The organism is Salegentibacter tibetensis, assembly GCF_020164485.1.
Lineage (GTDB): Bacteria > Bacteroidota > Bacteroidia > Flavobacteriales > Flavobacteriaceae > Salegentibacter > Salegentibacter tibetensis.
Genome location: NZ_JAIQZA010000004.1, coordinates 1 through 115,343 on the forward strand (window position 1 = coordinate 1; position 115,343 = coordinate 115,343).

General features: G+C 37.6%; 77 protein-coding genes and 4 pseudogenes (1 of these 81 running past the window's edge). 54 read left to right on the forward strand and 27 right to left on the reverse strand.

Annotated features, from left to right (window positions below; genetic code table 11):
• The first annotated feature begins 658 nt into the window (after positions 1–658).
• The 10 genes from LB467_RS02905 (at position 659) to LB467_RS02950 (ending at position 16,894) form a co-directional block, all read left to right on the forward strand.
• The gene (locus LB467_RS02905; protein ID WP_224472521.1) at positions 659–1,228 is read left to right on the forward strand and encodes an LbetaH domain-containing protein; all 570 of its coding nucleotides are present in this window, start codon (positions 659–661) and stop codon (positions 1,226–1,228) included.
• Complete coding sequence (locus tag LB467_RS02910) at positions 1,225–2,124, forward strand: glycosyltransferase family 2 protein (RefSeq protein ID WP_224472522.1); 900 nt, start codon at positions 1,225–1,227, stop codon at positions 2,122–2,124. Before LB467_RS02905 ends, LB467_RS02910 begins: the two co-directional genes overlap by 4 nt.
• Positions 2,125–2,172: 48 nt before the next feature.
• Positions 2,173–3,144 carry a UDP-glucuronic acid decarboxylase family protein gene (locus LB467_RS02915; RefSeq protein ID WP_224472523.1) on the forward strand — a complete coding sequence of 324 codons (972 nt, stop codon included), beginning with the start codon at positions 2,173–2,175 and terminating at the stop codon, positions 3,142–3,144.
• A 371-nt stretch (positions 3,145–3,515) separates the two neighbouring features.
• Complete coding sequence (locus tag LB467_RS02920) at positions 3,516–3,701, forward strand: hypothetical protein (RefSeq protein ID WP_224472524.1); 186 nt, start codon at positions 3,516–3,518, stop codon at positions 3,699–3,701.
• A gap of 47 nt (positions 3,702–3,748) precedes the next feature.
• Positions 3,749–4,522 carry a glycosyltransferase family 2 protein gene (locus LB467_RS02925; RefSeq protein WP_224472525.1) on the forward strand — a complete coding sequence of 258 codons (774 nt, stop codon included), beginning with the start codon at positions 3,749–3,751 and terminating at the stop codon, positions 4,520–4,522.
• A gap of 63 nt (positions 4,523–4,585) precedes the next feature.
• Positions 4,586–5,908, forward strand: a complete 1,323-nt coding sequence (locus LB467_RS02930) for an exopolysaccharide biosynthesis polyprenyl glycosylphosphotransferase (protein ID WP_224472643.1) — start codon at positions 4,586–4,588, stop codon at positions 5,906–5,908.
• A gap of 61 nt (positions 5,909–5,969) precedes the next feature.
• On the forward strand, positions 5,970–6,749 hold the full coding sequence (locus LB467_RS02935) for a polysaccharide biosynthesis/export family protein (protein WP_224472526.1): 780 nt from the start codon (positions 5,970–5,972) through the stop codon (positions 6,747–6,749).
• Positions 6,750–6,751: 2 nt separating this feature from the next.
• Positions 6,752–9,124, forward strand: coding sequence for a GumC family protein (locus LB467_RS02940; RefSeq protein WP_224472527.1), 2,373 nt, complete (start codon positions 6,752–6,754; stop codon positions 9,122–9,124).
• A gap of 287 nt (positions 9,125–9,411) precedes the next feature.
• Positions 9,412–15,894: a malectin domain-containing carbohydrate-binding protein gene (locus tag LB467_RS02945; protein WP_224472528.1), complete on the forward strand. Its 6,483-nt coding sequence runs from the start codon at positions 9,412–9,414 to the stop codon at positions 15,892–15,894.
• A gap of 112 nt (positions 15,895–16,006) precedes the next feature.
• The gene (locus tag LB467_RS02950; RefSeq protein ID WP_224472529.1) at positions 16,007–16,894 is read left to right on the forward strand and encodes a class I SAM-dependent methyltransferase; all 888 of its coding nucleotides are present in this window, start codon (positions 16,007–16,009) and stop codon (positions 16,892–16,894) included.
• Positions 16,895–17,399: 505 nt separating this feature from the next.
• Here LB467_RS02950 and katG read toward each other — a convergent pair.
• Positions 17,400–19,658: a catalase/peroxidase HPI gene (katG, locus tag LB467_RS02955; RefSeq protein WP_262901612.1), complete on the reverse strand. Its 2,259-nt coding sequence runs from the start codon at positions 19,656–19,658 to the stop codon at positions 17,400–17,402.
• Positions 19,659–19,918: 260 nt separating this feature from the next.
• On the opposite strand from katG, the gene LB467_RS02960 reads away from it, so the two are divergent.
• The 5 genes from LB467_RS02960 (at position 19,919) to LB467_RS02980 (ending at position 26,525) form a co-directional block, all read left to right on the forward strand.
• Positions 19,919–20,560, forward strand: coding sequence for a PIG-L deacetylase family protein (locus LB467_RS02960; protein WP_224472530.1), 642 nt, complete (start codon positions 19,919–19,921; stop codon positions 20,558–20,560).
• A 26-nt stretch (positions 20,561–20,586) separates the two neighbouring features.
• Positions 20,587–21,729 (forward strand): glycosyltransferase family 4 protein, encoded by a 1,143-nt coding sequence (locus LB467_RS02965; RefSeq protein ID WP_224472531.1) that lies wholly within the window; start codon positions 20,587–20,589, stop codon positions 21,727–21,729.
• Between the two features lie 10 nt (positions 21,730–21,739).
• Positions 21,740–22,930 carry a glycoside hydrolase 100 family protein gene (locus LB467_RS02970; RefSeq protein WP_224472532.1) on the forward strand — a complete coding sequence of 397 codons (1,191 nt, stop codon included), beginning with the start codon at positions 21,740–21,742 and terminating at the stop codon, positions 22,928–22,930.
• Positions 22,931–23,223: 293 nt separating this feature from the next.
• Positions 23,224–25,503: a glycosyltransferase family 4 protein gene (locus LB467_RS02975; protein ID WP_224472533.1), complete on the forward strand. Its 2,280-nt coding sequence runs from the start codon at positions 23,224–23,226 to the stop codon at positions 25,501–25,503.
• Positions 25,503–26,525 carry a glycosyltransferase family 4 protein gene (locus LB467_RS02980; RefSeq protein WP_224472534.1) on the forward strand — a complete coding sequence of 341 codons (1,023 nt, stop codon included), beginning with the start codon at positions 25,503–25,505 and terminating at the stop codon, positions 26,523–26,525. The genes LB467_RS02975 and LB467_RS02980 overlap by 1 nt, the downstream gene beginning before the upstream one ends.
• Positions 26,526–26,530: 5 nt before the next feature.
• Here LB467_RS02980 and LB467_RS02985 read toward each other — a convergent pair whose 3' ends face one another.
• Both LB467_RS02985 and LB467_RS02990 read right to left on the reverse strand, forming a co-directional pair.
• Positions 26,531–27,958, reverse strand: a complete 1,428-nt coding sequence (locus LB467_RS02985; RefSeq protein WP_224472535.1) for a glycoside hydrolase family 130 protein — start codon at positions 27,956–27,958, stop codon at positions 26,531–26,533.
• 380 nt (positions 27,959–28,338) lie between these two features.
• A complete protein-coding gene (locus LB467_RS02990; RefSeq protein ID WP_224472536.1) occupies positions 28,339–29,925 on the reverse strand; it encodes an amidohydrolase family protein in 1,587 nt (528 codons plus the stop codon).
• 843 nt (positions 29,926–30,768) lie between these two features.
• On the opposite strand from LB467_RS02990, the gene LB467_RS02995 reads away from it, so the two are divergent.
• Positions 30,769–32,208: a pyridoxal phosphate-dependent decarboxylase family protein gene (locus tag LB467_RS02995; protein ID WP_224472537.1), complete on the forward strand. Its 1,440-nt coding sequence runs from the start codon at positions 30,769–30,771 to the stop codon at positions 32,206–32,208.
• 196 nt (positions 32,209–32,404) lie between these two features.
• On the opposite strand, the pseudogene LB467_RS03000 reads toward LB467_RS02995, so the two are convergent.
• From LB467_RS03000 to LB467_RS03010, 3 genes and pseudogenes are all read right to left on the reverse strand, one after another.
• Positions 32,405–32,842: pseudogene (locus LB467_RS03000) on the reverse strand (cytochrome c biogenesis protein); the annotation flags it as partial.
• A gap of 142 nt (positions 32,843–32,984) precedes the next feature.
• A complete protein-coding gene (locus LB467_RS03005; RefSeq protein WP_237690394.1) occupies positions 32,985–33,455 on the reverse strand; it encodes a NapC/NirT family cytochrome c in 471 nt (156 codons plus the stop codon).
• Between the two features lie 401 nt (positions 33,456–33,856).
• Entirely contained in the window at positions 33,857–34,297 is a 441-nt protein-coding gene (locus LB467_RS03010) for a pyridoxamine 5'-phosphate oxidase family protein (RefSeq protein ID WP_224472539.1), read from the reverse strand.
• A gap of 421 nt (positions 34,298–34,718) precedes the next feature.
• Between LB467_RS03010 and LB467_RS03015 the strand changes: the two genes are divergently transcribed.
• Positions 34,719–36,923: an amino acid permease gene (locus tag LB467_RS03015; RefSeq protein ID WP_224472540.1), complete on the forward strand. Its 2,205-nt coding sequence runs from the start codon at positions 34,719–34,721 to the stop codon at positions 36,921–36,923.
• A 424-nt stretch (positions 36,924–37,347) separates the two neighbouring features.
• Positions 37,348–37,515 (forward strand): annotated as a pseudogene (locus LB467_RS19580) (transposase); the annotation flags it as partial.
• 132 nt (positions 37,516–37,647) lie between these two features.
• Here the strand turns inward: LB467_RS19580 and tnpA are convergent.
• The 10 genes from tnpA to LB467_RS03065 all read right to left on the reverse strand — a co-directional run bounded on the left by tnpA (position 37,648) and on the right by LB467_RS03065 (position 45,139).
• Positions 37,648–38,109, reverse strand: coding sequence for an IS200/IS605 family transposase (gene tnpA, locus LB467_RS03020; RefSeq protein ID WP_224472541.1), 462 nt, complete (start codon positions 38,107–38,109; stop codon positions 37,648–37,650).
• Positions 38,110–38,862: 753 nt separating this feature from the next.
• A complete protein-coding gene (locus LB467_RS03025) occupies positions 38,863–39,129 on the reverse strand; it encodes a hypothetical protein (protein ID WP_224472542.1) in 267 nt (88 codons plus the stop codon).
• A gap of 158 nt (positions 39,130–39,287) precedes the next feature.
• Positions 39,288–40,127, reverse strand: a complete 840-nt coding sequence (locus tag LB467_RS03030) for a nuclear transport factor 2 family protein (protein WP_224472543.1) — start codon at positions 40,125–40,127, stop codon at positions 39,288–39,290.
• A 52-nt stretch (positions 40,128–40,179) separates the two neighbouring features.
• Positions 40,180–40,584, reverse strand: a complete 405-nt coding sequence (locus LB467_RS03035) for a RidA family protein (RefSeq protein ID WP_224472544.1) — start codon at positions 40,582–40,584, stop codon at positions 40,180–40,182.
• Positions 40,585–40,737: 153 nt separating this feature from the next.
• The gene (locus LB467_RS03040; RefSeq protein WP_224472545.1) at positions 40,738–41,520 is read right to left on the reverse strand and encodes a hypothetical protein; all 783 of its coding nucleotides are present in this window, start codon (positions 41,518–41,520) and stop codon (positions 40,738–40,740) included.
• 34 nt (positions 41,521–41,554) lie between these two features.
• Positions 41,555–42,496 (reverse strand): NAD-dependent epimerase/dehydratase family protein, encoded by a 942-nt coding sequence (locus LB467_RS03045; protein ID WP_317196336.1) that lies wholly within the window; start codon positions 42,494–42,496, stop codon positions 41,555–41,557.
• Between the two features lie 37 nt (positions 42,497–42,533).
• Positions 42,534–43,058 carry a nuclear transport factor 2 family protein gene (locus LB467_RS03050; protein ID WP_224472546.1) on the reverse strand — a complete coding sequence of 175 codons (525 nt, stop codon included), beginning with the start codon at positions 43,056–43,058 and terminating at the stop codon, positions 42,534–42,536.
• A 16-nt stretch (positions 43,059–43,074) separates the two neighbouring features.
• Positions 43,075–43,494: a hypothetical protein gene (locus tag LB467_RS03055; protein ID WP_224472547.1), complete on the reverse strand. Its 420-nt coding sequence runs from the start codon at positions 43,492–43,494 to the stop codon at positions 43,075–43,077.
• 3 nt (positions 43,495–43,497) lie between these two features.
• Positions 43,498–44,274 carry a hypothetical protein gene (locus tag LB467_RS03060; RefSeq protein WP_224472548.1) on the reverse strand — a complete coding sequence of 259 codons (777 nt, stop codon included), beginning with the start codon at positions 44,272–44,274 and terminating at the stop codon, positions 43,498–43,500.
• Between the two features lie 118 nt (positions 44,275–44,392).
• On the reverse strand, positions 44,393–45,139 hold the full coding sequence (locus LB467_RS03065) for a LytR/AlgR family response regulator transcription factor (protein ID WP_224472549.1): 747 nt from the start codon (positions 45,137–45,139) through the stop codon (positions 44,393–44,395).
• Between the two features lie 621 nt (positions 45,140–45,760).
• Here LB467_RS03065 and LB467_RS03070 point away from each other — a divergent pair.
• Positions 45,761–46,639, forward strand: a complete 879-nt coding sequence (locus LB467_RS03070) for a DMT family transporter (RefSeq protein ID WP_224472550.1) — start codon at positions 45,761–45,763, stop codon at positions 46,637–46,639.
• A gap of 96 nt (positions 46,640–46,735) precedes the next feature.
• Here the strand turns inward: LB467_RS03070 and arsB are convergent, their stop codons facing one another.
• From arsB to LB467_RS03105, 7 genes are all read right to left on the reverse strand, one after another.
• Positions 46,736–47,764 (reverse strand): ACR3 family arsenite efflux transporter, encoded by a 1,029-nt coding sequence (gene arsB / locus LB467_RS03075; protein WP_224472551.1) that lies wholly within the window; start codon positions 47,762–47,764, stop codon positions 46,736–46,738.
• A 331-nt stretch (positions 47,765–48,095) separates the two neighbouring features.
• A complete protein-coding gene (locus LB467_RS03080) occupies positions 48,096–49,913 on the reverse strand; it encodes a DEAD/DEAH box helicase family protein (RefSeq protein ID WP_224472552.1) in 1,818 nt (605 codons plus the stop codon).
• Positions 49,914–50,956: 1,043 nt separating this feature from the next.
• Entirely contained in the window at positions 50,957–51,364 is a 408-nt protein-coding gene (locus LB467_RS03085; protein ID WP_224472553.1) for a response regulator, read from the reverse strand.
• A 15-nt stretch (positions 51,365–51,379) separates the two neighbouring features.
• Complete coding sequence (locus LB467_RS03090; RefSeq protein WP_224472554.1) at positions 51,380–54,037, reverse strand: PAS domain-containing protein; 2,658 nt, start codon at positions 54,035–54,037, stop codon at positions 51,380–51,382.
• A gap of 213 nt (positions 54,038–54,250) precedes the next feature.
• Complete coding sequence (locus LB467_RS03095) at positions 54,251–55,408, reverse strand: ATP-binding protein (RefSeq protein ID WP_224472555.1); 1,158 nt, start codon at positions 55,406–55,408, stop codon at positions 54,251–54,253.
• Positions 55,409–55,671: 263 nt separating this feature from the next.
• Positions 55,672–56,343: a response regulator transcription factor gene (locus tag LB467_RS03100; RefSeq protein WP_224472556.1), complete on the reverse strand. Its 672-nt coding sequence runs from the start codon at positions 56,341–56,343 to the stop codon at positions 55,672–55,674.
• Positions 56,309–59,986, reverse strand: a complete 3,678-nt coding sequence (locus tag LB467_RS03105; protein WP_224472557.1) for a PAS domain S-box protein — start codon at positions 59,984–59,986, stop codon at positions 56,309–56,311. Before LB467_RS03105 ends, LB467_RS03100 begins: the two co-directional genes overlap by 35 nt.
• Positions 59,987–60,565: 579 nt before the next feature.
• Here LB467_RS03105 and LB467_RS03110 point away from each other — a divergent pair.
• Positions 60,566–61,234: a hypothetical protein gene (locus tag LB467_RS03110; RefSeq protein WP_224472558.1), complete on the forward strand. Its 669-nt coding sequence runs from the start codon at positions 60,566–60,568 to the stop codon at positions 61,232–61,234.
• Positions 61,212–62,183 (forward strand): carboxypeptidase-like regulatory domain-containing protein, encoded by a 972-nt coding sequence (locus LB467_RS03115; protein ID WP_224472559.1) that lies wholly within the window; start codon positions 61,212–61,214, stop codon positions 62,181–62,183. The genes LB467_RS03110 and LB467_RS03115 overlap by 23 nt, the downstream gene beginning before the upstream one ends.
• 100 nt (positions 62,184–62,283) lie before the next feature.
• Here LB467_RS03115 and LB467_RS03120 read toward each other — a convergent pair whose 3' ends face one another.
• Positions 62,284–63,498 (reverse strand): patatin-like phospholipase family protein, encoded by a 1,215-nt coding sequence (locus LB467_RS03120; protein WP_224472560.1) that lies wholly within the window; start codon positions 63,496–63,498, stop codon positions 62,284–62,286.
• Positions 63,499–64,192: 694 nt separating this feature from the next.
• Between LB467_RS03120 and LB467_RS03125 the strand changes: the two genes are divergently transcribed.
• The 4 genes from LB467_RS03125 to LB467_RS03140 all read left to right on the forward strand — a co-directional run bounded on the left by LB467_RS03125 (position 64,193) and on the right by LB467_RS03140 (position 67,588).
• Entirely contained in the window at positions 64,193–64,981 is a 789-nt protein-coding gene (locus LB467_RS03125) for a hypothetical protein (protein ID WP_224472561.1), read from the forward strand.
• Positions 64,982–65,141: 160 nt separating this feature from the next.
• On the forward strand, positions 65,142–66,074 hold the full coding sequence (locus tag LB467_RS03130; protein ID WP_224472562.1) for a glycerophosphodiester phosphodiesterase family protein: 933 nt from the start codon (positions 65,142–65,144) through the stop codon (positions 66,072–66,074).
• Positions 66,075–66,176: 102 nt separating this feature from the next.
• On the forward strand, positions 66,177–66,983 hold the full coding sequence (locus LB467_RS03135; protein ID WP_224472563.1) for a hypothetical protein: 807 nt from the start codon (positions 66,177–66,179) through the stop codon (positions 66,981–66,983).
• Positions 66,984–67,423: 440 nt separating this feature from the next.
• A complete protein-coding gene (locus LB467_RS03140) occupies positions 67,424–67,588 on the forward strand; it encodes a Lacal_2735 family protein (protein ID WP_224472564.1) in 165 nt (54 codons plus the stop codon).
• 210 nt (positions 67,589–67,798) lie between these two features.
• Here the strand turns inward: LB467_RS03140 and LB467_RS03145 are convergent, their stop codons facing one another.
• Positions 67,799–68,887, reverse strand: coding sequence for a sensor histidine kinase (locus tag LB467_RS03145; protein ID WP_224472565.1), 1,089 nt, complete (start codon positions 68,885–68,887; stop codon positions 67,799–67,801).
• Positions 68,888–69,302: 415 nt separating this feature from the next.
• Here LB467_RS03145 and LB467_RS03150 point away from each other — a divergent pair, with 415 nt between their 5' ends.
• From LB467_RS03150 to LB467_RS03185, 8 genes are all read left to right on the forward strand, one after another.
• Positions 69,303–70,325, forward strand: a complete 1,023-nt coding sequence (locus LB467_RS03150; RefSeq protein WP_224472566.1) for a LacI family DNA-binding transcriptional regulator — start codon at positions 69,303–69,305, stop codon at positions 70,323–70,325.
• A gap of 184 nt (positions 70,326–70,509) precedes the next feature.
• A complete protein-coding gene (locus LB467_RS03155; protein WP_224472567.1) occupies positions 70,510–73,611 on the forward strand; it encodes a SusC/RagA family TonB-linked outer membrane protein in 3,102 nt (1,033 codons plus the stop codon).
• A gap of 30 nt (positions 73,612–73,641) precedes the next feature.
• Positions 73,642–75,114, forward strand: a complete 1,473-nt coding sequence (locus tag LB467_RS03160) for a RagB/SusD family nutrient uptake outer membrane protein (RefSeq protein WP_224472568.1) — start codon at positions 73,642–73,644, stop codon at positions 75,112–75,114.
• Positions 75,115–75,132: 18 nt separating this feature from the next.
• Positions 75,133–76,254: a glycoside hydrolase family 130 protein gene (locus tag LB467_RS03165; protein ID WP_224472569.1), complete on the forward strand. Its 1,122-nt coding sequence runs from the start codon at positions 75,133–75,135 to the stop codon at positions 76,252–76,254.
• Positions 76,255–76,266: 12 nt separating this feature from the next.
• Positions 76,267–77,583 (forward strand): sugar porter family MFS transporter, encoded by a 1,317-nt coding sequence (locus LB467_RS03170; RefSeq protein WP_224472570.1) that lies wholly within the window; start codon positions 76,267–76,269, stop codon positions 77,581–77,583.
• A 329-nt stretch (positions 77,584–77,912) separates the two neighbouring features.
• Positions 77,913–81,854, forward strand: a complete 3,942-nt coding sequence (locus LB467_RS03175; protein ID WP_224472571.1) for a hypothetical protein — start codon at positions 77,913–77,915, stop codon at positions 81,852–81,854.
• A gap of 16 nt (positions 81,855–81,870) precedes the next feature.
• Complete coding sequence (locus LB467_RS03180; RefSeq protein ID WP_224472572.1) at positions 81,871–82,230, forward strand: hypothetical protein; 360 nt, start codon at positions 81,871–81,873, stop codon at positions 82,228–82,230.
• Between the two features lie 11 nt (positions 82,231–82,241).
• On the forward strand, positions 82,242–83,819 hold the full coding sequence (locus LB467_RS03185; RefSeq protein ID WP_224472573.1) for an FAD-binding protein: 1,578 nt from the start codon (positions 82,242–82,244) through the stop codon (positions 83,817–83,819).
• Between the two features lie 27 nt (positions 83,820–83,846).
• Here the strand turns inward: LB467_RS03185 and LB467_RS03190 are convergent, their stop codons facing one another.
• A complete protein-coding gene (locus LB467_RS03190; RefSeq protein ID WP_224472574.1) occupies positions 83,847–85,289 on the reverse strand; it encodes a toll/interleukin-1 receptor domain-containing protein in 1,443 nt (480 codons plus the stop codon).
• Between the two features lie 639 nt (positions 85,290–85,928).
• Between LB467_RS03190 and LB467_RS03195 the strand changes: the two genes are divergently transcribed.
• The 18 genes and pseudogenes from LB467_RS03195 (at position 85,929) to LB467_RS03275 (ending at position 108,136) form a co-directional block, all read left to right on the forward strand.
• Positions 85,929–86,618 carry a hypothetical protein gene (locus LB467_RS03195; protein WP_224472575.1) on the forward strand — a complete coding sequence of 230 codons (690 nt, stop codon included), beginning with the start codon at positions 85,929–85,931 and terminating at the stop codon, positions 86,616–86,618.
• 10 nt (positions 86,619–86,628) lie between these two features.
• Positions 86,629–86,925 carry a hypothetical protein gene (locus LB467_RS03200; RefSeq protein ID WP_224472576.1) on the forward strand — a complete coding sequence of 99 codons (297 nt, stop codon included), beginning with the start codon at positions 86,629–86,631 and terminating at the stop codon, positions 86,923–86,925.
• 122 nt (positions 86,926–87,047) lie between these two features.
• Positions 87,048–87,842 carry a DUF5995 family protein gene (locus LB467_RS03205; RefSeq protein WP_224472577.1) on the forward strand — a complete coding sequence of 265 codons (795 nt, stop codon included), beginning with the start codon at positions 87,048–87,050 and terminating at the stop codon, positions 87,840–87,842.
• 90 nt (positions 87,843–87,932) lie between these two features.
• Positions 87,933–93,371 (forward strand): DUF7379 domain-containing protein, encoded by a 5,439-nt coding sequence (locus LB467_RS03210; RefSeq protein ID WP_224472578.1) that lies wholly within the window; start codon positions 87,933–87,935, stop codon positions 93,369–93,371.
• 1,128 nt (positions 93,372–94,499) lie between these two features.
• On the forward strand, positions 94,500–95,501 hold the full coding sequence (locus tag LB467_RS03215) for a mannose-1-phosphate guanylyltransferase (protein WP_224472579.1): 1,002 nt from the start codon (positions 94,500–94,502) through the stop codon (positions 95,499–95,501).
• Positions 95,502–95,594: 93 nt separating this feature from the next.
• Positions 95,595–96,710 (forward strand): GDP-mannose 4,6-dehydratase, encoded by a 1,116-nt coding sequence (gene gmd / locus LB467_RS03220; RefSeq protein ID WP_224472580.1) that lies wholly within the window; start codon positions 95,595–95,597, stop codon positions 96,708–96,710.
• A 55-nt stretch (positions 96,711–96,765) separates the two neighbouring features.
• A complete protein-coding gene (locus LB467_RS03225; RefSeq protein ID WP_224472581.1) occupies positions 96,766–97,137 on the forward strand; it encodes a GxxExxY protein in 372 nt (123 codons plus the stop codon).
• A 57-nt stretch (positions 97,138–97,194) separates the two neighbouring features.
• Complete coding sequence (locus LB467_RS03230; RefSeq protein WP_224472582.1) at positions 97,195–98,148, forward strand: GDP-L-fucose synthase family protein; 954 nt, start codon at positions 97,195–97,197, stop codon at positions 98,146–98,148.
• A gap of 656 nt (positions 98,149–98,804) precedes the next feature.
• Positions 98,805–100,313 carry a lipopolysaccharide biosynthesis protein gene (locus LB467_RS03235; RefSeq protein WP_224472583.1) on the forward strand — a complete coding sequence of 503 codons (1,509 nt, stop codon included), beginning with the start codon at positions 98,805–98,807 and terminating at the stop codon, positions 100,311–100,313.
• A gap of 13 nt (positions 100,314–100,326) precedes the next feature.
• A complete protein-coding gene (locus LB467_RS03240; RefSeq protein WP_224472584.1) occupies positions 100,327–101,463 on the forward strand; it encodes a glycosyltransferase family protein in 1,137 nt (378 codons plus the stop codon).
• A complete protein-coding gene (locus tag LB467_RS03245; protein WP_224472585.1) occupies positions 101,463–102,656 on the forward strand; it encodes a glycosyltransferase family 4 protein in 1,194 nt (397 codons plus the stop codon). Before LB467_RS03240 ends, LB467_RS03245 begins: the two co-directional genes overlap by 1 nt.
• On the forward strand, positions 102,653–103,768 hold the full coding sequence (locus LB467_RS03250) for a glycosyltransferase (protein WP_224472586.1): 1,116 nt from the start codon (positions 102,653–102,655) through the stop codon (positions 103,766–103,768). The genes LB467_RS03245 and LB467_RS03250 overlap by 4 nt, the downstream gene beginning before the upstream one ends.
• On the forward strand, positions 103,769–105,085 hold the full coding sequence (locus LB467_RS03255) for an O-antigen ligase family protein (protein ID WP_224472587.1): 1,317 nt from the start codon (positions 103,769–103,771) through the stop codon (positions 105,083–105,085).
• Positions 105,085–105,930, forward strand: coding sequence for a glycosyltransferase family 2 protein (locus LB467_RS03260; protein ID WP_224472588.1), 846 nt, complete (start codon positions 105,085–105,087; stop codon positions 105,928–105,930). The genes LB467_RS03255 and LB467_RS03260 overlap by 1 nt, the downstream gene beginning before the upstream one ends.
• On the forward strand, positions 105,908–106,888 hold the full coding sequence (locus LB467_RS03265; RefSeq protein WP_224472589.1) for a glycosyltransferase: 981 nt from the start codon (positions 105,908–105,910) through the stop codon (positions 106,886–106,888). The genes LB467_RS03260 and LB467_RS03265 overlap by 23 nt, the downstream gene beginning before the upstream one ends.
• A gap of 94 nt (positions 106,889–106,982) precedes the next feature.
• A pseudogene (locus tag LB467_RS19410) lies at positions 106,983–107,084 on the forward strand (hypothetical protein); the annotation flags it as partial.
• A gap of 120 nt (positions 107,085–107,204) precedes the next feature.
• Positions 107,205–107,381 (forward strand): annotated as a pseudogene (locus tag LB467_RS19415) (DapH/DapD/GlmU-related protein); the annotation flags it as partial.
• A gap of 41 nt (positions 107,382–107,422) precedes the next feature.
• Positions 107,423–108,136: a WecB/TagA/CpsF family glycosyltransferase gene (locus LB467_RS03275; RefSeq protein WP_224472590.1), complete on the forward strand. Its 714-nt coding sequence runs from the start codon at positions 107,423–107,425 to the stop codon at positions 108,134–108,136.
• 97 nt (positions 108,137–108,233) lie between these two features.
• Here the strand turns inward: LB467_RS03275 and LB467_RS03280 are convergent, their stop codons facing one another.
• Entirely contained in the window at positions 108,234–109,250 is a 1,017-nt protein-coding gene (locus LB467_RS03280) for a right-handed parallel beta-helix repeat-containing protein (RefSeq protein ID WP_224472591.1), read from the reverse strand.
• A gap of 221 nt (positions 109,251–109,471) precedes the next feature.
• Here LB467_RS03280 and LB467_RS03285 point away from each other — a divergent pair, with 221 nt between their 5' ends.
• The 3 genes from LB467_RS03285 to LB467_RS03295 all read left to right on the forward strand — a co-directional run.
• Entirely contained in the window at positions 109,472–110,653 is a 1,182-nt protein-coding gene (locus tag LB467_RS03285; protein WP_224472592.1) for a glycosyltransferase family 4 protein, read from the forward strand.
• A 1,512-nt stretch (positions 110,654–112,165) separates the two neighbouring features.
• A complete protein-coding gene (locus tag LB467_RS03290) occupies positions 112,166–112,963 on the forward strand; it encodes a polysaccharide biosynthesis/export family protein (RefSeq protein WP_224472593.1) in 798 nt (265 codons plus the stop codon).
• 6 nt (positions 112,964–112,969) lie between these two features.
• Positions 112,970–115,343 carry the 5' portion of a GumC family protein gene (locus LB467_RS03295; RefSeq protein WP_224472594.1) on the forward strand. Its footprint extends 23 nt past the window's final position, so only the first 2,374 of its 2,397 coding nucleotides appear in the window; the start codon lies at positions 112,970–112,972; its stop codon lies beyond the right edge, outside the window.

Below are 115,343 nucleotides of genomic sequence, written 5' to 3' on the forward strand. Positions count from 1 at the left end.
CATCCGGCAAAGCTCCAATCATTTCCCCTAATTTAATTTCAAATCGAAAAATATTTCAATGAACGTTTATCCTTTATATAGTCATACTTCCCAATGATTCACATACTCCTTAACCGGACACTAGTAACTTAATAATGATATCACAGGTTATTTCTGGGGGAAACTTTTTAAAAGAGAATTATTAACAGATATGGATTATGATGTGCCTCAACTTTTGCAGGAGGATGTGCTGGCCAATCTTCATATTTTCTTAAACAAAAAAGTGAAGATTGCTTATGAATCTACACCTATTTACAATTACATAAATCATGGAAACTCTGCGAATTTTTAAAAAATCCTTTTTTTATAGAAGATGTTTTTGCATTCATCGAGATCACCAAAAAATTGCTTGAAGAAGCTAATTTGTTCTACAAACTTGAAGATAATTTTAGGTTATTCACTTGCAGAAACTGGATTGTTTACTCCCGGCTTGGAGGAAAACTGGCAAAGAATAAGAAATTCAGAGGTGATTTCTATAGTGAAAATTTTACTGTATACGCCAAATTCAACCCTGCAAGAAATCATAAAATAAATATGATTGGGTATACGGATCACAATTATTTTAGATGAATAACAATCCATTCCAAGTAGTGATTAAACAGATTAATACATTGAAATTATGTCGGAAATTATAAACCAAAAGGAGCTAGTTGATTTGTCCCGGTATGACTTTAGCTTTAGTTTGGCCAATAAATTGGGGCGAGTACTTTGGAACGTGTGTTACTGGATATTTTTTCGTCCATTTAACCTGGAACTCTTTAAAGGCTGGAGGAGATTTATTCTAAGATCATTTGGGGCGAAAATAGGAAAGAATTCTGGCGTATATGCAAGTGCCAAAATTTGGGCACCCTGGAATCTTGAGATGGGGAATCATTCAAACATAGGCCCTCAGGTAGATTGTTATAATCAGGGGAAAATTATTATTGGTAATCAAACTGTGATTTCTCAAAAGTGCTATTTGTGTGCATCTTCCCATGATCATACTATTTCCAATTTCCCTTTAATCTTAAAACCTATTACCATTGATAATCAAGTGTGGATCGCAGCTGCTGCTTTTATAGGCCCTGGGGTACATATAGGCGAAGGTGCCGTGATTGGAGCCAAAAGTGCAGTTTTTAAAGAAGTTAACTCCTGGAGTGTTGTTGGGGGAAATCCTGCAAAATTTATCAAAAAACGCGAGATATTATGAAGAAGTTACCAGTAACGGTTATCATTCCTGTAAAAAATGAAGAATGCAATTTACCACATTGTTTGAAAATGCTAAAGGATTTTGATCAGGTGATGGTTGTAGATTCCTACAGTAAAGATCAAACGGTGAAAATTGCAGAAGAATTTGGTGTAGAAATACATCAATTTTCCTGGGACGGAAAATTTCCTAAAAAAAGGAACTGGGTACTCAGAAATTTACCGATAAACAATGAATGGGTACTTTTTCTGGATGCAGATGAATTCCTCACAGAAGATTTTAAACAAGAGTTAATTCAAAAAATTAAGGATGCTTCCATCTCAGGTTATTGGATTCCTTATACAAACTATTTTATGGGCAAGGAATTGAGATATGGTGAAAGTTTTAAGAAGCTCGCCCTATTTAAGTTTGGAGAAGGGGAATACGAAAAGATTGATGAAGATTACTGGAGCCATTTGGACATGGAAGTGCACGAACACATTCTAGTAAAAGGACGGGTAGGAAAGTTTAAATCTTATGTTGTACATAACGATTACAAAAATCTTGAAGCTTACATAAAGCGACATAACGCTTATTCTACCTGGGAGACACATCGATTCTTTTCCATTGAAAAAAATGGATTTAAGGGCCTTGATGGCAAACAGCTTTTAAAATACCGTTTAATTCAATTGGGATTGCTACCAATCTTTTGTTTTCTGGGGGGGTATTTTTTAAAGCTAGGATTTTTAGATGGGATAGAAGGTTTTTATTTTGCCCAATATAGAGCAAGTTATTTTTATCAAGTACAAATGAAAATTAAAGAAATAGGAAGCAAACAAATTAAAAACACGGGGGAACCAATACGATTATCATTAAGCCAACCTAAGTGTGAAAGAGTAGTCGAGGATTACACCAAATAGTCCGAAAGAAAGAGGTGAGAATACATAAAAACTATAAAATAAAAAAATATGAAAAGAATACTAATAACTGGAGGAGCTGGGTTTATAGGATCTCACCTTTGTAATAGACTATTAAAAGAAGGGAATGAAGTTATTTGTTTGGATAATTATTTTACTGGTAATAAGAGAAATATTATTACTCTTATGGATAATCCTTATTTTGAAGTGGTACGCCATGATATTACTACACCGTTTTTTATTGAAGTTGATGAAATATATAATCTGGCCTGTCCTGCCTCACCGGTTCACTACCAGTATAACCCAATTAAAACTACCAAAACTTCTGTGATGGGGGCCATAAATATGTTGGGGCTGGCCAAAAGAGTTAAGGCTCGGGTTTTACAGGCAAGCACCAGCGAGGTATATGGAGATCCGGAAATTCACCCTCAACCTGAAGACTATTGGGGCAATGTAAACCCAATTGGCCCCCGGTCCTGTTATGATGAGGGGAAACGTTGTGCAGAAACTCTGTTTATGGATTATCACAACCAAAATGGAGTGGATGTTAAGATTATTCGAATTTTTAATACCTATGGACCCAATATGAATCCCGATGATGGCCGGGTGGTCTCTAATTTTATTGTGCAGGTACTTAAAGGAGACGATATTACGATCTTTGGGAATGGAAAGCAAACCCGTTCTTTTCAATATGTAGATGATCTTATAGAAGGAATGCTAAGAATGATGAATACTCCCCGGGGTTTTACAGGACCTGTGAACTTAGGAAATAAACAGAAATTTACTATGCTAGAACTGGCAGAGAACATACTTGCAATAACAGGATCTACATCAAAGATTATTTTTAAGCCTTTACCCAAGGATGACCCCAGGCAAAGACAACCTGATACTACCCTGGCAAAAGATCAGCTTAATGGGTGGGAAGCAAGAATTCCATTAAAAGAAGGTTTAGCCCGAACTATAGATTATTTTGAAACATTTCTTAGTACAAAAAGAACTATGGAACCCTCAATATCCCATTAAAAAAAATCTTGAATTATTTCATTAGATACTTTTAACTATCTGAATGTTAAAGTTTTATATTAAATTTTGTTTTTGTTTTCTTCTTTGGAAGAAAGTAAGTATCTTACAGGTAGCTGTTATCCCGTAAAGGCGAACAGCTAATTTCCCCACCTTAGGCTTAAGCAGTAAACTTACCCCGTTTAGTTAATACTTGTCTATAGAACTTTAAATATATAGACTTTCCCTCCCCCCACTTATTTTGTGTATTTCAACAAGCTTATATAGCCCCGTCCCAAGGAACCCCTATTATTATGTTTTTAATTTATTGAAGCACCTTACTGTCTATAAATAGCTGTTTGTGATTTATTTTAAAATTTTTAAAACCATTAGTTATGAAACGTGGATCTTTTCTTCTTACGCTTTCTGTGCTGGCCCACCTGTTTATAGTGGATTTGGTTTATTATTTTTTAAATCCTTCTATATCAGTAAGTTTTATTGCAATTCTGAGTTATAATATCGCCTGGTTAGTTGTTGCAGTGATGGTAAAAAAACAAATTAATGATCAACGTAGAAGTTGAGGCAAAATATAAGTTTTTTATTTCTTAATAAACTAAAACTATGCTTTATGAAGGTATCAATTATCACTATTGTCTATAACCGTGCACACTGTATTGCCCATTGCATAGAATCTGTCCTTAGCCAAACCTATAAAGATATAGAACATGTAATTGTAGACGGGGCATCGACAGATGGAACTTCAGAAATAATTGAAACTTACAGAAAAAAACTTGGATTTTATATTTCAGAAAAGGACGAGGGTATGTATTATGCGCTTAATAAAGGAATAAAACACGCTACCGGAGATATTATAGGAATCCTCAATTCTGATGACTTTTTTTATCAATCGGATACTGTCTGTAAGATCGTGAATGGTTTTTTAGTTTCCGGAGCAGACCTGGTTTACGCAAAAGGTTTGTATGTAGACAAAGAAAATCCTTCCAAAATCAGACGAATTTATTCATCGGGACCCTTTAAAAAGAGAAATTTGGGATCTGGCTGGATACCTCTCCATACAACAATCTTTGTTCGCAGAGAGATCTTCTATAGGTATGGAGTATATAACTCCAGATACAGAATTGCCAGTGATTATGAAATCTCCCTACGTTGGTTTCAAAATGATGATATTAAAAAAATGTTCCTAGATGAATGGGTCGTTAAAATGAGGATGGGAGGTTTAAGCACTTCTGCCAAACTACAAATTAAAAAATCCAGAGAAGATCTCAGTATTATTAAGCACAATCATTTGAACGGCTTATTTACCCTGGGATGTAAAATTGGCAGGAAAATACCTCAATATATCATTCCTCAAATCCCCGTATTACGCAACTCCTTTTATTAGGAAAAAATTTTGAAATAATACATTATAAAAGATTGAATTGCAATGAAGTGGTCCCGGTTTATAATGCCATTTTCGCTGGTGGCCCATTTGGTAACAATAAATCTCACATTGTATTTATTGACTCCGCATACCTATCTTAATTTATATGCGATAATCTGGTATAATTTGTCCTGGCTTTTTATTTCTGCAGGCTTAAATTTCTATTCAGTTGAAAGAAAGGAACGATTTAGAACAGAATTTCACAAATTTTTACGTCACTATCACATCTTTACAATGGCTTATTTTACTCTTTTTGCTTTTATGCGATTTGAGTTTTCTATAGGCTATCAAATTTTTGTTTTGAGTTTCCTGCTTTTTCTACTCACCTTTTATCGGTGGTTCTTCTTCTCGGTAAGAAGGTTATACAGGCTTGAAGGAGGAAATTATGTAAATGTAGTTGTTATAGGAAGAGACAAAAATATAAAAGTTATTAAAAAGGTCTTTTCTGAGCCAGATTTTGCATATCGCTATAATGGCTATTTTGATAATAAAAAATCTACAAATAAAGATTATCTGGGAAGTGTAGATCAGTGCCATGATTTTATTCTTAAAAACCAGATCGATGAAATCTATTGCATGGTTTCTCAACTTTCAAGTTCAGAGCTACGTAACTTAATAGATTTTGCAGACAACAACCTAAAACGGATAAAACTGGTTCCAGATAATAAAGAAATCTTTACCAGAGCTATGAATGTAGAATTATATGGAACTGTTCCTGTTCTTAATTTAAGGAATTCACCTCTGGAGATGAATTATGCAAAATACGGGAAACGTTTCTTTGATATTATATTTTCCTCCCTGGTGCTTGTTTTTATTTTATCCTGGCTTATTCCTGTGCTTTATATAATTATGAGAATGGAATCCGAGGAATCTTTATTTTTTAAACAATTAAGACATGGCTATAATAAGAAACCTTTTTGGTGCTACAAATTCCGTTCTATGGCTATAAACAAGGTGTCAAATACCAGGATGTGTACCAAAAATGATCCCCGGGTGACCAGGATAGGTAAAATTCTTAGGAGGACAAGTATCGATGAATTACCTCAATTCATAAATGTTTTATTAGGGCAAATGAGTGTAGTGGGGCCAAGACCTCATATGGAAATTCACACCCTGCAATTCGCCCGGTCTGTAGACAAATATCTTGTACGGCATTTTGCTAAACCAGGTATTACAGGACTGGCACAAATAAAGGGTTATCGCGGAGAAATCACCTGTGAAGCCGATATCATTAACCGAACAAGACTTGATATTTTTTATTTGGAAAAGTGGAGCCCCCTACTGGATCTAAAAATAATCTACTATACCATTTTTAATACAATTACTGGGGATGAAAAAGCTTTTTAACCCCCCTTTTCAATAAGAACGTTAATTAATTGACTTTTATTAACTCCTTAAACAAAACATTATGATCTATAGTAATTTTTTTAAGCGACCTGTCCTTTTCTTATTACTCCTTTTTATAATCTCTTCCTGTGTTTCCCGAAAAGAGATGGTTTATTTTCAGGATATTGAGCAATTAAGAAAAAGTGAAAACAGGAGGTCAGGAAATAACCTGGAGATCCAACCAGATGATGTTTTAACCATTCGGGTATCGGCCCCGGAGCAAGAGGCTGCTCTTCCTTTTAACCTGACAAAATCTATAACATCTCAGGAAAGAATAATGGGGGAGGTGGAACTGGAAACTTATCTCGTCTCGAATGAGGGTACAATAGAGTTTCCAGTTATAGGTACAATAGAGGTTAAAGGTTTAACGAATATTGAGTTGGCAAAAAAAATTCAGGACAAAATCAGGTCATATGTAAAGGATCCCATTGTAAATGTAAGAATTCTTAATTTTCAAATTAGCGTTTTAGGAGAAGTGAATAATCCAGGAACATTTTCTATAGAAGATGATCATATCACATTATCTAAAGCACTTTCTATGGCCGGCGATCTTACCATTTTTGGTAAACGCAATAACATTCTTGTAATGGGTGAGGATGGTGATCATAAAACCTACGCCTACCTTGATCTCACCAATGCAAATGTGGTAAATTCTCCCCATTATAACTTGAGACAGAACGATGTGATATATGTGGAGCCAAGAGGTACAAGAAGGCAATCTGCCGGTTCTACAGGTCTGGCTTCAACTTATCTTTCCATTGTATCTGTTCTCGCGTCACTTGTAATATTGATAACCAAATAATTATGGCTTCTCTAAATAATCATTCCGGAAAATCTCATCTTGAAAAAGTAAATATGAGAAAAGAAATTAATCGATATTTAAAAAACTGGCCATGGTTTTTACTCTGTCTGGTACTTTGCCTGGCTTTGGCCTTTTTTTACCTTAGGTATACTACTCCCTTATACAATGCCAAAGCAACTGTAATTATAAAAGATGAATCTTCCAAAGGGCCTGAATCTGCAATATATGCTGATCTTAATCTTCTTATGGGCTCAGGAACCAAGAATATTGAAAATGAAATTGCAATCCTACGTTCAAGAAGATTAATGCACGATGTTGTAAAATCCCTTAATCTGCATATCCAGTATTTTATAGAAGGTAGGTTTAATGCTATAGAAGTATATGAAAACGCACCTATTGCTATACAGGTTCTTCAATTGGATGAAAAGGAATTAAAGAAGGCCGGAGGAGTAAGGCTGGAAATTTCAGCTACAGACAATAATTTTTTCAGGGTTTTACATATAAATAGGAATAAGGTATATAAAGTAGAAGCTGGCACTCCGTTTAATATTGGATTTGCAGATCTGGTAATAAAATCGGGGAACCTTGAAGAGAAATTTTATGGAACAACCATTGTACAATTTTCTGAAATAGAAAAGATGGCTTCTCATTACAGAAGTCAAATATCATTTATACAGGAAGATAATAATTCCAATTTAATTGAACTGGTGCTTTCAGATCCCGTTAAGGAAAAAGCCCGGGATATTCTTGATCAATTAATACTTGAGTTTAACCGTTCAGCAATAGAAGATAAAAACCTTATTGCAGGAAATACCGCAAATTTTATAAATGAACGCCTCACTATCATCAATATGGAATTAGATTCTGTTGAAACAGGAAAAGAAATTTTTAAGGAAGAAAATCAACTTACAGATATACAGGCAGAATCCCAGATGTTCATACAAAATGCCAGTGATTACAACAAGAAGCGCCAGGAGGTAAGCACACAGCTTGAGCTGGCAAATGCTATGCTGGAGTATATATCTACAAACACGAAAAATGACCTATTACCTTCTAATTTAGGACTTTCTGATGGGGGGGTTACCGGACAAATAGATGAATATAATGACCTGGTTTTACATCGTAACCGTCTCCTGGCAGGTTCCAGTGAAAAGAACCCAATAGTTATAAAACTTAACAGCCAGATTGATCAGATTAAAGGAAACGTTATGCAGAGTTTAAACAGGATGCGGTCTAATCTTCAGATTAGTCAGGAAGATCTTAACCGCCAGGCCTCCAGTATTGGGTCAAAAATTTATGCGGTACCTTCAAAAGAAAGACAATATAGAGGGATTGAGAGACAACAAAGTATAAAAGAAACCCTGTACTTATTTCTTTTACAGAAAAGAGAAGAAAACTCCCTTGCAATGGCTGTGACTGAACCTAAGGCCAAAATAGTAGACAGGGCATATTTTAATGAATTCCCAATATTTCCTAATCCCAGAAGTATATATTTAGGTTCTGTTATTTTAGGTTTATTTTTTCCATTTTCCGTTATTTATTTAAAAGGAATGCTGGATAATAAAATAAGAAAGAGATCAGATATTGAAGCCTTTACATCCAGTATAGCTGTGGTAGGAGAAATTCCACGCTTAAAAAAATCAAATGAATTAATAAAAATTAATGACCGTTCCATGCTGGCAGAATCATTCCGGATCCTGAATACAAACCTTCAATACCTTCTGGTACACTTAAAAGAAAAAGTAGTAGCAAAAACCTTATTAATTACATCCTCTGTTAAAGGAGAAGGCAAAACATTTACAGCCATCAACTTAAGCATTACCCTTGCCAATACGTCTAAAAGAGTCCTTTTAATTGGGGCAGACCTTAGAAGCCCGAAACTTCAGTCACTGCCTATTGATAAAGAGAAGAAACGGGGGCTTAGTGATTATTTGGTGGACGAAGATCTGCGGCTGGCAAGCCTTATAAGTAAATCTAACCTTCACCCTAATATAGATGTCCTTTTATCAGGAAGTATCCCGCCCAATCCCTATGAATTGCTTAAAACGGAGAAGGTAGGATCCATGTTTAACACTCTTAAAAGTCAATATGATTATATAATTATAGATACAGCACCCTCCATGCTGGTAGCAGACACTTTTATGTTAACTCAATATGCCGATCTTGTGTTATATATGGTACGAGCGGGGCATACAGAAAAAGAATTACTGGAATTCCCGGTCCAGGCCAAAGATAAAGGAAGGATAAATCAACTGTGTTTTGTTCTTAACAATGTTAGCAATTCAAACCTTGGGTATGGCAATAAATATGGCTATGGCTATGGGGTAGAAAAGAAAAGCAAATGGCATGGGTTTAAACATCCAGTACCATCTTAAATGAGAAACGTTTTCTCTTTTTATCAAGATTTGATATTCATGTTTTTAGTTAAAGAGACAAATTACTGTTCCTTGTAAAAACATAAATTTTTACAGTTCGTTACGAAATAAGGCTTTGAACTGAAAGTCTTATCGCACTTTACATATTATATAGATACAGGCTCCCCAATACTTCTATAAAAGGCTGATATAAAATTAATTCTTCGGGATTAATTCCAGCTTTCCATTTTGCCGCCAATTGGCTTTTAAAATCTATTAGTTCACTATTTAATTTAATTTTTTTCGATATGAAAACGTTCTACTCAAACTCTGTATTGTTGGTGACAATTTTCTGGTCACTCTTATTCTCCGTAACAATTTCACCAGGTGTTTTTGCCCAAAGTTTTTCCCAGAATAATATCAACTTTAATGGCAAGGGCTCCGTTAATAACGTTACATCCATGTCATTTGGGCCAGATGGGCGACTTTATGTGACAGAATATGTGGGAATTATAAAGGTTTTTACCCTGGAAAGAAACGGTCCAGGGGATTACATTGTCACCCACATGGAGGAATTAAAAGAAATTCAGGCTATCCAGGATCACAATGATGACGGCAGTCTTTACTCCAGCACTATGCGTGAAACTATAGGTATAGTGGTAGTGGGAACCGCAACACAACCTATAGTTTATGTTTCCTCCAGTGATTTCCGTATTGGAGGCGGTGGAGGAGGAGGCAGTGGAGATGTGAACCTGGATACAAATTCCGGAATCATTACCCGTTTTAGCTGGAATGGAACCAGTTGGGATGTGGTGGATATCGTAAGAGGTTTGCCTAGATCAGAAGAAAATCATGCAACCAATGGTTTGGATTTTGCTACTGTGAATGGAGAAGATTACCTTATTGTTGCCCAGGGTGGAAACACTAATGCCGGCGCACCCTCCACTAATTTCGCATATCTCACGGAATATGCACTTTCTGCCGCTGTACTTTCCGTAAATCTTACCCAACTTGAGGCAATGCCTATACTTGATGACAATGGTAGAAAATATATTTACGACCTCCCTACCCTTGATGACCCTACCCGTTCCAATGTAAATGGAATTACAGATCCTGATGACCCTAATTATGATGGTATTGATATTAATGATCCATTTGGAGGAAACGACGGTTTAAATCAGGCAATTATAGTGCCGGGAGGCCCGGTACAAATCTTTTCCCCCGGTTATCGCAATACTTACGATTTAGTTGTTACCGAAAATGGAGCTGTGTACGTTACAGATAATGGTGCTAATGGAGGTTGGGGTGGATTCCCCGTTAATGAAGGTGGTGGAGATGCCAATAATGATTACGACCCTAACGAACCGGGTAGTACCACGGCCACAGCTGATGGTGAAATAGTAAATAATAAAGATCACCTGACTATGGTAACTCCGGATATCCAGAATTATCAATTTGGAAGCTTCTATGGAGGTCATCCAACCCCGGTAAGGGCTAATCCATTTGGTGCAGGTCTTTATACCAGTCCTGCTGCAACTGGGACTGAAGGCGCTATTTTTAGAACTCAAATCTACGATCCCGATGGATCAAGACCGGGCTCTACTACAGATCCTTCAGTAGGACTTCCTGCCAACTGGCCTCCTGTTCAGGTGGCCAATCCGGTGGAAGGGGATTATCGTGGCCCGGGAGACCCTAATCCTGATGGCCCTGAGGATCAGCTGGTTACTATTTGGGGCACCAATACCAACGGAATTGCCGAATATACCGCTTCGAATTTTGAGGGTGCTATGAAAGGCAATCTTATTGCAGGGGTGAATACGGGAGAATTGCGACGCGTAGAATTAAATCCTGACGGAACTTTGTTGCAACTAACCCCCTCTTTCGCTTCAGGGCTGGGAGGCAATGCGCTGGGGGTGGCATGTAACGGTGACAATGATCCTTTTCCAGGAACTATTTGGGTTGGCACATTGGATGGGGGATTAATTGTACTGGAACCTCAGGATTTTGTGACTTGTGTTGGACCGGATGATCCGGAATATGACCCTCTTGCAGATTATGATTATGATGGCTATACCAATCAGGATGAAGTAGATAATGGCACAGATCCCTGTAATGGAGGTTCTCAGCCAAATGATTTTGATAAAGCTGCAGGGGCACCGTTAATTTCAGACCTTAATGATCCAGATGATGATAGTGATGGAATCCCGGATGCTGAAGATCCGTTTCAGTTAGGCGATCCTCTTACAACTGGAAGCGATGCCTTTTTACTTCCTGTGGTAAACGAACTTTTTTCCAGTAATCCTGATTTAAAAGGATATATGGGGTTGGGGATGACCGGATTAATGAATAATGCTGATCCTAATCCCAACTGGTTAAACTGGCTGGACCGCCGTGATGACCCTAACGACCCCAATCCCAATGATATTCTTGGAGGTGCAATTGGCGCTATGACCATGCAAATGACTTCGGGCACCGCTCTTGGGATCAGTAATAATCAGGAAAAAGGTTTTCAATATGGAGTACAGGTAGATCAATCTACAGGTGTTTTTACCGTAACAGGCGGCCTGTTTAATTTCGATGCTCCCTTGCAATTATATGGGCATCCCGATGCACCAAACGGGGAGTTAGGAATATTTATTGGAACTGGTTTTCAGGACAATTATATAAAATATGTTCTTACTAAAAACGGGCTGACTATCCAGCAGGAATTAAATGATGTTCCTCTGCAACCTTTACAAGTCGCGATTCCTATAGAGGGCCGCCCACAGTCTGGAGCTGCACTCTTTTTTGTGATAGATCCTGCCTCGGGTAATATAGACTTCGAATATGCATTTGACACCGGTCCCCGTATTTTAGCAGGTTCCATGATAGCTCAGGGAGCTATACTTGAAGCTATACAAATGGCAGGGAAGGATTTGGCGGTTGGTTTAATAGGAACTTCCAATGCCTCCGGGGTAGAAATAGAGGGAACCTGGGATTATCTTAATGTAACGGGAAAAAAACCCTATATTGTTAAATTTATTGAAGATATAGAAGCTTATGTAGGAACTACGGGTACAGAAATAGATCTTCATCAGTATTTTGGGGATGACGAGGGTGTCGAAAATCTGTCATATTCGATTATAGAGAATATTGATCCTTCAATTGGTGCCAGTATATCAGGTAGTATCCTTAGCCTTGTCTATCCTTCTTCCGCTGCCCAAACCCAGATTACGATAAGAGCAACGGATACGCATGCCAATTATATTGATCAGAATTTTACAGTGACTGTTCTTGATCAAATGTCGGTTCTCTACCGGGTGAATGCGGGCGGAGTGGCGACAGCTGCTATAGATGGTGAACTGGATTGGGGAGGAGATACCTCCGGTGCCAACTCTCCTTATCTTTCTGTTGCCGGGAGCAATAGTACCGCCTCCTTCGGGATGACGGGTTATACTTCTGAGGTAGACCAGAATACCACTCCTGTAAGCATATTTGATACTGAGCGGTATGACGGTAATTCGGGTGCTCCTAATTTGACCTATACCTTCCCTGTTTCTGAGCCAGGGAATTATGAGGTTCGTTTGTACATGGGCAATGGTTATTCGGGTACATCAGAGCCAGGCACACGTATTTTTGATGTTGCCATAGAAGGGGTGATATATTCGGGATTGAACGATCTTGATCTTTCGGGTACTTTCGGTCATCAGATAGGGGCGGTAGTGACCCAGACCGTAGAGGTAATTGATGGCGCAATAGATATTGTTTTTCTTCATGGCAGCATAGAAAATCCATTGGTAAATGGAATAGAGATTCTTGGATCTGCTGCGATAGATACTCCCATTGAAGTAGCCTCTATAGCAGATCAGACAAATTTTGAAAATGATATTCTTGACGGTAGCCTTGTGGTATCTGCCAGTGGTGGGGATGGGAATTTATCATACGCTATGTCAGGGCAACCTGCCGGTGTGACTATTGAACCTACAAACGGACAAATTGGAGGTGTTTTGGATGCAGGATCTGCAGTAGGTAGTCCGTATACCGTGATTGTTACAGTAGATGACAGCGATGCGGAAACCAGTGATGCGGTCACTACCAGCTTCACCTGGACAGTTTATTCGGGAGATCCTATTGTTGTACAAGAGCTTCCTGATTTGGAAAGGATCATCGTAGCAGCAAATGAAGATATTAATTTAAATACTTATTTCGATGATAATAATGGGGTGGAGAATTTAGTTTATACAGTAACAGGAAATACCGATCCGGCTATTTCAGCGGTTATTTCGGCTAATATACTAACCCTGAGTTATCCTGATTCTCCAGCAGTTTCAGAAATCACTATTCGTGCTACAGACGCGGATGCTAATTTTGTGGAACAGAGTTTTATGGTAAGCCTTAGCGAAGCTGTTCTTGTTTTGTACCGGGTAAACAGTGGAGGCTCTGCTATAGCTGCTATAGATGGTGAACTGGATTGGGGAGGAGATACCTCCGGTGCCAACTCTCCTTATCTTTCTGTTGCCGGGAGCAATAATACCGCCTCCTTCGGGATGACGGGTTATACTTCTGAAGTTGACCAAAATACGACTCCCGTTAGCATATTTGACACTGAGCGATATGATGATAAATCGGGTGCTCCTAATATGACCTATACCTTCCCTGTTTCTGAGCCAGGGAATTATGAGGTTCGTTTGTACATGGGCAATGGTTATTCGGGTACATCAGAGCCAGGCACACGTATTTTTGATGTTGCCATAGAAGGGGTGATATATTCGGGATTGAACGATCTTGATCTTTCGGGTACTTTCGGTCATCAGATAGGGGCGGTAGTGACCCAGACCGTAGAGGTAATTGATGGCGCAATAGATATTGTTTTTCTTCATGGCAGCATAGAAAATCCATTGGTAAATGGAATAGAGATTCTTGGATCTGCTGCGATAGATACTCCCATTGAAGTAGCCTCTATAGCAGATCAGACAAATTATGAGAGTGATGTACTTGACGGCAGCCTTGTGGTATCTGCCAGCGGCGGCGATGGATCTTTGGTGTATTCAATGACCGGGGCACCGGCCGGGGTTAGCATTGATCCTGCAACCGGGGTGATAAGTGGAACCATAGATGCAGGAGCCTCCTTAAATAGTCCTTATGCAGTAACGGTTAGTGTAGATGATAGTGATGAGGATACCACAGATGCTGTGAGCACCGGGTTTACCTGGACAATTCTTTCTGGAGACCCCGTAATTACCGCAGTACTGCCCGACCTGGAACGCTTTACCAGTGATCCTGATGATATAATCGATTTAAACCTTCACTTTGATGACAACGATGGGGTAGAGAATTTAGTTTATACTGTAAAAGGAAATACCGATCCTGCTATCTCGGCGGTTATCTCGGCTAATTTACTTACCCTGAGTTATCCTAATTCACCAGCCATTGCAGAGATCACTATTCGCGCCACAGATACCCATTCAAATTTTGTGGAGCAAAGCTTTACTGTAACAGTTTCGGAAGAGACTTCGCAAACCCCCATTGAAGTAGCACCTATTGCCGATCAGACAAATTATGAGCATGATATACTCGACGGCAGCCTAATGGTATCTGCTACCGGAGGCGATGGAGCTTTGGTGTATTCGATGACCGGGGCACCAGCCGGGGTGGGCATTGATCCTGCAACCGGGGTGATAAGTGGAACCATAGATGCAGGAGCCTCCTTAAATAGTCCTTATGCGGTAACGGTTACTGTAGATGATAGTGATGAGGATACCACAGATGCTGTGAGCACCGGGTTTACCTGGACAATTCTTTCTGGAGACCCCGTAATTACCGCAGTACTGCCCGACTTGGAACGCTTTACCGGAGATCTCGATGAGAACATCGATTTGAACCTTCACTTTGATGACAACGATGGGGTAGAGAATTTGGTTTATACTGTAACAGGAAATACCGATCCTTCCATTGGAGCTGTTATTACCGGTAACTGGTTGACGCTAAGTTACCCTGCAGATCCTGCAATAGCTGATATTACCATCAGGGCCACAGATGCTTATGATAATTTCGTGGAACAGATATTTACAGTAAATGTTATAGAAGTTGCCTATCAGGGATGTACAGCTGAATTTTGGGCGGGAACTTCCAATTGGTGCAGTACTTACAAACCTACAGATAGCTTCTTTACAGTCTTTGGAATAACTAACAAACGAGGTTTAGGTGGAAAAACCGGTACTTTAACTCTTCAGGAAGCATTGCAAAGCAGAGGAAGTGGGTACAATAAGCTAGCCAAACAAGGTACTGCTGCCTTGCTAAATGCTTGTTCCATCTCCGTTAATTATCAATATCCGGAAGCACAGATAAAGGCTGAGGTGCAGGATGCATTTAATAACACCTCTTATAATAACTCCTATGCAAACCAGTTAAGCCGTGTTTACGAAACTGCCAACAATGCAGGATGTCCTTCAGAAGAAATATCTTTAATGGCCTCAAAATCTTATGAAACTATAGATAAAGAGGCTGAGCCGTCACTTTACGAGGAGGAACCGGCAGTGGAAGAGTCCATAAGCATTAAATTGTATCCTAACCCTGCAAACGCAGAGGTTTATTTTCAGGCTTCCCATTCTTCTGTAAAAATCAATGCTGTGGCTTTGTACGATTATAATGGAAGGTATATAAGAATCTTCACTACCGGCCAAGACCTTACCTATGAGGGTAAAGAGAGATATATGTTTAACATTTCAGGAATGCCTAACGGTGTATATATCCTAAAAGTCTCTACGGAGAGTTCTAGAGTATTCACTTTCAGGTTTATCAAAAAGGATTAATGTTCATCTCATTGACAGGATATAAAGGCTGGTTTTTTTAAAAATTAAACTTCACCTTTTCATTTAAAAGTTTATCCATTTAAAGATAAATCAACCAATAAAATTTAAAGAAATGAAATCACAAATTAGTTCTTATTTAAAGAAAGATGCTAACCCTAGATATCATGAGGATTATCTGGAGTTTGACCTGGCGAAAAACGCATCTGAAGGTTTAGCAGCAAATGCTTATTATTTTAATAATTCTGAATGGGCAGAGGAATACTTAACTTACTGTCATAGGGATGTCCATTTTAAAAGTCGTTGGAAAAAAGCTCTTGGAGATTATTCTGATAAAATTGTTGTGGATTTAGGCTGCGGTCCCGGAAATGTTTTTGCCAATTTTTCTGAAAAGCCTAAACTTTTAATTGGAGTAGACGTGGCAAAAAAGTCATTGGAATTTGCGAAAAAAGCCGGATATCTTCCTGTTCTTGCAGATGCATCTGATCTTCCCTTTAAAAATGGATTTGCAGATATAGTTATTTTAAACGCTGCTTTGCATCATTGTGATGATATGCCTGCTGTTCTTTCAGAAGCTGCCCGTATTTTAAAACCAGGGGGAACTATAATTACCGATCACGATCCTCAAAAATCTGCATGGAATTATAAGGGATTGGCTTTATTACTATGGAAAAGCAGAACCCTTATTTACAGATTTACCGGCCATGGATTTCATAAGGAGAAGGGACAACAATATTGGGCTCTTAAAGGTGAAATCCATCATAAACCTGGACTCGGGGTTTCAAAAGAACTTTTTGAAAACAGCCTTAAACCACTTGGTTTTGATGTGAAAACATATCCTCATAACCATACAAAAGGGGTCGAGATTTTTAACGGAAATTTGGGTAAAGCAGATTTTAAATATAGAATAGGCAACTTGCTTTCCGGGAGGAATCCGAATTCCAAATCCAGTGCGTTAACTTTAATGTGTGTAGCTAAAAAGGATCTAGAATTTGCAAACTAGTAGAATTAGCTAAGTATTACCACAATACAAAAAATCCCGCACATTTTTTTTCGCGGGATTTTTTTATTGGGTTTTCACACATTTCACGAACAAGTTACTCCAGGGCATTTACTGGAATTGTTACAACAGGCGGAGAAAGCAGAATTTAAAGGGGTGCTTTCATCAGCCCATTTTTACCCCTGGAGTTATAAGTGGGTAATCACAGAGTACACAGATGTTTAAAGTTTCTATAATGTAATTTGGAAAAAAGTTATTTGCGGATGAAAGTAGCTGGATAGCAAAATATTTTAGAAAACACACTAACTTTTATACAATTTTCGTATTTGAAAACAGAAAGAGGCTGTCTAAAAAGTCTAATTCGTCAAGCTGTCCCGAAAGCTTTCGCGATTGTTTCAGCTTCTAGCATGATTTGATAATCAATATCTTAGATTCTGAAACAATCAGAATGACGATTGAAAAAAATTTTGAGACAGCCTCTTTAATAACTGGAATTCTTTAATTTACTTTATTTAAGATCAAAACGATCCAGGTTCATTACTTTGTCCCAGGCTTTTACAAAATCTCTAACAAATTTTTCCTTAGAATCTTCACAACCGTAAACTTCGGCCAGGGCTCTTAGCTCTGAATTTGATCCAAAAATAAGGTCCACCCTGCTTCCTGTCCATTTTACACTGTTTGTATTACGATCGCTTCCTTCAAATTCAGTTTGAGAATCTGAAGTTGCTTTCCAGGTAGTTCGCATATCAAGAATGTTCCTGAAGAAATCATTGGTGAGGTGTCCCGGACGATCTGTGAAAACCCCGTGTTTTGAATTATCAAAATTAGTATCAAGTACCCGCATTCCACCTAATAAAACCGTCATCTCAGGAGGAGTTAGGGTTAGTAGCTGGGCTTTATCCACAAGCATTTCTTCTGCTGAAGCCGATATATTATCCCTGTTTCTTGAATAATTACGGAAGCCATCGGCATTCGGTTCCAGAGGTTCAAAGGCCTCTATGTCGGTTTGCTCTGCCGTTGCATCAGTTCGTCCCGGCGTAAATGGAACACCAATATCATAACCTGCATCTGCAGCGGCTTTCTTAATAGCTACACATCCACCGAGTACAATAAGATCCGCAAGGGAAACTTTTTTGTTTCCAGACTGAGCATTATTGAATTCATTCTGAATACTTTCAAGTTTTGTTATTACTTCCTGTAATTGCGGCGGATTGTTAACTTCCCAATGTCTTTGTGGTTCCAGTCGAATGCGTGCACCGTTGGCGCCACCACGTTTATCTGATCCTCTAAATGTAGAAGCCGAAGCCCAAGCAGTAGAAACTAATTGTGAAACCGTTAATCCAGAATCAAGAATTTTTTTCTTAAGTCCTGCAACATCCTTATCATTAATTAAGTCGTGATCTACTTTTGGAATCGGATCCTGCCAAATAAGTTCTTCTGAAGGTACTTCAGGACCTAAATAACGAGATAATGGTCCCATATCACGGTGGGTTAATTTATACCAGGCTTTAGAAAAAGCTTCAGCAAATTCTTCAGGATTTTCATGAAAATGTTTAGAAACTTTCAGGTACTCCGGATCTTCTTTTAATGCAAGATCGGTAGTAAGCATAACTGGCGCGTGTTTTTTGGCAGGGTCATGTGCATCGGGAACGGTCCCTGCACCGGCACCATCTTTAGGTTGCCACTGGTAAGCACCACCGGGTCCTTTAATGCATTCCCAGTCAAATTTAAAAAGATTGTCAAAAAAAGTATTGCTCCATTTTGTAGGGGTGTCGGTCCAGGCTCCTTCAATTCCACTGGTTATTGTATTCTCAGCATTTCCTTTTCCGAAGCTATTTTTCCATCCCTGTCCCATTTCTTCAATAGAACTACCTGCAGGTTCTGCTCCAACATATTCGTTAGCATCAGCTGCACCGTGAGTTTTTCCAAAAGTATGTCCACCGGCTATAAGGGCAACTGTTTCATAATCGTTCATCGCCATACGGCCAAAAGTTTCACGAATATCTTTCGCAGCTCCAATAGGATCGGGGTTTCCGTTAGGTCCTTCAGGATTTACATAAATAAGTCCCATATGAGAAGCTCCCAGCGGACTTTCAAGTTCTTTTTCTTCTGAATATCGTTCTTCATTTCCAAGCCATTCACCTTCAGATCCCCAGTAGATATCTTCTTCCGGTTCCCAAATATCTTCACGTCCGCCTCCAAATCCAAAGGTTTCTAAGCCCATAGATTCCAGGGCACAGTTTCCGGTAAGAATCATGAGATCTGCCCAGGAAATTTTTCTTCCATATTTCTGCTTAATTGGCCAAAGTAATAATCGGGCCTTGTCGAGATTAGCATTATCTGGCCAGCTGTTTAGCGGTGCAAATCTTTGTGAGCCCGAGCTCGCTCCTCCGCGGCCATCACCAATACGGTAAGTTCCGGCGCTGTGCCAGGCCATACGAATAAAAAATGGTCCGTAATGTCCGTAATCTGCTGGCCACCATTCCTGGGAATCTTCCATAAGATCAAAAATGTCTTTTTTTACGGCAGCCAGGTCAAGGCTTTTAAATTCTTCTGCATAATTAAATTCTTCACCCATCGGATTAGACAAACTGGAGTGTTGTCTTAAAATTGATAAGTTTAATTGATTGGGCCACCAGTCACGGTTTGAAGTTCCGCTTCCGGCAGTTTTATTAAGAGAGCCACCCATAAAAGGACAGCGGCTGGATTCATTTACATCCCATACTTTGTGGCTATCGGGATTGCTCGAATGATTGTTGTTTTTCATAATTGGACAGTTTTAAAGATTAACAGCTTAAAAATACTATAATTTTTACTTATAGGTTTTCAATTTTTATACTAAATAACTATAGTGATTAGGCAAAAACTATAGCGCAAAAAATACCGCATTATCATAGTCCCTAAAAATGTGATTTGTATGGGTTTTTAAGTACGCATTATTAATCAATAATAAATTAACTTTAGGTGACTCCGAAGAAGTAAGGAATAATGTTCAGAAATTTTTTAAATCATACTTAAAATTTTCAATTGGGGATTAAAAATAATTTATCTGATAAAAACGCAGTAGTTATCGTAGCGCATCCGGATGATGAAACTTTATGGTGCGGCGGTACTATTCTAACACATCCTACTTTCAACTGGTTCGTGATTTCTCTTTGTCGGGGTGATGATATGGAAAGAGCTTCAAGATTTTACAAATCCCTCAAAATTTTAAAAGCTAAGGGAACAATGGGCGAACTTGATGACGGTCCTGAACAAATCCCGTTAGATAAAGAAGAAGCTAAGAATGCAGTATTAAGTTTACTACCCAACCAGCATTTTGATCTGATTATTACGCATAATCCTTCTGGAGAATATACCCGGCATCTTCGGCATGAAGAAGTTAGCAGGGCTGTAATTGAGTTATGGTATCAAAAAAAAGTATCGGGCAAAGAGCTTTGGACCTTTGCCTACGAAGACGGGAATAAAAAATATTTTCCCAGAGCTGAAAAAAGAGCGTTCCAATACCCCCTGTCTGAAAATATTTGGAAACAAAAATATGCGCTTATCACTGAAACCTATGGATTCTCACCCGGAGGTTTTGAAGCTGAAACAACACCAAAAATTGAAGCTTTCTGGAAATTTTTTGATCCAGGGGAGGCTTATAAATGGTTAGAACAAGCTGGTTAGTACAGCGAAACTATAATAAAGGAAAAATGAAAGTATTAATGCTTTACGATTATCCTCCATCGCCCGGCGGGTTGGCAACACAGGGAGATTTATTATATAAAGGTCTCCTGGAATTGGGGGTAGATGCCCATGCTGCCCATTTTGAATCGGCTCAGGAAAAGGAATGGTATTATCGTTGGTTTAAGCCAGATCTTGCAGTGGGGGTAGGTTACTGGGGCCATACGCCGCAGTTAATTTTTCATCCTCAAAGCCACGGAGTATTACCGGTGCCCTGGTTGGTGGCCGACGGATATATTGCAAATTATCATAAAGTGTTGAATGAACTACCGTTAATTTTAGTAACCTCCAATTGGGTGAAAGAAATGTATGTGCGTGATGGTATAAAACCCGATAATATTGAAGTTTTACCGGTGGGTTGTAATACCGATACATTTATTCCTTTTAAGAAAAATGATCCAAAAATTCTGGCGGTCCGGGAAGCTTTAGGGGTTTCTTCAGATCAAATAATGATTCTTACTGTTGGTGGCGATGCTGCTTCAAAAGGTGCCAGGGAAGTGATGGAAGCCCTTGCTATAATTAATGATGAATTTTCAAACTGGAAATATGTATGTAAAGTATGGCCGCAACCAAGAACCAAAGCACAAAATTTATTGGATTTGGAATTGGCTAAAAAGCTAGGTATTGAAGATAAGATATTCTATGCAACCAATACTATTTCGCGAAATTTTATTCCTTATTTAATTGGAGCTTGTGATATTTATGCAGCTCCTTCAAGACTCGAAGGATTTGGGATGCCCCAGGTAGAAGCAGGTGCCTGCGAAAAACCGGTAATAGGAATAAATGCCATGGGAATGTTAGATACACTTGTGCACAAAGAAACTGCATTGCTGGCCGGGGTAGGTCAAAAGATTATTGCAAAAGAGGTTATCCTGGGTAAAGAATCTGGTTTTGAGAAAAACCATAAAATAGTTTTTAATGAGCCCCGAACGGTAGATTACCGCGCCGATGTTCGGGATATAGCAACACATCTTTTAAGCCTAATGCGAAACAAAACTTTGAGAGAAAGATTGGGTAAGAAGGGGAGGGAACGAGTGGTAGAAAATTTTGATTACAGGATAGTAGCGAAGAAGTTTTTAAAAATCGTACAGGATAAATTAGGTATGGATTAAAACGAAAGTGATGACAACAGAAAATTTAAAATTAATCGATTCAGCGAAAGAGGCGGCAATAACTGTTCTTTTGCATAATTCAAAAGGACCATTTCTTGACTTGCCCAGAACTGCGGGTTGGGGATATCCGGAGCCATATACCCGGGATTTAATGTTTTCTGTTTTAGGAATAGCAGTTTCAGGTAATTCCGAGCTTTTAGACAGCATCCGTAAAGTCCTGGAAACCTTAGCTGCAAATCAGTCAGAAAAGGGACATATGCCTTCCCTGGTTCACGACAGCGAAGATCGCGGGGCAAGTGATACCACCCCATTGTTTTTACTTGCTACTGAGATTTTTAGAAAGACTGTAAACGAGCCTGATTTCTTAAAAAATGCGGTAGAAAAATCTTTACTCTGGATGGAGTATCAAAGTCCCAGAGATCGCTACCTCGTTGCCCAACAACCTACCAGTGACTGGCGCGATGAACAATGGGTACTGGGCTATGGACTTTTTGTAAATACGTTGGTTTATAGTTATTTGCAATTAATGGGCGATCACGACCGGGCAAAGAAGATGCATGATGAAATGGAGAAATTTACGATCATCCGGGACAGACAAGGAGAACATATACAGCAGAGGTTGGTTGTGAGAGATAAACCTCATTATGCTTTTTGGGCTTATAAGAATTTTAAAAGTGAAAGATTCGATTTGCTGGGCAATAGTCTCGCAATTCTTTCAGGGATGGCATCTTTTAAAACAGCAAAAGCTATTATTGAATGGATAGAAAAAGAATGTGCAGAAATGAAAACCAGGGGAGAGTTAACAGTAGATTTACCACCAAATTTCTATCCCTTCATAAAACCTGAAGATTCAGATTGGCACAAACGTTATGCTGATTACAACTTACCGGGAAATTATCATAATGGTGGAATATGGCCATTTATCTGCGGACTTTACGTAGCGGCTCTTGTTGCCGCTCAAAAATATGAATTGGCAGAAATAAAACTTGTAGAACTTACTAAGCTTATAAAGCGGTCCAGAACAAAAGACCTTGACTTCGGGTTTAACGAATGGTTCAAATCACAAAATGGCGAACCCATGGGGCAGGATTGGCAAACCTGGAGTGCTGCGCTTTATCTTTATGCGGTAAAGTGTGTAGAAGAGAAAACCACGCCATTTTTTGATGAAATAAGAGCAGCTTCTTTTAGATATAATTCCTGAATGTTTTTAAAAACCCTGTCCATATTTTAGTAAAAGTTAACACATACGTTATAAAAGTCTTAGGTTAAATAACCTTATCTTTAGAATCCCCCAATCCGATACCCGGATGTAATTTTATTTAGAATTCAGTATTTAAGATAAAGAAATACAGGTAAAAACTGCCCCAAAACTATTTGAATACAGTCAGTACCTGGCTTTATAACACTTGCAAGAATTATAAATTCATTGAAGTGCTTTAACTATAGCTAAATGAAAAGGATAAATGCTGAAATAAATATTAAAGCAGGTTCAAAATGAAAATCACTTATATAGGTACATATCCGCCAAGAGAATGTGGTATTGGAACTTTTACCCAAAATCTGGCGTTTGCAATGACCGCAAAAGATCATCAGGGCGAAAAACTTAATAAGCGTCTGATAATTGCTATGAACGATTACGATGAAACGTACTCATACCCACCCGAGGTAAAACTATGTATTCGACAGGAACAACAAGCCGATTATCTAAAAGCAGCAAATTTCATCAACTCCAACGGTGCCGATATCTGTATACTTGAACACGAATTTGGAATTTTTGGAGGAAATGGAGGAGTTTATATTCTGCCATTATTGCATCACGTAAACATTCCGATAATTGTCACTTTGCATACTATTCTTGAAAATCCTTCCTATACAGAAAAGGCAATTTTAAAGGAAATTTGTAAAATGGCCGATAAAGTGGTTGTAATGAGTGAAATGGCAATTGCTTTTTTAACTTCTATTTACGATGTTCCAAAAACAAAAATAGCTTTAATAGCACATGGGGTGCCCGATATTCATTTTGATAGAAAACAGTCTAAGGCAGAATTTAAACTGAAGAAGAAAAAAATATTAATGACTTTTGGGTTTATCGGTAGGAATAAAGGAATTGAAACTGTAATAAAAGCCTTACCTCAAATCATCAAAAAACATCCTGATATTCTCTATATGGTTTTAGGAAAAACACATCCTAATGTGCTACGCAGTTCGGGGGAAGAATACAGGAATTATCTACAATTACTTACTAAAAACCTGAAGCTTAAGGGGCACGTTTTATTATTAAATGAGTTTATTGATGAAACTGAATTGTTTAGATATTTATCTGCTTGCGATATCTACATAACCCCATATGTTAACGAAGCCCAGATTACCAGCGGTACGCTTTCTTATGCTATGGGTACTGGTTGTGCGGTGGTTTCCACCCCATATTGGCACGCTGCAGAGTTGCTTCAAGGTGGTAAAGGCTGCCTTTTCAACTTTAACGATCCCGATGACCTTGCTTTTACACTCAATGAGTTATTAGATAATCCCGAAAAATTAAAAGGTATTCAAGAGAAAGCATATAAATATGGCAAAGAAATTAAATGGCCCAGGATAGGGGAGAAATATTTAGAACTCGCCAAAAGCATTCTAAAATCGCCTAAGAAAGAAAGTGTAAATGAAGAGGGAAGCATAATAGATCCTTTACTACTTCCAACATTTTCCCTGGCTCATATTAAAAGGTTAACCGATGATACGGGAATTATACAGCACGCAAAATTTGGAATTCCCAACCTTAAAGAAGGTTATTGCCTGGATGATAATGCAAGGGCTCTGTTAATGTCTTTAATGGCTTACAACCAGAAAAAAAATCCTTTAGCGCTGGAGTTAATGCCTATTTATCTTAGTTACATTCATTATATGCAGAATGAAGATGGAACATTCAGGAACTTTCTAAGCTTTAACCGAAATTTTTTAGATATAACCGGCTCCGAAGATTCTTTTGGAAGGACCATTTGGGCTCTGGGATATTTAATGGGCAATGCACCAAATGATGCCTATTATCAAAATGGAAAATTGGTTTTCTTTAACGCGGTACCAAATTTTGAAAAAATAAAATCTATTCGAAGCATTGCTTATACTATTATTGGGATATGTTACTACTTGAAAAGTAATCCCGCCGACGAAGAAATGATTATGCGCTTAAAGAACCTAAGCTCAAAATTAGTAACACATTATGAGGAAAATAGCTCTAAAGATTGGAATTGGTTTGAAACTTTACTTGCCTACGATAATGGAATTTTACCCTTATCTCTACTTCACGCTACCCAAATTTTAAATGATGACCATATAGAAACGATAGCTCTGGAATCTATGGAATTTCTTACTGAACAAACTTTAAAAAATGGATATCTTTCAATTATAGGTAATAAGAATTGGTATGTAAAAGGCGGGGAAAGATCTATGTTCGCACAACAGCCTGTAGACGCTTTGGCAATGGTGCTTATGTATTATCAGGCATTTTTGCTTACAAAGGATAAAGAGTTTTTAAATAAATTATTTCTTTCATTTATGTGGTTTTTAGGTGAGAACGATTTGCGAATGAGCCTTTATGATTTTGATACCAAAGGTTGCTGTGATGGAATTGAAAAATACGGAGTCAATAGAAATCAGGGCGCAGAGAGTTCACTTGCGTATTTAATTTCCCATCTTACCGTTCTCCAGGCTTATGATGAACTCTATAAAACCGAAGAATTTAAATCTGCCAATCTCCCAAAAATAATGGTTAATAACTGATGAAAATTGCAGTTTTATCACCAATAGCCTGGCGTACGCCTCCAGAAAAATACGGCCCCTGGGAACAGGTGGCTTCAAATATTACCGAGGGATTAGTCGAAAAAGGCCATGAGGTAACGCTTTTTGCAACGGCCAATTCCATTACTAAAGCAAAATTGAAATGGGTCTGCAAACTACCCTACGAAATTGATAAGGAGAATGACCCAAAAGTGATGGAATGTTTGCACATAAGTCATCTAATGGAGCAAGCTGACCGATTTGATATAATTCACAACCATTTCGATTTTCTCCCTTTGAGTTATTCAGGTCTTATTACAACACCAATGTTAACCACTATTCATGGTTTTTCATCTCCCAAAATACTTCTGGTTTATAAGAAGTACAATGCATCAACCTCTTATGTCTCTATTTCAAATTCAGACAGAAATAAAGAACTCGACTATCTCACTACTATTTATCATGGTCTTGATCCTGGAAAATTTACTTTCGGAAAACACAAAGAGAATTATTTACTTTACTTCGGAAGAATACATCCACATAAAGGAGCTCACGCCGCTATTGAGATTGCCAGGAAGGCAGGTTTCCCGCTAAAAATTGCCGGACTTATTCAGGATGAAGCATATTTTAATTCAGAAATAAAACCTTTTATAGATAATAAAAATGTTCATTACCTGGGGAATGTAGGCCCCGAAGCACGGGATGAATTACTTGGGGGGGCAAAGGCGTTACTACATCCCATATTTTTTGAAGAGCCCTTCGGGTTAAGCGTGTTGGAAGCTATGATGTGCGGCACACCGGTAATCGCGTTTAAAAGAGGAAGTATGCCGGAACTAATCATAGAGGGAAAAACCGGATTTTTACCGGGGAATATTTCAGATGCTGTTTTCGCGATAAAAGCTTTAGATAAAATTGATACCAAAACCTGTAGAGACTATGCAGTCAGAAATTTCAGTCTGGAAGCCATGGTCGATGCTTATGTAGAAGCTTATAAAGCTACAATAAAAAAGAAATCAGTTAAATGAAGTATTTACCTTTTCTTCAAAGCACTAAATAATTCAGCCAAATTCACAACTGCATACGTAGAAGAGTAGTCTGATAGGGCATAGGGTAATATAAGGCTTGTGTTGTGAATTAATGCTCCGCAGGAGTAAACCACATTGGGAACATAACCTTCCCTTTCATGCTCAAGTGGTGTAACTAAAGGTTCTTCAAGTCTGCCTATTTCTTTGGTAGGATCTTCCAGGTCAAAAAGTGAAGCTCCAATACAATAACGACGCATTGGTCCTACACCATGCGTGATAATTAACCAGCCTTCTGTGGTATATAAGGGCGATCCACAGTTGCCAATTTGTGTAAATTCCCAGGGATATTTTGGTTCCTGAAGCATCACAGGATTCTTCCATAATGTAGTTCTTTCAGAATACATGATATAATTGTTCACCCCATCAATTCTCGCCAGCATCGCATATTTACCTTTTATTTTTGTAGGAAAAAGCGCTAAATTCTTATTTTGAGCTCCTTCGCCATGAAGTGGCATAATCCTGAAAGTATAAAAATCATCGGTATAAAGAAGTTTAGGCAGAATGGTGTGACCATTATACGCGGTATAGGTAGCATATACTTTTATTTCGCCATCTTCATCAATAAACCTAACAAATCGGGCATCTTCTATCCCGCTGCTTTCCGATTGTGAAATTGGGAAAATTACGCGGGCCGAGAGATCTGCATCGTGTTTAAATTCAATGTCGTAAAAGGAATCTACCAACCAGGTCATTTCTTTAAGAGCTCTTTTTCTTTCAGCAATCATATTCGTATCCTCCAGGATTCTATTTACTTCCTGTTTTAAAGAATAATATTCAAATTTATCTGGTAGCCTGTTCATGATAGCGTTTGAAAATTTTGTAGGAATTTCCATTTCTGCAAGTCGCTCTATAAAGCGCTTTTTATCATATAATTTTTTATGTAGGATCTCTGCTTTATCAATATGATTGCCGATTTTCATTAAATGCAGATCATTATTTTTATCCAGGATTCCCCTTCTAAATACTAATGATGAAATATGGCCTTCTCCAGTGGCCCTAAAGGAAATAATCACTCTTTTTTCGCCTTTTTCTAAATAGGTTTGGTCAAAATCTTCAATCATAGAAGGATTGAAAAAGGCGGCCGATTCCAAAGCAAACTCCATGGTGCAATAAGAACCTATGAGTAATTTTCTTTCATCAGAAAGACCGGTATAGTTAACCTGCATTTCCTCAATAATATGTTGAATATTAGAGCAATGTCTAAAAAAGACCTTGGAAATATTACGGTGTCGTCTGGAAAATTCCCTTAAGGTCTGTTCTAAGGTTTGACTAACCTGGAAGTCACTCATCGCTAAAATCCTGGCCACAAGATCTTGAGTTCTTTGATCACCATTCATAAAAAACCGGGCCACAACCCGACTTGAGTCAGGCATAAACTTGATATTTTTTCGTTGTACTGAAACTCTCATGATATGCACTTTTATAGAGGTAAACCTCTTAAAGATAGTTCATAAGCAGAACTTAAGAGGATTTTTAATCTTAATTTTTTATGAAAAAATAAAGAACGATAGGACTAGGAGAGAATAATTGATATTAGAAATTCTTTGAAAATAGAACCGCTTTTTTCTAATTATTAGCAAGATATTTATATCTGCTTCTACAAAAACAAAAACCCTGTAAGTTATAGGCTTACAGGATTTTTTTTGTTTTTTCTTAAAACGGAAGAGACAGTGAGTTTCTTCTATATTTTATAGTGGGGATTTCTGTCTTAACGTGTTGAAGCTGGTCGCAACAATGGTATCAAATTCCATGATTACTGCTTTATTCCGGGTTGATTAAATTTAAATCCGGACTCTTCTTTTTTCCTGTCTACCATTTCCTTTACATCCTGAAGCAGTTTTTTAGCATCATAGATTATCCCGTCTTTGATAGTGTATTTCACCCCGCCAACACGCACTACTTCGTTTTCATCTGTAAGTTTGATGGCGCCGGTACCATAAAGTACTTTAAAGTTGGCAAGGGGATTCTCTTCCACCAGGACAAAATCTGCCAGCTTGCCCACTTCTACAGATCCCAGATCATCTTCTACTCCTAATACCTCTGCACCGTTAAGGGTGGCTGCCATGATAACTTCCATAGGATGCAGGCCGGCCTCCCGCAGTAATTCCAGCTCTCGTATATATGCAAAACCATAAAGCTGAAAAATAAACCCGGAATCTGATCCTGCTACAACACGACCCCCGCGGTTTTTGTATTCATTTACAAAATCCATCCATTTGCGATAATTCTTTTTCCAGGCCACTTCTTCTTCTGTACCCCAAAAGTGCCAGTAGGAACCGTGGGAAATCTTGCTGGGCTGATAGAATTTCCAGAGAGAAGGCAGGGTGTAGTCAGCGTGCCACTCGGCAGTGCGTGCTCTCATTAGATCTCGGCTGGCCTCATAAATATTGAAAGTAGGGGAAAGAGTGAAATCGAGTTTCAGGAGTTCTGTCATCACGGAGTTCCATTTTTCACTACCGGGTTCCGCAGCCTGCTCCCAAAGTTTTCCTGCTTCACGGAACCTGTCCTGTTCATTGTTATAATTATAGTCGGCGGGATAATCTTGCACCGTACGGTTTGTGAACAGAGCTTCGGGTAGGCCATACCAGTGCTCCATACTATTAAGTCCCGCCCGTGCCGAATGAAGCGCGTTCCATTTGGCCACTGCCATTTGAGCGTGGTGGGCCGTAGCCCTTAATCCAACTTTTTTATTTTCATCCAGGGCCGCTTCCATGATTTTTGGTGGAGCGCCGAAGAATTTTATTCCATCTGCTCCTCGTTTTGCATTTTCCCTTACCCATTCCCGGGCTTGTTTCGGGCTGGAGATATCTTCCTTGCTTCCCTGGCCAAATGCGGTGTAGGCATAAAGACGGGGGGCAGTGATCTCATTGGCTGCACTTTTATTTTTTTGGTCCAATACCCAGTCTAGTCCGTTCCCGGCAGAAGGATCTCTAACCGTGGTTATTCCGTGAGCCATCCATAGCTTAAAAACATATTCAGCATCTGCTCCCTGTGCACTGCCACCAATGTGCCCGTGCGCATCTATAAAACCGGGAAGGAGGTACATTCCTGTGGCATCTATTTCTTTTCCACCTGCTTTCAACTCAGGTCTTTTAGATGCATCGATCTCCACTCCGGGATAACCCACAACATGAACCCCGGTGATACGATTTTTATTAACCACTATGTCCACCGGTCCCGTTGGTGGGGCACCGTTCCCGTTAATAAGCGTCACGCCCCTTATGATAAGTTGCGGCCAGGGACCCTCCCCCTCAGCTCGTGGTGGGGCTTTTTCTACCTGGGCGGTGCTTAGTTGGAATATAAAGAATAACAGGAATAGGGTTAAGGTGGATCTTATCATGTTTAAAAACTGGTTTTGATATGAATAATTTCAAATATAAAATATTTTATTAGTCTCTGTTCCCGGTTTTAAATTTTCAAATACTATTGGTTGATAAAAAAGAATGACTATTATATTTCACCTCTATGAGGCTTAAAAAAACGCAAACACTTATTTTTTACCGACATTTCGCTCCTAACGGAGCTGTTTCTAGTCCCATCGGGACTATATACTGGTAGAAAAGTTTGTCATCGAAAAGAGAAGCCCCATCGGGGCTAAATATAATATAAGTCAGGTGATTGCAAGGATTCAGGAAATTGTTTTAGTTTTTACCGAACAACAATGATTTTCAAACAATAAACCCCGAACCCTAAACCTTTTACCGTTTCCCGGATTTCTTTCTTTCCTCCTTCTCTTTGACTTTTTTAACTTGTTTCCGCAGTTTAATGATGGTGTAGATTCCCACGGCAAGGAGAACTGCGCCGCTTATCAGGGCGTACCCTAAGACGGTATTTGATAGCAAAGCAGACATAACTAAGGTTTTAATTTCTTCAATTTACCAAAAAAAAGAAGCTTTTGCTAAGCCTGCTTAATAATCCTTTTGAGATTTAAGTTCCTCTATCAACTCTTTAATACCAGCAGAAAAAATGATTAAGAAAAATCATTCTTGAAGTTAGATTTAATCCCCTTTAGTATCGGAGTCACCAACGAATTGCAGGCATTCAGGGCAGCTTGCAATAATAAATGGTTTTTTCAGCTTAATTAGTTGTAGCATATTAAGAGAAAAGTCTTGATCTGAAAGTGATAATAGCCTGTATCTAATCCCGGATTTTTTCTTTAGGTTTGTCTGTAAAATAAGCTCTGATGGATAATCTAAAAACCCGGATTTTTGCCCTGCAGAAGATATCTGCCGGTCTGGAACCTAGCCCCGGACAGCGCGACACTTACTTTAATAAGGTAAATGATTATTCCAATAGCTTTCTAAATGGACTATCTACTTTTGGGACCTATTCTTCAGAAATGCCCCTGCAAGAGGCTTTGGCTCTGGGGGAGGAGCCTAAACCTCTGGAAGAGATCCTGAAGATCTTTGCGAAGGAGGTGGCTGGAAAGGGGATAAAGCCTGCCTCGGGAGGTTATATGGGGTATATTCCAGGCGGAGGGATCTTTGCTTCTGCCCTTGGCGATTATCTGGCCGATATTACCAATGAATATGCCGGGATGTCTTTCGCTTCCCCGGGAGCGGTTGCCATGGAACACGAACTTCTCAACTGGATGAAGTCTCTCTTTGGTTTTCCTGAATCGGCTGTGGGAAACCTCACTTCAGGTGGTTCTATCGCGAACCTGATCGCCCTTACCTCTGCAAGAGATAAACACAGAATTAAAGGAGCTGCCATCGAAAAAAGCGTGGTTTATTTGAGTCCGCAGTTGCATCATTGCAACCTGAAAGCTTTAAGAATTATCGGACTGGAAGATGTGATTATCCGTGAACTACAGCTGGACGAAACTTCAAGGATTGTTGCTGAAGATTTAAAACAAAAACTGGAGGCGGATAAAGCTGCAGGCTTAAATCCATTCCTGCTGATTGCTTCCGCAGGAACCACCGACACAGGAGCCATGGATCCTTTAAACGAAATGGGAGAGATCGCCAAAGCAAATAAACTTTGGTATCACGTGGATGCCGCCTACGGGGGATTTTTCATCCTTAGCGAAGAGCGAAAACATCTTTTTAAAGGTATAGAAAAAGCAGATTCCCTGGCGGTAGATCCGCATAAAGGGCTTTTTCTGCCTTTCGGACTCGGAGCAGTGTTAGTAAAAGACAGGGAAGCGGTTTTTCATTCTCATCACCGAAGTGCAAATTATATGCAGGATGCCGTTGAAAATGATTCGGAGATAAATCCCGCCGATGTCTCTCCTGAACTTACCAAACATTTCCGGGCCCTACGCTTGTGGCTGCCATTGCAATTACACGGGATAAAGCCTTTTGTGGCCTGTCTTGAAGAAAAACTGTTGCTCACGGCTTACTTCCGTCAGCAATTGAAAGAAAAAGGTTTCGCCCTGGGCCCTGAACCCGACCTTTCGGTAAGTTATTTCTGGTGGCCGCTTTCAGAAAATGAAACTAATTTTAATAAAAAACTTCTTAAGGAAATCCACAATGACGGCACGGTATTCTTTAGCTCTACCAATATCAACGGCCGTTTTGTGATTAGAATGGCCCTATTGGCATTCCGCACTAAAATAGAACATGTGGATAAGGCTGTTGAGCTTCTCGATAATGCCAGGAGTAGGTTGTTGGGTAGGGTTTAGGTGTTTGTTGTTTGGTGTTCGGGTTTTCTTTTCAGTTGTGAATTCTCGATTCTCTGTGCCGAATTTTGGGTGAGTTTGTTTTTAGCTTTTTGGTTCGTGATTGCGAGTCCGGTTTATACCGGACACGGCAATCTGCGAAATCCCAATTAACCTCCCAACGTTATATTAGTGAGGCTCAAGTCCTGAGCTGATTTTTCTATACAGCCAATAAATTCTTCCGCTCTTTTTTTGATAATTTTCGGTAACGGAATACAGCCATTATTGTAATAAGCAACAGTCCGGCCACTAACCAATAGATCCAGCCGGGAATAGGTACAGGATCTCCGGAAGCATAGGAGTGCAGCCCTGAGAGGTAATAGTTTACCCCAAAAGACGTCATAATTATAGACGAAAAAGCCCATAAACTGGCGACATTGAGTACCAGGGAGTTTTTTAATTTTGGAATAAGCCTTAGGTGCAATACAAAAGCGTAAACCATGATAGAAATGAGAGCCCAGGTTTCTTTAGGATCCCAGGCCCAATATCGTCCCCAGCTTTCATTTGCCCAAACACCTCCCAGAAAGGTACCTACGGCAAGAAGAAATAAGCCAATGGTGATAGACATCTCATTTACCATACTTAATTCCTGCATACTCTTCCATCATTTAGAAGATTATTGAATTGGCAAGCAATGCCAGCAGAAAGACTGCTATGATCGTTACGATTAAAATTATCCAGTTTTTCATTGGTTTGGTGGTTAGTGTCTAGTACTTATTTTCGATCAATTAGTTCCTTTTTTATGGCGCTGGTTGGTTTATCGTATCACCTTCTTCATCACTTATGTAAGATCTTAACCATTCTGGAATAATATCTCTCTTTTCCGGGATATGTACGGGAATGGGTTCAATTTGGTGGCCTACCGAAGAAAGGCTCTTCACCTTGCCATGGGGCACCTCTTTGTGGCATTCCCAGCAGGTACGATCTGTCCTGTGAAATTCGTGATCATCTATAGTTGCCAGTAATTTTGCATCTGTAACCCGGGTATCGTGACAGCGAATACAATTATTCTGAATAACTTCTGCAGAAGCTTCCCGGGCTACGATCACTTCTGGTTCTGCACGCATAGTAAAGACAGCAGAATGGTACAACCCGTCCATCGCTTTGAAATAGTACTGATTAAATACATTGTCCTGAGGTACATGACAATCATTACAACTGGCTACTTCCCGGTGGGGACTTTTATTCCAGGTAAGGTATTGAGGAGTCATTACGTGGCAGTTAATACAGGCCTTAGGATCATCAGATAAATAAGACGCTGAGTTTTAATATATAGAATCCAAGACCTAAAAAAGCTCCCAGTGTAAGGGTCGCTATTAATCTCCATTTGGGAGGAGGAAGCAGCTTTTGGAAGAAGTTTCGTTTTTTTACAGATCCCGCCATATTTTAGCAGTTTTTCACAAAGTAAAAATAGAACCGGAAGCCTACTTTTAATATGATCTGGATCATATTCTATGGCTTAATCAGCAATTTTCAACCCCAGGAATTTGATTAATTGTGTTAAAGTTATTAAAAAATTACAAACATTTTAAGTCTTTATCCTGGGGTTTTTTAAGGAATTGGGGGGGTATAGTTTTATGAATGTCTTGAAATATTTTAGCGTTTAGTTTTCTCAATCTCTTTGACGTCCACTAATTTCATCAATATGAATGCGGAAGATTATAGGAGTATCTGAGTTTTCTGTTTTACTGGAGAAGTTCTGGATAGAATCCGGACAGGATTTTCCTTTATTTTTTAATGTTTTTTTTACCCCTTCAGAAAATAAGTGCAACATATATTTGGTATCAATTCCGTTTAATTCTTCAAACTTGCCATACAATAAAACTGATTTCCAGTTTTCTAAGGTAGTGATTTCATCTACCTGAAAAGTGACCAAAGGATTTTTCCGCATGGCTTCAATTTTACTTCCCTGTCCAGAATAAGATAAAATGCTATTTTCTTTAGGATCATAATAATAGGTGATCGGAATAATTTCGGGCTTTCCTTTTGAAATATAACCAGGCCGGCCAATATAATTTTCAGCAAGCAGCTGAATATTATCATTTGAAGTCATGACTTTCATTTTAATTTAAATTAAGCTTTAAAATTAGAAGGCTATCAAAAAAACTGATTTCAAGAATTCCTATTTTAAAAATGAAGTGTAATTTACCGCTCAATCTCTAAATAAAATATGACAAGTATCACTATAACATAAATAATTCAATGGTTTTTGTAAACTGAAAGATTTCCGAATTCCATTAAATTTGAATACGATTCGTCTTAAGAATATTTGACTGAAGCGGGGGCTCCCAATCCTATTGAAAAGTGAGTCTTCTTATATATAATTAGCTTCAAAAATACCAGAGGGATCTTGTTAATCTTATATATTTGACAAGAAGTTTGGCAGGGATACGCTTGAAAATACATTTTGAAACCGGAAGAAGCTATAAATTCGTACGCTTTTGTACGGAGCTAAATTGAACCTAAAACCATTCATGAAAAATCCTTTTAAGAGATTTCCACGGGAAAAAGAAAATGTTATTGCCTCCAAAAAAAGCGGATTAGGAACTTTTGGAGGAGTCTTCACTCCTTCTATTTTAACTATTCTTGGTGTTATCATGTACCTGCGTTTTGGCTGGGTAGTGGGGAATGTTGGGTTAATTGGTACCCTTTTAATTGTCACTATTTCGGTTTCAATTACTTTTCTAACAGCTTTATCTATTGCGGCAATTGCTACAGATCAGCGGGTAAGAGGGGGAGGAGCTTATTATATGATAAGTAGGTCGCTGGGGATTGAAGTTGGGGGAGCCGTGGGAATTCCACTTTTCATCGCCCTGGCCCTCTCGGTAGCTCTATACACGGTAGGATTTGCAGAAAGTATAGTGAGCGTATTTCCTAGCTTAGATTTTAAAACGGTTGGTTTGGTCACTACCATAGGAGTAGCTGCTTTAGCTATTATCTCTGCTAAGATCGCAATCCGTGCTCAATACTTCATTATGTTTGGGATTGTTCTATCGTTGCTTTCCCTGTTTTTTGGAAGTCCTATTGAAGAAACAAAAATTGAAATGTGGGGTGCTGCAGAAAGGCATTCAGAAGGTTTTTGGATCGTTTTTGCCGTATTTTTTCCTGCTGTTACGGGTATCATGGCCGGGGTTAATATGTCTGGAGATCTTAAAGATCCTGCCAGGTCTATTCCCAAAGGTACTTTCGCCGCGATTGGTGTAGGTTACCTTATCTATATGACCTTGCCGGTTATACTGGCGAATCGCGCAGATGCCCTTAGCCTGATAGAAAATCCACTTATTATGAGAAAGATGTCATATTGGGGAGATGCCATATTAATAGGAGTATGGGGAGCTACCCTCTCCAGTGCGGTGGGAAGTATATTAGGTGCTCCACGCGTGCTTCAGGCTTTGGCAAAAGACCGGGTTCTACCAGGCTGGCTTGGAAAAGGTTCTGGAGATGATGATTCCCCACGCATTGCTACCCTTTTTACGTTAGGTATAGCGCTTATCGCAGTTTACTTCGGAAATTTGAATATTATCGCTCCGGTTTTAACGATGTTTTTCTTAACTACCTATGGAGTACTTAATGCTGCTGCCGGTCTGGAAAAAATGCTGGATAGCCCCTCTTTCCGCCCAAAATTTAAAGTACACTGGGTTTTTTCATTACTGGGAACCTTAGGTTGTATAGCAGTGATGTTCCTTATAAACCCTGTGGCCACAGCAATGGCCTTAATTGTAATTCTAACTATTTTCTTTTGGTTGCAAAAACGCCAAATGAAAACTGCCTGGGGCGATGTTCGAATGGGGATATGGATGACCCTGGTGCGCACAGGTCTTTTAAACCTTAGAAAAGAGAGCGAGGCTAAGACATGGAGGCCAAATCCTTTAATCCTTTCGGGTGCTCCAACCAGTCGCTGGCATCTTATAGACTTTGCTTCGAACATCAGCCATGACCGGGGCATACTTACGGTAGCTACCATACTCACCGGCAGACCCATTAGCCAGGACCGGCGTGAAAAAATAGAAGATAATATTCAGGATTTTTTGGAGAAAAACAATACTTCAGGCTTTGCCAGTGTAATTTCAGCAAAAGACGCTTTCCAGGGAGCAGGTGAATTTGTGAAATATTATGGACTCGGCACGGTAAAACCGAACACTGTCATTCTCGGAGATAGTGAAAATGAGGAAAACAGACAGAAATATGCCGATATGATCACCCATTTTCATGAGCTTAATCGCAATGTGATTATCATAGCTAATGATGACAAAAAAGGTTTTGGGGATCGTAATCAAATAGATATCTGGTGGGGAGGAGTAAAAGGTAACGGCGGACTTCTGCTGATCCTGGGACACCTGTTAAAAGGCAGCCGTTCATGGCGGGATGCGAAAGTCACAGTAAAAATAATGGTAGATAATAAAATCTCAGCAAAGGATGCAAAACGGAATCTGTCTTCGGTTATTACAAGGTTAAGAATAGATGCAGAACTTGAAATAATAGTTTCAGAAGGACGGTCTTTCGACGAGGTATTACATAATTCTTCAAAAGATGCCGATATGGTTTTACTTGGGCTGGCTATTCCCGATGATAATTTTATGGAATATTACGAAAAGATGCAGAAGCGCATATCTCCATTGCCTACTACCGTCCTGGTGCTTGCAGCAGATGACGTTTCTTTTAGGGAGGTATTGCTATAGGTAGACGTATTTGCCAGGAAGTAGGAGTCAAAGAAAAGAGACAACCTTTAAAACTCATAGGCCTGCTTACCCGACAATTGGATGGAACTTTGCAGGTTATTTGCACCTCCGGTACTCAATATCTCTTTAATTTCAATTGCACCGGCTTCCCTGATTTTTAAAATCGCAAAAAAGGTTCAACATGACCCCTATCAAAAAGGGCTTCCGGCGTATGGTCCTCTTACGGGACATAAAATCGTTCTGTTAACCAATATATCTTATATCTCGTACCTAAAGGCACGTGAGATTTGGGTTTAAATCTGATTTCTACCGATATATGGTCCCTAACGGGACATAAGATCTTCAAAAGATTTCGCCAGATAGTTATAGTAATTTTTAACTGCATTATCTTTGTTTTGTCCCTTAGGGACTATCTATCGGTGAAAAATTTCAACAAGAATTTCCAAAACTAAAGGAACGATATTAGGGCAACATTTTTGGGCTAGTGGTTATGGAGTGGAGTACAGGAAATATTACCGATGAGATGGTTAATGAATATTTGGAGCACCATCGCCGAGATTCGAGTGATAATTCCAATTTCATATTGGAATAGCTTGGGGACTTTCAGTTTCTAGTAAAATACCTCTGCACTTTGAGAGCAGAGTGGTTTAGTCCCTTAGGGACTATCTATCGGTAAAGAAATGTTTTTCGAGAATAATACTGTGCCGTTAGGTACAGAATATGATCATTCAATTGATTTAAATATATAGCGTTCATCAAATTCTACATGGTGTGTTCTTAGAAGCTCTACATACTCCTCCTGAAATGTCAATGTTCTATGATGTTTTTGTTGATTCTGAATGTATTTAATTACGCGTGGCAATTGCAATTTTGAATATGAAAATGCGCCATATCCAGCTTGCCAGGAGAATCTACCATTTACAACTCCTTTATTGTTTATCCATTTTGATGAATCCTGTTTTACCTGTTTCATTAAATCAGAAAGCGATTGCGTGGGGCGCATGCCAAATAATATGTGAATGTGATCCGGCATTCCGTTTATCTGTAACACTTTATGTTCGTTATTTTGGATAATGCCTGTGATGTATTTATACAATTCGTCCTTCCAATCATTTTTAATTAAACTTTCCCTGTTTTGCACTGAAAAAACTGTCTGAATATGTATTTGTGTATAGGTGTTAGCCATACTTGCTTGTTTATATACCGCACCTAAAGGCACGGGGATTTGAATTAATTTTGATTTCTACCGGGATGTTGTCCCGAATGGGACATCTCTTTGTTTCGTAATCAAGATATTCTTTAACTAAAGATACGGATTTATTTTAGCGGTATATATTCTAAAAAAGGGGATTCAATTGTTTAGATAAAATTCTACTGCGGTCCCTTACGAGATATTAAAACGTTTTGATAATCAGTATATCGTTTTCTTAAAAATCTGCGGGAATTTTTCTATTAAAATGTTGTCCTAATGGGACTTAAATTCGTAAAAGATATGATCGTGAATTTCTGATTAATTTCGAGTAGAATTTTTCAATTGTTTGTCCCGTAGGGACTAGCTATCGGTAAAAAAAATCGAGAATGATAACTGTGCCGTTAGGTACAGAATATTCAAATTGGAATAGAATTTTTTTAAAAAAAACACCCCATACCTAAAGGAACGGGGATTAATTATACCGGTATGTGATCCCTAACGGGGCATGAAATCTTTCTGCTAAATATAGCACCCACCTAATTTAGGGGTTTAATTCTACTCTACCCGGGATATCCCTTCTTATAGTTTTAAGTCAATGACAATCTTACCAAAGCATGTTTTGAAGAATCAACGGTTCGGAACTAATAGGGTGTTATTAACCAAAAGTATCACTCGATTTTTTGGTGACCACAGACTGCCAAAAGCACTAATCATCCATCTTAAAAAATGCTTTTTTGACGAACTATGCTATAAATCAACCTGTCGCGACATGGTAATGGGTTCTATTACCGTGTGCGAATCTTTTATCTCTTGATTTTTAGGATCGTTGATGATGGTTCCAAGCAATTCCAGATCGGTTACTTCTGCAACGATAACCACCGAATTTGGATCATCTGTATCCTGAAATGTTTTAAATTCTGAGACAGCCGGGGCAAATATTTTTTTCCGATCCTCATGGCCCTTGAGCCAGGTATTAATATCCCCAACTTTGTGTCTAACTACAATTGTTTCCATTGTTTTCCCTATTTAATTTTATTGCCTACTCTGGCCGGTTTTCGGCTTTCCCCGTTTTTTAGTTCATTAAATTTTGTTTTTTAGTACATTGTTGTTAATGCTGGTTCCTGGTTCTTGCAGTCAAGCGGTCTCTCATCTTTTCCCAGACAACAATGAAATTATTGACTAGAAGCATCGGCAAGTTGTTTTGTATCCACATATTGCTGAAATGCCACCACTTTTCCATCTTTTAACGTCCAAAGGTGCGCGGCCTGTACATTATAAGTTTTGCCAGTTTCTTTGACTTTAGCATCATAGCGCAAGGTGGCTAATACTTGATTGTTGCTCATTTCATGTAGCTTGATGTCTTCGAGTTTGAAATATTCGTGTTCTGCTCCAACCCTCTCGAAAATACCTTTTAAAACGGCATCCGGACCTATATAAGGATTACCATCGGCATAAGCATTGCCTTCGGCTTCGTTCCAAACAATTTCAGGATCCATTCCGGCAAGAACTGTTGGAATATCCCCTGCGGAAAAGGCTTTGTAGATACCATTTACAATACCACTATTGTTCGTGGTTTCAGGATACCGATAGCTTTTATAAATTTTCCATTGGCCATTTACATTTTTCAGGGTGTTCACAAATGTGCCTTTTTGTACCATTTGTGGTTCGTCAATTTTGGTAAAGACAAAAGAGCCACTCACAAACATATAATCCTTATTCAAGGCTTGTTCTTCTATAGTTTTTAGAGTGATATTGTACTTCCCGTTATCGAATGTGGCTTTGTATTGCTCTTTAACATTATTAAGTCCGGCTACCATACTGCCATCCGAATTCCGAATGGAAACATCATCAGTATATAAAGCGTTTAAATTACCAAGATCACCTGTATTTATAGTTTTGATATAGAGTTGATGCAATTGATCAACCGCTGCACTTTGAGCATTTGTTTGCAAGGAGAATATTGAAACAAATAGTACGATCCCAATGCTGTAAATAATTTTTCGACTGTTCATGATTTCTAAAATTTTTTGTTTGTCTTTTTGAATTTTCAGTGTATAATTTTGCCTAATATATTTTATGCGTTTCCAACTCTATTTCAATCAGAAACTCGGGTAGCGCCAATTCTTTTACGCCCAGCCAGGATCCGGTGGGAAAATGATTTTTATAAATCTCGTTTCTATAACCTGCCACTTCCAAAAACTTCGGCATGTTAGTAGTGAACACATTTTCGACCACAACATCATCAAAGGTGCAACCGTAGTGCTTAAGTACTTTTTCCAAATCGGAATAGCAGTTTTTCATTTGCTGTTCAAAATCGCCCACAGCGGTTGGGTTACCTTCATCGTCCATACTCACTGCACCGGAGATTTTTATGCTATTTCCAATTTTTACGGCGTGCGAATACCCATAAGTTTTTTCTACTTCCGGGCGAAGTAAAAAATATTCAGCTTTTTGGTTTGACTTTTTCATAATTAAAAATTTCACTGAATAATCTATTCTTTCATTTCTATTGGAATAAGCTGAATCGGTTTGCTAATATTTAAGTTACCACAAAACGTGGTTTTTCAAAGTTGGTTATCCCGCTTGCAGTTTGGAAAAGGTTTTGCAATAACTTCTTATTATTTAACGCACCTTTCTTATGAGCGTAGCCATATATTTATATTTCAGATCCCTGGATGTTAGACCTTCCTGTATTTTTTGAATTTGGTCTTCAGAAAAGTTCGGTCCGGCTTCAGCCCATCCACTAAATAACTGGTTGTAATCCTTATACATATCCACAGCTATATGTGAAGCGTAAACATCACTTCCAACCGGTAGGATATATCTCATTAGACTCCAATTTCCCCTTACTCCCGCATCAATCTCTTTTTGATGCATAGGTTGGAAAATTTCTGTTTCAAATTTTTCATATTTCTCAGAATCTCCATCTGTTGCTTTCATTAAATTAATTCCGGCAATTGTACCTAAAGGCATCTCAAAATCATCTTCAGTGGCAGCTATTTGTTCAAGAAATATCCGCACTGCCAGATCTCTTGATTTTGCAGTGTTATTAAATTTTTCATAGCGATCATCTTCGGACATGTCCGGGTAAGCTGCTTCTAAAGCTGCCTCAAAATTCCCGGCCCCACTCATCATTTTTACGGAGTCATTATAAAGATTTACCGTTAGGTATTGGAATCCCTGGTTTTCACCGCCAGGCTGTAAACTCCACAGGTCCCATCCTAAAATATCTCCATTTTTAACGCGTTCTTCATGAATTTTTTCCCAAAATACTTCCGTTTCCATATAGGCTTGTTCCTGCTCATTGTCCACTTTCATAAACTCGAAAATTAAATAAAGTTTGTCCTGGGCAATACCAGTATTCCCTACCAGCATTATTGCGATTAGAATTAATAAACTTTTCATAATTGATAGATTTTAAATTAGTTGCTGTTTTATTTTAGCTTGAATAGTTACTTAATGTTTCTCTTACAGGCCTGAATTGAATGCCCAGATCCATTCTTGCGAGATCGTTTTTATAGACGATTAGCGCTTTTTCTTTGGGTTCCAGGTGATTCAGCATTTGGTGAATATCCCATACTTTGTAGGTTTCACTGGTGAGGAGGTAATCCTTGCCGTGCAAACCCTTTTTCGTTGCCACACTGAATGTAGCAGTTGCCACATCTTCGACATCTACTACTGCAAACGGAACATTATTATCATAGAGGGTTTGAATAAAATCATCGGGAGCTATTTTATTTTTTATAAGAAACTGTATGCCGGTAGAGGTGGAGTCTTCCCTGGTGGATAAAGATTTTCCCATCACCATCACAGGAGAAACTGAACAAATTTCAAATGGAAGTTCAGGATTATTTTCAATGAATTCCTCCACTACCTGATTGGCAATAAATTTAGCTTGTGCATAGGGATGGCTTTCCTCACTGCTAAATCTAATGTCCTTTTCATCAAAAGTATCGGTAAAGCTTTTACCTTCTGCGGGCATAGGAAAATTGGTGTTCCAGGCCGCTACCGAAGCGATAAAAACTACTTTCTCAAGGTGTGGGGATTCACATATGGCTTCAAGGAAATTTTTAGTTCCTTTTATAGTAGGATCAAAAAGTTCCGCTTGCGGGTCTTTTACATTCAGTTGAAACGGGGTACCACTGTGAATAACAATATCACAGTCTTTTATAAAATCTTTTAAAGCATCTAAATTCTCTAGTCTGAATGCCCGTATGTGGAGGTTTTCTGAATTTTTAAGATCAAAAAGATGCTGATACTTCTCGCTTTTATTAATATCTGTAACCGAGACTTTCACGTTGTAGCCTTCTTCCAAAAATTTCCTGGTTATGTAGCTTCCAATAAACCCTGAGCCACCAATAATTCCAACTGTCTTCATCATCTTATCATTTTGAATTATAAATTTCTGTGGCAGAAATTTAATTCCGGTTGCTTTTTTCTAAGGAATCTGATTCATCATTCTGGTCCTTTTGGATATCCTGAATTATTTTCGAAACATCCCAGTAACCGGCTTCACGAACTATTTTTCCGTTTACAAAATGAGCAGTTATATGCGTGGGGATTTTATACTCTTTATTATTGGCTTTAAAAGTTCCCTGCCAAAGGCCCCAGAAGTTCACCCAGGTCTCTCCCTTATCATTTACAACCATCTCATATTCAGATTCAGTTTCCACAAAATCCCAACTGGAAAACTGAGTTGCATCTTCTTTGTTTTGGGCCAGGAATTGCGACAGGTTCTGCGCATCTTTTTCCTCTACATTGTTCATTATTTTAGCGGAATCTGCATAATGTGCAACCATAGTTTCCCAATCCCGTTCCTCATAAGCTTCCAAAACCTTCTTGTAAGTGTCTATTTCTGCCGATTGTTGCGTATAACGTTTGTCCTGTGAGTTATAGACTATGAATATGGCTATTGCAAGTCCAAATGATACTAAAGCTTTCATAAGTTTTGTTTTTTGGTTATTCTAAGAAATGGACTATTTTACCATCCTTTAAAGACCAGTAATGCTTAAACTGGGTAGAGATAAATTCACATTCTGTAGATTGACGCCCGTTTACTGTTCCTGTAACTAATACCTTATCATCCTCAGGTATCTTGAAATTGAGATTCTTAAAAAGAATATTTTCCCATTCATTTTTCATTATCGCATTAAAGGAAATGCTGTACTTGCTATTGATTCCTTTCTTGCTTCCTCCTATTTCATCCCAATTTATTCCATTCGTTAATGCTGAAATCTCATTTGAATTTGCGTTCTTATTTTGTAGAAGGTCATATACCGCTTTTACAACAATTTTATTGTTATTGTTTTGTCCCTGTAAGTAGTTTGAAGAAAGCAATACAGTCAACAAAGTGAATAAACATAGGTGTGAGGTTTTCATTGGTCAATCTTTAAAGTCAGTAGTTGCGGTGTAAGCTAAATCGGGGCGCATACGGCCTGTTTTAGATTCGTATTTATGAACGTACTGCATCATTTCATCAAATACCTTCTCACCTTCTTCTCCAAGAAGTTCATCTGTTTCTGCAGAAGTTTTTGCGTAAGATTGCGCATCTTTTGCTGAAATTACCGCGAGATAATAATCTCCATTACTTCCAAAACCACTGCGGTAGATTCTAAAGTGCTGTTTAGCACCTTTCTTTTCATAAAGGGCTTTAATCTCTTTTATCTTATCTCGAAGGTTGGTAAGATTTTGTGGTGTAACGTGAAAGAAATGCCATTTTCTGTAATCTTCGCCAACGGTATTCGTGGTAAGCCCGTTAGGCATATAAGACAGGCCATCTATTAAATGCACTACATAATCACGGTGGGTATCATAACATTCATTAAAACGATTAAATATGGCTCTGAAGTTTTCTTCTCCCATTTTTTCAGCTAAAGGCGCCAAGGGATTCTTATCAAAATCGGCCATACTATCAATGGGTGAAATGCTCAAATATTTTCCATCATCAATACTCGCTGTAGCCCAGTTGGCATCTTTTAAATTATGCTCTTTGCAGGCAGCGATAAAATCTTTGGAAACGGCTTCATACTCTTTTTGCATAGAAGGTTTTACCTGGTCTTCGTGTACCCAAAAGGCCTGATTGGCATTTTGAGAAAAGAGGTTGGTGGTTTGCAATACTACAATTGCAAAAAGCAAGGCAATAAAATTTAGAGTTTTCATAATTTCCTGATTTTAAATAAATAGGAAACAATTTACTTATGGAAACAACTGAAAACAAGTGGTTTAGGACGAATCGACTAAAATGCTGTCCTAAAGGACATTATTTTTTATCAAAGGCTTAAATGGTTTGCAATCTTTTTAAAAGCTCGGGTCTCATCCCTTTAGACATGGGAATTGCTTTTTTAGCAATAACCACATGCGTTCCCGCGATTTCGTCTATTCTGGAGAGGTTAATAATATAAGATCTATGGATTCTGAAAAAATGTCTTTGGGGCAGTTTTCTGTCCATATCTTTAAGTGTAGTCACCAGTAAATATTCTTTGTCGGTAGAAAATATCCGGCAGTAGTTGCGGTCGGCTTCTATATAACGAATAGCTTTAATATCAACTTTTACCATCGTTTCCTGGTGTCGTATAAAAAGACATTCCTTTAAAACGAAAGTAGAATTTTCAGTTTTATAACCATTGATAGGAGTGGGGATATTACATTTTAACTGATTTATGGTAAGTTCAATACTACGTTGTAAGTCCAGTTTCTTAAATGGTTTGGAAATAAAGGCATAAGGATGGGTTGATTTAGCCCTGTTAAAATTTGCGTCATCGGCATTGGCGGTAAGGTAAATAATAGCCAGATTACTATGAAATTTCTGCATTCTCTGTGCTGTTTCTATTCCATCTAACTCACCTTTAAGCTGAATATCAATTAATACAATATCCGGGAGGTTACTTTTAATATGATTTAAGGCGTCTTCACCTCTTGGAATAATCCCTGAAACTTCGTAGCCCATTTCGGTAAGTTGCAGGGAAATATTTGCCGCAATGATCATTTCGTCCTCAACTATTAATATTTGTATAGGTTGGATCATGGAGCACTTGTATTTAATTCCTCACAAAATTGATATGAGGTAAATATTCTTCGAAACTGAAAAATTATTCCTTCGTTTTTAGAAAAATCCTAAAAACAAAAAGACACAGTATAGGTTAAAAAATTTGGGTTCTTAATGAATTCTGGGGCGGAAATATTAATTAGAAAATTTTCTTCAGTTAGGCCTGATTTGAAAGAATTCTAACTGTCTAATTTAATAAAAAATTCCTTAGTGTTGAATTCGTTTTTAGATTTTAAATTTTGATATACAGTATTTTATATGATTTTGATTTTTTTACTTTAGCAGTAAAAGGAAAGCTGAATTTAAAGGTGTCGTAAAGAAAACAGCCAAGGGCATGGGTGATGCGATCATTTCTGAAAAACCAGAAAGCAACCGTATTTCGCGCTTTCTTTTGTTTTCAGAGAAATTGTAAGAAGAAAATTAAAACTCTTCTGAATCCTCAAATTCATCATGCGGCCAGAAATAATAACTGGTTTTGCATAGATCAATCAGATCAAATATTAGGATTTTAGGATTATAATATTTGATTCTTTCAAGGACTTTTATATTAGTAGCTTCTGAAACATTTTTTATAAGTTAATCAATAGAAAGCCATTCCCTATGAAAAAAAGGACAATCCTATTAATTATTGGCTTTGTTTTGTTGTGGAATTCTGGCTTTATAGGAGCTGAGTACGGACTTCCGTATACAGGACCATTTACGTTAATTTTCTGGAGATACCTTGCCGTGACTGTATTAATGGTTTTATATCTGGTGATAAGAAAAAGGTTTAAATGGGTTGGTTTTAGGGTGGCATCACTGAATATGCTAATTGGTTTTCTGGCGCATGGGGTATGGCTTACCTGTGTTTTACTGGCGCTGGAAAATAAGGTTCCGTCAGGTATTGTGGCGCTCGTGGTAGCCTTGCAACCCTTGGCAACCGGAGCTCTCTCCGGTTATGTAACCAAAGAAGAAACAAATAAATACCAATGGTTCGGATTAGTATTAGGGTTTATAGGTGTGGTAATAACTGTGGCCTTTAGAATAGATTTAAACAGTACTAGCTCAATTTTTGGTTATCTTATTCCATTAGGATCGGTTATAGGAATTACCATAGCTACTTTAATTCAGCGAAAGGTGGAAATAAATAAGGAGAAAGAAAAACTACCCCTCGATCAAACCCTCTTTTATCATAGCCTTGCTACGATGCTGGCTTTAGCTTTGCCCGCTATTTTCTTCGAAAATTTAGCTACGGAATGGGTTCCTGAATTTACTTATGCTATGATCTGGCTGGTTTTGGCAGTTTCCCTCGGAGCTTATATTTTAATGTGGCGATTAATTGAGAGGCTTGACGCTACTAGTGTAGCCAGTTTATTTTACCTGGGGCCACCCGTAACTATGTTCATGGCCTGGTTGGCTTTTGGTGATAAAATTAATATAACGGACGTTGTTGGGGTTGCTATAGTATTCTTTGGAATATTATTAACCCAGAAAAAGTAAATGATCCAAAATTTAAAATGCTAAAAAGAAGAAGACTGCATGGAATAGCAACCTTTTTCTTTGAATTTGTTTCTGGATTATTTTAAAACTTCTAAATCAATACTTTTGCTTATTGGCGTATTTAACCAGGGAGAGCATCACGGGAACTTCAACTAAAACACCAACAACACAAACCAAAGCCGCCGGACTTTCCAAACCAAAGAGACCGATAGCCACCGCAACAGATAGTTCAAAGAAATTACTGGCTCCTATCATAGCGGCTGGCGCACATACCTGGTGTGATAAATTCAGCTTTCTTCCCGAAAACCAGGTCGCAAAGAAGATGAAATACGTCTGGATTATTAGTGGTACTGCTATTAAAAGGATGATAATTGGGTTATTCAGAATATTTTCACCCTGGAAAGCGAAAAGCAGGATCAAAGTAAGCAAAAGAGCGATCACGCTCATGGGCTTGAATTTTGGAAGAAAATCGGATTCAAACCAGTCCCTGCCGTGTTTTTTTATAAGAAGATTACTTGTGAGAATCCCTGCAACCAGCGGCACAACTACGTAGATGAGAATACTTAGGATGAGCGTTTCATAAGGGACAACTACATCTGTAATTCCCAGTAACAATCCAACAATAGGGACATAAGCGAAAAGGATGATAAGGTCATTAACTGAAACCTGCATCAGGGTGTAATTCGGATCCCCGTCTGTAAGATAAGACCAGACAAAAACCATTGCCGTACAAGGCGCGGCACCTAAAATAATCGCTCCGGCGATATATTCTCCCGCAAGGGCAGGATCAATAAATGCTGCAAATATTTTAGTAAAAAAGATCCATGCGAAGAAAGCCATGGTAAAAGGTTTAACAAGCCAATTCATTACTAACGTCAGCAAGATACCCTTGGGCTTTTTTCCCACCTTTTTGATACTTGTGAAATCTACCTGCAACATCATGGGATAGATCATCATCCAGATGAGGATGGCAATAGGGATATTTACCTGGGAGATCTCCCAGGTACTCATGACTTCCATCGCATCTCCGGCGATGTAGCCAATAAAAATACCCCCTGCAATACAAAGGGCAACCCATAAGCTTAGATATTTTTCAAAAAAAGCGATTTCTTTCTTTTCAGACATGATAGTTTAATTTTTGGTGTTTTTTCTTTAGGTAAGAACGAAATGCCGTTCTCTTAGCATTAATGTTTTAAATGTTATATAGCAATATTACGATAAGTAAAAGAATTTTTAGAATAACATCAAAGATTTTTAATGTAAGAAAAGGTGGTATAGATAAATACTTGAAAGTGACAACGAAAAATAAAACCCCATAAATCATTAGATTTAGGGGGTTTGCTGAATTTTGCTATTTATAAAATAGAGTGGGAGGGAACGCCCGAAATTTCATCTTTCCAGTGTTTCTCCATTATTCAGGCCCTGGTTGAAAAAGAGATTAAATATTACGAAAAGTCTAAGTGGAAACCTCGGGCTTTATATTAATCCCGCTTACTAATGCTTTTAATTCTTCCAATTCACAGAGCAGCTGGGTTCTTCCGCTTTTGAAAAAATTGGTTTTCTTTGTGAATAAATCCTCGTAATAGGATATCCCTTCCAAAAGGTTAGTTTTAAATTTTTCCAGTTTTTTCTTCTGTTTAGCATTAGGTTCCTCCACGAATTCTTCAATTTCATTCCTGAAGTATTCCAGGTATATTTTTAGTTCCTTTATAAACATATTAGGACGGTTTGACATTTCCATAACCGATACTTTTCCATAGATATGTTGTACCATTTTTGAAAGAGAAATAACTTTGGAAAAATAGGCCATATTTGGTCCCGGACAGATTGCAACTCCCTGCGCCTGACCCTTTATTCTAATGTCATTTTCAAGAAAAGATGCATTCCCGAGGCCAACACATAAACAGGCTTTTTCTGTTATTTTGTTTTTCTTTTTCTCCAATGCCTGCCTGGAGTGGTTTTCTTTCTGATCTTCCAGTTCTTTAAGTTTTAATTTTTGAAACTTCTTCGAAGCGGAACAAACTCCCTTCTCATCGTATTCTTTACTCAGGGCCAGGAATTTTTTAGGACAGGAACTACCACTTTTGTTTTTAGCAATTCGTTTTAATTTCAAGGCTTCGTTTGTGGTTCCCTTTACGGTGTTAAAGGGTATCCCAAGAGGAGAAATATGGCTTAAATAAAGATCTTCTTCCCTGGCTTTTGCCAGTAACCTACGTGTTTCAGTATCAACCGAAGTAGCTTCCGGAACAAGTAAAAATGGAGTACCCCATCCAACAGAAGAAACCTGGTAATGTTCCAGTAAAAAGTTATGCTCTTCAGAAGTACCCACACCGCCCTGTACCGTGATTTTTAGATCAAAGGGTTTTTCAGGAACAGGTATTTCTTTTTGAATTAAAGCTTTACTCATCAATTCGTGAGCAGATTGAATAAGTTCCTCTTTTTTCTGATTAAATTCCTCCAGGATTGGCCCAAGCAGATACCCATCGGTAGCAAAGGCATGTCCTCCACAGTTCAGCCCGGATTCTATTCGATACTCCGATACCCATAATCCTTTTTTAGCCAGGTAATTTCCCTGGATCGAGGCAGACCTAAAATCACTTACTTTCAGGATAATTTTCTTTTTAAGGTTTCCATTTGTGTCTGGAAAAAAATCTCTAAAATTTTCAAAATAGCTATAAAGCCTGGGGTTTAATCCTGCAGAAAGAACAACTGAAGAAGAAAGTTTTGAATTGGCAAATCCGCGTAGGGCCGCATGGGCATCATTAAATTCTACAGGTAATTGCTCGTTTTTTATGTAATTATCCTTGTCGATCTTAGCCATGATATTTACATCAATACTACCTGGGCTTAGATTTTTCTCTATATACTTATTCAATTTTTCTTCGGAATCCACTCCGTTATTCAGAAAATTTTGAAGACCCTGTTTCATTTCAGAATGATTGGGTAGCATGGAAATGTAATTTTCTAATGCCGTTTTGCTTTCAGAAAGTTCCTTTTTGAAATCCTCAAATTTATCCTGAACAATCTTGTGTACCATGTCTAAATAAGAAGTGATGCGTTCGGCCCGGGAGTCGCGATTGCTTTTTGGAATTTCCCGATAAGGCAAATTGTATTTCTTACTGTAAAAAGCATTCATTTTATCAATAAGCTCGTCGTCAATAATGGAGATCACAGAAGATATTCCATATTTAGCAACCCGAAGAGGACTGTCAATGGTAAAAGCTGTTCCCATCACCGGGATATGAAAACTGTGCACTTGGTTTGTTCTGGTCATGTTGTAAATAGTTTTATTACCGGCAGCCTGCAAAATTTAGCATGCCAGGGCGCCTGTTTAAAATGAGAAGCTAAGCTTCCAATTTGTAAAGAAAAGAGGTTGAAAAGTTCAAAAAAATGACTCGGATCATATTTAGAAAATAAAGTCTAAATTTTTTGAGGTTTAGCTTAATCGTGAACAGCTAATTTCAGTTATGGCAGAAAAGGTTTATACGATCTTTGTTTTAGCTGGATGTTTTTTCGGTAATATTTTTGCTGAATTTCCAATTTGAATTTTCAGCATTATGAGTTGATAAAAAACAGAAGCCTTTTATAGAAACAAAAAAACTTAAAATTAGGAATTAATAATTGGGCTGATGAAGAGGAATGCTTATCCGTTTAAAAACCTAAAAACAGTTTTTGTCACCCTGAGACCCGTGACAAAAATTTACCTAGCGTAGGAATATGACGTTTCGAGCATAGCGAGTTTTAAACTACGTGTGTGAGTGTAGAGAATCAGCAACGTTAAAAATTTTTGAAAGCTTGTCCTGAGTGGAGTTGAAGGGGCCTGGAAAAAATTTAGCTGCTGATTTGGGATTTTTTGTGCCTCCGACGACCAAAAGGGAGAGGAAGGCAGTTGCCAAAAAAACACCTCCACATAGGGCGCCCTTCCTGCCCGTCCGTTTGGTCGGGTTTTGTTTCGTTTTAATTGTATCCAACGAACGGAGTGAGAGGAATACACACAAAAAATGAAAAAGGAAACTTCCATACCAGTTAAGTTTCATTTTGAATTATAAAAACAAGCCTGATTAACAGGATTTTAAAATTACGTCAATGGTAGCGCAGTCGAAGGGTCAAACAAAAGCGTCTCGACTGTGCTCGACGTGACACCTTATTTCAATTTTGCCTTTTGGGTCTCTTAGCGGATATACAATGAAGAGGAAAACAGAAATATGTTAACCAAATAAAGATCCTAATCTAAACTTGTTAAGGGAGAGATATCAAATTCTGATGGGAAAAAGAAAAATACTTATCACTAAAGACCGGTCAGGACTTTAATTATTCCTATTCCATTTTTTTATGACTGAATTGCAGTTCGCCTTCCTTAATGAATTTCTTAAGGCTATTTGGTCCAATAGGTTTATTTAGGAAATCAATTACCAAAGGCGACTCTTTTGCCTTTTCATAATCTTCCCTGAACTTTGATGAGGTAACAACGATAACCGAAACCTTGGCTGAGTAATCCCTTTGCTCCAAAGCTTCCAGAAATTCCCAGCCATTCATTACCGGCATATTTAGGTCTAAAAGAATAAGATAAGTTTCATCGGGCTTGTCTATAAGCTCTTTATCCAGAAAATTAACAGCCTCTAAACCGTTGGAGAATAATTCGGCCTTATAATTAAAGGTTTTTGCGATCCACATCTTTTGCATTATGGCAACCACGGCATCATCTTCAATAATAAGAATTTTCATTTTTTTCATTTAAAGTTATACTTCTTCGGTTTTGCGTATGATTTTGATAACTACTTCATCGAGTTCATCGGCTGAATCACTAATAAGGTCTATTAATTCTTTCTGGCTCCATTCATCATAGACCTCTAGTTTTACTAATTCCACAAGTCCTTTTAACCGGGTAAGGGGGGCACGCACTACGTGTGCCTGCTCCCAGGCTATTTCTCTTAAAACCTTATTCTGTTTTTTAATTTCTTTGACCAATTTCCTTGATTCTGAAACATCTAAAGTAGCTCCAACCATTCTGGTCGCCTTTCCAGTGGCATCTCTAATTATAAAGCCCCGGTCTATCACAAAAGCCTTTTCTCCGCTTAATTTCAGGAACCGGTATTCCTCCTTCCATTCAGAGACCTTAGGGTTCTTTACGGCAGCATATAAAGATTTCTTCACCCTTTCTCTATCTTTCTGAACGATTTTATCAAACCAAAAATCTTCAACCGAGTGTTTATCTTCATCATATCCGTAAAGCTTCTTAAAAGCCTTGCTTCTAATTATTATATCATCCTTTATATTCCAATCCCAGATCATCTCCCTGGTAGCTTTCATCGCATAGTTGAATCGTACATTAGCCAGTTTTAAGGCATCCCTATTGGAAATTATTTCCGAGATATCGCTGGTAGCACCAATTAGTCGTATTGCTTTCCCGTTTCCATCGCGAATAATGTGGCCCCTGTCAATGATGCTTGCATAACTGCCATCACTGCGCTGAAACCTATATTGGGTATTCATTTTGCTGGCATTGAAGTTTTTTAAAGCGGCTTTAAGCTCTTTTATATAAGAATGCCGGTCTTCAGGATGTATTTGTTCCCTCCAGAAGCTTATTTCTTCCATTTTTTCCAGGGAATAACCAAACATCGATTCTTTTCCCTCGATATATCGTGTCACTTCGTCTGCAACTAAATCCCAATCGTACATTAGATCATGGGTGGCTTTGGCCGCAAGTCGGTATCGATCGTTTAAATCCTTGATCTCGCGAGCACGTTCAAATTTCTCTGTAACATCACGGGAATTAGTTATAATACCTTCTATCTCTGGTGCCTCCAGGAGATTTGTGGCAGTAGTCTCTATCCATCTCCACTGTCCTTTAGCATTACGAAAGCGAAATGGCTGGATATGAAGATGTTTCCGGGAGCTAATGGAAGAAAATTGGGCAAACATAAAATCTTTATCCTCAGGATGAATAAAATCAAAGGCATTCCTTCCTACAAATTCTTGCGGAGAAATCCCTAAGACCCGCGAGGAAGAAGCACCTACAAACTTATAAGTACCGTCTGCTTCCAGTATTCCTATAAGATCCAAACCCTCCTGCACCAGGAATTCGAATTTTTTCTCTGTTTTTAATAATTCCTGTTTCTTTCTCCTCGTCTCGATATTTGATATTCTTTTTTCAACAAAGCTCACTACATTTTTTAAAATACTTCTAAGAAATTCCTGCTCTTCCGTCTGCCAGACTCTTTTCTTAAATCGGTTTTCAATACCTACAAGCCCGAATAATTCATTGTTAATAAATACAGGGAGGATTATTAAGGATTTAATCCCATTTTCTTTGAGTAATTCCCGTTGTTCCCGGGTATGGCAGTTATCAGGCTCTAACATTTGTGGAGCATCATATTGAAACGGACCAAATAATTTTTTTAGTTTCTCAGACCAGGATAAGTCTGGATGTGAAAATTCAGTTTTAACAGACTTTCTTCTCCACTGAATAATTTCTGAGATCACGGGTTTCTCGTCCAGGTCTTCCAGGGATTCCCCTAAGTAATAAATTACGTCTGCATCTGAGGTTTGACCTATTTCGCCAAAAATATATTCAAGATTAACTGATTCTACGCCGTGAGCAACTAGTAGATCTATGATCCTTGAGTAAAGGTCAAGGAATTCCTTCTTCTGGTTAAGGTCTTTTTCTGAGGTTCGCAAACTGGTAATATCTTTTGCAATACCATAAGCACCCAGGACCTCCCCGTCCACTTTCATTGGAAGCAAGTCGATGCTTAATATCATTTTCCTGCCCTTAGCAGAAACAAAATCTCCTTCAAATCTTTGAGGTTCACCGGCCACGGCCTTTTTAAAAAAGCTTACAGTCCTTTCCCGGTCGTGCTGTGCACAAAAGGGTAAAAAATCCATTTGCAAAAGTTCCTCTTCCGAGGTTTCGGTTAATTCCAATAAACCTTCATTTATACTTAAAAAATTACCTTCTCTATCTAAAGAATATAGAGCGTCGCTATTACCCTCAATAAAGAACCGGTCCTGTTCAGTTCTTTGTTTTTTTTCAGTTTCAAGCTCCTTTTTACGCTGTTTAAGAAAAATTTCAGCGGTTTTATCAACTATAATATTCCAGATATAAATGCTGTTTTCAGCGGCAGGCCCACTTACGGCAAAACTTTGGATCTGCCAGTATTTCTCCTCTTTTTCTCCTGAATCAGGATCCGTTAGGTCATATCTCAGAATCTCTATCTGCTCGGGTTCTCCGGTTAGAATAGCTTTATTAAATGAAGCTTCTATTCGCTTCCCGTTAGCTTCTGAGTCATTTGGAAAAGCCTCAGGCACCTGCTTTCCGATTAGGAATTCACGCGAGGTATTGGCGAGTTTACAATAGGCATCGGTGGCATTAACAATAATAAATTTATTACCTACCATTTTCAAAAGAAGTCCTGGGAGGGGAAGGCTATTAAAAAAATCAGGGGTAAATTGGAATTTTCGGGCTCTGGGGAAAAAATTTAAAAAAAGGTTAAAAATGTTCATTATTTATTTTTCTGTGTAACTGTAAATTTCCTAACCAACCCTGTATCTGAAAATTAATTGTGGTCGTAATATTCTAATTATTAGATTTTTAAGTTAGTCATTTATTAATCATTGCTGCCTTGTATTACAGTAAATACTTATTAACTCCTTAAGTTTTTCTGATTCAAATGGTTTGGTTAGAAAATCATTAAAGTAGGTTTTTGAAATTCTTTGATTTTCCTGAATTTCAGTAACAGCTGTTAACGCGATAACCGGGAGATTTTGATATTTTTTTCCGGGAAAATTGCGAATTTTTTCAATGGCTTCTATACCATTCATCTTAGGCATATAAATATCCATAAGAACTATATCATAATCTGAACTTACAATCATTTCCAGAGCTTCGATTCCGTTTTCCGCAATTTCCCAGTCCATCTGCCAATGGTCAAGAAGCTTTGATACCACCAGTATATTTACCTTATTATCCTCTACCACAAGGATTTTTTTACCTTTTAGTATGGAAGCATTTGTTTGCGGTAGCTTTTGGATCTCCGAAGTTGCAGAGGTCTTTCCGAAAGGCAGAGTAAATCTGAAACAGGTCCCGGTGTCAACCTCACTTTCTACCCAAAGATCTCCTCCCAGCATTTTAATTAATTTTTGGGTGATATTTAGTCCTAAGCCGGTACCGGCGTAAGTAACATTAATATCTTCCTCTCCCTGGTGAAAGGCCTCAAATACCCGGTCTACCTGGTTAGAAGGTATTCCAATTCCGGTATCGCTCACTTTACATATTAATACCAAAGAATCATTATCCTCCTTCTGAAGCCTTAGCCTGATTGCCACTTCTCCTTCCTCAGTGAATTTTATCGAGTTGGATAGTAAGTTTACAAAGATCTGGCAAACTTTTACCTCGTCTCCCTTAATAACTTCAGGAATACTCGGGTCGAATTCAAGCTTAAACCCCAAACCTTTTAATTTAGCTGTTTGCTTCTGAGAATACAGAGAATGCTCCAGCTTTTTTTTAAGATTAAAAGGTTTATGGGATACCTCGAGCTTTCCTGATTTCAGTTTGCTGAAATCCAGAATGTTATTTACCAGCTCCAAAAGATTTTCTGAAGTGGTTTGAAGCACATTATAATATTCCTCCTTTTCGGGTAAGTCTGGCTTTTGCAAAAGATCTGAAATTCCAATAATGGCGTTTAAAGGTGTTCTGATCTCATGGCTTAATAGTGTAAAAATTTCAAGGCTCTTATCTACGGCTTGATCTTTCCGCTTTTCATTTTTCATTCTTTCCGCACAACAATTTAAATTCCATTAATATACTTCTCTTATAAACTAAGGCCTGGAATAGCCTCTTTAAAATGCTATCTAAGTTTATGGATAATGCTTATACTATATTGCCTTTTACCACTTTATATTTTCCAACTCTCTCAAAATCAGTTTTTGGCTATTGAATATGAAAAATTAATTTATTTTCAAAATTACATAGATGTACTTTCTGGCATTACGTGATTCACAGAATTATTCATAAGCAGATCGCGTATTAACCTTTATCCCGGAAAATCTTCTAAAAGATTATTTTTAATAGCGAAGACTACCAAACCTGCAATAGATTTTGCACCTGTTTTACTTATAAGATTTTGCTTATGCGTTTCCACGGTACGAATGCTTATATAAAGTTCATCCGCTATTTCCTTATTGGATTTATCTTGTAATATATGATTTAAAACTTCCTTTTCCCTGGGACTTACCGAAGAAACATCAAGATTGTTCATTTCTCGCTTTAGCTGGCTAAATTCCATCATCACTTTATTGGTAACCCCCCGGCTAAAAAAGGTGTTGCCTTTAGCAACCTCAAGGATTGCCTCTTTTAATTCTTCTTTATCACAATCTTTTAAAACGTATCCATGCGCCCCTTCTTTGAGCATTTGTTTAATATGAAGGCTTTGATTATGCATGGTTAAAGCTATGACCCTTACCTCCGGAAAAAACTTTTTTATTTCCCGCGTGCAGTCCATACCGTTCATATGAGGCATATTGATATCCATTAGGACCACCTCAGGTTTGGGATCCATGTTCTGGATCAAATTTAATGTTTCCACTCCATTTCCGGCTGCTCCAACCAATTCGAGACTGCTTTGAAAAGTGCTTACGATAGAGATCAGGCCTTCTCTAACCAGTTGATGGTCATCTACTATAAGAATGCGTACTGGTTTCTTCATTTGCTTCTACTTTATATTTAACAGGAACTTTAAAATAAATTACGGTGCCTTTCCCGGAAAAAATTCTGAATTGTCCTTTCATCTTTTTTACCCGGTCCCTCATTGAAATTAATCCGATTCCCTGTTTATGATAACTTTTCCTGGCATCAAAACCTTTCCCGTCGTCCTCGAGACTCATTCTCACATGAGCCTCTTCAAAAAACAAGCGAATTTGGATATTATTTGCCTCCGAATGTTTAAGGGCATTTCCAAGGCCTTCCTGTATAACCCTGAAAATATGTAATTCCTTACCCGCAGGCATTCTTCGGTATGCTGTATACTCAAAACTAATTTCTTTTTTGCTGCCCGAGGAAGACTGTTCTACCAATTCCCGAACGGCTTCTATCAATCCGAAATCTTTTATGGAGTTAGGCATTATAGTATGTGCCAGGTTTCTGGATTGATCGATTACATTATTGAGGTAATTTAAAGCCCTGGTATAACTTTCACTGGATCCCAGTTCACTAAAATCATATCGAAGATTTTTCATATTCATCGCAACCACGCTAAGAGATTGAGTAATTCCGTCGTGAATTTCTGAAGCGATCCTGGCTCGCTCTTTTTCCCTGGCTATAATAATGGAATTGGAAATCTCTATCTCCTGCTGAACTTTTTGAGTAATATCCCGAAGAACTACCATGGCGCCCAATCGATTTCCCGAAGAATCATTTAAAGCTGAACCATTGGACTGAACATATCTTACAGGCTCTCCCGGCCTTTTGATTAAGAACTCCTGTTTGTACACTTTCCCGGTTTCCAGTGCCCGGAACAGGCTTAATTCTGAAGCTTTTAGATACCTGTCCTTCTCAACGGAATAGAGATGATAAGCCCGGGGCCAGTCTTTCGGCTCTATTGTTGGATCCAGAGGCCCCACCCATTCCTTAAGGGTTTGATTAACAAACTTAACTTTGCCGGTGATATCACAGGAAATAATAGCGTCTGAAGCATGCCGGGTTAATACCTGCATATATTCCTCCTGTTCCCTTAGCTTATTTTCGGCAATTTTTATTTCGGTTACATCAAGCACCAGGGCATTCCAGGTTATAGTAGTGTCCTGATTCTTAGTCGGAACACCAATGCCACGATGCCAGGTTATCTTCCCATCTTCAGAAAGGGTTCTCCAAATGATACTCAAACGTTCTAATCTTTTTGAGGCTAACAGCAGTGACCTTTTTATGAAATTGTGATCTTTGGGATGTATGTTTATAAAAAGATGCTCCCCGTTCCCACGAAAGGCCTCCTCTCTTGTAAGATTCCATATTTGTTCAGCACCTTCTGAAAGATAAAGGATCTGTGGGGGTAAATTACCGTTTACCCTGAATTGAATCAGGCCGCCGGGAATATTATCTGAAAGCAACTTAAGACGCTTATTGGTAGTTTCCAACCTGTCCTGTGCTATCTTTATAGAAGTTACGTCCTGAAAAATGCCCATAACACTGGATACCTCCGTGTTAAGACCTAAAATAGGCACGGCGATAATTCTTATATGTTTAATTTTTCCGTCTGGAAGGAAAATATCCCCTTCCATAGATATACTGCTCTTATCCCTGATAAGCTTTTCAATTGCTTCTCTGAATTTCGACGCTGAATTGTGATGAAATTGCCCGATCACTTCCTCCAGCTCTATAGGTGAATTGCTCTTTTTTCGCCCGAAGATCCGACAAACCATGGCAGAACAATTAAAACCTCCGGAAGCTAACTCCAGTTCCCAGTCGCCAACCATTCCCATTTCCTGGGCACGCCGTAGGCGATCCCCGGTACTTATGAGCTCTAATTCTTTCTTCTTTACCTTATCGATATCCACGTGGCTACCTGCCATAAGGACTGGCTTTCCATCTGCTTTATGTTTAATAACCTTGCCAGAATCCAGAATCCATTTAAATTCGCCGTTTTTACACTTAAGTCTTATTTCATGGTAAAATGAAGTTTGCTCCCCCCTTAATATTGATTCCAAAGAACTTTTAAATGATGGTAGATCTTCAGGATGGACCAGGCTTTCAAAGAATTCTTTAGTGTGAGGAATTTCAAACTTTTTATAACCTAACATTTTGGCCCACTGGTCATTGATCTCGTTGTGGCCGGTTTCAAGGTTAATATTCCACGTACCTAAACCTCCTCCTTCTATGGCCGCCATCATTTTGCTCTTTTCGGTCTTCGTTTCGGTAATATCAATAACGGTATAGATTCTCCCTTTTAACTCTTTCGAAGCAAAGAATTCTGAGTTTGATAAAACTTCTCTTATCTCTCCGTTCTTTCTAACTACCTTATATTCCTTCATTGTGGTTCCCTCCACGGAACCATTGCTGCTACGATTTTTAAAAGCCCTGATGAAATACTCCTTTTCTTCCCTGGGAATGAGCATTGAAAAATGTTGTCCTAATAACTCCTCATCAGCATACCCATAAATTTCACAAAACCTCTTATTAATTTTAATAAAACACCCATCACCATCCAGCAGCGAAAGTCCAACCGAATTAGTTTCAAATATTACATCTGAAAATATTTTACTGGCCTCCAGGGATTTTTCTTTCTGCAGGAGCTTAGTGTTATTCTTAACTATGGAGATTAAAAGGTCCTGCCCGGGAATTGGTATCTTTTTGACAGCAACATTTTTAGAAATCCCGTTCTTATCTATAATTACCTGGTTTTTATACTTCGCAGAAACTTTTGGCTGATGTAGATCTTTTTCAGATAATACAGGGCTGGATGGGTTTTCCTTATCATTAAATGCTTTGAAACTAGAATTTACTTCGTCTAGGTCATCCGGTTCAAAACCATAAATTTCCGAATATTTCTTATTGGTAAGTCTAACCTCTTTGCCATTAAGTGAACTAACCGCCAGGCCTATCGGAAGATTTTTTACAAGTAGCGTTATGAAATCCTTTTTTTCCTGTAATTCTTTCTCTCTTTCCTGTAGTTTATAATGTAACCCGGTGATTAATTCATTGACTTCGTTTTCTAATTCTCCCTGAATCTTATTTCCGATTTGTTTTCTGTAAGAAATGATCTCCTCATTGGTTTCCATTTTACTTAAGGCCTTCTGCAATAGGATTCGTGAACTTTCATAACCGGTATGAAAAGAATAAAAATAAAATATCAGTAAAGAAAGACAGATAATGAATAGCAATACCTGCAATGTGCTGCTAATTCTTTTAAAGGTCAATAGGTCTTCAGAAGTTTGACGGGAAAATGACCTTAACTGGAAAAGTATATCCTCAACATATTCTTTGTTAGAGTCAAGAAAAAGAACCTGAGCTGCTAAGGTTTCGTTAGAAGATGCTTTTTGGAATTCCTTTTCATACGCCTTAGTGAATGCAGCAAAGTCCTGCTCAACTGCAGTTTTTAAGTCAGGATGTTGGTTAAGAATGCTGTTGATCTTCGTTACCTGGATATCCCATTGCTCCTCGAAATCCCCTTCGTAATTTTTATATCCTGAGAGATTTAATACTAAAAGGTTTATTTTTTCAACAATTTCATCTGAAGCTATTTCCTTTTTAACCTCAGCATTCATCGAAGCTAAAAAATAAATATGCCAGCAAATTACCGTGATAATTACTAGCACAGAAACTATTAGAAATTTCTTAAAAATAGAGACAGATTTCATAGCAATATTTCCGTATACGATTAAGCCATTTTTAATCCCTCATTGAGGGTTTAATTCCCCGAGGCCTGCCCGAATCATTCAGGCGGGCTTGCCTCGAAATTATAAAATAGTTTTCCAATTCATACCTCGTGGGCTTGCCCCGAGGTTCTTGATTTTTATGTCATCGTCAAACATACTATAAGGAAATGTTAAAACAAGGTAAAAAGTAGAATTTTCTTACGGAATTTTTGTTAGATCCCATTGCAATAGGTCTTTCAGCGGGAAAACAAATATGTTTATCAGCCAATTAGTAGATGAAGGAAAGGAAATCAGCTGCTTAAGTAAAAGACAAAACTCAAAATAGAGATCACTGCAATTAACCAGGAAAGGAAGATGATTATTGATTTAGGAAAAATTGAACTGAATATAATTTGCTCTTCGGGTTCCTCTTTTTGATGAGTCTCATATCCCATTATTTCAATGATTTTGCCATACTCTGTTAGGGAATATCCATCGTTATCCGGTTTTATTAATCCCTCTTTCACCATCTGCTCAATTAATCTAAAATCCTTTTCAGATAAATAAAGAGATTCGTTCGAGGTGATTTTGGCTAAAACCCTTTCTATTTCTTTTGGTTGCATAACTGATGGGAGCCGTAGCATTTCTACCCTTTTTAGGCCTGTGGTTGGGGTACAGCTCACCAATGCCCCTACCTATCTTAAGAAATCATTTGGGACTTATGAATTGAGCGATTATACCGAAGCCGACTGGATGGTAGAACTCTACATTAACGGAGTGCTGGTAGATTTTAAACAGGCCGATGCTGCAGGCTTCTTTTCTTTTGATGTGCCTTTGATGTATGGCAGTACCAATATCAATCTCCGCTATTACGGTCCTTATGGGGAGGAGCAAATTGTGGAAAGACAATTCGAGATTCCTTTTGTCTTTATGCCTAAGAACGAATTTGAATACAGCCTGAATGGCGGTCTGGTAGAAGATGGAGAAAATACCGTCTTTGCCCATGCCAGGATGAACTATGGGCTCACCAGGAGCATCAGCCTGGGCGGAGGAGTCGAATACCTCTCTTCTCTGGAAGATAATCCGTTAATTCCTTTCCTGAACACCGCTGTACGTTTGCCGGGGAACATGTTCTTTTCAGCTGAATATGCACATAATGTAGGTGTGAAAGGAGATTTCAGCTATACTTCGCCCTCCAACCTGAGGTTGGAGCTTAAGTATGTATGGAGTGAACCTCAATCTTATCACTAATGCCTTTTTCCATAAAAACAACGATCCACTGATCTTTAGCAGGCTGTCATCTTCCATTACGTTTCCAAAGCAAATTATCTTTACACCACAGCTGGATTATGAATACAGCAGTCATTCTCTAAACGCTGTTCAAGGGCAATTGCGAAAAAGAATTTTCGGGAGCGGATATTTGCACACTTCCTATGGATATAATTTTAATTTTAACCAGTTCCACTTCAATATTGGATTTAACTTGAATGTTGGATTTTCACGTTTCGGCTTATCCAGCACCACAAACAGATGGGAAAGCAGCTTTACCGAAACCGCCAGTGGAAGTCTGCTTTTTGGATCTTCCCTGGATAATACCAGCTTTAGCGACCGTCCCAGTATGGATAGAGCTAACGTAAAATTTATCGCCTTCCTGGACATGAATGGCAATGGCATTAAGGATAACGACGAACCCCAGTTACAGGGCATGAAAGTTACTTCCGTTAGCGGAGGAAAGAAAGAAGAGGCAAATGATGGCTCCAGCCTTTTCCGGGGAATGGAACCTTATATGGAGCATCATTTTAGCATTAATACCGACCACCTGAACCGAATTGCATGGCGTGTAAAGAAGAAGCGGCTTAACATTTATTTGAATCCGAACCAGATGAGATTGGTGGAAATTCCGGTGAGCGTAGTAGGTGAAGTAGGCGGATTTGTGTTGGATTCCTCTACCAACGGACTGGGAGGGATTAAAGTCCGCATCCTGGATGAGCAGCAGCAATTGGTTAAACAGATCATTTCCGAACCCGACGGATTCTTCAATTACCTTGGTCTAAAGTCGGGGTCTTATACGGCACAACTTGATGCTGAGCAGCTGGAGAACTTGAAACTGAAAGCCAATGATTCCTTCGGTTTTAAAATTTTCAATACTGAGGAAGGGGACATCGTAGACAACCTCGAATTTGTGGTGCAGACGAAATAGGCTAGCCTGCGGTTCCAACATAGGAATAGCGACCTATTTTTTTCGAGTGTGTGTTAAGCAGGGGATTTTTATTTTACAACTTGTGCTGAGGATGGCAAATTTAGTTGCTTCTTGTTTTCTTGTATTCCTCCCAATTGAAATTTTCCAGAAATTCAATTCCCTTTTGGGCTCCCAGCAGGAAAAGTTCGCTTTGCCGTTCTTCGGTCATATTAAAGTTTAGCCAATTGAAGCTTTCATCTGCATTGATCTTGCAAATTAACTGCTTATAATCTGGATTTTTTAAAATGAAATCATAGTCATGTATTTGGCGCATAGTACTTATCATGGCTCCGCTAAAGGAAAAAATATTAGTTGCACTACTGTAGGATTCCCTGTAAGTACTTAGCCGCACTCCAAAGGTAGGACGCGAAGGTATCCCAGACACATGAAAAGTGTTGATAGGAAAATTAGATAACATACCTCCATCCACGAATTTCACTGTTTTTGGAACCTCACCGCTGTAACTGGCGTGGTTTACCCAGTTTTCATCTAAAATCTTACCGTGGTTGGGAATATCTTCTAAGGTATAGGGATAGTAAAAGAACGGAATGGACATAGAAGCCCTGGCAAATTTGGCCGGAGAGACCTGGTTTGGATTTTCCCAATACAAACCTGCCATAGAGGGAAATGCCACCTTGGTATGGGTGGTGATTTCTGAAGTGATAATGCATAATTTTGGAGGTTTGAATTGTACATCGGGCTTAAGCCTGTTTTGTAATTGTGGGAGCTGATTTCTTTTTTCAGTAAGATCTTTTAAATTTTCAATACCATTCTCCTTTAAAATGCCGCTTAACCACTTTTCAAAAGCGTCCCCGGGATTTAATCCTAATTTGAATTTTAGTAAGGAAAAAATACGAATACTGTTAAAGATAAGCCCTCTCCAGACTCCAGACCTGCCTTCTACTTTTTTCTGAATTAGTTTTTTTATACCGGAAGGCCCGTCAACGAAATCGAAGAAATTCTTTCCTCCCATTATTTCTATTACTTTAAGGGAAGTGGATTCGCCGGGTTTACCCAAACCGGCCATCAATAAAGCATTTATAGATCCGGCAGAGGTTCCTGCAAGACTGTAAAAACGAATTCCTGCCTGTTCCAGGATGAAAGTATATCCTACTAAAGCGATGCCTAACATTCCTCCTCCTTCCTGCACGAGATCTACATACTGATGGCCGTCACTATCTGTTACATCGGAAAACTCGCGCCCGCTGATTTTTATTTCTTTCGCTCTTTGTATAAGCTCTTTTATCGCATCTCCCTTTAGAAATTGATTTTCCATGACTTTAGAATTAAATAGTTATTTTAAGTTTGACTCTTTCACTTTGTAATTTTAATAATATGTTGCCCGTGAAATCGCTTTAAAATTTCATTGATATTCATCAATAGATAAAGTAATCGCAGCTTTTGTAGATAAGGCTATTTTGCAGCTGAAAGTTCTTCCGGTCATTATTCTTCGTAAAATAAATTTAAGATTTATATTTTACGAAAAACAAAATTTTATTAAATTACTATAGTAATTAGCTGATTATAAGGCTTATTTGTGTTGTCTTTCACTTACGGATTAAATATTTAAGTGAAAAATCAGGAAAATATAATGGTTACTAACACTTGTTTTTTCAGGAGGAATTTGTTCCTATTTTAGAAATTCCTTCGTTGTACCGACCCCCTAAATATTCCCTTCAGTATTTCGGGAAACCGGATTGTATTCCAGTTGCAAATTTCAACGCTAAAACGTATTGATGATTAAGACAGCCTGAAGAATCCAGCTGCAGACAAAGAAGTTTTTTCGCTATACCTTTTGCCCTTATTCTGAATTTGAATATTGTTTTCAACTTTTAGGAGAACATCAGGTTTTGGAAGCATCTTTTTTCTGTAGGTAATTTGAAATTCGCAGTTCAGAAACCAGGCCAGGATATAATAAAACTCCGATTTCATCAACGAATTAAAAATACTACTCAACCAAAAAAATCAAAATGAAAAAAAGAATCAAAACCGTACAGCAGCTTTTGAAAGCAAAAGGCTTGTATAACGGAACTATAGATGGAATTATCGGACCAAAAACGATGACGGGATTATCAAAAGTTAAAGAAGTAGACACCAGGTTACCACTAACCAGGCAAATCACCATGTTTATCCAGATTTCAGCGAATGAGCGTGGTATTGACGCCGGACCCGTCGATGGTTTATGGGGGCAACAAACAAACGCCGCTTATGAAATGCTGGTCTATTACCTGGAACATGGGGTATTACCACCCAGCTGGAGGCCAGAGGAGCGACAAATAAGTAATCCCAATAACTGGCCCGTACAGAATTCTCCTGAATTTCACGAATTCTATGGGGAACGATGTTCACAGTTAATTACTGTAGACCTGCCTTATACGATGAAGCTATGTTGGGACTTGCGTACCAGGACCCGTCGTACCAGCTGCCATGCAAAGGTAGCGGATAGTCTGTGCAGAATTCTTTATAAAGTGAAGGATATTTATGGAGAAGAAGAAATCAGCAGGCTCCATTTGGACCATTATGGGGGATGTCACAATGAACGCAAGATGAGAAACGGTAATCTCTGGTCAATGCATTCCTGGGGAATTGCACTGGACTTCGATACCAGAAGGAACCAATTGAGTTGGGGACGGGACAGGGCCGCTTTTGCCCATCCCGATTATGAGGATTGGTGGAAATGCTGGGAAGAGGAAGGATGGATAAGCCTTGGCCGAGCCAGAAATTTTGACTGGATGCATGTCCAGGCTGCAAATCTTTAGAATTTCAGAGATTAAATCTCGAAGCCTACTTATAGAAAAATAGCTACCGATTAATTGAACCCGTGGAATAGTTGATTAATTTAGTTTATGTGTTTAGTTGAAAAGGTCTGCCCGGAGTTCTCTATTTTTACGGCAGGCCTTTATTGTAAAATTTAAGAGAATGAAATTTATAAAAAACGTATTGCTGTCATTTTTAGTTGTAGCTATTGGTTGTAAGAACAATCAGGAGCAAGACAAAGAGCTTCAGGAAGCCCAATCAGAAAATGTCACGATTCAGGTGCAGGGACATCGGGGAGATAGGGGGAATTTCCCGGAAAATAGTATTCCTGCCTTTATTAGTGCAGTAAAAAAAGGTGCCGATGTTATTGAGTTGGACGTGGTAATTTCAAAAGATAAAAAAGTAGTGGTTTCCCACGAGCCATTTATGCATTCGCTGTATGTTTTAACGCCTTCAGGCGATACAATTTCTGAAGAAAATCAGGAGAAATTTAACCTTTACCAGATGACTTACGACAGCATCAGGAAGTTTGATGTTGGCTCTAAAGGAAACCGGTTGTTTCCCGAACAGCAAAAACAAAAGACCTATAAACCTTTACTGGCTGAAGCTATAGATTCCGTAGAAAATTTTATTCAAAACAATAAAATGGATGAGGTTACCTATAATATTGAATTAAAAAGTTCAGAAAATAAATATGGAGCTTATCAGCCGGAGCCTAAGGAATTTGTGGAGTTGGCGCTGCAGGTAATTCAGGGAAAGAATCTTGAGAACAAAATGAATTTACAATCTTTTGATGTGAATATTTTAAATGAAGTCCATCAAAGTTACCCCGAAGTTGAAATCGCCTATCTGGTATATACTGAGGGCATTCAAAAGAATCTGGACTTACTGAGTTTTAGCCCGGAAATTTATAGTCCGCATTATGCATTAGTAAAGGACACCGCTTTTGTAGATTCCATTAAAAGTAGGGATATGCAACTAATTCCCTGGACAGTGAATGAAGAAAAAGACATCAAAAAAATGATTGAATTAGAAGTTGATGCCATAATTACCGATTACCCGGAAAGGGTACTTCAGCTTCTGGATAAAAATTAAAATGCTATAGTTTTGAGGTGAAAAGGTGCTTGAGGTTTTAAGTCCTTTTTTATCTATGAATGTGATAAAAATTATTAACGCTATTGACGAAATTATTTAGTAATGAAAAACTTAGTACTATTATTAATTGTGATTATACCATTTTATTCTTTTGCTCAAACTAGTTATCCGGGAGAACAGGTTGAATTATTGGAAGGGAAACAATTAAAAGTCTTAGAAAAACAAGAAAAACTACAAAAGTTGGGTTATAAAGATTTCTATGTTGATTCCTGGCTGGAAAAAATTTTTGCTGAAGAAAATCACAGTTCCGAATACGGGGCGTTGGTTGGAAAGATTTTCACTGTTGAGAAAATAATACCTTTTGAGAGATTTGGAAGACAAAAATATAAATTACGACTTTCTAATTCGCAAACTGGCACTATCTATTATGCTTACGATCCTAAATTTAGTAGTAACTATCCTTTTGAAGTTATTGGCGGTTTAGCCCCTCCAGATGTTTATTTCTGCAGCAAAATCGAAACCAAAAAAAACAAAGTTAGCGGAGAAACGAAATCACGAACCCCGACTGAAGAAGGGATTACGTTTACAAAAATCGATAAAGAAGGAGAAACAAATTTATTTTTGAGCATAAGAGAGTTTGGGCCAACATTAAATGTGGGAAGCAAAGGATTATTAATTCTTTTAGAAGATGGTAAAAAAATCGAAAAACCTGAAGCTCCAATCGAGGTGGAGAAGGATGGGGCAAATTATATCTATTCTGCTTTTATTGAGTTAACAGATGAAGATATACAGAAACTTTTAGAAAGTCCCATGACTCACAATCGGCTTTACGTTTATCATGGGAAAATAAATAATGGAGAACTTTTTCAGGAATACCTAAGGTGTCTTACTCAGATTTTGAGTGAGTAAAAAATTTAGCCTTAAAGAATAGAAAGCCATAAACCCTTATCTGTACTAATTTTGCGATTAATTGTTATCAATTGATACAGACTTATTCTCATATTTTAAACTTCAATATACTTTTTGTTGCCTGCCTTAGCTATTTGCCAATTGTGCATCCAATACAAATCGACGCTAAACTGCTTTTATCTCCGCTTAAATTCCTGAAATAGAATTTGTTTAAGTTTTTTATATAAAATGAGCATAACGGAAAGACGGTACAACAAACACCGATGAAGATTTGCGAATTACTTGTGACCGTTAAAAACAATAAATATCTACATATGAAATTTATGTTTAAAGGGTAATTCTCTGTCAAAATTATTTTGTTTAATTAAAATCTAAATAAGATAAACATTTTGTATCTTAACCAATAAAACAGATTTATATAATTTTATAAAAGCATTACTATGTTTAGTATATTCAAAAAGAAAACGGAAAAGGAAAAGCTACAGGAAAAATATGAAAAGCTTCAGAAAGATTCCTTTGATCTCTCTACCACTAATCGAAAAATGAGCGATCAAAAAGCTTTTGAAGCGGATGAAGTTATGAAGCAGCTCGAAAAGTTGAAGTGAATTAAATATCCCATAGTGACTGAAGAAAAAAACCAGATAAGGAGGTTTTCAACATTGTGAATTTTCACAAAGGACCTGTAAATGCGGTACTTTTATTTATTACCGCATGGGTAATATAAGTTTAAATAAGAGGATTCAGCCACTTTCCTGATATTGAAAATTGCGCATTCCGTGATTTGCAGAAGACTAAGACTAGGCTGTTTTATCAGTTTAATTTTTAAAAAAGACTTTAAATGTGGTGCCTTCGTTCTCTTTACTCTCAAGTTTTATTCTGCCTTCATTATCCTCGATCATTTTTTTTACTACATAAAGGCCCATCCCGGTTCCAGGTATACGATCAGATAGTCTTGAAGATTTTTTAAAAATTCCTCTTTGATGTTGAAGGGATATTCCCAATCCATTATCTTGTATACAAAGAATAATAAAACCTTTTACTTCCTCTGTAGTAATATTTATTTCTGAAGATTTTTTTGGATCACTGAATTTAACTGCATTATGAATAAGGTTATAAATCACGCTTCTAAGGCTGCTTCTTGGAAAAGTTATTTCTGTGACCTTTAAATCTGTTGTAATCTTAATTTTCTTCTCTTTGATATCCCACTTGAGAGCGGTAATTATATCCTCGCAAATCTCTTCAATGTTGACCAATCTCCCTGCGATAGATTTCTCCTTTTCTTTCACTTTATTATAAGCAAAATCTTCAACCAGGGTTTCAAGGCTTTTAGATGAAGCTTTAAGCGTATTACTCCATTCCCCGAAGGCTTGTTTGTTGGAATTCTGCTGTTGGTGGACTATTGATAATCCGTCGGCTATTAGTGTGATAGTGGAAATAGGCTGCCTAATATCGTGTGCTAAGGCATACCTTAAAGTCTGGTATTTTGAATTTATTTTTTCCAGGTCTCTCAAAGCCACTAATCGTTTAGTGATGTTCACAAAAGTAATAATCACTCCATTGGTCACATCTTCCTCATACTCCACGTATGGAACAATATTCATCTGGAACCAGTGGCCATCGGTTGTTTGTACTTCTTTTTCAAGAATCTTGTTTTTATTATTGATTACCTCCTGAATATCTTCAACAACGTACGGATATCGTAAATTGTCTTTTATGTCTGAGATATTCTCACCTACGTGATCATATGTAAGGGAGAACTGCTTCATAGCCGGGGGCGTAAAGATTCTTAAAATAAGATCTGCATCCACGAACAACTGCGGAATTATAGTATTTGAAAAGTAATTTGCAAGATCAAAATCGAGCTCTCGCAATTGGCGGGCATCCTTTTTCGGTGTATCAGACATAAAATCAAATCTAATAAATTAATGCTTAACATAATAAAATCTTAATTAACCTTCGAAAACTTATTGGAATTTTAAGCATTATGGGTGTGGAAAATAGTAGAAGGATAACAATAAAGAGCGATATTGCTTACTTTTAAAAAAAAATCTATTTGGGAGATATTCAATTGTCATTTTGCCTGGATACTCTAATTCAGTCCTGAATCAATTATTCTAAATTCTACGTTTTTACTATTGCAATATCGGTCTCGAAAAATAAACAAACGCACCATCGCTTTAAACACTATCTGCATTCTTAAAGAATATTTACAGAAGAACCTTATTGTTATTAATTACAACTATTTTATACATTTGTTTTAATTATTCTATTCAGTAAAGCGATTCTTTTTATTTATAATTTAAATATCTCTCCAATTCGATGAAGAAAAATAAGAAAATTTCAATGAAAGATATTTCCAAAGAACTGGGAATATCAATTACAACTATTTCTTTTATTGTAAATAAGAAGGCAGAGAATAAGATTAGCAAGGAGGTTATTAAGAAAGTAGAGGATTATATAGAAAAAGTAGGATATAAGCCTAATTCCTCGGCACAATCTTTACGAACCGGGAGATCAAAAACCATTGTTTTTATGGCTGAGGATATATCCGATCCGTTTTTTTCCGCTATTGCCAAAGAAATGGAGACTATTGCTTTTAACAATGGATATAAGATCATTTATTGCAGCACTGAAAATAAGAAGGAAAGAGCCGTAGAGTTGTTAAATCTTTTTAAGGATAGACAAGTAGATGCGTTTATAATTACCCCGCCAGAAGGTTTTGAAAATGAATTAAGAAAATTAATTTATGATGAGCAGCACGTTATAATGGTGTTCGATCGATATTTTGATGATTTTAAACACAATTATGTAGTTTTGGAGAATTATAAGGGAACACAGGAAGCAACTGCCTCTTTATACAATTCCGGAAAAAGAAATATTGCATTTATAGGAATTGAATCAAACCTTTCTCCGTTAAAACAGCGATTCGAGGGTTATAAAGACAAAATAGGGGACTATGGTTTAAAAGAATACTCTCTTCTTATTCAATTTGAGCATATAAAAACTCAACAAGGTCAGAATTATATAAAATCTTTTTTAGAAACTCACCCCGAGATCGATGGAATTTTATTCGCTACAAATAATCTTGCTATAAGCGGTCTTAGGGTGATTAAGAATAAAGGCTTAAAAATACCGGAAGATCTTGGTATTATTTCTTTTGATGATCGTGATGTCTTTGAATTATTTACTCCTCCAATCAGTGTTATTGCCCAACCTGTGCCGGATTTAGCGGAGGAATTAATTAAAGGTACCTTAAAGTTGTTAAAAACAAAATCAGCTAACGAATATAGATTTTATCAAAAGAGTTTAAATGGAAAATTGATTATTCGTAAATCTTTTTAGACTAAATTTTGTGATCTCTTTACGTGGTTACCCTCCTATTTAGTATTTCTTAAAAATTTTACTTTTATATTTTTATTTGCATTTATGGAAAAACATATTTACATTGGTCGACAGGTAAAACGTTTTACTAAAATCTTATTTTTAATTTACTACATCGATTACGCTAATAATTAATTCCAAGAATATGAGAAACAAGGTCAAAAAAAGAGGAGGTGAATTTTTGATATTTTTAATGCTAATCACGGCTTATCAAGTCCGGGCGTATGAAAATCTATATGAAAGTTCTACTTATGGGGAAGAACAAACTGAAATCACAGGAGTTGTTACTGGTTCAGGTAACGGCATGCCTATTCCAGGGGTGTCTATCGTTGAGAAAGGAACTGATAATGGTACTGTAACTGATTTTGATGGGAATTACAGTATTAGTGTTTCCAGTCCAGATGCAACATTAATTTACTCTTATGTGGGATTTAGAACCAAAGAGATAGAAGTCAATGGGCAAACAAACATTGACGTTTCGTTGGAAGACGAAGTTTCTCAATTAGATGAATTGATAGTAGTTGGGTATACTTCCCAGAAGGAAAGAACCATTACCGGTGCGCTTACTTCTGTAAATGTGGAAGACCTTGAATCCAGAAGAGTTCCTGACGTTACTCAGGCATTACAGGGGCAGGTTGCAGGTGTTAATATAACCCAAAGTACCGGGGCTCCCGGAGATGAAATTGAAGTAAGAATACGTGGTAATGGAACAATTGGTAACAATAATCCTTTATATGTTATTGATGGAATTCCAACTCGGGAAATTTCTTTTTTAAATCCTAGCGACATTAAATCTATGACTGTTTTAAAAGATGCTTCTGCTGCTTCCATATATGGATCTAGAGCTGCAGGGGGAGTAATAGTTATAGAAACCAAGACTGGTAGTGACCGAAGTGGTATTCAGGTAAACTATTTTACCGGTGTTCAAAGAGTACAGAATCTGCCTAATATGCTCAATGCAAGCCAATACTTGCAAACTGTTGAGAGGGCATGGGATAATGCCGGTTACGATGGTACTAACCCATATACTGAAGATCGGGGTAGAAGTGATTTTGCTGATGTTGATTATTTAAATGAATTATTTGAATTAGGTAGAACTCAAAGTGCCCAGGTCACCGCTTCAGGAGGTAATGAAGATACTGATTATTTTCTTTCAGCCGGATATTTTGGACAGGATGGGCCGGTAGTTTATGATAATGACCAATACAGAAGATTTAATTTTAGGTCTAATGTCAATTCAAATTTAAATGACAGGCTTAAAGTGGGTGCCAATCTTCAGGCTTCTTACGAATATAAGGACAGGATCTCATCAAGTGGAGATGCTCCCGGAATTATAAGACATGCTTTTTTAAGACCACCGATTATTCCCGTTTTTAAAGATCCTTCTGACCCTACATATTCTGAAACAGATCCATTTACTGATCTACCTTTTTTTCAGGGACCTGATAGTTATGAAAGTAGCAAATATGAGTTTTCCCAAAATCCAATAGCTTTGGCTCATTTTACCGACGATGCTGCTAGAACATTTAAAACTTTTGGAAATCTTTTCGCAGAGTATAGTTTTTTAAACGATAAATCTTTAAAGTTTCGAACCAATTTTGGAGCAGATATAAACTTTATACATAATAAAGCTTTCAATGTTAATTTCGGTGATGATGATGGCGGTGGTGCTGAACGAGATCGGGGGCTAGGAAGACAGAATAGACCTAATAGTTTAAGTGAAGTACGAGGAGAGGATATTACTTTAACCTGGAATAATAGTTTGAGCTATAAAAAGGAAATTGGGGAGCATACCATAGATGCTTTAGTAGGTTCTGAGTTCATAACTAGTCGACTATCAAATTTAAACGCATCCAGAACAAGGTTTGATTTTACCCAGCCAAATTTCAGATATATGGATTTTGGTGATACTGAACAGGATATTTGGAATGGTGGGTTGGCAGAAGAATGGTCATTATTCTCCTTTTTCGGCTCAGCAACTTACTCTTACCAAAATAAATACATGGTAACTGCTAATTTAAGAGCAGACGCATCTTCCAGGTTTGCTGATGAGAATAAGTGGGGTTATTTCCCTTCTATGTCTGCAGGTTGGATGATTTCAGAAGAAGAATTTGCTCAGGATCTGGACTGGTTATCAGAACTGAAACTTAGAGGAAGTTGGGGGCAACTTGGAAATCAGGAAATTCCAAATTTTGCATATTTAACTTTATATCGTAGGGATGCTGACAGGTATTTAATAAACCGATACGGAAATCCAGATTTAAAATGGGAAACCACAACCCAAACCAATATTGGTCTGGATTTTGGCATAATGGCAAACAGATTATTTGGTTCGATGGATTACTTTAAAAAGGAAACATCTGATATTTTATTACCTATTTCCCTGCCTCAGGTTGTTGGTGATGTTTCTCCAACCTTTCTAAATGCAGGCCAGGTAACTAATAGCGGTTTTGAATTTGGCCTGACTTATAGAAATTATGATAACGAGTTTAAATATAAAATAAGCGGAAATATTGCTTCCCTAAATAATGAGGTTAATTCTATGCATCCCAATTTGCCTTATATAGATGGAGCAGTTACCAGAACCCAACCAGGACAAGCCTTAAATTCTTATTATGGATTTGTTCAGGAAGGTATTTATCAAAATGAGCAAGAGATAGCAGAACATTTAAGTGGAACACCCAACCCACCCCAACAGCCTGGCGATATTAAGTTTCGGGATCTTAATGGGGATGGACGAATTAATGATAGTGACAGGGATTTTATAGGAAACCCAAATCCTAAGCTTAGTTATGGACTAAATATGGGTTTTAATTATCATGCGTTCGATTTTAATATTCTTTTTCAGGGAGTTAGTGGGGTGGATCGTTATAACGATTTAAAGAAAATCATTGATTACGATACACGACCTTTTAACTATACAGACAGAGTTTTAAATAGCTGGGATGGTGCAGGTTCTACCAATACTATACCAAGGGTTAGTTTTACAGATAATGGAAGTAGCAGAGTGTCTGATATTTTTGTTGAGGATGCTTCATACCTAAGACTTAAAAATGTGGAATTAGGTTATACTCTGAATTTACAGCAGAGTATAGGGATTGAAAATTTAAGATTATATGTATCAGGTCAAAATATTTTTACGATAACAGACTATACTGGTTTAGATCCAGAATCTACTGCTTTAATAGATTATGGAACTTACCCTCAATCTTTAACGCTTATGTTTGGGATTAATGTGTCCCTATAAAGGATTCTCTAATTAGATAAAAATAGTATTATGAAAAGCATATCAAAAATTTACGGAATCGTTCTAAGTATAGTACTTGTAGGATGTGAACTTGATGAGGAACCCATTGGTTTAATAACCAGAGATCAGATTAGTACAGAACCAACAGAAAGTTCAGTGACATCTTCAGTGAATTCCAGTTACCAGCTTTTATCCAATACCTTAAATATTATTGGCAACTGGGATTGGACCGGAGGTAAAGTTCTTAGAAATGACTTTATACTTCAGGATATAGCTTCGGGAGATATGAATAAGAAATGGAATCCGGATGGGGATCAGGCCTGGATGGATGAAGTGGCAGCCTTTAATTTTACAGCTATTAATGGAGCTTTTAATGGTATTTGGAGTTATGATTATGAAGGAATTTCCCGGGCGAATACGGCAATTAGTATCCTTAGTAATCCAGATATAACTACAACTACGGCCCTGGATACAGAAACAAAAGATAGATTGTTAGGAGAAGCTTATTTTCTAAGGGCATTTTATTACTTCGATTTACTTAATCATTTTGGAGGGGTTCCGTTATTAACGGAACCACTTGAAGATTTTTCGGCTGCTTATGAGGTTTCTAACCGGGCCACAGAGCAAGAAGTTTTTGCTTTGATTGAAAGCGATCTTGAAACTGCAGTAGGTTTATTGCCTACGCAAAAGTATTCGAGTAATGCTGAGCCATGGAGAGTGTCAATCGGTGCGGCAAAAGCCATGCAGGCGAAAGTAGATTTATTCCAGGAAAATTGGGAAATGTCTTTAATACATATAGAAGAATTGCAGTCCTGGAATTTTTATTCTTTAAATACTCACTATTTTGATTCATTTAATGTGGAAAAGGAATTTATGGAGGATGAGGTGATATTTGCTTATGATCACCGGCAGGAACTAAATCCGGGCAGAGGAAATGGTTTAGCAGCATTAATGGGATGGGGTTTTATAGCTCCAACAGAAGATTTTGAAAATGCTTTTGAAAGTGAGGATCCTCGTTTGGATTATACAATTGAAACAGAGACTCAAACCGCTCATAAATTGTTAGGGTCTACAGATGGCCAATACAAGGGAAATGCAGATTCCCCTGGAAATAAAATTTACATAAGATATGCAGATGTTTTGCTTTGGAAAGCTGAAGCCCTGATAGAAACCGGGCAGGTTGAAGCAGGCATAGAAATAATAGACCAAATAAGAATGCGTGCACAAAACACTCCTTCTTTAGATGGAAGTACCTCCGACTTGGAAATGTATTCCGGTACTGGTTTATCTCAGGAACAAGCTTTAGAAGTTTTATATAAGGAAAGAAGACTGGAGTTAGGCTTTGAATCTCATAGGTTTAACGACTTAAAGCGATGGGGTATTGCTGATGAAGTTCTTACAGAGATGGGCAAAAATTTTCAGAATCACAATTATCTATACCCTATTCCTCAGGGAGAGATAGATAGAAGTGGAGGCCAAATTGAACAGAATCCAGGTTACTAACAATAAATTTAAATAAAAATGAACAAGTTTTTTATATCAACAATTATCGCATTACTGGTTAGTGTTTTAGGGTACAGCCAGGAAGTATTAGAAAAGGAATGGATGCTGGGGCCCTTTGAGCGGTTTGAAGATGCAAAGCCTATTATTCAAAAAGATAGTCTCAGTGAATTTGATGATCCTATGACTGGCAAAACCATAAACTGGGAGTCGATGGCAACCTTTAACCCGGCAGCAATCGTTAAAGACGATAAAATTCACGTTTTATATAGAGCTGAAGAGAAATTAGGAGAGAAAGAAATTGGTGGACATACCTCCCGAATAGGCCTGGCCACCTCAAGTGATGGGGAAAAATATGAGAGAGAAGAACAACCTATTTTTTACCCGACTGAGGACGATCAGAAAGAATACGAATGGACAGGAGGAACAGAAGATCCAAGAATTGTGGAGACAGAAGATGGTACTTACGTGTTAACTTATACTCAATGGAACAGGGAATATCCGAGGTTGGCAGTGGCAACATCAACTGATTTGAGAAACTGGGAAAAACAGGGTCCAATATTCGAGGAATGGAAAGATGGAAAATATCATGATACGGAGACAAAATCTGGCGCTATTGTTACTGAACTTAAGGACGGTAAACTGGTAGCTGCCAAAATTAATGGTAAATATTGGATGTATTATGGGGTGCCTCATATTTGGCTGGCCAGCTCAGACGATTTGATTAACTGGGAACCCGTGGAAGATTATGAAGGTAACCTGGCACCTGTACTTAGTCCACGTCCTGGTTATTTCGATTCCTGGTTAGTAGAGGCAGGACCACCGCCAGTATTAACAGAAGATGGAATTGTAGTTCTTTATAATGCTGGAAACTCTCAAAACATTGGGGTAGAAGATTTAGGTAATAGAATCTATACAGGGGGACAGGCTTTGTATGATGCCGATGAGCCCTGGAAATTATTAGATAGATCAGAAAACCCATTTATCAAGCCAGAATTACCTTTTGAAAAATCGGGACAGTATAAAGACGGTACTACTTTTATAGAAGGCCTGGTTTACTTTGAGGACGATTGGTATCTATATTATGGAACTGCAGATAGTATGGTAGGAGTGATGAAAACAGATAACACGGATAACGAATAGAAAAATTTATCTATGGGTCTAAGTAAGAAGCTCCTTACCGGGGCAATTGTCTCGAGTTTAGGAGGCTTGTTATTCGGTTTCGATACAGCAGTCATTTCAGGAGCAGAGCAAGGGCTAAAGGTCTTTTTCGATCTTGATGCCATTGCTCACGGCTTTACAAATTCTATAGCTTTAATAGGGACAATTATAGGAGCAATTTTTGCTTTTCTACCAGCCCAGTACTGGGGAAGAAAAAAATCCTTATTAATTATAGGTGCTTTTTTCGGATTATCAGCTTTAGGTTGTGCCTTTACCAGTAACTGGGAGCTTTTTTTGTTTTTCAGGTTTTTAGGAGGACTTGGCGTTGGCGCCTCGTCAGTAATAGCACCAATGTATATTTCAGAAATTTCGCCCTCCACCCATAGAGGCAGGTTAGTTGGGTTATTTCAGTTTAGTATAGTATTTGGAATTCTGTTAGCGTTTATTTCTAATTATTTTCTGAAGATCCAAATATCAGTTGATGCTTGGAGATGGATGTTGGGAGTAGAGGCAATACCGGCGTTGATCTTTTTTATATTAACCTTTTTTATACCTAAAAGCCCTCGTTGGCTTATACTTAAGGGGAATGATGAACAAGGTCTTAAAATTCTTGAGGATTTAGGTGATTTGGAGGCAAAAGAGACTTTAGATAGAATTAAAGGATCTCTAAGTCAAAATAAAGTAAAGGAAAAACTATTTCAAAAGAAGTATTATAAGCCTATTTTGTTGGTCTTTTTGATGGCAACCTTTAATCAATTTTCAGGAATTAATGCAATTATGTATTATGCCCCCCGAATATTTGAAATGTCAGGAATAGCAAAAGATAGTGCATTCTTACAAGCCGCGTCAGTAGGATTCGTGAATATGATCTTTACCATATTTGCCATGAGCCTTATAGATAAGATAGGACGGAAAAAGCTGATGCTTTGGGGCTCTATTGGAATGATAATAAGTTTAGTTTTTAGTACTTTATTTCTCAATCAGCCGGAAATCGGAAAAGGTCTGTTAATCATTCCTATTCTAACATTTATCGCAAGTTTTGCTTTTTCGCAGGGTGCGGTAATCTGGGTTTTTATTTCGGAGATTTTTCCTAACAGGGTAAGAGCTTCGGGACAATCTTTTGGGACTTTTATTCACTGGTTTTGGGCTGCGGTCTTAACCTGGTTATTTCCGGTAATAGCAGCTTTACCAAATGGAGGAAGTTATGCCTTTGGCTTTTTTGCTATAGCAATGATCTTTCAATTGATATTTGTATTAAAATTATTCCCGGAAACAAAGGGTAAATCTTTGGAGGAAGAAATAAAAGAATAATTATTTGAGTGTAATTAGCAGAGTGTAAAGGGCCTGGTGGAAACACCGGGCTTTTTACTTAATGCTTGAAAATTCCAGGAGGGTCGGATTCCGGAGTAGACAGCCATTTCTTTTCTCCTGCTTTTTATTTTTTAATCCCTCATTGAGGGTTTAATTCCCCGAGGCTTGCCCCAAGGTTCTTGATTATTCTGAAAAGCTTTTAATAGCGTATATTTTAAAAATTTATAATCAAAAAAAATGTAAAAAACTGGTAATGAGAAGTTACGGAATTTTAAAAGGAATATTTTGTAACTTAAACAAAGTAATGAAGGCTCTAAAAACTATATGCCATGCCGGTCTCATCATTGCTTTCAGCCATCAGAAAACCCAGACTTTCCAATCAAAAACTGTTTGGCCTAATCACCTTTGCTATACTGGCAATTGCCGCCCTGGGTGCCAGCTATTATTTCTACATTCAAAATAACCAATCTTATTTAAGAGAGTATAAACTGCAAACCCTGGATTCCTATTTTGAACAGGTTTCCAAAAAACTTAATAATGATTTTCTCCGGGTACATTCGTTAAGAAATATTAGTGAAAGTAATTCAGGTGAAAACTTACCTCCTGTTACAATTGATCCAGAGAAAGAAAAGCAAATTTTAAGCAAAGCCGGAAGTACAGTTCTTTTAAAAAATGATTTTGATGAATTTATTATAAGAGTCATTTATAAAGAAGAGCCTCTTAAAACCAGCAGTTCTTACAGCATTCCCGGAAATATCTTATTAGATAGTATTTATAGAACCGATCCGCTTAACCTGGGCACTGTAACCAACCTGGATGTGATGGGGGAGGAGTACAAACTGTTTGCAAGAAGATACCAGTATAAGGATAACGTTGAAATCCAGATGATTGGCTTAATTGAAGGAGATCATTACAAAAAGCTTACACGACAACTGGACCCCTGGATAATCGCACTCCTGGCTACATTTCTCCTGGTATGCCTCTTTGGAATGCCATTCCTCAAAATGCTGTTTATTGCTGAAGATGAAAGCCTTTCAAGAACAGATATTATCATTGCTGGTTTTGCAGTTCTTATAGGCTCTCCATTAATCTTTGCTGTGTTTCTATCTATGATGAGCTATCTTCAGGATTATTATACTACCATTCCAAAACAGCTTTATAGTATTGGAAGTCAGATAGAAAGTAAATTTGAGGCTGAAAATACTGAGGCAGTCCAGCGACTGAAGAATTTAAATCTAAAACCTTACGATAACCAGCTAAGTTCAAATGATTCGATTCAATTTTTTGAAGCTGAGGGGGAAGATGTACAACTTAGAAAAAATTTTAAATACATAAGTAAAATTGATTCATCGGGCCAAACCATTTATCATATCAATTTTATTCGGGAACCACCTATTGACAGCGTTCCACGAAACCTGGCAGGTAGAAGCTATTTCAAAGATTATATGGCATCTAAGGGTATGTGGTCTACCATACAGGGAGTAAAATATGTTATGCGTCCTGTTGTTTCTATAGAGGATGCTTCAGAAGAAGCTGTATATATGATGCAGGATACTACCAGTGATGGGGGCTATTATAAAGTTGGAAGTTCCCAGTTATCCTCGGTTCATAATACTGTTCTTCCATTTGGCTATGAGTTCGCCATCATCGACGAAGATGGAGAAGTGTGGTTTCATTCTGAACCTTCAAAAGCAACCCTGGAAAATTTCTTTATCCTTAGCCGGGACAATAATGATTTAAAAGCTGCAATTTTGGGCAGGGTTGCAGCTACAGGCCGGTTTGATTATCACGGACAGAGAAAAAGATATCAAAGCTTTCCAATTGCCGGTACCGACCTAAGTGTGGTCGCATTTTATGATGTTGCCCTACTTCGTTTAAAAATCTCTGAAGCCTTATCTATTACTAGTATCGCAATATTCTGGGCCTTCCTTTTTTCTGCACTTATTTGCCTGCTCACTGTTATTCTTAGAAACCCCAGGAAAGGACTTTACCAATATCAGGATTTTCTTTTTGATTTTTTGCTTCCTAAAAAACGAAATCATAAAAAGTACATACTACTAAGTGTTACGTTTATTTCATTTTTACTTTTAATGATACTCATAACACAAATAATCAATTTCCCGCCTTCTTCCGCATTCATTGCGAGCTTATTATTCATTATCTGGTCTTACGCTATGGTATATTACTCGCTTCACCCCGATCATCACTCCAGGGGATTTAGCTTTTCTATAAGGGACCTGTTTCTTTTTTCTGCAATTGTATTTCTTAACCTTTTATTATGGAATGAAGGATCTCAAAATATCCGGCTTTTTCTGCTGGCTGTTTTTGTTCAAATCCTGTGCCTTGTGTTTTTTATTAAACCTTTTTGGAAATCAAAAAGAAGATCCATAGTGAAGCGTATTTCATTTTTGAAAAAAAAGTTAAGATTTCCTTATCAATATTGGTACGCGATATTTCTTTTTAGCTGGTTATTAATTTCCTCTGTGCTTCCAACATTTATTTTTTATACAAAAGCAGAAAAACTGGAGGAAATGATATGGATTAAAACAAGTCAGTTCTATATGACCAGGAATTTTTTGGAGAAAGAAAAAGATCTAAAAACCAATCTTCCTCCAATAAATGATAAAGAAGAAGAATTTCACGCTCTCTACAGACACCATCTTTTAAATGGACTTTATTTGAATAATAAAGACAGACTTTACAAGGCTGCAAGAGGAGAAGATGATCTTTATGAGCCTAACAGGTTTAGGCAGCTTTTGTGGTCCAGTCGTCCTATTTATAACGAAAAAATAAGGCCTTACCAGGCAATGGTTTATAAAAGAGCCTATGACGGAAGCTGGCAAAGTGCGGAGAAAATTGGAGGGATTAATTTTCAAATTCCAGATCTCAGCGAACAGGATTCAGTGGTCTTTTCCGAGCATTTTTCTGACTCTCTTGCAGAAAGGAGTATTGGAAACTACAGTTCTTTCGAAGAGATCCAAAAATATCTTTCTATCCTAACCTGGGTGGGATGCGGTATAATAATATCAATTCTTTTTGCCTTGATTTTGTTTTATTTGGATAGGTTTTTTGGCTTCAGATTTAGAGAGTTGAAACCAAATGATTTTGATACCGACAGGGATTATCTTCTTAGATTCACAGATGTTCTTCAAAGGCCAGATACTAATCACGGGATATTGCTAATAGGATTACCTTTTTCGGGAAAAAGTCGTTTTGCAGGAGAGATCGTGGAAAAATCTGAATATAATAAATTTGTGACTTTATCCTTTCTGCAACTTGATAAACTCAAACCCGATACCAGTATTGAAGATTGTTACAAAGTTCTTTCTGTAAATTGGCCAGACGAGAAACTTTCCTGCCGTCAATGGGAAGATGAAATCGAGGTTTTTATACTTGAACATTTAGAGCATGATGTAAAATCTTTTGATTCAAACCGAATAAAATTGCGACTCATTTGTCACCTGATAGCCAAAAAGAAACGGTTAATTCTTACTTCTGAAATTTATCCCAGCCAGATTTTGGCTTTTTATCAGGATCAGCTAGAAATCCAGGAGAGCAAAAATGCTGAATTGACAAGCGATTTTTTCTCCTGGCGAAATATCCTGAGCGCTTTCCCTCAGGTTTTAATAGGAATTACTGATGCAAAAGATAAGGTGCTTAAAAAACTAAACAGTGATTTATCTTCCAATACAAAAGATTGGAGAGTGAAAAGATTAATAGCCCAGGAATTAGGTTATAGTAATTTTCTGCCCACTCTGGCTCCTGTAATTTTTGCAAAGACTAAGTTTTTAAATCCTGATTCTCATATTGATTACCAGCGTATGATAGTGCATATTCAAAATCTTAGCTACGGCTATTATACAGATATTTGGAATTCCATGCCCAGCCGGGAACGTTATATGGTTTATGATCTTGCAAAAGATGGTTTTTTAAATATTAAAAACGGAAATTCTTTGTTCACTCTCATGAAAAAGGGCCTTATTATCTGGAGGGACAGACCGGTAATTTTTAATAACAGCTTTAGAAATTTTATTATTTCCTCGGTATCATCGTCAGAGGCATTGCATCTGGAAATAAAAAACAGGGGTCAGGGTTCCTGGGGTACTATTCGTATTGTAATTTATCTTGTCATTTTTACAATTATCGTATTCATATTACTTGGTGAACCAGATCTAATAAAAGATTTTGAAACGCTTATTGGTGCTTTGGGAGGTATTGGAGTATTAATACCCGTGATAAGTTCCGTTTTAGCTAAAAGTGGACAAAAGTAATCTTAATTATAATGATATGAGAACAGTAAAAATCTTTCTTGTTGCAATCGCCCTGAGTTTTACCACACTCAGTACTTCCTGTGTAAGTACCCGTGTGGAAGCAAGTCCCTATCAGGATACTTTTGAAAATCTGGAATGTCAATCCCAGTCCAGCTGGAGTTACTGGTGGGGCCTGAAACAGAAAAGAATTGATGTAAACCCCGGAACAGAGGGAGTTATCTGCCCCTGTGCCGAAAGCTCCTTATCCTGGGTGGGTGTGAAATCGTCCTTAACAGATTTGCTGTTAAGCCTGGCCACAGTAGGAATAGTAAACCACAGGACCGTCACCTATGGCTGCTCCAGACCTTCAAACGGGGAAGTTGATCTTGATAATTAAAAACAAATGCTATGTTACCAAAAGGCATCGTTTCTTTACCTATTGAAAAATGGACAAATAAGCACCAAAATTTCACACATCCTCTTGTGAAAAATGCATCATTTAAGCTCTACAACCCGCCCGGGGAGAATTACAGGGAACGTTATTTAAGTACGACCAGAAATTTCCAGTGGTTAATAAAGCATGCTGAGGAGAACAACTTAAAGCTTCGTGCAATGGGTAGTGGATGGTCTTTCTCAAAAGTGGGGGTTACCCAGGGCGGGATAGTTGATACAGCCGCTCTTAATTTTTCTTTTCCACTTAAAGAAAGGTATGTGAATTCTCAATATGCAGGTGCTATAGATGACTTATATTTCCTGCAATGCGGCACAATAATTCATGAAATTACCAGGAGGTTGGCGGCTAAAAAACCTCCCCGATCCATTAAAGCTTCAGGAGCCAGCAATGGACAAACCATAGCAGGAGCCTTTTCTACAGGTACACATGGAGCGGCCATTAGGGTAGGCGCCGTACAGGATACGGTAGTGGGTCTGCATATAATTACGGGAGCTAACCGGCATGTATGGCTTGAAAGAGCCTCTCATCCTGTTGCTTCAAGGGAGTTTGTGGAATGGCTGGGAGCCGAATTTATCCGGGATGATGCTATTTTTAATTCGGCCCTGGTAAGTTTTGGCAGCTTTGGGTTTATTCACGGGGTAATGATAGAAACTGAACCTATTTTTTTACTGGAAGAGCACAAAATAGGAAATATACCCTACGGCAATTCTTTAAAAAAGGCGATGCGCCATCTTGACTTTTCCGATTTGCCTATAGAAGACTTTACAACAAGCAAGGAATTATATCATTTTGAAGTACTATTTAACCTGCACGATTTTGAACCCGGTAATGCAGATAAAGGGGCATATATCAAATGTATCTATAAAAAGCCCTATTTATTGCCTTACCAGAGGCCCCAACGCAGTAATGATTTTACATATGGGGACGATTTGCTGGGAATAATTTCCACCCTACTTGATAGATTGGGTTCAGGTTCCCGCCTTCTAATACCTGTGATGGTTAATACCTTGTTTAAAATGGCTTTTAGCCCGGAACCTCCCAAAACAGCAACTTTGGGAGACTTATTTGATTACACCAAATTCAGGGGGAAAATTGCCAGTGCGGCTATTGGGATTGATAGTAAGGACTCCCCTGAGGTAGTTGAGCTTATTATAGATATTAATAAGAAATACCCTTTTCCCGGAGGCCTTGCATTACGTTACGTAAAAGGTACAAAAGCAAAATTGGGATTTACAAAATTCCCAATCACTTGTGTACTGGAGATGGACGGCGTAGATGGAGAAAGCGCCAAGGTCTTTTTTACGGCGGTATGGGCTAAACTGGAGGAGTTAAAGTTTGCCTATACTTTACATTGGGGTAAGATCAATTTTATTCTCAACAAAGAAAGAGTTCTCAATATGTATGGTAAAGAAGCTATGGATACCTGGATTAGGAGCAGGAATATGCTTCTTTCTGCTCCTGCTTTAGAGATCTTTGATAGTGAATTTATTGCAAAATGTGGTTTGAATAAAATACAGAATTTGGAGGATTAACTGAAAGCCATCTAGTAACTTCGAGGATTAATAATTCCAGGAAATTCCCAGCCTCGCGGCCCGCTCTGCCATTTCATCTTCCCAGGCACCTCCCCAGGAACTCCGTTGTCTACCCGCATTATTTACCGGTTGATTTGCACCCGACAAATTACTCATGCTTATACCGGCTAAATGAGTTAAAATAGCATTCCAGTCAATACTTGAAATCCTTTCTGTAAGGATTTGATCCAGCGAAATTATTTCTTCGCGCTCCAGGTTTTGCAGCAGAAATTGCAGGTATGGATTTAAGTCCATATTAATAAGCAATACTCCAAACTTCGAATAGTAGATATGGTTAATTTGTTGAAGAGCAGAGAAACAAAGGTAACTGTCATCTACCCAACCAACCGGTCCCAGGCTGTCATCCCGGATATCATTTGCTTCAAAATAGTAGGAAGTAACATAATCCAGTACCGGAAGAAAATGTGGCATTAAGCCTTCCTGTTCTGCAAATACACAGGCTTGATTTAGCAGGTTGAGGCCATCTGCAGTTACATTTATAATGTTCTGGATAAGTTCTGTTCTTTCAATATCTGTTAAGTCGGGCTGCTTTTCCCTTAAATAATTAATTGAAGCAGTCGCTGTATATTCTTTTTCGATGATGCTGTGAAAATTCAATCGCAGGTTTTCAAGACCTGAATACTGGAATGGCTGCAGTAGAGAAGCCGGTATCAAATATTGAAAGGAACCTGTTTTTGTCTCAGTATCCTTTTTTGAAAAATAATCGTCCAGTTTTGGCTTTAAGATCTTAAAGGCTTCGGGGTCTGATTTTTCAAGCTTATACAGGCCGGAGATGAATTGATCTGTTAGTTCCTTGTTACCGGAATCCTTAAGCGCCTCTACCTGGTTCATGATCCTGTTGATCCACGAACTGCGGTCTGCGTTCTGGTCTCTCACATTTCTATAATTTATTAGATATTTATTATACCCCTGCATTTTTCTAAGGATCTCGTTCTTTTCAGCAAAGCCATCTTTTACTTCTTTAGGTAATCTTTTATTTTCAACAGCCTGCAGCGAGGAATATAATTCCATGATACCAGTATGATGGTTGCGAAATTCTATCCATAAAAGATTTTTCCCGGTAAGTTCCCGCAGTTTTTCCCCCAGGGCTTTTGAAGTGTCCCCTTTCTCATCAAATTGGAAATAGCAGGGAATTACAGATACCCCGTATTCTACAGCCCATTTAATTTCCTGTTGTACATTTTCGCTTTTAAGAGCATTTTCTGTCCATACAAGGATAAGAAAATCAGATTCTTTAATCCTGTGCTTCAGTTCCCCGTCAATATCCACTCCCGGATTCATATTTTCAAAATCTATCCAAACATGGGCACAATTTAGCCCCCTTAAACCGTCTGCAATAATCATGGTTTCTCTCTTGTCTTTCCAGGAATGACTTATTAAAACCTTCGGAATAAATTCTGATAGAGGCATAAGAATAATATTTGAATAGAACCTTATAAAAATACTTAATTATATTGATTTTCAGGTAATTAAAATTTGGTTTTGGCTGAAGGATGCTCAATATAACTCAGAGAATATGGAAGATATTTTTTAGAAAAAACTTTCAGAAAAAAGCATAATTTCTGATGGATTTCAGCTTTAGAGAACCCGGATGATATGGTTTATTACATGAAAACTTTCAGTAAATATTACCAGGGGAATGAATTAAATCTTCCAGGATGTCGGCATTATTTGTTAAGGGTCTTATAAATGTCCCTGGCCATCCTATTATTTAAAATTGGTTGATTTGCAAGCCATTACAGCATCTTTTTTTTAATAAAAATCAAAGGAAATACTTAACAGGTGTTAATAATGTATTTGTTTTTTATATATTTATTATAAGAAAATCATTTTCAAGGTTTACTTTCCTGATCCCCAACATTCCTCCCCCGGAATGAGAAATGATAATTATTTTAAAATTACAGGCAGATCCCCATATTAAGTAAAGATAACAACAGATAATATCAACATTTTGAGCTTATAACAGTCTTCGTTAGAAGTAACATTTGGTTTAACACCGGGCTTGAATATCTGGTTTGGATTAATAAGAGAAACTAACATTCAATCGATATGAAAAATACAGGCGCAATAAAAAAAGGACAGTTAATAGCAGCCTTTATTTTTATTTTGGTTCTTTTCTCCTCTTGCGCAAGTATTCCGCGGGAGGCTCCACTCCTGTCTAGGGAACTGGGAATGCAGATCCAGGAACTGGAAAGTTCGCATCTTAATCTCGTGAAGCTATACTTTAACAAGGAACGCAGTCAGATAAAAAATTTTATAGATGAACAATGGCTGCCGGTCTATGCCGGCAATTTTTTCGAGAATGAGAACATAAGCAAGGTGTGGGAACAGGTTGTTGAATCCAATGATAAAAATGACCGGCTGGAATTTATTGTACGTACCTCACCGGTGCTGCAGCAGGAGGTTAATAACAAATACAGGGAATTAACTGAGCCGTTGGACAGGCTGGAAGCAGAGTTGATGCTGGCAATTCAAGATAAATACTCAAACCTTAAGAGTATAAACAACACGCTTACATCCTATTTATTCTCTGCTACAGAAGTAGAGGAAAACAGGCAGAGATATCTGGATATTATTGGGGTGACAGATCAAAAGGTGAATTCTGCGATTAACAACCTGGAAGCATTTACATCAGATTTAACCACCAAAGCGACTAAGGTAGAGACAGATGTGGAGGAATTTGAAGAAAGATTTCAGAATTATAAAAACAAAATTGAAAGACTACTCTCCAATTTTTAAATAGATAATTATGGGAAAGACCTCTAAAATTGATTGGGATAAATTCAGCAGGGATGTAAAAGAAGCATCCGTGGAAGCTGCTGCTAAAACAGATAAGGATCTGGCGGTGGAAATGGCTTCCATTACGAGCCTTACTCAGGCAGAGATACTGGAAATTTTTCCTGAAAGAACTGATATGGAAGATTTTTCTGAATTGATGAAAATTGTAAAGTCCGGTACCTCCAGAAATGAAAAGATCAATAAAATTGTGGCAAATTCTGAGCGTTTTGGAAATGTAATTATCTCCCTGCTAGGAAAGGTGATATAGTTTATAGCAATAAATATCAAAACTAAAACTTAGTCTGATTCCTATGGGGTTAAAATTTATTTTCAGAAAAGAATGAAAATATTGAAGAACTTCTCCTGTAGCAAATTATAAAATATAACCCAATGAAAGAGTTAAACAGTACAGACGACGTCCTTAAGGTACTGGATGATATCATCCAGGTTTCTGAACGAACCAATGATCCCCGCGGGTATTTTGCGGTAATCTACAGGCGGGTAACCTGGAAAGTTAAAGAAGGGATTGAAACGGGGTATTTTGATGATACAGAAAGGATGGAGAAACTGGATATAATTTTTGCCAAAAGATATTTTGATGCCTATTATGAGTATGAAGCTAATGGCCGGGCCACCGCTTCCTGGGAATTAGCTTTTTTATATGCCCGCAAGTATTGGCCTGTAATTCTTCAGCATTTGCTTATTGGGATGAATGCCCATATTAATCTTGACCTTGGAATTGCTGCTGCAGAGGTTTCTAAAAAAAAGAATATTGAAGATTTAAGGGATGATTTTTACAGGATAAATTATATTCTGGCGAGTCTGGTAGATGAGGTGCAGGATAACCTCTCAACCATCTGGAAGCCATTACGCCCGTTACTTAAAAAGACGGGAAAATATGATAACATGGTGGTGGATTTTAGTATGGAATTGGCCAGGGATGGTGCCTGGAGATTTGCAAAGGAACTGGCGGCTAAAAAAGAATCTGAAAAAGACGAATGTATTGCCTTACGTGACCAGACAATTGCAAAAAAGGCAAATTTGGTCACCAATCCCGGAATGCTTGGTAATATTTTGCTGGGTTTAGTCAGGCTGGGGGAGAAGGGGTCTGTTTCAGCCAAGTTGGAAAAACTGAAATATGTAAGTGACGAAAGATCCGTAAACCAGAGTGTCCTGTCTCCCTAATCCAGATGTATTTATTTTTTATAGGTTAACTGCCCCTCCATAGTTTGTTAAGAAAATAAAGGATTATGTAAACTATCAATCATTTTTTCTATGGAACCAATTAATAAACTGGTTGTTTATGGCACAAAGTTGCCTACGGAAGAGACCGATCTGGATATTTATGAACTGGAAATAGGAAACAGGGACGTTACCAGTACTCATGAAATCGACTTAAAAGGAAATCACAAGCTCCTGGAACTGGTACTTGGTGATGAAGAGGAAACTACGTGGTTTTGTGATGCCTCTACTTTGCATGAAGTTTTTCCCGAACTGGACTCTGCTCTAAGGACTTCCGGTACCAGGGAGGATAAGGAGGATGTTTTCGTAATCCCCGCTACTATAGAAGCCCCGGCAACTGAAAGGGGAATTATTGGTAAGATCGCGGTGAAGCTGCTTAAAGTTTTTACCAGGAAAAAAATTGACGAAAGCTTGGAGAACCTGGCCAGGAAACTGGAGGATAAGCATCTGTTGCACAGCATTTCAGAAGATAATAAAATTTGGGATAAAATTTCAAAAGAGGATTATCTCGCTAAAGGTGCTGCTTTGTTTTCGCTCAATGAGAAATTTCAAATCCAGGAATTTCAGCAAAAGGATGTTAAAAAACCCTTTCTACTTTTTATTCACGGAACAAATTCAAATACCCTTGGAGCCTTTTCACAGCTTCAGAATTCATCAGCGTGGGAAACAATAAAACAGGTTTATGGCTCAAATGTGATTGCTTTTCAGCACAGAACACTTACTGAAAGTCCGCTGGAAAATGCGGTTAAACTGGCAGAAATGCTACCTGATAATGCAGTGGTCCATCTAATAACCCATTCCCGGGGAGGTCTTATTGGAGATATTTTATGTAAATACAGTTCAAACGGAAAAGCGTCTTCAGGTTTTGCAAATCACCATATAGATCTGTTGGAAAAAGAAGGGGACCGGAAAAGGGATATTCGGAATATTGAAGCTCTTAATAAAATTTATCTGAAGAAGAAAATAAGGCTTGCCAAATACATTCGGGTGGCCTGCCCCGCGGCGGGAACCCAGCTTGCATCCAAACGCCTGGATCACATCCTGAACGTTTTCTTCAATCTTACCGGTGGGATTCTAGGTGATATTTTGAAGGAGTTGATTTCCACTGCTTTAGATAAGAAACATGATGCAGAGGTTTTACCGGGACTTGAAGCTATGAACCCTGGTTCTGTATTTTTAAAAGTACTTAATGATCCTTTGGAAGAAACTGCTATTGAGGGCGAAAACCTGGCAGTGATCTCGGGCAATGGGAAGGTGAATTTATCCGGGCATGGATTGCTGGTTATTCTTGGTAAGTTATTTTACTGGAAGCGGAATGACCTTGTGGTGAATACAGATTCCATGTATTTAGGGGTAAGGCGAAAAAATCATATTCAATACTTTTTTGCCCAGGGTACTGAGGTTAATCACGTAAAGTATTTTCACAATTCTCAAACTACTGAAGCTATAAATCTCGCTTTAAAAGCTGCAGAGGGAGAAATGATCCCCGGATTCAAAGCAATTCCTCAATACGAAATCCCCGGGACAGACCGTGCTCTAATTGACCACGGGGAACTGTACCCCGAATCCTTTCCGCCCAGGGGCAACAAACCTGTTGTTATTCTGCTTCCCGGAATTATGGGTTCCAACCTGACGCGGGAAGGAAAAGAGATATGGCTTCACTATGGGCGTATTCTTACAGGCGGACTCATGAATTTGAGAATTTCCAATGTGAACAGTATTTATGCAGATTCTGTAGTGAGAACTTCTTACTATAAAATGTATAAGTGGTTGAAAAGGAAATACGATGTGGTGGTACATCCTTTTGACTGGCGCAAACCGATGCAGGAAAGTGCAAATGATCTAAATGATAAGATCAGGATCCTTTTAAAGTTAGGGCAGCCAATTAAGATTATAGGCCATTCGATGGGCGGGGTTTTGGTTCGGGATTTTATAGTTTACCACAATGATACCTGGGAGGCACTTAATGCTTCCAGGGATTTCAGGATGATCTTTTTAGGTTCTCCATTGGGCGGGTCCCACAGGATACTCGGCGTTTTATTCGGGAAAGATGCCATTATAAACAAACTTAGCAAACTGGATCTTTTCAACACTAAAAGAGGCTTGCTTAAAATGTTCTGTAAATTTCCGGGGATCTTAAGCCTTTTACCTCTTACAACAGGATCTAAGGATGATTTTGCTAAGGTAGAGACCTGGGAAAAGATGCGGGAATATTTTGGGGATAAAAAATGGCCTCTTCCATCAACTGAAGATCTAGAAGCTTTCCGAATCTACCGTGATAAAGTCCTTGACAGTAAAAAGAACATAGACTATTCCAATATGGTTTATGTAGCCGGAAAGGATAAGAGGACCCCCTGTGATTATTACCTGGAAGAAACTAATCCAGGGAAACAATTGCATCTTCTTTATACAGGTGAGGGAGACCAGAGCGTAACCTGGGAACTGGGTATTCCTAAAGAAATGGCTGCAGAATCTGTTTATTATATCAATGTTTCTCATGGAGTTCTGGCTAGTGAGCCGGATATTTTTAATGGAATCGAAGAAATCCTTTCCACCGGAAAAACCCGGCTTTTTTCAAATTCAAAACCCATTTTAAGGGGAGAGGAAAAAATATTCAGGGCCGAGCCAGAAATAGATTTTGATCTTTCTCCGGAAGGATTGGAGAAAACCATACTTGGAATAGGAGAAGTAAGAAATCCCGCAAGCACCAGGATCCCGGTTTCGGTTACTGTGAGCAACGGCGATCTTCGCTACGCTTCTTTCCCGGTACTTGCCGGGCATTTTGCACAGGACGGAATCCTTTATGCCGAAAAAACTATAGACACTTATCTCCACGGCAGCCTCACTTCAAGACATAGACTGGGGATTTACCCGGGGGAAATTGGCACCAACGCTTTTTTTGATAAAATGGATAAGAACGATTTTCATGGGGCTATTATCGTTGGACTTGGGGAGGCTGATCATTTAACTTCATTTCAACTCACCCGTACGGTAGAACAGGGGGTGCTAAAATACCTGTTAACCATTCGGGGCAAATCGGCTTCAAATAAAGGCATAGGAATTTCAGCCTTAATCATTGGTTGCGGCTTTGGGGGCTTATCTATCGAGAATTCCATAAAAGCCATTATTGATGGGGTTAACCGCGCCAACGAAAAACTTACTGTATTATTCAAAGAAGATTTTAAAACTATCCAGCATATTGAGTTTATAGAGCTTTATGCAAACCGGGCTTTAAATGCGATGTATGCACTTAACAAAATAGCCGTTAGTGAAAGCACAGGCTACAATATTATTCCTGGCCAAAAGAAAATAAAAAAGTTACTGGGAGTAAGAAAAATGATCCCGCTGGACAGTTCTGAAGGTTGGTGGAACAGGATCACGATTAAATTCAAACCAGAAAACCCTTTTACAAAAGAACCTGCCAGTATGGTCTTTGGTGCTTCTACTGCCGATTCCCGGGAAGAGGAAAACCAGTTGTACAGCAGCACCCCAATGATAGATCTTTTTATTTCCCAGATTTCCACACAAAATCAATGGTCTGCCTGTACTGCAAAAACTCTTTTTGAATTATTAATACCCAACGCCCTAAAGGAAATGCTGAAAAGGAAAGGTAATTTTTCCCTTATCCTGGACAATAAAACAGCATCTTATCCCTGGGAACTGCTTCAAGATGATACCATAAATGCCAAACCCATCTGTATAAATGCGGGAATGATAAGGCAACTTTCTACCAGAGATTACAGGGCAAATATCAGAAGAGTGGCAGAAAAAGGAGCCCTGGTCATTGCAGACCCTGTTTTGAACGACTATATCGGCCAGTTACCGGGTGCAAGAAAAGAGGGGCAGGTAGTGAAGGACACCCTTCAAAGTGCAGGTTACCCTGTGAAAGATCTTATACATACCCAGGCTTCCGGTATAATTACTGAACTTTTTTGCCGGGATTATACGATTATACACCTGGCAGGGCATGGAATCTTTGACCCTGAATCCCCCCGTAAATCGGGAATGGTGATAGGGAAAGAAGTGTTTTTAAGTGTCTTTGAAATTCAGCAGATGCCGGTAGTGCCCGAGCTGGTTTTTGTGAATTGCTGCCATCTTGGCTACAGCAGTTCCGTAGATGAGAAATTCTACCAGGACCGTTTCAGACTTGCTGCAAATTTAGGGACAGAACTTATTAGAATAGGAGTCAAGGCAGTAATTGCTGCTGGATGGGCGGTAGATGATATAGCGGCACATGACTTCGCAAGGGTCTTTTATTCCGCTATGTTCACAGGAGATCATTTTGGGGAAGCGGTAAAGAAGGCACGGAGCTATATTTATGATCATCACCCCGGTAACAATACCTGGGGCGCATATCAATGCTACGGGGAACCTTTTTTTAGGTTAAAAAGTGATTCTGAAAGAAGCGTCAGTCGGTCTCCAGGTTATATTGTTCCTGAAGAAGCAGAAATCGATCTTGAAAATCTTCTCAATCAATTACAAATGGGAATTAAAATAAATGAAAATCCCCTTGAAGAGCTTGCTCTCATAATTAATGCTGTAGACCGGGATGTATTTAAAACGGCTGATATTCTTGAAAAGCAGGCCCTGATATACCAGGAATTGGGGCAATATCCTGAGGCAATAGAGATCTTTGAAAACCTGTTATGTGAGGAAAAAGCCGATTTCTCCTTTTCCTGTATGGAAAAATACTGCAACATTAGGGTAAAACTCTATGTAAAGGAAATAATTGGCAACCCTAACAGCAGCCCTAAAGATAAAAAAGAAGCATATAATAAGATAAAAAGTGTGATAAAGGATCTTAATGTTTTGCTATCTACCGGTGCTACTGCAGAAAGACTGAGCATTCTTGGCAGTTCCTATAAAAGGTTATCCATGCTCGCACCAGATAAGGCAAAGCGGGTGAACGCCTATAAAATGGCCATAGCCTGTTATGAGGAAGCATATACACATCCAAAAAATTCCAATAGAATTTATTCTTTATCCAATGCCATTGAACTTGGCGTCCTTCTAGCCTTATCAGATAAAATTAAGGCCGGGGAGGGGTTTGAAGTTGAAGGGAAAAAATATAAGATCAGGTCGGCATCCGGGGCACGTAAAGAGCTGGAAAAGCGGAGACAGGAATTGAAACCGGAGCATGATGATGAACTGGATTACTGGGATATAGTAGCCAGCCTGAATATTGATTTCTGCCTTTTACTCATCACAGAGCAAAAAAATATTGAAGGTAAGTGGAAGGAAATTGTAGATAGTTATAACCACATATGGGAAAAAGCAGGTTCTCCGGGTAAAAAAACTGCCGAGCTGGAGCATTTGCAGTTTGTCACTAACGCCCTGCGTATGGCCGCCGGAACAGGGGAAACTATCACGGGGCACTCAAAGGGAATTTTCGACATTACCCACGCAGATCTCGTGGAGCATATAAATGAACTCAAGATAGCATTGAATGCTGTTCGAAAGAAAGGAAAGTAGAAAGGCTATAATAAGGATCATATTTCAAATCCATTTGACATTAATTTCTGAATATTATTTTTTCAGGGATGATTGCAGTTATCCATGCCTAGGGGAATTAAGGGCATATATAATTTAATCGTTTTATTTAAAGGATCTTTTGGTAAACAAAGCCATTAAAATTTTCATTCAATTTCGGTGCTATTTGATAGGCAAAAAGTGGAGTCGGAGGAACAACCGAAATTTCATATTTTCAGTGTTTACAGCACCTCTCAATAGGCCTCAAATTTTTGATCACCGAATTAGTCTCGCTTTAACATTTTTAACATATCTAGCTTAGCGAAAATTTAAACTCCTTTCATTTTCGACAATAGCAAGCTATAGAGTTCACTTCTTCTCTACGAAGTTCACTCCGTAAATTTCTGTAAGATAAATACTTAAAGAAATCTAAATTTTCCACATTAAAAAACATTAAAATTCTTAAAAATTTTAACAAATAAAGCTTGTTTCCGACTTTTTGAGTGCCTTACATTTGCAGCTTTAACGGAAAGCGCATATTGATTACGGTTTTCCGTAATTTTTTCTGTTTTGAGGCCGTATATTCGCGGCAGCTTAAAGAAAAAGTTAACATAAAATTGGCAAGAAGCGAGAGTTAATTATGTGACTCACTGTGGCGAAGCCATGTTAAAGTACGAGGTTTGAGGTGCGAGGTACGAAATTGAAAGTGCACGTCATTGCGAACCCGTTTTCGGGTGAAGCAATCTTTTGTTCATAAATTAACTCTAATTTTTTACATAAAAATCCATCCCGATAGCTATCGGGACTATCGTCTAAAGTCTAACGACTAAAGACTAAAATCTAAATAAACCCAATCTACCGTCTACAGACTAACAACTAACGACTAATCATTCTTTTGCGACTCCCTACAATTGCAGAAGACCTAAACATGTTTATGGTGTAATTCATAACCGCAATCCGGCGGGAAAAATCTAAAACTTTAAGTGCCAGATAGAAGCATTTGTAAAAATGTTTATAGCTACGCTCTTGTCTGAAAATCACGGATTACACGAATTTAAACGAATTACACGGATTATAGCGGACTCGCCCATAAAAAGCCAGGTAGGTTACACGGGGTGACTAACTAATAAGATGAGTAGTATAAAACACGTATTATTAACCGGAGGAGTAGGGAGCAGGCTTTGGCCACTTTCCAGAAAATCCAGGCCCAAACAATATTTAGAGATCTTTTCTGAAAATTCTTTGTTCGAACTGGCTGTACAACGCAACCTCCAGTTTTGCGAGGAGCTTTATGTAGTAGGAAATAAAGGCAACAGGCATCTTTCTGAAGCAAGTTTAAAAAAAGCTGGTATAACTGAATACATAGATATTGTTGAAGCTACTCCAAGAAATACGGCCCCGGCAATTGCCTTTGCTGCTTTTGCAGCCCAGCCGGAAGATATTCTTTTGGTCACCCCTGCCGATCATATTATTATATCAGGTCCTGCCTATACAGAGGCTATAGAAGAAGCAATTAATCTGGCGAAAGAAAATAACCTGGTGACTTTTGGTATAAAACCTAATCGCCCTGAAACCGGCTACGGTTATATTGAACATAAAGATGGAAATGTGCTCTCTTTTCGCGAAAAGCCAAACGAAGAAACAGCAAAGGAGTTTTTGAAAAAAGGGAACTTTTTGTGGAATAGCGGGATGTTTTGTTTTAAAGCTGGTGTTTTCCTGGAAGAACTGGAAAAGTATAGCCCTAAAGTGTATAAAAGATCCCTGCTTGCCTGGAAGAAAGCTAAGGATTACAAGCTGGAAGAAGAAAGTTCTTTTGAGATCCCTGCCATTAGCGTAGACTATGCCGTTTTGGAAAAAAGTGATAAAATAAAGGTAGTCCCTTCGCATTTCGAATGGAGCGATATGGGAAGTTTTGAAGCTGTTTACGATTATTTAAAAGCTCAGGGGCATCCGGTAGACGATAACGACAATATGCAGATCGGTTCAGAAAAACCGGTTTTCTTTACAGGATTAAAAAACAGTATTTTGGTAAATACAGACGATGCAATTTTAGTTTTGCAAAAAGAAGCCTCGCAACAAGTCAAAGATATTTATCAGGAATTAGAAAAGAACCAACCCGAATTAGTAGGTTAAAAAAATCCGTGGAATCTGCTCTTATTAGTGGGGGGCGTGTTTTTAAAAAATCCGCGGAATTTATTTTTACAATCCGCGAAATCTAAGAATAGAATGAAAAAAATAGCATTGATTACCGGGGTTACCGGTCAGGATGGAGCTTATTTAAGTGAATTTTTATTAAAAAAAGATTATATAGTACACGGTGTTAAAAGAAGGGCTTCCCAATTTAATACAGATAGGGTTGACCATCTTTATCAGGATCCTCACGAAACGGATAGGAATTTTATCCTTCACTATGGTGATATGACCGATAGTACTAATCTAATAAGACTAATTCAGGAAATTCAACCAGATGAAATTTACAACCTGGCGGCGATGAGCCATGTGCAGGTTTCTTTCGAAATACCTGAATATACCGGAAATGCCGATGGATTGGGAACTTTAAGGATCTTAGATGCCGTACGTTTGCTGGGACTTGAAAAGAAAACCAGAATTTACCAGGCATCGACATCGGAGCTTTACGGAAAAGTACAGGAAGTACCGCAAACAGAGAATACGCCCTTTTATCCTCGAAGTCCTTATGCTGTTGCTAAAATGTATGCCTATTGGATCACGGTTAACTATAGGGAAGCTTATGGAATGTACGCCTGTAATGGTATTTTATTTAATCACGAATCTCCGCTTAGAGGGGAAACTTTTGTAACCCGAAAGATCACCCGTGCAGCCTCAAGGATCGCCCTTGGTTTACAGGATAAGTTTTATTTAGGAAATTTAGATGCTCAAAGAGACTGGGGACACGCTAAGGATTATGTTAGAATGATGTGGATGATCTTGCAAGCTGATGAGGCTGAGGATTGGGTGATCGCCACCGGAAAAACCACCCCGGTAAGGGATTTTGTAAGAATGGCTTTTGCTGAAGTAGGCATCGAACTGGAATTCCAGGGAAGTGGAGTAGACGAAAAAGCTTACGTTAAATCCTGTAGCAATCCTGATTTTCAGCTGGAAGAAGGCAAAGAGATTTTAAATGTAGACCCTAAATATTTTAGACCGACTGAAGTAGACCTTCTGATTGGAGATGCCAGTAAAGCCAAAAACAAACTTGGCTGGACCCCGGAATACGATTTGCAGGACCTGGTAAAGGAAATGATGCAAAGCGATGTAGAACTAATGCAAAAAGATCAGCATTTACAGGATGGGGGCTATAATGTCTTAAACTACTTTGAATAAAAAAGCTTAAACACAGAGAGCGCGGAGGACAGCACAGAGTTTCACAGAGTTGTAAATGGAACAGAATAAAATAACAGAAAAAATTCTTCAATGTGCTTTTAAAGTACATACTGAACTGGGGCCTGGTTTGCTAGAAAGCGCTTACGAAGAATGTCTGTTTTACGAATTAAAACGCTCTGGTTTACAAGTTGAAAAACAAAAAGCACTACCTCTGGTGTACTACGAAGTAAAACTTGATGCAGGATACAGGATAGATCTCCTGGTTGAAAATTCAATTGTTGTAGAAATAAAATCGGTAGAAGCCTTAAATGATGTTCACACCGCACAAGTACTCACATATTTAAAACTATCAAAATGCAAAGTAGGTTTGCTACTTAATTTTAACGTAGCATCCCTAAAAAACGGAATAAAAAGATTAATCAAATAACTCCGTGAAACTCTGCGCCAAACTCTGAGTAACTCTGTGGTTAAAGAAAATTATACAATGAATCACGAAACTAAAATATATATAGCCGGGCATAAAGGAATGGTAGGTAGTTCAATCTGCCGTAAACTAAAAGCCGAAGGCTATACCAACCTGATAGGAAAAACATCTGCCGAACTGGATCTAAGAGATCAAAAGGCAGTAAACGATTTTTTTATTAAGGAACAACCCCAGATAGTAATTGATGCTGCTGCTAAAGTAGGAGGCATCCTGGCCAACCGGGATTATCCATACCAGTTCCTTATGGAAAACTTACAGATCCAGAATAATATTATTGATGCCTCTCATAAGCACAACGTTAAAAAATTTGTTTTTTTAGGGAGTTCCTGTATTTATCCAAAGCTCGCTCCACAACCTTTAAAGGAATATTATTTGTTATCCGGACCTTTGGAGCCTACCAATGATGCTTATGCAATTGCAAAAATCGCGGGGGTAAAAGCCTGTGAAGCTATAAGAAAACAATTTGGAAAAGATTATGTGAGCCTTATGCCGACTAATCTATATGGTAGCCACGATAATTTTGATCTTAAAACTTCTCACGTACTTCCTGCGATGATTAGAAAATTTCACGATGCCAAAGAAAATGGAAATACGCCTGTTACCCTGTGGGGCAGTGGAACCCCAATGCGCGAATTCTTATATGTAGATGATGTAGCAGATGCGGTATGTTTTGCGATTGAAAATAAGTTATCAGATAATCTTTACAACGTGGGCACCGGAAAAGATCTCACTATTAAAGAACTCGCTGAAACCATCCAGGAAATCACCGGACATAAAGGAGAAATTAACTGGGACAGCAGCAAACCCGATGGTACACCACGTAAATTAATGAATGTGGATAAGCTCAAGAACGAGGGCTGGCAGGCTTCAACTTCATTAAAAGAAGGAATAAAGAAGACTTACGAGTGGTTCCTGGAAAATAAAAACAGCTACAAAAAGGTCAAGTTAAAATAATCAGTAGAATCAGTGTTTAACAAAAATATATTATAAACGTATTTATAACTTTTTTAAAATTAACTAAAAGTTTAAAACGTATTTATAAGAAAACCACCCAGAAAAGGTGGTGACCCTGGAAGCTTTCTCCGGAAACACAGTAAAGGGAATAGAAACCCAGGACCTGCGTAGTTTTTTGCTGACTTAAGTAGCAGGTAAAATAAATAGGGCCCGGGCTCAAATGAATAATAAAATAATTACTGCCCGCTAGAAAATTTCTATTTCACTGACAGACGCTGTTCACTTTGCATTTAAGAATAAGCTAATCGATAATCTTTACAATGAAGGAACCGGAAAAGACATCACCATTAAAGAATTAGCGGAAACCGGAGATCACCAGTCATAAAGGAGAGATCATTTAGGAAGATGGTACCCCAAGAAAATTAATGGATGTAGAAAAACTTAAACAGGAGGGCTGGTCTTATTCTACTTCTTTAGAGAAAGGCATTAAGCGGACTTATAAGTGGTTTTTGGAGAATAATAATTCTTTTAAACAAGTAAAAATATAAAAAGTGGTTGAGGCATATAATTAAATTGAAAAATTAAACCTATTTAGAAGAATTTAAAGTTAAATGTTGGTGTAAAACAAATTTAGCTTATAAAATATAATACATATAGTGCGTCATAAAACTAAGAGGAAAAATGCTGTAAAATGGAATCTAGCATTCCAATACCTTTCTTTAGCTTTAGGAGTAATAAAAGGATTTTTAATTGTACCAATCTATTTCTTATTTATTGATACAGAATTATATGGATATTGGGTAGCTACAGGTAGTATTTTAGTTTGGATCAATATCATTGATCCTGGAGCCGGTACTGTTTTACAGCAAAAGGTTGGTTACGAATATGGAAACAAAAATATTAATAGGTTAAACAATTTAATAGGTTCAGGAATAATTATTGGTTCTATTATTTGCGGAATTGCTTTAATTTTTAGTTATACTTTCTCTTTTTTTATTCCTCAATTGTTAGGTTTTGTAAATTTTAAGCAAGAGGAAGTGTTAATAAATGCATTTAATATTGCAGCCATAGGAGCTTGTTTTAGTTTGGTCACCTCAGTAATTCGGGGAGTAAATTATGGTATGCAAAATACTAAGATGCCAGGACTGATTGAAATTTTAGCATCTATTATAGGAATCGGTGTCAATGTAGTAATGCTCTATCTAGGATATGGGTTGTATTCAATTGCTTTTATGTTGTTTGTTAATGGAGTTTTAACTGCCTTAGGTAATTTAATTTTTCTTCGAATTTCTTCTATCAAATATGGTTTAAATATTCATTACAGTTTTGTTGAAACTTTTCCATTATTTAAAGAATTTACTTATACATTTTTTTCACGTTTAGTAAATACACTTACCAGTAATTTCGATTTAATCATAATAGCTAGATTTATAGGAGCAGAAATGGTTACGGTGATTGAAATGACAAGGAGACCCTTTAAGATGGCGGAAGGAATAGTATATAAACCGGCTGTCGCGTTATCTCCTGCCATTTCTCATTTACAAGGAGAAAATAAGCCTGAAAAATTAAATAATCTGCTGTTCAAATTTTTCCATTTTTTAATCTGGGCCTACTGTTTAATTATTTCAGGATTTCTTCTTTTCAACCAAAGCCTAATTACTTTGTGGTTATCTGAGGAAATGTTTGCAGGTATTTTATTAAGTTTATTAATAGTAGTAGGTTTATCGCTAAAAGGATTCTTTTCTAGTATAGGTAATTTAAATTTTGCCTTGGGCGATATTAAAGAGAGTAGTAAAATAATAGTAGCACAAAATCTACTTTACGTAGTGTTTGTGATTGTTCTTGGTAAATTCTTTGGAATTATAGGCATTTTAGCAGCTCTTTTACCTTCTGTATTATTTACTTCGAGCTGGTATCATCTAAAAAGATTAAAGGGCAAGGGCATTTTTACCTCGCTTAATATTTCATATATTTTAAAAAATCTTTTTTTAGCTATGCTAGTTTGTGTAGCCTGTTATTATCTACAACCATATTTATTAATTAATAATTGGTTTGATTTAATCAGTTATGCATCAATATACGTAACAATTTTTCTTATTTTCTTTGCTACATTTTCTAAAATGTTCCGAACTACTTTGATTCCAGTTTTTAGAAAAATTATTTAAAATGAAATAGAATATGAATATATTGTTCCTGTCACAAGGGAAAAAAGTAAGTGATCATCCTGGTTGGCACGATGCACTTTTAAAATTAAAGAATGAAGGAGAAATTTCAAATTTCATCAATATTCCTTATTTAGGTTTTGTAGAAGAAAATGGATGGAATGCCTTTTATCAAAGAGTTATAGAGCTTTGTGAAAATGAAAAATTTGATCTCGTTTATTTTCATTTTTTCCATAAAAAAGATACTCCTTCCCCGAGACACTGTATCCAAACCTTAAAAAAAATACAAAATCGTCCGATTGTTATTACAAGTAGCGGAGATGGATTTTCCGATAGCTGGATGCATCCAGATTACCCCAAAAATTTCAAAGAAGCCTCACGGTTAGCAGACATTACTTTTAGTACCCAAATGGGAAAAGCAGCTGATAAAATGATAAAATGGGGAGCTAAAAGAATTGTTTATACTCCAAATAGTATATGCCAAGTGCGGTTTAAAGCCTCCGAAATTAATCCTAACACACATAATTTCGATTTTGATGTTGTTTTTGTGGGGAGTAAAAATTCCAGCAAAAATCCTTTTTCAAGAAATTTTTGGGCCGCAAGAAAGCGAGACAAATTAGTTAAAGCACTTTATAATAAATATGAAAATCGTTTCGGGTTGTTTGGTAATGGTTGGAATTATAGTGCGTCTCAAGGTCCTATCCCTTTCAACGATCAACAAGAAGCTTTTAAAAGAGGCCGCGTAGTAGTTGGAGGGAATCCGTATTCCTATTCTGATTACTATTCTTCAAACCGAATATTTTTTGAAATATCATCCGGAATTCCAACGGTTGAATTAGCTGTTCCCAGATTAAATAATGTACTACGTGATAAACATCATATTTATTTTGCAAAGGATATTGAACAGTTAATTAAGAAAATCGAAGACATATTTCATTTAGAATCGGTAAATGTATATAAAAAAGCGGCTATCGCGGCAAAAGATATTGAGAACAACCATACTCAATACCACAGAATGAAATTTAAAATAGATACAGTGAAGAAATTTAAACTAAATAACTATGAATTAGATGTAGATTTCCCTTTCTTTTTGCCAGAAATAGATTTAGAGAAGGAGATGAAATATGCAATAAAGGGTAAGAACCAGGTTTAATGCATATTGGAATCGCAAGCCCTATCACGATAAGTGAATTCTTTGAATTTTTGGATGAACAAAGCAAAGAATTATCAAAGGGTGTAGTAGGATTAAAAGCTCCGGCAGTTGATACTGTTGCTAAGGAATTACTTAAGCAAGGACATACCATATCAATTTATACCTTAGCTAATGAAGTTTCTGATTTAGTTATACTAAATGGAGATAGACTTAAGATTTATATTGGGCCTTTCAAACGAAAGGGTTTTTTTAAAGCGATTACAATTTTTAATAAAGAGGCAGGATACATCGAAAAAAGTATTCGTTTGGAAAGTAAGTTACCGGATATTATACACGCGAATTGGACATATGAGTTCGCACTCGGATCAATTTCATTTAAAAATAAAATACCTATTGTGGTCACGGTAAGGGATTGGGCGCCACTAATACTTCAGTTAAATAAAAATTATTATAGATTTTCAAGGTTGATTCTGAATAATAAAATTTTTAGAACTCCTTCTATTTTTTTTATATCTAATTCACCTTATATACAAGGAAAAATAGAAAGCAGGTGGAAAATTAAAACTCCTGTTATACCTAATCCTGTGAATGAAAATTTTGTTTCTACTCCTAAGATACATAACGATTCTTTTTCACCGGTATTAATATCTGTTTCCAACGGATTGGGTAAACTTAAAAACATTGAAACCTTACTACGTGCATTTCAGTTGGTATTAATGGATAAATCTGATGCTAGATTACGTTTAGTTGGAAGTCCATTCCTACCCCAGAACGCAAAAATGAAAAAATGGGATAATCAAGGATTATTAAAAAATGTAGAGCTTTTAGGGACAGTTAAGCATGAAGATTTAATTTCATTGTATGATGAAGCAACAGTAATGGTTCATCCGTCTTTAGAAGAATCTTTTGGAAATACATTAATTGAGGCTATGGCTAGAAAAGTTCCAGTTATAGGTGGTATGTATTCCGGTGCGGTACCATACGTATTGGATTACGGAAAAAGCGGATTTCTTTGTGATGTCACTTCCATTGAATCCATAGGTGAATCAATATTAGTTCTACTAAAAGATCAAAAGTTAAGGCAAAAGCTGATAAAAAATGCCACCGAGAGGATTGCAAACAAATTTTCTTCAAAGGCTATTACAGAACAATCGTTGAAACTTTACAGTAAATTAATTCAAGAAGCAAAATGAAGGTTCTTCATATTTTAAATGAACTGCGGTTTTCAGGCATGGAAATAATGCTAATCAATAGTTCTTCAGAATGGAAGAAATATAATGTGGAGACTACTATTTTATCCACAGGAGAACGTCTAGGGGAAGCTGCAGAAAAAATGGAACACATTGGTTACGAAATAAAACATATTCCATTTAGTAAGAATAAAATATCCTCTTTCCTTGTTTTTCGCCAATACCTCAAGCATAACAAGTTCGATGTAATCCATATCCATAGTGAAGGTAATTTTTTTATTCACGTCCTTAACAGTTGGTTGACAGGTAATAAAAATATAGTAAGGAGCTTTCATAGTATCTTTAAACCTACAAGTATTAAAGGTCGTTTGCGAAGGCACACAGATAGAAAAGTTGCAAAATTATTAAAAGTAAGATATCTATCTGTTGGCGATTCAGTAGCACAGAACGAATTGAAAAATTATTATACTAAATCTAAAACCATTTTTAATTGGTATAACGATCGTATGTTTTTCCCTAAAACGCCGAAATTTAAAGCTGAACTTCGTAGAAAAGAGAATATTAAAAAAGAAACTTTTGTGATATCAACAGTGGGGAATTGTTCTTGTGTCAAAAGACATAATCTAGTTCTTGAAACATTAGCTCTACTTCCTTTACACATAGATTGGCTTTATTTGCACGCAGGAAAGGAAGAAGAAGGTTTCCCTGAAAGAAAATTTGCCAATAAATTAGGAATTGGAGATAATTGCCGTTTTTTAGGTTCGATTTCCAACGTAGACGAAATTTTGGCTATTTCTGATCTTTTTATCATGTCTTCAATAGTGGAAGGTCTAGGTAATTCTGCGTTGGAAGCAATGGCAATGGGAATACCTACGATTCTGACTAAAGTACCGGGATTAACCGATTTGCTGAAAAATATTGATAATACAATTGGAGTGGAATCTAGTTCTTTATCCATGAAGGAGGGAGTATTAAAAATATATAATTTATCAAAGCAGGAAAGAGAAGAGTTGGCAAGTAGGATAGCTATTCAAACAAAAAATAATTTTTCATTAGAGAATGGAGTGAGAAAGTATTATCATTTTTATAAATCCAAAATAAGTGAAAATAATTAAATGGCTATAACGAATTCCATAATGTTAGTTTCATTTTTAACCCTAATTGGGGTTTTATTTCCTCTTTTAAGAACCATTATTCAAGGAAAAAAAAGTACTGCAGAAGATATAACCTACTATATAATCCATGCCATGCTTTTTTATCCAATACCGGAATTGTTACTAACAAATCGGCAAATGATTCCAGTAGGCAATCAATCAATAGACGATATGGTGAGCCAATTTGAATCTGGTTTAGCGTCAGAAATTATTTCCATTAATTATTTAATATTATTATATCTGGTAATTCTAAACCTTTGGCTATTTCTTAAGCGCGGAAAGATATTTTCTCTTCGGTTGGTTCTGGAAAACAAGTGGATCTTTCTTATTATTCTCTTAAACGTTGGGTTATTTGTAAATATATCTGAATTGATTTATGTATTTTTATTTGTTCCTTTTTTATTGCTTGGAAAATTTGAGAGAAAACAAATCAGGTATTTATTTAAAATAATTTTATTCTTGTTTATTTACTCTTCTTTCTTTTTGATTTTTCTAAAACCTGAATTAACTATTTTCCACGATGGCTCTTGGTCAGGTATTTTCACCAATCCAAATGGAATCGTTATAGTCGCAAATTTCACCTTAATACTGTTATTACTGGGTCCCTTTTTTAGACTAAAGAGATCTAAATGGCAGTACTTTCATATAGGTGTTTTATTTTTTATGGTTGTTATGAGCGGGTCCCGAAATGGCTTATTGACTTTTTTGAGTATTTTAGGACTATATTATATTTACACTTACCGACTGAAACTTATAAAATCCGTTGCTATTTTCCTTAGTATTCCAGGAATATATTTGATTTTATCTAATTTAAATAATTTTGATTTGGTTTCGTTAACTTCTAATAGAATCTTGATTTGGGATTATGTATTTGAAGAATTTTCTTCCAATATTTTTACCGGTTTAGGAGCAGATTTTTTTAATCTGGAAAATCGTGAAAAGAATTTTCCGAGACATTTATTCTTTGCTACCTCCTCTTACTCTTCTTTTATCGATTATTTTGTTTTCTATGGAATTTTTGGAGCACTAGTTATCACAGCCTTTATGATTTCACTTTTTAAAAAAACAAAACGAATAAATAAAATTTTCCTAATGTTTTTTCTATTGTTTTTACTGCCAAATTTGTTTGAATCTTATTTTCGCCCACCAAATCTGAATCTCAACAATGTGATTTTTCTAATAGCTTTATTCATTATCAATAACAGTAAAAACTATTCATTTTATGAATCAGACCCTTCTATAGAAAAGCTCCCAGTTACCACAAAATTTTATTATTAATGAATACTATAGCCGTTCTTCTTACCTGTTACAACCGGAAAGAAAAAACATTGCAATGTCTAAAAAGCTTATTTGAAGCGGATCTACCATCAGAATATTCCGTCGAAGTTTTTTTAGTTGATGATGGATCGACCGATGGAACCGGAGAAGCTGTAGAAGAAAATTTCCCCCAAGTAAAAGTTATTCAGGGAAATGGTAATTTATTTTGGAATCAAGGAATGCGCCTGGCCTGGAAAACAGCTGTCGAAACCAAAGAGTATGATTTCTTTTTATGGCTCAATGACGATACGATTATAGATAATGACGCAATAATTAAATTATTGCGAGATGATAAGGATGCAAAAAATAAAACCGGTACGGCAGTTTTGATTACAGCAGCATGCCGAAAAGAAGCAGGTATTAATGAATTTTCTTATGGTGGGAGAAATGATATGGGGCCTGTGATACCAAATGGTGAAATTCAGTTCTGTACGTATATTAATGGTAACCTGGTTTTGGTTCCTCAAGCGATTTATAAAAAGATAGGAATGCTATCCATACACTACACCCATGCTTTGGGTGATAACGATTACGGGTTACGAGCTATTCAAAACAGTTATCAGTGTTTTACGACGAAAACATATTTGGCCACTTGTCCTCCAAATTACGGAATACCGGGATGGTGTAACCCCAGGAATTCTCTAAGAAAACGTTGGAAGCTTTTGCATTCACCTTTGGGTTTGAATATCAAAGAATATAACCAATACCGCAAAAAGTTTTGGGGAGCTAAATGGATGAAATTTGCGTTTAAGGCTTACTTAAAAACCATAATTCCAAAGACCTATGCAAAATTATCAAAGAGTTAATAAACTCGCTCCAATTGTTCTATTTACTTACAATCGTCTTTCGGAGACGATTCAAACTGTAGAAGCCTTGCAAAAAAATTTTTTTGCAAAAGAAAGCGAATTATTTATTTTCTCTGATGGTCCTAAAACTTTTGAAGAGAAAGACAAAGTAGATGCTCTTCGTAACTATTTGAATACTATAAGTGGGTTTAAAAAAGTCCGAATCAGTGAATCTCCCTTTAACAAAGGTTTAGCAAATTCAATAATTGATGGTGTAACCGAGGTTATTGAACAATACGGTAGGGTCATTGTGTTGGAAGATGATTTAAAAACATCACCTAATTTTCTTTCCTTTTTAAATGAAGGTTTGAAATTTTTTGAAAATCAAAAGAATATCTATGCTGTAAATGGTTATGCACCTATGATTGAGGGAATGGACTTGTCAAATGATTCATTTTATTTACATTCTCGCGCTTTTCCATGGGGTTGGGCAACATGGTCTGATCGATGGGATTTAGCTTTCTTTGATAAGGACTTGATAAGAGAAAAGATAGATCGCGATCCTGAATTGATAAAGAAATTTAAAATTAGCAATGGGAATGATGTAGAAAAAATGCTCCTAGGCTCATTAAATGGGTCAAATGATTCCTGGTATATAAGATGGATTTTTTTTAATTTCTATAAAGAAAAAAAATCAGTTTTCCCTCTTTTATCCAAAGTTGATAATATTGGTTTTAATAATTCCGGAATCCATTGTAAAAGTATTTCAGCGTATAAAGCTAAAATTGATTTTTCAAATAATATTTCATTTGAATTCAATAATCCTGTTGATATAAAATTTAATGATTATCGGTTTTTAAAATACTTTTCTAAACGATATAAATTACAACATAGAGTCAGCTTACTAAGAACAGGTGAGGGCGCCAAATTAATTTTAAACGAAGTCAAATCTAAAATTTCGAAAAACTTTGGTCTTTAAATATTTAAAAAATGCGAGGTCTTTTTTGCTGATGAATATAAAGTGGAAAAAATATAATTTTGGGAGTAATTTTCATGCTGGACGAGGCGTAACTATGTGGGCAAAAAAATCAATATCGATTGGGAACAATTTTTACATAGGTCGTTATTCTCAAATCGAATGTGATGCAGAAATTGGTGATAATGTGATTTTCGGTAATAATGTCGCATTAGTTGGTAAATACGATCATCATTACGAACAAGTGGGCGCAGCAATAAGATTGGCTTCACAAATTAGAGATATTTCTTATTCTTGGAAAGGCTTAACTTCAAAAGTAATAATTGAGGAGGATGTATGGGTTGGTTTTGGATCCATAATATTGAGCGGGATAAAAATAGGGAGAGGTTCTATTATAGCGGCAGGGTCGGTTGTAACAAAGGATGTTGCGCCATATTCCATAGTTGGTGGAAATCCGGCTAAATTTATTAAATACCGATTTGATGAAATGGAAATTAAAGAGCATGAGAATATTTTAAGTTATAAGTAAATCAAGTAATGAAATTATTAGGTTATCATCTTACGCAAGACTATCCGGAAATACCTGTTCAAAAAAAAACAATAATAAACACCATAAACCCACATTCCTATTGTGTTGCCAAGAGGGATAGTGCCTTTCGAGAAGCCTTGCTTCACAGCAATTTTCTTCTTCCTGATGGCGTAGGTATTGTAATGGCAGCAAAAGTCCTTAATGGGAAAAAAATTGAAAAGATTGCCGGGTATGATGTTTTTATTCATTTACTGAATCAGTTAAATGACCACAACGGCTCCTGCTTTTTTCTCGGTGCTTCTGAAGATACTCTAAGTAAAATCTCAGCCCGTTTGGAAGTTGAATATCCAAATATAAAAATCGGCTCATATTCTCCACCTTATAAACCTGAGTTCTCTCGAGAGGATTCGGAAAAAATGATTAAGGCTGTAAACACATTCCAACCGGATGTTCTATTTGTTGGAATGACCGCCCCGAAACAGGAGAAATGGGTACATCAATACAAAGCACATCTTAATGCTAATATTATTTGCTCCATTGGAGCAGTGTTCGATTTCTATGCCGGTACTGTAAAACGTCCTTCACAGTTTTGGATAAAACTGGGCCTCGAATGGTTCCCACGCTTTCTCAAAGAACCAAGAAGACTAGCTGAGCGGAATTTGGTTTCTACACCAAAGTTTATTTGGGAGGTTATGAGAGAGCGGCTGAAAAGTGAAGCGTGACCCATTGTTTCAAAAGTGACCCGAAGCCATCTTTTAATAGTTAATGAAAAACCGAAAAAAATTGATGAGAAAATACTGCTAAAATGATTAAATGTTTTTATTTAAATTGATTGTCACGGACATTTATATTCAATAAATTATTATATTGAATTTTTTCCCTTAGGACAGTTTGTTCAATTGCTGTTTGTGCATTGGGATGTGCAAAAGTATTTTCATAAATTTCTGAAAGTTCTATAGAAATACCTCGAATAAATATTGCATAACCTTTATCGCTTAAAAAGTAATTATGATGAATGATGATTTTCGTTCCTGCAACTTTTTCTGTGTCTCCGTTTTTTCCATGCATATCAAATCTATGGTGATTTTCACTTCCTAAGCCTATTATGTTATAAGAAGCTTCGTAACTCTGGCCTTCATTACCGCTCGCAGCGATATCGTGTCTATTATATTCAAAGAAATTACATGAGATAAGTGCATTGGTAGGTTGATAAGGTTTATTATATAAAACTATTCCATACCCCAATCCATATCGTTGATTGTGATGGATATAGCTTCTGGAAATAATATTTCCAGTTGAATTATATAAATAAATCCCACCATGTGACCAGCCAGAGATTTCACAATTTTCTATTTTTAAGGAATTATAATTACCTATTACGATTCCATTTGTAACTTTTGGGTTATACATTTCCAGCCCTATTTCGGTATCATAACCTATTATTTTTAACCCTTGTAGGGTTACGTTATCGGCTTCTATTTTTATTAATGTTTTGCCAGGAGCATTGGCATATAGGGTAGCTCCATTTGAATTATCTGAATTTCGTCCACTAACAATATTAAGAGATTTGCTAATAATAACTGGCAATTCATAATCAGAAAAATCTAGATAGGAACTGTCACTGATATAGATGGTATTTTCAGGTTCAGCATCTGAAATGGCTTTTAAAAAATCATTTACTTCATGAACAATGAAATTAGCTTCAGTGGCGGAGAAGGTCTGTATGTTACAATGTGTAATTTCATTTACATCAAATGGAGGGGCTGTCACCTCAACTTTATCTAGATGGCAGCTAGAAAGAATAAGAAGCAATAAAATGAGAAGAATCGTTTTCATTACACCCCTTTTTAATTTTAAAACTGAGGGGCATAATGCTAAAAGTAGGAGTAGGTATCCTTCTGTAATTCTTCTATTAATTTAGCAATAAAAAATGATTTCATTTGTTAAATTAAACCAAAAATTAGGTTTTAGCTAATTTTATAAATTATCCATAATTCAAATCTATCATGTTATAAGATCTCCCTACAGGTCGTTTTAACTAACCCAAATCAAATCTTATGAACCTTTTAGATCAGGACATTTTATTGGACCTATTTCACCGGTATTATATATTTTTTGCCGGGTGCGTGTTTTTACTGGCTTTTTGCCTTACCTGGTATTTTACCCCAAAGGTCTTATGGGTGAGCAGGGAAAAGGACCTAATGAAGGAGGTGAATGAACGGAGTTCGCATCAGGCTTCAATTCCGCCTTTTGGAGGGGTTTCTTTTTTCCTGGTACTGGTTTTAGTGATAAGTATTTTACAGGCTTTAAGAACCTCTCCGACCGGGAATCACCTTATTATTGGGCTAACTTTTTTATTTATGGCCGGTTTAAAGGACGATTTGGTGATTTCTACGGCTAAATTGAAATTTTTTAGTCAGTTATGCGCTGCAGGATTTATTATTTTCTCTCCGGAGTTACAACTTACCAGTCTACATGGGTTCTGGGGCATTTTTGAGATCCCGGAAGTTTTAGGTTACGCTCTTAAAGTTTTAATTGTAGTGGCATTGATCAATGCCTACAACCTTATTGATGGGATAGACGGGCTGGCAAGTATTGCCGGGATCGTAATCTCGATTACCTACGCCACAGTCTTCTATGCCACAGGGCATCCTTATTATGTACTGCTGAGTCTTAGTGTAGCCGGGATACTGGGGGCTTTCCTAAGGTTTAATTTTTCACGAGGCGGCAGGAAGATATTTATGGGAGACGGCGGAAGCCTGGTAATGGGATTTATGATCGCATTTTTGAGTCTGAAGATCCTTGTGATGCAATCTTATGAGCCTTTAATGAAAGAAGGTTTTGTGCCGGAGAACAGGTTGCTATTTGCTTTAGCGGTTTTGTTCCTGCCCATTTTTGATACGCTTCGGGTAATTATTATTCGTTTAAAAAACGGCAAAACACCTTTTGAAGCTGACCGAAATCATATGCATCATGTTTTGCTCGATAACGGCCTAAGTCATAAAAAAGCCAGTTTTGTTCTTGGCGGCTTAAACCTGGCGGTTATTGTTATCTATATGATGTTAAGTAGGGATCTAAAAAGTGTAGGGATGAGCCTGGCAATGCTGGGAGTTTTTATAGCTGTTGCTATTGCTTTTGAAGCTTTAAGAAGGAAAGCGGTAAGAAAGAGTTTAAGGAAAAGACCGAAAGGAGTGAAGGTGGAAAGAAGGCGGGATGAAATTTCAGTGAGTAGTAGTTAGTTGGCAGTGTTAACCTGTTGTATATTTTATACTGTTTGTTGTATAAAGGTTTGGAGTTTATTGTTCAAGGTTCAATGTTCAAAGTTTAATGTCCATTAACCCAAATAACGATTTCACTATTTTAGATTGCTTCAGTCGTACCTCCTTCGCAATGACGTTAGTTTTTACTGCAAACTAGAGACTGTTTACTGCAAACTGAAAATAACCCCTCCGTCTTTTCTCCTTGCAGTCAAAAATCTACCCTGCCCGACCTCGTCATTCAGGCGGGCTCCCCTTTAAAAAAAGGGAGGAGCTTTTAAGTTGGTTTCGTCATTGCGAGCGACGTAGGAGCGCGGCAATCTTTTGATTGGAGTTTTTACTGCGACCTGAGTCTGCTTACTGCAAACTGAAAAAAACAACCGTCAGTTCGAGTGGCGGTATTTGAGCTGGAAGCGAAAATAACGTTGTATCGAGAACGATTAGAAGTGCTAACTCCATAGAACTTCTCGATACATTCCAACTCACGTTGGAAATCGAAGTGACGGTGGGATATTATTAAGCAGAGATAACTTTTACGATTAACCAATTAACTGATTAACGAATTAACTAACCTTAACAGATTCCTTCAGTCTTCTGATACTTCGAAATCCTTCGCAATGACGATAGTTTTTACTGTAAACTAGAGACTGTTTACTGCAAACTGAAAATAACCCCTCCGTCTTTTCTCCTTGCAGTCGAAAATCCACCCTGCCCGACCTCGTCATTCAGGCGGGCTCCCCTTTAAAAAAAGGGAGGAGCTTTTAAGTTGGTTTCGTCATTGCGAGCGACATAGGAGCGCGGCAATCTTTTGATTGGAGTTTTTACTGCGACCTGAGTCTGCTTACTGCAAACTGAAAAAAACAACCGTCAGTTCGAGTGGCGGTATTTGAGCTGAAAGCGAAAATAACGGTGTATCGAGAACGATTAGAAGTTGTAACACCTTAGCACTCCTCGATACTTCCGACTCACGTCGGAAACTGGAAGTGACGGTAGGATAATTTAAGAAGGGATTACCCTTTAACTAATTAACGATTTACGAATTAACTAATATCAACAGATTGCTTCAGTCGTACCTCCTTCGCAATGACGGTGGCGAAGAAACAGATTGTTTCAATCTTTCCTCCCTTCCCAATTTTTTCGTCATTGCGAGGACGGCAATAGCCGGACGTGGCAATCTTTTAAGTGTATTAATAGCTAAATTAACTTAATATCGAGTAAGCAATCACGGATTACAAATCAGCTAAAATCAACAGATTGCTTCAGTCTCCCGATAGTTATCGGGACCCTTCCAATGACGGTATTAAAGAAAAAAGATTATATCAATGTTATGGAATTGCTATAAAACTCTAATTTTTTTAAGGAAAAATTAACATTAACTTTTATATTCGCGAAAAATTTAAATTAACCAGCATAATGCTGGACCCAAAAATGGCAATACACCGGAACATTTATATTCCTGTGCCTAATTCTAAAATTGAGATTAAATAAAAATAGATGAAATACCTCCAATTCTTTCGATTACCGGCCTTAGGGCTTTTTTGTGTTTTTTTGGTTAGTTCCTGTGTCCCAAGACAGGAAATTGTTTACTTCCAGGGCCTGGAAAAAGCGGAAGCCAAAATGCAGGAGCAAACTAATAATAGCTTAAAAATTAAACCTACAGACTTACTTACCATTAGCGTTGCGGCGGCCCAGCAGGACGCGGCTTTACCATTCAATCTGCCGGTTATTGGTGTGCCGATGGGAGGAGATCAAATAGGCTTGACTGTCAATGGCAGACAACAATTACAAACTTACCTGGTAGGCAAGGACGGAAATATAGATTTTCCTTTTCTGGGGGAGATCAAAGCAGAAGGTTACAGCCAGGAAGAATTTGCCAGGAATTTAAAAGGCCAAATTAAAAGATATGTCCAGGATCCTATTGTAAATGTTAGAGTGGTGAATTTCCAGGTAAGTGTACTGGGAGAAGTTAACCGCCCCGGAACCTTTGACGTGCAGGATGACTACTTTACGTTGCCACAGGCTTTAGGAATGGCCGGCGACATGAGTATCTACGGGAAACGTGATAATGTATTGGTGATGCGGGAAGAAAACGGCAGAACTACCCACGCATATCTCGATCTTGGCGATGCAAATATTATTAATTCCCCTTACTATTACTTACAGCAAAACGATGTAGTCTACGTAGAACCAAATGGACCCCAAAGGCAAAGTGCCAGTTATAACCGAAATGCCTCGGTTTATATTTCTATCGCTTCAGTATTAGTTTCTGTAATAATACTCTTAACCAGATAACAAATTATGTCCCAAGAACAACCTACATACAACCGCCCCCAGGAAGAAGAAATCAACCTAAGGGAAGAACTTGATAAATACCTTAAGTACTGGCCCTGGTTTGTAATTGGAGTGATCCTTTGCGTACTTATTGGCTTTATTTATTTAAAATATACCACGGCGCAATATAATACCACCGCCAGTATAATTATCAAGGATGAAGAAAGCAAAGGCCCCTCTTCTGAAATGGCTGCTTTTGCCGATCTCGGTTTTATGGGCGGCTTGGGAGCCAGTAGTATCGAAAACGAAATCGGTATCCTTAGATCTAAAACTTTAATGACTAAAACAGTTAAAGCACTTGATCTGAATATTACCTATCACGATGAAGCAGGAGTGAAATCAAAGGAGCTTTATACCGCCTCCCCTTTTAAAGTAGAGGTACTGCAATTAGATGAAAAAGGATTAAGTAAAAACATTAAAGAGGAGCTTGGAAATCGTTTTCTGATTATACCCCAATCAAAAAATAAATTTACACTAAGAAATACCGAAACAGATAAAAGTTTTGACGGTGAATTCGGGAATGTAATCAATATTGGTTTCGCCGATATTACAATTGCAAGAACGGCTATTGAACTTGAAGAAGACCTGGAAGTTAGTGTGCAGTTTAGTCCTGTAGAAGCTGTTGTTGGAAGATACCGGCAAGGAGTTCAAATTAATTTAACCGATAAAAATTCGAGTCTTTTGGAATTGACTCTGGTAGATCCGGTTACAGAAAAAGCCCAGGATATATTAGACCAGCTTATTTTAGAATACAACCGTCAGGCTATTGAAGATAAAAACCTGGTAGCTACCAATACCGCTTCTTTTATAGATGAACGTTTAAGTATCATTAACCAGGAACTGGATTCTGTTGAGGTCGGAAAAGAAGAATTTAAAGAAAGCAATCAACTCACCAACATAGAGGCCGAATCAACATTATTTATAGAAAACGCCAGCGATTATAAAAAACGTCAACAGGAAGTCGGCACCCAATTAGAACTTGCCAACGCGATGCTGGATCATATAAAAGGTAACAGACCCTCTGACCTTTTACCGGCAAACCTGGGAATTGAGGAATCGGGGGTGAACGATATGATCAAGGAATACAATACCCTTGTTTTAGAAAGAAACCGAATATTAAGTGCTTCTACTGAAGAAAACCCGGTGGTCTTAAGATTGAATTCTCAAATAGAGCAGATGCGAGGAAATGTATTGCAAAGCCTGGAAAGAATGAGGAGTAACTTACTCATAGCCCAGGAAGACCTGGACAGGCAGGCTGCAGTGATAGGATCACAAATTTCGGCAGTTCCGGGGAAAGAAAGACAATACCGGGGCATTGAAAGGCAACAGAATATTAAAGAAGCCCTTTATTTATTTTTACTGGAAAAAAGGGAAGAGAATTCTTTATCTCTCGCCGTAACCGCGCCTAAGGCGAAGATTGTAGATAGTGCCTATAGTGATGCTGAACCGGTTTCTCCAAAGTCAAAAATCATTTTATTGGCTGCTTTAATTTTAGGTTTACTTATACCTTTCCTAATTATCTACGCAAAGAATTTATTGAATAATAAGATCACAGACAGAACCGATATAGAAAATGCTACTAAAGAAATACCTATAATCGGTGAGATACCAAGGATTTCAAAAAAGGAAGATGATCTAATTATGGTTAATGACAGATCGGTCCTTGCTGAAGCCTTCAGGATTATGGTTACCAATCTTCAATACCTTTTGGTAAATGCCAGCAATAAAGAAAAGGGAATTAAATTATTCGTAACCTCTACCGTTAAAGGGGAGGGGAAAACCTTTACTGCTTTTAACCTGGCCATTACTTTTGCCAATATGGGCAAGAAAGTTATTATTATTGGTGCCGATCTAAGAAATCCGCAATTGCAACGTTACGAAACCGATGCCCGCACATATTCCGGGGTTAGTGATTATTTGTATAATAGCGAGGTTCAGGTTCAGGATATTATTGCTACAGCCCAGGCCAATGAAAAACTGGATATTATAGCTTCGGGGAATATTCCGCCAAATCCATCGGAACTTTTAAGAAGTGAACGAATGGCAAAGCTTTTAAATGAGTTAGAAGGAATATATGATTATATAATTGTAGATACGGCACCTGCAATGCTGGTAGCTGATACCTTCCTGATAAATAAATATGCCGATTTAACTCTATACGTAACCCGTGCAGGATATACTGAAAAGAGATTACTTGGTTTTGCTGTAGATGCTAAAAACGATGGGAAGTTACATGATGTGAGTTTTGTACTTAATGATGTGCAACTTGCCAATTTCGGCTATGGCAATAAGTATGGCTATGCCTACGGAGAAGAGAAGAAATCCTTTTTTAAAAGACTTA

Excerpts from the sequence above, each read along its gene's own strand:
- LB467_RS02905 (WP_224472521.1), top strand. The coding sequence starts at position 659 with ATGTCGGAAATTATAAACCAAAAGGAGCTAGTTGATTTGTCCCGGTAT.
- LB467_RS02910 (WP_224472522.1), top strand. The coding sequence starts at position 1,225 with ATGAAGAAGTTACCAGTAACGGTTATCATTCCTGTAAAAAATGAAGAA.
- LB467_RS02915 (WP_224472523.1), top strand. The coding sequence starts at position 2,173 with ATGAAAAGAATACTAATAACTGGAGGAGCTGGGTTTATAGGATCTCAC.
- LB467_RS02920 (WP_224472524.1), top strand. The coding sequence starts at position 3,516 with ATGAAACGTGGATCTTTTCTTCTTACGCTTTCTGTGCTGGCCCACCTG.
- LB467_RS02925 (WP_224472525.1), top strand. The coding sequence starts at position 3,749 with ATGAAGGTATCAATTATCACTATTGTCTATAACCGTGCACACTGTATT.
- LB467_RS02930 (WP_224472643.1), top strand. The coding sequence starts at position 4,586 with ATGCCATTTTCGCTGGTGGCCCATTTGGTAACAATAAATCTCACATTG.
- LB467_RS02935 (WP_224472526.1), top strand. The coding sequence starts at position 5,970 with ATGATCTATAGTAATTTTTTTAAGCGACCTGTCCTTTTCTTATTACTC.
- LB467_RS02940 (WP_224472527.1), top strand. The coding sequence starts at position 6,752 with ATGGCTTCTCTAAATAATCATTCCGGAAAATCTCATCTTGAAAAAGTA.
- LB467_RS02945 (WP_224472528.1), top strand. The coding sequence starts at position 9,412 with ATGAAAACGTTCTACTCAAACTCTGTATTGTTGGTGACAATTTTCTGG.
- LB467_RS02950 (WP_224472529.1), top strand. The coding sequence starts at position 16,007 with ATGAAATCACAAATTAGTTCTTATTTAAAGAAAGATGCTAACCCTAGA.
- katG (WP_262901612.1), bottom strand. The coding sequence starts at position 19,658 with ATGAAAAACAACAATCATTCGAGCAATCCCGATAGCCACAAAGTATGG.
- LB467_RS02965 (WP_224472531.1), top strand. The coding sequence starts at position 20,587 with ATGAAAGTATTAATGCTTTACGATTATCCTCCATCGCCCGGCGGGTTG.
- LB467_RS02970 (WP_224472532.1), top strand. The coding sequence starts at position 21,740 with ATGACAACAGAAAATTTAAAATTAATCGATTCAGCGAAAGAGGCGGCA.
- LB467_RS02975 (WP_224472533.1), top strand. The coding sequence starts at position 23,224 with ATGAAAATCACTTATATAGGTACATATCCGCCAAGAGAATGTGGTATT.
- LB467_RS02980 (WP_224472534.1), top strand. The coding sequence starts at position 25,503 with ATGAAAATTGCAGTTTTATCACCAATAGCCTGGCGTACGCCTCCAGAA.
- LB467_RS02985 (WP_224472535.1), bottom strand. The coding sequence starts at position 27,958 with ATGCCTGACTCAAGTCGGGTTGTGGCCCGGTTTTTTATGAATGGTGAT.
- LB467_RS02990 (WP_224472536.1), bottom strand. The coding sequence starts at position 29,925 with ATGATAAGATCCACCTTAACCCTATTCCTGTTATTCTTTATATTCCAA.
- LB467_RS02995 (WP_224472537.1), top strand. The coding sequence starts at position 30,769 with ATGGATAATCTAAAAACCCGGATTTTTGCCCTGCAGAAGATATCTGCC.
- LB467_RS03005 (WP_237690394.1), bottom strand. The coding sequence starts at position 33,455 with ATGACTCCTCAATACCTTACCTGGAATAAAAGTCCCCACCGGGAAGTA.
- LB467_RS03010 (WP_224472539.1), bottom strand. The coding sequence starts at position 34,297 with ATGACTTCAAATGATAATATTCAGCTGCTTGCTGAAAATTATATTGGC.
- LB467_RS03015 (WP_224472540.1), top strand. The coding sequence starts at position 34,719 with ATGAAAAATCCTTTTAAGAGATTTCCACGGGAAAAAGAAAATGTTATT.
- tnpA (WP_224472541.1), bottom strand. The coding sequence starts at position 38,109 with ATGGCTAACACCTATACACAAATACATATTCAGACAGTTTTTTCAGTG.
- LB467_RS03025 (WP_224472542.1), bottom strand. The coding sequence starts at position 39,129 with ATGGAAACAATTGTAGTTAGACACAAAGTTGGGGATATTAATACCTGG.
- LB467_RS03030 (WP_224472543.1), bottom strand. The coding sequence starts at position 40,127 with ATGAACAGTCGAAAAATTATTTACAGCATTGGGATCGTACTATTTGTT.
- LB467_RS03035 (WP_224472544.1), bottom strand. The coding sequence starts at position 40,584 with ATGAAAAAGTCAAACCAAAAAGCTGAATATTTTTTACTTCGCCCGGAA.
- LB467_RS03040 (WP_224472545.1), bottom strand. The coding sequence starts at position 41,520 with ATGAAAAGTTTATTAATTCTAATCGCAATAATGCTGGTAGGGAATACT.
- LB467_RS03045 (WP_317196336.1), bottom strand. The coding sequence starts at position 42,496 with ATGATGAAGACAGTTGGAATTATTGGTGGCTCAGGGTTTATTGGAAGC.
- LB467_RS03050 (WP_224472546.1), bottom strand. The coding sequence starts at position 43,058 with ATGAAAGCTTTAGTATCATTTGGACTTGCAATAGCCATATTCATAGTC.
- LB467_RS03055 (WP_224472547.1), bottom strand. The coding sequence starts at position 43,494 with ATGAAAACCTCACACCTATGTTTATTCACTTTGTTGACTGTATTGCTT.
- LB467_RS03060 (WP_224472548.1), bottom strand. The coding sequence starts at position 44,274 with ATGAAAACTCTAAATTTTATTGCCTTGCTTTTTGCAATTGTAGTATTG.
- LB467_RS03065 (WP_224472549.1), bottom strand. The coding sequence starts at position 45,139 with ATGATCCAACCTATACAAATATTAATAGTTGAGGACGAAATGATCATT.
- LB467_RS03070 (WP_224472550.1), top strand. The coding sequence starts at position 45,761 with ATGAAAAAAAGGACAATCCTATTAATTATTGGCTTTGTTTTGTTGTGG.
- arsB (WP_224472551.1), bottom strand. The coding sequence starts at position 47,764 with ATGTCTGAAAAGAAAGAAATCGCTTTTTTTGAAAAATATCTAAGCTTA.
- LB467_RS03080 (WP_224472552.1), bottom strand. The coding sequence starts at position 49,913 with ATGACCAGAACAAACCAAGTGCACAGTTTTCATATCCCGGTGATGGGA.
- LB467_RS03085 (WP_224472553.1), bottom strand. The coding sequence starts at position 51,364 with ATGAAAATTCTTATTATTGAAGATGATGCCGTGGTTGCCATAATGCAA.
- LB467_RS03090 (WP_224472554.1), bottom strand. The coding sequence starts at position 54,037 with ATGGTAGGTAATAAATTTATTATTGTTAATGCCACCGATGCCTATTGT.
- LB467_RS03095 (WP_224472555.1), bottom strand. The coding sequence starts at position 55,408 with ATGAAAAATGAAAAGCGGAAAGATCAAGCCGTAGATAAGAGCCTTGAA.
- LB467_RS03100 (WP_224472556.1), bottom strand. The coding sequence starts at position 56,343 with ATGAAGAAACCAGTACGCATTCTTATAGTAGATGACCATCAACTGGTT.
- LB467_RS03105 (WP_224472557.1), bottom strand. The coding sequence starts at position 59,986 with ATGAAATCTGTCTCTATTTTTAAGAAATTTCTAATAGTTTCTGTGCTA.
- LB467_RS03120 (WP_224472560.1), bottom strand. The coding sequence starts at position 63,498 with ATGGAAAATCAATTTCTAAAGGGAGATGCGATAAAAGAGCTTATACAA.
- LB467_RS03125 (WP_224472561.1), top strand. The coding sequence starts at position 64,193 with ATGAAAAAAAGAATCAAAACCGTACAGCAGCTTTTGAAAGCAAAAGGC.
- LB467_RS03130 (WP_224472562.1), top strand. The coding sequence starts at position 65,142 with ATGAAATTTATAAAAAACGTATTGCTGTCATTTTTAGTTGTAGCTATT.
- LB467_RS03135 (WP_224472563.1), top strand. The coding sequence starts at position 66,177 with ATGAAAAACTTAGTACTATTATTAATTGTGATTATACCATTTTATTCT.
- LB467_RS03140 (WP_224472564.1), top strand. The coding sequence starts at position 67,424 with ATGTTTAGTATATTCAAAAAGAAAACGGAAAAGGAAAAGCTACAGGAA.
- LB467_RS03145 (WP_224472565.1), bottom strand. The coding sequence starts at position 68,887 with ATGTCTGATACACCGAAAAAGGATGCCCGCCAATTGCGAGAGCTCGAT.
- LB467_RS03150 (WP_224472566.1), top strand. The coding sequence starts at position 69,303 with ATGAAGAAAAATAAGAAAATTTCAATGAAAGATATTTCCAAAGAACTG.
- LB467_RS03155 (WP_224472567.1), top strand. The coding sequence starts at position 70,510 with ATGAGAAACAAGGTCAAAAAAAGAGGAGGTGAATTTTTGATATTTTTA.
- LB467_RS03160 (WP_224472568.1), top strand. The coding sequence starts at position 73,642 with ATGAAAAGCATATCAAAAATTTACGGAATCGTTCTAAGTATAGTACTT.
- LB467_RS03165 (WP_224472569.1), top strand. The coding sequence starts at position 75,133 with ATGAACAAGTTTTTTATATCAACAATTATCGCATTACTGGTTAGTGTT.
- LB467_RS03170 (WP_224472570.1), top strand. The coding sequence starts at position 76,267 with ATGGGTCTAAGTAAGAAGCTCCTTACCGGGGCAATTGTCTCGAGTTTA.
- LB467_RS03175 (WP_224472571.1), top strand. The coding sequence starts at position 77,913 with ATGCCGGTCTCATCATTGCTTTCAGCCATCAGAAAACCCAGACTTTCC.
- LB467_RS03180 (WP_224472572.1), top strand. The coding sequence starts at position 81,871 with ATGAGAACAGTAAAAATCTTTCTTGTTGCAATCGCCCTGAGTTTTACC.
- LB467_RS03185 (WP_224472573.1), top strand. The coding sequence starts at position 82,242 with ATGTTACCAAAAGGCATCGTTTCTTTACCTATTGAAAAATGGACAAAT.
- LB467_RS03190 (WP_224472574.1), bottom strand. The coding sequence starts at position 85,289 with ATGCCTCTATCAGAATTTATTCCGAAGGTTTTAATAAGTCATTCCTGG.
- LB467_RS03195 (WP_224472575.1), top strand. The coding sequence starts at position 85,929 with ATGAAAAATACAGGCGCAATAAAAAAAGGACAGTTAATAGCAGCCTTT.
- LB467_RS03200 (WP_224472576.1), top strand. The coding sequence starts at position 86,629 with ATGGGAAAGACCTCTAAAATTGATTGGGATAAATTCAGCAGGGATGTA.
- LB467_RS03205 (WP_224472577.1), top strand. The coding sequence starts at position 87,048 with ATGAAAGAGTTAAACAGTACAGACGACGTCCTTAAGGTACTGGATGAT.
- LB467_RS03210 (WP_224472578.1), top strand. The coding sequence starts at position 87,933 with ATGGAACCAATTAATAAACTGGTTGTTTATGGCACAAAGTTGCCTACG.
- LB467_RS03215 (WP_224472579.1), top strand. The coding sequence starts at position 94,500 with ATGAGTAGTATAAAACACGTATTATTAACCGGAGGAGTAGGGAGCAGG.
- gmd (WP_224472580.1), top strand. The coding sequence starts at position 95,595 with ATGAAAAAAATAGCATTGATTACCGGGGTTACCGGTCAGGATGGAGCT.
- LB467_RS03225 (WP_224472581.1), top strand. The coding sequence starts at position 96,766 with ATGGAACAGAATAAAATAACAGAAAAAATTCTTCAATGTGCTTTTAAA.
- LB467_RS03230 (WP_224472582.1), top strand. The coding sequence starts at position 97,195 with ATGAATCACGAAACTAAAATATATATAGCCGGGCATAAAGGAATGGTA.
- LB467_RS03240 (WP_224472584.1), top strand. The coding sequence starts at position 100,327 with ATGAATATATTGTTCCTGTCACAAGGGAAAAAAGTAAGTGATCATCCT.
- LB467_RS03245 (WP_224472585.1), top strand. The coding sequence starts at position 101,463 with ATGCATATTGGAATCGCAAGCCCTATCACGATAAGTGAATTCTTTGAA.
- LB467_RS03250 (WP_224472586.1), top strand. The coding sequence starts at position 102,653 with ATGAAGGTTCTTCATATTTTAAATGAACTGCGGTTTTCAGGCATGGAA.
- LB467_RS03255 (WP_224472587.1), top strand. The coding sequence starts at position 103,769 with ATGGCTATAACGAATTCCATAATGTTAGTTTCATTTTTAACCCTAATT.
- LB467_RS03260 (WP_224472588.1), top strand. The coding sequence starts at position 105,085 with ATGAATACTATAGCCGTTCTTCTTACCTGTTACAACCGGAAAGAAAAA.
- LB467_RS03265 (WP_224472589.1), top strand. The coding sequence starts at position 105,908 with ATGCAAAATTATCAAAGAGTTAATAAACTCGCTCCAATTGTTCTATTT.
- LB467_RS03275 (WP_224472590.1), top strand. The coding sequence starts at position 107,423 with ATGAAATTATTAGGTTATCATCTTACGCAAGACTATCCGGAAATACCT.
- LB467_RS03280 (WP_224472591.1), bottom strand. The coding sequence starts at position 109,250 with ATGAAAACGATTCTTCTCATTTTATTGCTTCTTATTCTTTCTAGCTGC.
- LB467_RS03285 (WP_224472592.1), top strand. The coding sequence starts at position 109,472 with ATGAACCTTTTAGATCAGGACATTTTATTGGACCTATTTCACCGGTAT.
- LB467_RS03290 (WP_224472593.1), top strand. The coding sequence starts at position 112,166 with ATGAAATACCTCCAATTCTTTCGATTACCGGCCTTAGGGCTTTTTTGT.